Source organism: Paenibacillus wenxiniae (assembly GCF_039822605.1).
Lineage (GTDB): Bacteria > Bacillota > Bacilli > Paenibacillales > Paenibacillaceae > Saccharibacillus > Saccharibacillus wenxiniae.
This window is the reverse complement of the sequence record NZ_JBCGUH010000015.1, coordinates 1-115343: the sequence shown is the minus strand read 5'-3', so window position 1 is coordinate 115343 and position 115343 is coordinate 1. Positions and strand designations below refer to the sequence as shown.

Here is a 115343-nt window from a genome sequence, read left to right as displayed (position 1 = left end):
CACTGAGCAGGGCTAAACCATTGTTAGGTATTTCTATGGATAGTGATCCATCGGATGACTTGCTGCTTATCTCCGCATTGCAGGCGGCAAGCACAGCCATTCAAAACTTTTTAAAGCGCGATTTGGAGTACGGGACATACAAGCAAACGCTTGATGCTCCTGATACTCCATTTTTGCGTTTGAAGAACTATCCGATTCACGCCGTCAACAGCTTGGAGCATCGCAGCATGACTGTGGCGGCTGAATCGTACGATATAGAAACGGATAATGGGATGTTGTTCCGGCGCGATGGATGGGGCTGCGGCGAACGCGTAATTAAGGTTGAGTATGTGGCTGGATATATTTTGCCGAGCGACATACCAGGAGTTCCTGAAAGCACACTTCCGGCTAACATCGAATATGCATGCGCTTTGCTTGCCCAGACATTGATGCGGCAGCCGGGCGTGACCGCTGAACGGGTGGGTGATCTATCTGTTAACTACAAGGACGATGGCGGCGATCTGCCGGGTGTAGTCAAAGCATTACTAATGAGGTGATTTCGTGCCGAGGTACAGACGTGCAAATGTTGAAATTAATGAACAATCGTATTTACCCGCTATCCGTATGGCGATGAAATTGTTGGCAAAGCAAGAAGTTCATATCGGTATGCAGGGCGATGCGGAACTGGCAATGATCGCTGGTGTGCATGAATATGGATCAGCAAAGATGGGCATTCCAGCTCGTTCCTTTATCGGGAGCGGGCTCAAGAAGTCCAAAGCCAAAATCACGAAGCTTGTACGCGCTGATATCACCGATATCATGCACGGCAGAGGGAAAAGCATACCCGCTTTTTTAGATGAGATCGGAGAACTGGGCAAGCAAATCACAGTTGCTAACTTCGACCGCATCAAAAAGCCAGGACTTTCACCCATTTATGCCAAGTACAAAAAGCAGGAAGGTGGCGGCAAGAAACTGCTGCAACGCGAAGCAGACCTTCGCGAGTCTCTGACCTATGTCAAGGTGTGGAAATGAGGTCATTTCGCTTCGGCGCAATGATGCGCAAATACAACACCGTGTATACGGCTGTCAGGACAGCCGCAGGAAGCCGAGATGCAGACGGGGTATGGATTACTGGTGAGGTGCAGAGGAAGCAACTGAGAGGGCATATACAGCCCATCAGTGAACGTCTGGTACAAGCAGATGGAGGTAGGTATACCGAGGAAGATCGGATGTTATACACGCAGCATGCTCACCAGACGGACGAGCTGGTCGAGTATCGCGGTGTGCAATATATCGTGTCCGAGGAAAAAGACCGCGAGTACAGCGACATTAACCAGTATGTATTAAAGAAGGTGGTTGCAAATGATACCGTTTAAAACCATCCGATCTACTATCGTGCGTAATTTGTCGGCTTATTTAGGGCTGGCATTAGTTGAGATGAGCGGCGGCGGGGATATTCCCAAAACCGCTTTTTTGACGTATGACATATCCGATATTGAGCCATTAACGCCTACAGCTCGTGAGGTGCGAGGTAGTACCGATCATTATCGTACCCGCACAGGGTTTACGGTTACATTTTTGAGTTATGCCGATGACAAAGCGACGAGCATCGAAAACGCGATGCGTGCGCAGGACTGGTTTAAGACATTTGGCTATCAGATGCTCAAGGATATTGACGTTATCGTGTACGAGATGACACCTGTATCTAATCGAGATGTATTGATTGGCGACGAGTGGGAGCGACGGCAGGGTTTTGATGTGGAGTTCCGCACGCAGTCGCTGGCTGAAATGCCACTCGTAGAGTGGATCGAGCAAACGAAATTAACAAGGAGTGAGTGACATTGTCTAATCTTAATGACGTAACTGTAGTCATTGATATCCAAAGACCAACGCCCAAAACTGGATTAGGTCGCCCGTTGATCATCGGCAGTAGCGGCGCGGCAACGGGCAAGGACTACAAAATCTATTATGAGTTGTCAGCAGTGCTGGCTGATTTCGCTAACACGACAGAGGTGTACAAAGCGGCATATGCGCTGTTCAATCAAGGTGACAATTCGCCGGAATCCATCGCTATTATGCTGTATCCGACTGGTGCAACACTGGTAGACTGGCTACCTACAATCTTTGCTAAAGACTGGTACTATCTCGTTTCCACCGATCGCACAGCGGCGAACATTATCGCTATTGCTGATGCAGTGGCATTGGACAATACGCGACAATTCTTCGCAGCAAGCAGTAGCAAGACCGATTTGGCAAACTACCTTGCGAAAAAATGGAAGCGAACTACTGTGTTCTACCACACCAACATCGCAAACTATCCAGATGCGGCACTAGTTGGTCAAGCGGGTAGTTTTGAAGCTGGATCGGCGACATGGAAGTTCCAACCTCTGAACGGTATTGTTGCACTCGATATGACACGTACTGAATTGGAAGCTATTCATGCTTTGGGAGCAATCACCTACGTTACCAAAGCGGGTGATGACGTAACCAGCGAAGGTAAAACAGTATCGGGTGAATACATCGACATTGTACAGTCTCAGGATTGGCTGATCATGAACATTGAACTTGCTGTGCAAAAGCTGTTCAACCGAGCGTCAGCAGCCGGCTCTAAAATCCCCTATGACAACCGCGGCATTGCTCAAATCGAGGGTGAGGTTCGGGTTGTACTGAAGCGCGCGGATGAAAATGAAATGATCGCGCATGATGATGACGGCTTGCCGCTATACAGTACAACATTTAAAACACGTTCCCAGGTTGATCCTGCGGACCGGGAAGCGCGCGAATACAAAGGCGGTTCGTTCGAATTCGAATTAGCCGGAGCTATTCACAAAACCAAAATCACAGGCCTGATTCGACTGTAATCAGGCTTTTATTTTTAAGGAGGTATTATCGTGACTGAAGCAAAAACTTATGATCCGCTTGACCTTTCCTTGCAAATTGGCGGCGTCTTCATTACGGCGATGAGCGAAGACATGGTGGAGGTTGAAAAAGATGAAGAAAGCTACAGTGTGAAAGTCGGCGCTCAAGGCGATGTAATCCGCAGCAAGGTCAACAATCCTTTGGCGACAATGACCCTGACCTTGTTGGCGAGTAGTCCTCAACTGGAATACCTTACCAAACTGGCTCGTACTGGCGAAATTGTGCCTGTAAGTATCATTTACAACGGAGAGGTAAAAGAGACAATTACGTCGACTCAAGCTTTTGTGAAAAAGCTACCTACTCGGACATACGGTAGCGAAGCAGAAGATCGGGAATTCGAACTGCAAATGCTCGATATGGATCAGACTTAATCTAAAAAACCGAAAAGAGGAAACAACATGCCAAACTATAAACAAAAAAAATTCACATCAAAATCCGGCAAAGAATATACATTCCAGCATCCAGGTGTGCGAGCCGTGTCCCGAATCAATGATGCTGCAAAAAACAAACACGGCGTTGTATCGGAGGAAAAACTGTCAGAAGAAATTCTGCGCTTGGTAATCGTTGCACCGAAAATGAAAATTGACGATTTTGAGGATTATGGTGAATATTCCGAAGTCGTCAACAAAGCATATGCCTGGGTAGCTGGGCAGGAGGAAGATGACGATGATCAATCAGAAGGAAGCGGAGAAAAGAGCACGGAGTAACTGGGCTCAGTGGCGGCTATTGTTGTCTGATATGAGTATCACGTATTCAGACTTGGATAACATGGATCAGGACGACATAGCAGAAGCTAACGCTGCTCTTGATCTACACGAGAAAATGCAGAAGAAAAACAGCAAGAAGTAAGGGCGCCCTGTGGCGTCCTTTTTTGTTGAGAAGGGAGTGAATCATGGGTGTAATTGGTAACCTCATGTTTGCTGTTGGATTCAAAGCCAACACTGGTCCGCTCGGCGATGTGGAAAATAAAATCAGTGGTCTAAAGATCGGTGTGGTTGGTCTCGGTGTTGCTCTGGGTGGCATTGCAGCAGCGTCGGTTAATGCGGCATCACAATTTGAGCAGGCAATGGCTCAGGTGCAGATGACTACAGGACAAACTAACGACCAAATGGAGCAGACGCGAGAAATTGCAAAGGGTCTATACTCGCAAAACTTTGGAGCTGACTGGGCTGATCTGGGCACATCTATATCTACTGTGGCTCAAGTTACCGGACAGACCGGTGCAGAGCTAGAAAACACAACAAAAAATGCTTTGTTATTGCAGCATGCCTTTGGTTATGAAGTGGCTGAGTCCGTGAAGACCACGGACACAATGATGAAGCAGTTTGGTATAACCAGCGAGCAATCGATGAACTTATTGGCACAAGGTGCGCAAAAGGGACTCGACAAGTCGGGCGAGCTGATGGATACGGCGAACGAGTATGCCAACCAGTTCAAATCGCTCGGCTTTTCAGCGGATGAAATGTTTGACACACTCGCCGCCGGCAGCGCTAACGGTGCGTTTAACTTGGACAAGGTCGGCGATGCAGTCAAAGAGTTTAACATCCGTGCAAAGGATGGTTCTAAAAGCACTAATACAGCGTTCCAGATGTTAGGTCTGGATACCGAGAAGATGATGCACACCTTCGCCGCCGGTGGTCCGGAAGCGAAAAAATCATTCCAACAAGTTCTGCAAATGATAGGTGATATTGAAGACCCGGTTCAGCGTAATACCGTCGGTGTGGCTCTTATGGGTTCTCAGTTTGAAGACCTTGAAGCGAGCACAATTAAAGCGATGGGGCACGCTAAAAGCCAGTTTGACCAAACCAAGGATACGATGGAGCAATTGAATAAAATCAAGTTCAATTCGCCTGGCGAAGCAATGGCGATGTTCGGTAGGCAAATCGAAACCGGTATCCTTATACCGATCGGCGAAAAGCTATTGCCGTATTTGAACAAGTTCGGTCAATGGGTCGCTGATCACAAGCCACAAATAGAAGCTTTTGGACAGGCGATTGGCGATAAAGTGGCTGCTGGTATTGATGGTGTTACTGCTGCTGTGCAGGCTGTGTTGCCTACTCTAAAGGCAGTCTGGCAGGATGTGAGTGGTGTAGCCACCGCGATGTACCAATGGGAAGGATTTCTGCCCGTTGTAGCTGGCTTGGTAACGGCTTTTTATACTTACCGAGCAGCAATGGCTTCGGTTGTCGTATGGCAGAAATTGCAGGCGATCTGGACAGCTAGAGCAATCATTTGGCAGACGGCGCTTAACGTGGTCATGAGCCTTAACCCGATCGGCGTAGTAATAGCAGCTATCGTAGGTTTGGTGGCAGCATTCGTTATTGCTTACAAGCGTTCAGAAACATTCCGGGATATTGTAAATAAGGCGTGGGCATCCATAAAGGTCGCCTTCAGTGCAACCATGAACTTTTTTACAGTCACGGTTCCGCAGGTGTTCAATAATATCGTCGTATGGATCATCAATGCATTCAATAAGGTCAAATCATTCTTCACGGTAACTATTCCGGCCATCTTTAATACGGTAATTAATTTCATCATTACATGGGGTCCGTTATTCTTGATTGCTCTAACAGGACCGATCGGTATTGCAGTGGCATTGGTCGTTATGTACTGGGATCAGATTTATGCGTTTACAGTATCCATTTTCAGCGCAGCAGCGGCTTGGATCGCCGGCATTTGGAATAGCATCACTGGAGTCATAAGCGGAGCGGTCATGGGCGCGTGGAACTTCATCGTAAACGCATGGAATGCGGTTAAGTCATTTCATTTATCGATTTTCACTGCTATATACATCTTTCTTAATAATGTATGGACGAATATCGTTACTGCTGTGACTACTAAGGTCACAAGCATTTCAACGACAATAACAAATATCTGGAACAATATTACGACCTTTTTACAAGGTATCAACCTGCTAGAAATCGGATCAAATATCATCGACGGTTTGATTAACGGTATCAAAGCCAAGGCGACCGCAGTTGTTGACTCTGTTAAAGAGATTGGTAATAGCATTACTAGCGCGGTTACCAATGTGCTAGATATCCACTCACCATCACGCGTGTTTAAATGGATCGGTGAAATGGCAGGCGCTGGTTTGCAGATTGGTATTCAGGGCACGCAACAGACGGTCGGCGGTGCTGCTGCTGATCTGGCCACAACCACCGTGGATCATATGCAACCTGCATACAACGGGGCTAATTATACGCCGGAGAATGCACCAGCGCGCGGACGCTCTGGATCGAGTGGCACCATGATATTTAACTTCAATATCAACGTCGATGGAGACAGTGGATCGGCAGAAGAAATTGGACAAAGTATAGCTGCTGAAGTTCGGCACGAAGTACAGGCAATCCTTGAGCAAACATTCCGACGTATGGGCTTGCCGATGCCGGAGGTGAATATGTAATGGCGTTGATTGAAAAGCAATATTACTGGATCGAAAAGGAAAGCTTGTCCTATCCGAATCAGATCACTTCTGAGCCTATCGAAAAAGGTATTGATGTTACGGATCATGTACAGCGTCAGGCACGGGTATTATCCCTATCTGGCGCTGTGACCGGTCCTGATGCAGCGAAGAAGTTGGGATATCTAAAAAAATGGAATGATAATGGAATTATCGTTAAGTATGTAGGTCGTAATGCTTTTACCGGTATTGTATCCGGGTTACAAAGCGATCACGAATATACAACAGCTGACGGCTTCACTTTCTCGTTTACACTGACCGAAGTTCAGGTAACGGAATCATCGTATACTGCCAAATTGCCTACGCCTGTTAAGGCTCAGGTAGTTAAGATAGTGAATTCAGGGGTGAAGCAGAAAAAAAGCAAAACTAGCAAGGGTAAGGGTAAAACAAAAGGCAAGAAAGGAAAGGGCAAAGGAAAAGGTAAGGGTAAAGGTAAGAAAGGGAAAGAAAAAGTGGAAAAGGTAAAATTCGTTAAGGGCAGCCCGTGGGCGACGTGAGGTGAAATATGGATTACGACTACATCGAAATCGAAAAAGAGAACATTCCTTATCGATTTGATATTACTCTGGCTGATGAATTGTTCACCTTCGAGGTACACTACAATGCCGAATACGACTACTTTACAGTTGCACTGGAAAGGGATGACGAAGTTCTAACATCTGGCGAAAAAATCGTTCATGGTATCCCGTTGTTCTACGATATCCAGGACAATCGATTTCCGAAGGTGCCCATTGTGCCATACGACGAATCTGAAAAAAATACTGTGGTCAATTGGGAGACGCTGGGGAGCAGCGTCTTTTTATATGTAATTGAGGATGATGAAGATGACGAAGAATAACTTCGGTCGTGTTGTCGAGGTATTGACGGAAAACATGAAGTTCTCCAGCTTGAATTTTAATATCGAGGGCAAAGTTCCTTTCGATAACGATCCGCTACCCAACGAATCCGAGATTAAAATCTGGAACTTATCGGATAAAACATTGAATAACATCAAGCGCGGTAAAGTGCTTATGCTGAACGCTGGGTACACTGGCGATGTTGGGTTACTGCTGCATGGATATATTTCCAATGTATCTACGACGTGGGAAGGCGTGGATAAGATCACGACTATACATGTGCTGGATAGCGAAGACTTGTCGAAACGCGTTGTAAAAGAAATCGCTTTCGCCGAAAACACGCTCGCAAGCAAGATCATCAGACAAATGGCGACCTATATTGGATTGCCGATTGCTCAGATGGAACTTAACCAGGACTATCGTTATCAGGAGGGCTACACTGCAAAGGGAGAAGTAACGGAGATTATCAGCAAGGTTGCGAAGGATTGTGCTACATCGGTATACATCAACAAAAATAAGCTTTATGTGCGTAATCTGCGCAGAGGCGGAGACGATTTGTTCACGCTCAACAAGGAAACGGGTTTAATCGGCACGCCCGGGCGTTTTGAGAAAGATGGAATGAAGGGATTCAATATTAAAATGCAGTTGCAACATAGAGTAACAACGGCATCAGCCATTGATCTTAAATGTTCCGTTTTCACAGGTCTTGTGCATGTACGTAACGGATCACACAATTTGAGTCGTACAGGCGACTTTGTTACGGAAGTGGAGGCGATACTATGAATGATCCGTCTGGCGTGTTGGGTGCGCTGCTGGCTGCATTTCAGCGGAAGATTGGCAACGACTTGCACGCATCCTTTCCTTGTCGAGTAATCGCTTACGACGAAACCAAACGGCTTGCCAGTGTGCAACCTTTGGTGCGTATCACAGATGACGAACCGGCTTTGATCGAGCGCGTTCCTGTGATGGGGCAACGTCTCAAGCTATTATCTGGTGGTAGTCCGCAAGACTACGTACCTATGTATCTTCCTGGCGATATCGTGCTTGTGTCCGTGTGCGATAACGAGATTAAAAATGTACTGTCTGGATCGGTTGCTACGCCGGATAGCACCCGGCAGCATGATCGTAATGACTGCGTAATTATAGGGGTGATCTTTTGATATCTCCAAAATTAGATGCAGATGGTGATCTCATCATTAACGAGCAAGGCGAACTGGTCATGATTGAAGACGACGACGAGCTGCTTCAATGCTTGCGTATCGGACTCAACACGAACCGAGGGGAATGGTTCTTGAACCCGGATTTAGGAATTGATTTCAGCCTATACGTTGGGAAGAATCCTAATGAAGAAGAAATGCGCAGTGATTTAGCCGACGGCATATTGCAGGAAAGTCGTATCGACTCAGTAGACGAGATCACATTTGAACGCGATCTTCCCTCGCGCCAACAGACGATTAGTTTTAAGGCAACTAAAAAAACGGGCGAAGTCATCGCAACGGAAGGAGTTGATATAGGTGCTGGATGAAACGGGGTTTAAACGCAAACGTTTCGAAGACCTATTTGCAGAGATCGAAGACAAAGCAAAAGAGACGCTTGGCGATAACATCAACACGTCAGAACGTTCACCGCTTGGCATCTTGCTTCGCTTGATGGCGTGGTTCCTCGCCGTTCTATGGTCAGTAGCGGAAAAAGTGTATTACTCCGGCTATGTTAATACCGCAGAGGGAGCGAGTTTGGATCGGCTTGCTCCGTATGTTGGCGTGTCGCGTATTTTGGAACAATACGCTACCGCAACGGTATCGATCACTGGTACACCTGGATATACTGTGCCAGCTGGTTTCTTAGTAGCGACAAGTGAAGACTTTCAATTTGAAACTACAGAGGATATGAAGTTGGGTAGTAATGGAACTGGTACGGTAGCGGTCGAAGCGATGGAATCGGGATTGGATAGCAACGTTGCTGCTGGGACGATTAAAGTCATCGTCAATCCAACACCTGACGTAACCGCTGTTAATAATCCCGCGCCTGCCGCTGGGGGGCGTTCCAAACAAACGGATGCCGAGTTCAGGGCGTTATTCGATGCGTCTGTAGCGTCTGGTGGAGCTGGTACTGTAGATGCTATTAAAGCAACGTTAGGTGCTGTGCCGGGCGTGCGAGCAGTAGAAGTTATAGAAAATCGAACCATGAACGTTGACTCATCCGGCAGACCGCCGAAAAGTTTCGAAGCTTATACGCTTGGTGGTAATCCGGCAGATATCGGAGCGGCGCTACAAAGTGTGAAGGCAGGAGGCATCGAACCATACGGCAGCATCAAAGTGCAGACGCCGGATATTGGTGGCACGATGCGAGATATGTATTATAGCCCTGCCGTTGTTGTTCCTATACACATCCAACTAGGTGTTTACAAAACGTCATCCTATCCGGCTGATGGTGATGCGCAAATACGATTAGCGTTAACGCAATTTATTGGCGGTCGTGCAGCAGATGGCACAGTATATGCCGGGCTGACAATGGGTGATGATGTGGTCCGCATGCGCCTAGCATCTAAAATTTACGCAATACCAGGCGTAGAAGATGTGACGGTGAAGTTATCTAAGACAACTACCGGATATCAAGAACAAAATATTGTTATTGATATTAATCAGGTAGCGCAAACCGATGCCAATTGGATCGAGGTGACTGATTATGATTTCAGTCGCTAAGATTTTGGAAAAGCTGACGGATGTATTCGCCAAGCGTCCGGATAGCACTATTGGCAAGTTGCTGACTATATTATCGGACAAAATGGGCGAGCTGGAGGTTACGTTTAATAAAATCGAGGAATGGCGTGATATCCAGAAAGCTAAAGGAGCCACATTGGATCTGATCGGCTCTAATGTTGGCCAGAAACGCGGTGCGGCATCAGACGCTGTATACCGGATTATGATCCAATCCAAAATCGCGCGTAATTTATCCAAAGGCGATATCAATACAATCATCCGAGTCATTGCCTTAGCGCTATCGGCGCAATATTCCGAGATAAAAATTCTGGAAAAATATGAGGATGAGTTTGACCCAGAGCCGGCTGCTATCAGTTTGATACAGATGCCGATTGATAAGTTGAACGCGTCAGGTATTAGCTTGCCACAGTTCATCCAAATCATTCAGCGCACAGTAGCGGCAGGCGTGCGAGTTTCCTCGGTCCAATTGGTCGGCTCGTTCCGTTTTTCCGACATGGCAGATCAAACGGAAGAAAATTCAAATGGTGGCTTTGGTGTGGGTGAATTTGGGTACTTATTTGACCCAGACGACAGCCCAGAATTACCTATTTAGGAAAGGAGATAACGCATGGGATTTTTGGAGAATTTACCTGTTTGGTTAGCTGCTGGCAGCGAGCCACCTGTAGCATTAAAAAATTCTGGCTACAAAGAGAAGGACGCGCCAGCCCCTAACCATTTCAATTACATGTTCAATCGCACATACAAAGCCTTAGACGAGCTGCAAAAAAACGCTGTCCATAAAGATGATTACAAGACAGTCACCGATCCCGTAACCGGATTAGCTGTACGCCTTAATACAGCGGCGTCTAGCGATATCACTTTGCAGCCAGGACTACAAACGATCCAGGCAGCACGGGACATGCCATTTAATTTGTCCGGTATTTCGGGACGCGTGTTGCTAAACCTACTAGGTCGAGCAGGTAACTTTGAGGTGTTAACCGGCTGGACAGTAGCAGGAGCTGCTATAGCCTTAAATACAGCTAACGCACTTTACGGCAGTAACTGCGCCCAAATCACATTAAGCGGATCATCTGGACGAGTCAGTCGATCGGTTACAACTGTGTCTGGCAAACGATATCTGGCAGCCGTAGAAGTTCGAATTGGCACTGCTACAAATGCTTATGTATATGTAACGGGCATGAGTAATGGCGCACCGGTGAATAATACTGCTGGCTATACTCTTATTTATGTTCCATTCACGGCGAACTCTACAACGACGGAAATTGGTGTGATGGTCAATGGAGCCAATGGGCAAACTGCCTATGTAGACGGCTTTAGGCTATATGAGCTACCGTCCAACGACTATTCCTTGATTTCAAACATGACTGCTGTAGATGTGGCCAACCGTTATCCATACACGGAAGGTCTGGCTGGTGTACGTAACCCATATGCAATCCGTTGGACATCGACTGCTAGAACGGATGTTGCTGCAATACTTGCGTTTGATACGGAATTGCTTGCGTCGCCTGTTCCGACAGATGATGCAGAGCGGGATCGGTTGGAGCAGGGGGTGGATGGACAGTATTATAAAACCAGTACATGGCGCAAGATGGCGCTGACTGGCGATCTGGCATGGGCACTGCGATCATCCAACACAGGCATTAAACGAGTGCAGATTACTGCACTCGGAGCAGGGGTGTCTACAACACCGCAAGGCTGGATAATTAAATATGACGGCAAGATTATGCAAAATGACCTGGGTGCGATCGCCAACTGGAGCAGCGGTGATATCTGGCAGCTTGGCGACACTTCGTACAATAACTTGATTGTATCGATCGCAACGGCAGATAGCGGATGGGGAGATAACTATAGCCCGACCGTGGATGAGATTAAGGCATATTTTTACGGCTGGAAAATGTACGACTACAATAACGGCAGTGGTACATCAGTCTATAACGCGCAATCTGGTCAAGTTAAAGGCTGGTGTCGGCGCATTCCTGGCGCTGATCCTTCACAGGCTGGGAGTTATGTCGAGGGTACGCAAACACTGCCAACCGTGCAAGCGGCAGGTTGGACGTCGTATGAGCTTATGTATAAGCGAGCACAAGTAAATACAGAGCCTGTACCGTCTGAGGGTGCACTTAATTTGTTACAAGGCGACAATATCGTAGAGGTTGGTAGCGGCTTGGTTTTGAGAGAGGGCGCCAAGCCCTTGCGAGATAGCGTGGCTTGGAATATAAATCACGGCGCAGCCGGATATGAGTCGTCTTTGCTGAAATTTAAAGCTGATCGATTTATTAATGTATACAAAAATGGCTATGTCGATCCGTGGACGCTGTACCCAAGTGGTACGACTATAGCAGGGGCTTTGGCGCAACGTGGGTTGGACAGATACGATCCAACCGCTGTGTACACTGCAAGCTATATACGTTTGGATAAATTTCCGGTTGTAGCAATCGCAGGCAGCCTATCTGTTAATGAGCGCGCAATCTTGGATGATCTTATCCGTGACGTACAACAGGTTACACGTCGTGTATCTGTTAATGAGTTACGAAAATCGGAAAAAGACGCAGCGGCACCTTTAATTATGCCTACATTACTAAATGGATGGAGTCCGGTAGCAAGCTTCGTCAATGGTTTTAAAAAAATAGGTAGCACTAATATCGTACTATTTTCTTTTGGAGTGACGGGTGGCGCAGGCGCGGTGTCCACCGTGCTAGCAAAGCTTCCAGCAGGCTACAGACCCGGTAAGACTTACGGCTTTACGATTACAAGCCGTAATGCGGACAGTTCAGTTATCACTAATTCCGGTGGCGAGGTTCGATCAAATGGGGATATTGTCTTTGCGACGGGTGCCGCGCAAACGGCATTCTTGCAAATATCAGGCGTTTTCGAAGCTGAATTTTAAATGAGGGAGGAATACTATGAAGTCCGTTCCTTTTGTGGACAGAGAAGGTTATTACGTTGAGGATGTTTTAGTCACATCCAATGATTTTAAATCAGTGTTAAACCATGCATCTGTTTACCGTGATCCGGTTATCATGGGCTATACAGTAGGGTATCCTATTCCAGAGGGTCTATATAAGCCGCGATTAGACATAGAACGTTTGAAGCATGAGTATAAAAGTGACGATGCCCAAAATTGGCCGGATGGATCTGATGCGGAACTGGCTATGTCATTTTGGGTTGAAGGTTTGACAGATGAGGAAATTGCAGAGATTAAAAAACCTAATCCGCCAAGTGAAATGGATGTTATCAGGCAGGAGAATGCAAACCAAAACTCCGAAATCTGGGAATATTTACTCTTTGGAGGTGCTTGATTATGGCATTGCCAGCAGCGGCATTGCAAGCGTTTTGTATAGTGGTTTTCGAGACAGGCCCACGGGCTCTTAATTCTTATCCTGAGTCAGCCTGGCCGGAGATTATGGGACATGCAACTCAAGTTAAACAATATAGTATAGGCGTATATGATACTACCTTAGCAGCCGGTCGGATCACTCAAGCACAGTATGATGCTATCGTCGGTATGATGCCGCCCGCGATAGTTCCAACCGCAGAACAACAAACAGAATCGACAGAGTGACCCAACGCCGAAAGGCGTATTTTTTATGCCCAAAACAGAGACAGAGAGGTAGTGAGGGGTTTGGGGGATGAGGTTTCACAAATCATAAGAGTGGCCGCGACTGCCATTGGCGCAGTCGTAGGCTATGCGTTTGGAGGGTGGAGCGTGTTAATTCATTTACTGCTTATACTCGTTGTGGTGGATTGGCTGACCGGTTGGGCAGCAGCGTGGATGCGTGGCGAGCTGAAAAGTCGAAAAGGATTCCACGGGGCGACTCGTAAGGTCGCCATTTTCGCTATTGTGACAATCGCACATTTTATCGATGCGGCGCTTAATTTGAGTGTTTTTCAAGATGCTGTAGTGTTCTTTTACATCGCGAACGAATTATTGTCAGTGATCGAGAATGCGGGGAAGATGGGACTGCCTATGCCGGACGTATTACGTAACGCAGTTGGTATTTTTGAATCGAAAAGGAAACCGGCAGAGAATCCCGTTTTAATCCCAGAAGCGCAGCCGGAAGCTGTGAAGGAAGAGAAGTCAGAGGAGGATGAGAAAGTTGGACATGAACAAATATAATATCGAACGGCGCTATATCGACAAGCGTCAAAACGTTCGGCCTGGTCTCCGGCTTGTATCCGGTACACCGGGCTTTTTTGTTTCTCACGACACGGGGAATCCGGGTGCATCAGCAGACAATCACTTTAAATATTTTCAAGATTTAGTTGGACGTAGCGCTTCGGCACAGGTCTTTATCGACGATCAAAAGATTCTGGAGATTATCCCAACCGGTACGGGGATCGATCCGGCTGAAAAGGCATGGCATGTCTTGTACAATGTCACGACGGATAATGAGCGTTTTGGCGATGATGCAAACGACATCGCGTTGGGTGTGGAATTGTGCTATGGCGGCAATATCGACTTTACCGCTGCATATGATCGGTATGTATGGTATTTGGCATACTGCTGCGCCAAGTGGAATAAAAATCCACTGATCCACATTGCAAGTCATCGCCAGCTCGATCCGGCACGTAAGCGTGATTGCGAGCAGGCTTTGGCGACCGGCGGCAAGACGTTTAAAGATTTGATCTATGATATAAAGACAGCAATGGAAGATAAGACACCAGCACCGCTTGATTTTGCACCTCTGAGCGGCTATTTAGCGCGTACATTGATCGATACGTATGTACGCCCTACTTGGCAAGCTGAGCACGAAGCAGGCAATACGGAAGCAGCAGCTCACTACTCACGACTAGCAGATAATATTCGATCGTCAGCAGGGATTGATGCAGATGGTCATGCGTTGGCTGCTGCTATCAAACTTCCAAAATCTAATGCTCAGGAATGTATCATCCGTTGGTTGTCGCCGGCATGGTTTGCTGCACAAGCTAAGGACAATGAGGAAGGTAAGAAACACTTTAACAATTTTGCGAATGCACTTCGGGTAGCTGCCGGAATGCCGCAAGAATAGGAGAGGTTTATAATGGATAATATGAATTTGGTATTGGCTTTTGCTTCCGTTTTGTCAGCTATCATCGTAGCATTGGTGCAACTGGTTAAGAATACAATCAACGTACCTAAAAACCTTGTACCGTTGATCGGTCTGGTTATTGGTATCCTGATCGGAGTAGCAGCATATCCATTTACCGACTTGGAAATGGTTCCGCGCTTATGGGCAGGCGGTCTAGCTGGTTTGTCTGCTACAGGGCTGTTTGAGTTAACATTGAGCAACCGACAAGGAACCACGAAAGAGTAGCGCTTGACGAATTTAAAATAAAAGCAAAAATGGTTTAAACAAGAAATGACAAAACCCTCTGCCAGCTATTGCCGGTAGAGGGTTTTTTTATTTATCTTCTATCAATTAAATGATACTGCATCGGCATTCTTATTCAACTCTTCAAAGTCTTCGCCGCCTAAGTACTTAAATTGCCGCTTCGCGCTATCCAAGTCATTGGCTTTGACCATATCGGCAAGATTTTTGAATGCTTCCTGCTGATCCGGCGCAACTCTAGGAGCGTATTTTTCAAGTACGCCTACAGCACTATCGAAACGATCTTTACTGAGCGTTCCACGTACACTAAGTTCAATATATGATTGAGTTTCGTTAAGCAGTATTTCCTTATAGCTTTCTTGCCACTCAGCTTCTGTAGGCTCAGTAGATTCCTTTTTAGTTTCAGCAGCTGGCGCCTTCTCTGCAACCGTTTCTGTCTTCTTTTCTGTAGCAGGAGCTTGATCCGTAGACGCTTCCGCAACCTTTGTCTCTGTAGATGGTTGCGAGGCTTCCTGCTTCGTTGTAGCAGGCTCGTTTGGGCTTGAGAATATAAGAACCATACCAAGGATGAAACAACCCCAACCAGCAAGGAACAATTTAAAAGAACGGTTCTGATTTTTTTTGCGCGTTACCGCGTACATTACAATTAACACCACGAAGGCTACGACCAAAAGAAAGCCGATGACAGCCAACATAAGCACTACCCCTTTATAGTTAATATGTACTACTTTTTAATTATACATACAAATCATGGAAAAGGATTCATATTTTTATTTTATTTCAGAGATTTTTGTTATTTGTCAGTATACTATTGAACATATATTTACTATAATTTATTTATTAATTTGGATGTGGAGGGAAAATATTGTTTATTGAGGCATTCCGCTTCATTATATGCTCAAGCATCGAAGCCTTTGCGGGATTAGCTCTAATGGTTTCTGTATTCCGTATTTCGCCAGCTAAGTATGTATGGCCTGTATCTTTCTTGCTTCTGGTTGTGAATTTGGTCAGCTACCTTTTAAGAGCCGAGCAATTATCTTATATCGCACCTGCCTTGATAACCGTCCTGTATGTATTGGTTATTACAATCATAATCCGCATACCTGTACTGTGGGCAGCAATCATGGCAGCGATCGGAATGTTGATATATACGTTATTACAGGCTGGTGTGATTTTGACATTGTACGGATCGTTTGATACTAGCATGCAGTATTCGGTAAAAGGATCAATAGTACAGTTGGTGACAAGTGCAATCGCACTTGGAATAGTATGGTTCTTGTTAAGATTCAGAATCGGTTTTATTGCAGACTTCGAAAAGCTTAGGTTTAAATTTGAACATGTGGCTATACTGATATTTATTACTTCTGCATTAATAGTCTTATCATTATTGATGTATGTGAACAATCTCTACTACGTGATAATATTCATGTCTCTTTTAGCTGTTGTATTGCTGTATTACGCTTTTAGAAAAGAGGCTGAATATGATTGACCAGTTAGCTCTTAAAGCAGCAACTTATATCAAAAATCAGGCTCCTGCGGATCATCCTACTAGCATCGCAGTATTGAAGCATGCTCTAGCGATCCTTATTAATATGGCAATGATTATTTTTGTGGTTATAGTGATAACTTCAATGCTCGGAACTTTGAAATTGGCTGTTATATCCATGACTTGTTTCGCTGTCCTGCGACAAATTACTGGCGGGTATCACTTGAAGTCTGGTATACAATGCGTAGTCGTTTCCTCATTACTATTTATCGTTTTACCTTTAGTTGCCATTCCCGATTCAATCATTATTTATTTCACCCTCATAAGCATGCTGCTTTGTGTAATATTTGCACCATCTGACATTGCCAAACAATCTCGAATACCTGCCAAATTCTATCCACTTCTAAAAGCATTAGGAGTTATTGTAGTTGCGAGTAATTTGCTGATCGGTTCAGATATAGTCGCGCTTTCTTTTTTAGCACAAACATTGTTATTGATTAAATGGAGGAGGTGATCGTATGCGTTTTTATGGAATGATAGCTACAGCTCTATCTTCGCTAGCAATGTTTTTTGTTTCCACTGCCAGCATTAGCTTTATCTATTCCCCAGAAGCACCTGAAGAATTGTTGAAAAAATAGGAGTGGTAATATGCTGTCAGTAACAAGGGAGGTAGATGGGGATACGGGCATACTGAATATTGACACTGGAACAATTTGGTACATGGAATATGATCGACATATTGACCGCATTGTTGTGCATACCCAACGATCGATGTACTATATGACCGGTACATTAAAGTATTGGAAAATCGTACTTAACAACTCCGGTTTAAACTTTGCTTTGGTTGATCGGAATGCTCTTATTAACATCAATAACATTATAGAAATTGATACCAATTATAGAGACGCTTACTTTGATGAAGTTAAATCAAAGGTTTGCACTTTGGCCAGACATAAATTTGCAGACAATATAAAAGATTTAAAAAGTAAAAATCCTTATATACAATTCACTACACCCGTATAAACGGGTGTTTTTTGTCGTTTTAGTGTCGTAATACTGTCGAAATATGGGTTCAATTCATTCTGCCAATTTTTGTTTACCATTTGTTATAAATGGTATTTAATAGTAACAGAGGTCGTTAATCACAAATGACCTAATATCACAAAATAGAGTAGTGGCAAATGAAATTACATATGACTTTGGAACTTAAAGTTCCAAAATGGCCCAGGGGAGCTGCGGCGGCAACCGCAGTGTTTACTCAGCACCAAACTTGAACTCGTATATCTGATCCATCCTTACTTCCAGTATCACTGATGCTGCATATAGCGCGTCGATAGTCATCGTGCGCTTGTTATTGCAGTAGTGAGATACCATCCGTACATCGATTCCGGTTTTACGAGCAAAATCAGTTTGGGACAAGTCGCGCTTGTCTAACCAATGCTGTAGCAAACATCTCCCGTGGGAGACTTTAATCATTTTGCCCTCCTTCTGGAAAGGAGACATAACCCAATGAAGATTATACCAAAGTAATCCTTCCGGTGAAACGAGAACAAAAAAAGAACAGAAATATTAACCGGAGGGCGAATATGAATAAGAACAAAAATGTTTTTGCTCTATTGAGGAACAATCGTGGGATTGATCTGGATAGCGTTTCTAAGAAATTGGGAATTAGCAAGAAGAACTTGCTTAAATACGAAAATGATTTCGGAAAGACACCAGCCCACGTAGCGTTCAAATTGATGATATTCTACAATCAAACACCTGCTTTATTTAGTTATAATGGATAAAAAAAGAGGAGTTAGTCTCATTAGAAACTAACTCCTCTTTTTACCTTGCCCACACTTTGCCCACACACGCAGTTCCGAAGTTGCAAACAATGCACTTATATAATAGAAGAAACCGTTAATAATTCACGATTATCATATAATGCAAACAGTGCATTTTAATGAATAAAACAGAAATGGTATTCCCCCTAATCGAATATACACTTCGAATGAAGCAACGTGTGTTGATTGCAACGCCAAGACGTGATGTCGTGCTCGAACTTGCTCCAAGACTTGGGCAGGCATTTCCCAATGAGCAGGTAGTTGCTCTGTATGGCGGTAGTGAAGAACAATGGATACAAGGTGCGATCACCATTGCTACTACGCATCAACTGCTGCGTTATCATGCTGCATTTGATCTGATCATTATTGATGAAATTGATGCTTTTCCTTATGAAGGAAATCAAATGCTAGCCTATGGCGCATATACCGCCTGTCATCCAGCAGGCAAATTTGTATATTTATCCGCCACACCTTCAGAGGAGTTATGCCGAGCGATTCGTCAGGGAAAATTAGCACATGCAAAGGTTCCGGTGCGATTTCATGGGCATCCGTTGCCTGTACCCTGTCGAATCAAATCCTCCTCGTTTGTAAGCTGGTATAGTCGTAGCAAAATTCCAACCGAGCTAGTGCAGCAAATTCAGCATTCTATTGATCGAGGCGCGCAAATTTTCTGCTTTATGCCTCGTATCGCCTGGATCGAACCTATGGTTATTTTATTAAAACAGCATTTTCCGATGTTACACATTGCAGGAACGTCGTCAGAAGATGAACAACGTGCTCAAAAAGTATTGCAATTTCGGGAACGCCGGATTCGGCTTCTTGTAACGACGACGATATTGGAACGTGGTGTAACCGTTCCATGTAGTGATGTGTATATTATTGACGCGCACGATCGGGTGTATGCTACCTCTGCACTGATTCAGATGGCAGGGCGAGCAGGCAGATCCAAGCAGGACCCGGCAGGCAAAGTGATTTTTACCGCATCGGAATACGGTCGTAGTCAGAGACAAGCGATTGGCCAGATCCGCTTTATGAATCGTATCGCACGTAAACACAATTATATTGTAGCTTGTCCAGAAAGGAGATAAGTCGATGAATCGCTTTCCTGGTGCTACAGGCTGGAGTAAGCTATGGCAGTATTTGCATCCACAATATCGGCAATGTATGAGCTGTGCCCATTCGATTCCGTCATCATCCGGATATGATGGATTATGTTATACATGTGCCAGCCAGATTCCGTGGATTACACAGCCTCATTGTAAAATATGTGGACGGAGCATCGATTGTCCCGATTGCCGCCGTCAGGAGATGGGGCGAAGGTATTTTTGGCTTAATCGTAGTGCTGTTCGTTATAATGCCGATATTCGTAGCTGGATGGCTGCGTATAAATATAGAGGAAATGAGCGCTATGAAGGCTTGTTTGGACAGCTAATCATAGAAGGATATTATCGTCTTCAGGCAGAGTTAAGCCATTATTGTGGACAAAAGTGGTCTCCAGTCTGGATTACCGCTGTGCCAGCAAGCACGAATCGCTTGCAGGAACGTGGTTTTGATCAGGCTGAACAGATGGCTTGCCGGCTAGCAGCCGCTCTCAAGCTACCTTATTTACCGCTATTACAACGCAATAAGCAAACGGTAAAACAGAGCGAGCAAGGAAGACAGGAACGCATTCGTAATATGACAGGAGTTTTTTCCTATTCGGCTACCGCTAGTTCGCTTCTACATAAACAGCTGTATCCGTTTCATAAACAGAATATCGTTGGAGCATCTTCCTATTCGATTGAGCCAACCCGTCCTATCTATACAAATTCCGCATTAAAGCCAGCGGGTACTCAAGCATCTCGTAATGAACAATATGTAGCTGTAAATGATAAAACCATTCCTATTCTGCTCATTGATGACATTTACACAACAGGAAGTACAATCAATAATTGCGCGATAGCATTGCATGAACTGGGAAAGCAATGTCATATGCAATTTCAGATCATCTCGCTCACCTGTGCACGCTCCTAAATCGTTCCTAATAAAATAGGAAAAGTAGCTGTAGCTATTGTAAATTCATAGCGATCCGGATCATTAATGTGAGCAAATCGTGAGCAAAAGGGTAACCAAACTTTTAATTTATTAAGTAATGCTAATAAAATGCACCTTTATTTACGATATAAATAAAGACATCTTCATTAAATGACCTTAGAGTTTACACAACATAGATGGAATAATACTGATAGGAGGCGAGCAGTTCATGAATCTAGGAAATTGTCCTCAGTGTGGGAAACTGTATGTACTTAATTTAAGAGGCATGTGTAGCAATTGTATAAAAGATATTGAACGACAGTATGAAGAATGTAGTCAATATTTAAGAGAGAACAGAGGAACTACAATTACGGATTTGTCCGCAGTAACAGGAGTGTCGATTAAGCAGATTACGACTTTCATTAGAGAAGGACGGATCTCCATCGCCAATGCACCGAATATGGGATATCCTTGCGAGGTGTGTGGAACGATTATTCGAGATAGCAATATGTGTGATTCCTGTCGCTCGCGTTTAACGAAAGATATTCGTAACGCTTATAACGACAATGATGCTAGCAAAAATAATCAGGCGGATAAGACACAGGGGGCCTATAGAGTTGTCGACAAATTCCGGGATAACTAGGAACACTTCCTATTCCTAGTCAAATAACGACAATTCCTAGTACATTTTGAGTGTTAAAACTTGCATAGCTGTGCAGGTTTGGGACTTAAGGAACGAAAAAAATTACTACACAATTAACCACTTTAAGACTATAAAAATTAAGCTAAAAGTGGTCGATAATCTTAGTAACAACAATTCGGTTGCCTTAATGATACCAGGAAATGCATGATTCCGAATATCACCCAACATTCCTGTTATCTCAAAAAGGACTTCCTAATTTTGAAAAGACGGTCCATCTTCCCGTAGCAAATGACTCTAAGGAGTAGGAACTCTTTCTCAAATTTACTAAGGAGTGTGTAAAAAACTATGAAAATTAACGATACACAACGTATAGGTGCTGTTAACCCATACCAACGTGCAAATGAAGCAAAGGCTGTAACTGGTGAAAAGAAAGCAAACCGTAAGGACGAAGTATCCATCTCTCCAGAAGCTATGGAAATGCTGCAAGCGAACAATGCACAAGCTACTGCAAGTGCAGAGCGCGCTCAAAAAATTCAAAGTCTGAAAGAGCAAGTAGCTGCGGGCACATACAAAGTCGACGCTGGTGCGCTGGCTGACAAGCTACTGCCTTTCCTAAAAGGAACGGGGAATTAATAAATGAATGGAACTGTGCAGCCGCTGGTGGCTAAGCTCAATGAACTGAATGATAGCCATCTGCAATTAATCGAACTGGGAGAAAGCAAAAAGCGGGCCGTTATTGATAATCAAATCAATGAATTGATTGCCGTCATGAATCAGGAATCCAAGCTGGCCAAACAGGTCGAGCAGTTAGAAAATGAGCGCGAGCAGCTCGTTTACGAATTCCTGCTGGAACGGGGCATCAAGTCCAAGCTGCGGCTTAATCTGACTGAGCTGGCGCGGCTGGTGTTTGATCCCGATGAGAAGCAGCAGTTGCTTGACGCTCGCTCTACTCTGTTCGATACACTGCAACGGTTCCAGCAACTTAATGACCTGAACAAACAGTTGATTCAACAGGCTTTGGAATACGTAGACTTTTCATTGGAAATGATGGCGCTGGTTCCAGAACAGGAAGCAACCTACCAACATCCGGCTGAGAAAGCATACGGTTTTACTCGTTCCGGATTGTTTGATACAAGAGGCTAATATTTAGGAGGTTCCTATGACATCAACATTTCATTCCATTGAAACGGCTCGCCGGGGTCTGGCGACAACTACAACGTCACTGAGCACGGTTTCTCACAATATCGCTAATGCCAATACAGCAGGCTATTCGCGCCAGGTGGTACATACGAGTGCCACAAATCCATTGGAAGCTGTAGCTTTTCGTAATTCGACGAATTCTGGACAACTCGGTACAGGTGTCGAAGCTACTGCGATCAAGCGTGTACGTTCTATGTTTCTGGATACACAATATCGCGGCGAAAATTCTTCGCTTGGAAGCTGGACGGTACGTTCCGATACACTGAGCAAGCTTGAAAAAGTAATCAACGAGCCATCTGATACAGGCATGCAGACCGTAATCAACAAGTTTTGGAGTGCATGGTCGAATCTGAGTAAAGACCCTCAGAGTACAACGAATCAAAAAGTATTAAAAGAAACGACACTCGCATTAACAGACGCAATGAATCAGACGAGCCAACAGCTAGATGCGTTGAGCACCGATCTGACTTCAAGTGTCGCTCTGGATGTATCCACAGTAAACTCACTGATGAATACAGTAGGCACCTTAAATCAGAATATTATGAAGATTGAAGCACAGGGCAATGATGCGAATGACCTTCGCGATCAGCGCGATTATGCGATCGATCAGATTTCTAAATATGGTAATGTTACCGTGACTGAGCTAAATACAGGCTATCAAGTGAATTTCGGTGGTCAACAGGTCATTACGGGTGGTACCGTTACACCGCTCACAGCTGCTGGTGTACAAACCGCATTTGAAGGTGGAACGCTGAATAGCGGAGAAATGTACGGACTGATGTATTCCCGTGATGTTAACGTTGCAGGACAAAAAGCACAGCTGGATCAGCTTGCCAATACACTCGCTAATGGCGAATTCAATGTCACCTTGCCGGCAGGTTCTGTTATTCCGGAAGGAACTGTAATCAATGGGGTCACTTACTCTGATGCCGCACGCAACCGTACACTAACGTCCGATCTGACCACAACGGTTAAAGGTATTAATGGTCTGCATAAGCTGGGCTACAATAGCTCCAGTGAGCAGGGCGGAGATTTCTTTGGTACGAAGGACAATAGTGGAACGGTGACAGCATCTAATATTACACTCAGCAAATCGTTACAGAATGATCCAAGTAAAATTGCATTCTCCCTGCGTACTTCTGGTACAGGTGCTAGCGAAAAGGTCGTAGCTGGTAATGGCGGACTGGCTTTGCTGATGTCTGAGCTGAAAGGTACAAAAATGGATTTTGGCGGCGTTTCGTCAACGACGGTTCAGGATTATTTTAACGGTATCGTCGGCCAGCTTGGTGTAAGTTCACAGGAAGCGAGCCGTCAAACCGATAACTCTCAGACACTTACGGATCAAGTGGAAGCGAGCCGACAATCGGTGAGTGGCGTATCACTTGACGAAGAAATGTCTGATTTGGTCAAGTTTCAGCACGCCTATACTGCATCTTCCCGTTTTATGACTACGATGGATCAGTTGCTTGAACGTTTAATTAACAGCACAGGCCGTGTTGGACTCTGATAAATGAGGGGTAGATCATAATGGCAATTCGCGTAACTTCAAATATGGTGTCCAACCAGACACTGAGCAACTTAAACAAAAACAGAAACACGATGAGCGATCTGAGCATGCAGTCTTCAACAGGTCGTAAAATTAATAAAGCCTCTGATGATCCGGTAGGCACCACGTATGCACTCCGCTATCGCGCAGAGCTGGCGGCTACGGATCAATACAAATCAAATACCGATGCGGCACAAAGCTGGCTCGACTATTCCGATACCGTGATGGGGCAATCGACCGATATTATGAAGCGTGTCAAAGAACTCGTGATTCAAGCGGGTACAGGCACAACGGATGGTAGTGGTCTTAAAGCGATTAAGGACGAACTTTCCCAATTAAAAGGTCAAATGGCGGATATTGGAAACAGTCAGTTGACAGGTCGTTATATTTTTAATGGCGAGAAGTTTGACGAGCGACCTTATGATACAAGTTCATCAGGAGTTAATCTTGGTGATGTTGTTACAGATACCGGTAAAGTTACCTATGGAGTAAGTGAACAAATTTCCATTGGTGTGAGCACGAGTGGAAATGAATTTTTTGGTAACAAAACAGATAATGACAATGCATTCAAAATTTTTGATCGTTTGACAGCAGCAATCAATGGAGCGATTGCTGCGAAAGACGGTAACTATTCAGCTATTAGTGGCGAGCTGGGCAATATCGAATCTCGTATGAGTACGATGGGCGCGGCACGTGCTGAAGTTGGTGCCAAAACGAACCGGGTTGAATTGATTAACAGTCGTCTTGGAGATCGTGAAATGAATGTGACCGATCTGCAATCCAAAGTGGAAGATGCCGATATTTCTGAAGTGATGATCAAAGCAACAACCGCTCAAACGATCTATCAAGCAGCATTGCAAACATCAGCTGCAACAATGAAGCTGTCACTTGTGAACTTTTTGAGTTAAAATGGAAATATAGAATCATAATAAATTTAAAAGGCTATGGACTACCTCTGTCCGTAGCCTTTTGCTGAAAATAGGGAGGAATATGCACCATGTCCGATTCACAGCTTAATCCGTCTATCACTTCTGACAATAAAGAACAGGTATTTACGTTCGCTAAAGGTATCCCTGGCTTCGCAGAAATAACAAATTATACGTATGTTCAACAGATTTCTCCATTCAGTATTTTGCAGTCTGTCGAACAGCCTGAGATTAGCTTTATCTTGCTTGACCCCTTTGCTTATTTTCAACAATATGAAGTGGAGATTCCAGAAGATGTGATTGATGAACTTAGCATTACGAGTGAAGATAAAGTCGTTGTGCGCAATATTGTATCCTGGAATAAGGTACCGCAGCAGCGTACCGTTAATCTGGTAGCACCGATTATATTTAATCTGGATACGATGCAAGCGAAGCAAATCATTTTGCAAAATACGGACTATACGATTCGCCATCCACTACAACCAGTGAAAGTGGAAGGGGATGAAAGCTAATGCTCGTTTTATCACGGAAAAAAGGCGAATCGATCATTATCGATGATCATATCGAAGTTACGATTTTGTCGACCGATGCAGATGTTATCAAGATTGGCATTAGTGCCCCTAAAAATATAGATATTTATCGTAAAGAGATCTATCATGCCATTCAATTAAGTAATCAAAGTGCGGCTGTAAATACAGAACTTATTCAAGATTTCCTGAATGAGAAACAAGAACAGGATCAATGAGCATACTCGTTTTATCATCCTAAAATTTGTTATTTATTTTAAAGAAAAATACTAAACTGCTATAAACTTAGTAACCGTTTCAGACGATATATATAGTAGAGCAAGAGCAGGTAAATACGTTAAGTATCAACACTTGTTAGTTGCTTGAAAAAACCACATGGATGTGGAATAACCAATTTCAGGGAGGAAACACCAATGATTATCAATCACAACATTCCAGCGTTGAACACACAACGCAACTTGAACATGAACAGCACCGCAGCAAGTAAAAACATGGAGAAACTGTCTTCGGGTCTGCGTATCAACCGTGCATCTGACGATGCAGCAGGACTGTCGATCTCCGAAAAAATGCGTGGACAGATTCGTGGTCTGGAACAAGCACAACGTAACGTTCAAGACGGTATCTCTTTCGCACAAACAGCAGAGGGCGCGATGAACGAAGTCAGCTCCATGCTGGGACGTATGAAAGAACTGAACGTACAGAAGCTGAACGGTACGTATAGTGCTGGTGACAAATCGAACATCAATGCCGAGTTGAAACAGCTGGGTACACAGATCGATTCGATCATGAGTAACACAACGTTCAACGGTATCAAAATCACTTCTTCTGTAAAAGTACAAGCTGACGATTCCAAGTTCTCTATCACTGTTTCCGGTGTGACAACAACTGGTTTTAAAAACTTGAATGCTTCGTCTTCATTGTCCAGCATTAGTACAGCAATCGAGAAAGTAGCAACACAACGTGCGAATCTTGGTGCGGTACAAAACCGTCTGGAATACACATCGAACAACCTGGGTACAACTGTAGAAAACCTGACAGCATCGGAATCCCGTATTCGTGATACTGACATGGCGAAAGAAATGGTAGCTCTGTCCAAGAACAACATTCTCGTACAGGCTTCCCAATCGATGCTGTCCCAAGCAAACTCTGCGCCACAGGGCGTACTTTCCCTGCTGCGTTAATCGTAAATTTGGACAGTTTAAAAAGAACCCTGATTTTATCAGGGTTCTTTTTTTGAGGACACATAAAATAGAAGCAAAGGTATTCTCGAATATTTCAGTAAATATTGTTATTAATATTTGGATTTAACTATAAATAATTATGGTTGTACCGACGATATAATATATAGGAAAAGAAATGCAAAGCACGGCCGGCTTTGCATTCTCGATCCGTAAGCTAACCACATGGATGTGGAATAACCAATTTCAGGGAGGAAACACCAATGATTATCAATCACAACATTCCAGCGTTGAACACACAACGCAACTTGAACATGAACAGCACCGCAGCAAGTAAAAACATGGAGAAACTGTCTTCGGGTCTGCGTATCAACCGTGCATCTGACGATGCAGCAGGACTGTCGATCTCCGAAAAAATGCGTGGACAGATTCGTGGTCTGGAACAAGCACAACGTAACGTTCAAGACGGTATCTCTTTCGCACAAACAGCAGAGGGCGCGATGAACGAAGTCAGCTCCATGCTGGGACGTATGAAAGAACTGAACGTACAGAAGCTGAACGGTACGTATAGTGCTGGTGACAAATCGAACATCAATGCCGAGTTGAAACAGCTGGGTACACAGATCGATTCGATCATGAGTAACACAACGTTCAACGGTATCAAAATCACTTCTTCTGTAAAAGTACAAGCTGACGATTCCAAGTTCTCTATCACTGTTTCCGGTGTGACAACAACTGGTTTTAAAAACTTGAATGCTTCGTCTTCATTGTCCAGCATTAGTACAGCAATCGAGAAAGTAGCAACACAACGTGCGAATCTTGGTGCGGTACAAAACCGTCTGGAATACACATCGAACAACCTGGGTACAACTGTAGAAAACCTGACAGCATCCGAGTCCCGTATTCGTGATACTGACATGGCGAAGGAAATGGTTGCTCTGTCCAAGAACAACATCCTCGTACAGGCATCCCAATCGATGCTGTCCCAAGCGAACTCTGCGCCACAGGGCGTACTTTCCTTGCTGCGTTAATCGTAAGCTATGTATTTTCGCGAAAGACTCTGATTTTATCAGGGTCTTTTTGCTTATTTTAGGCGATAGAAGTTAAAGAAAGCATGGTGTTAACCGATAATAATAATACATAGTTGAATATCAACGTGAGTCAATCTCACGTATAACATCCATACGAATACATCATGATTTAATTTAAAGGAGGAGATGAAATGAACCCTATTAACAATACAAGCAGTATTGCGGTAACGAATTCATACTCCAATGCTCTCAAAGATACTACTTCCAAAAATACAGATACTCCCGCTGAGCTTGTTGCTGCCGCGAATACCGGTCCTCAGAAGTTAGCTGATTCTCAAGCAGTGATGCAAGATTTTCAAAAAACAGTTAATGCCATTCAAGGCCCGGCTAAATCTTTAGAGATTTCGATGCACAAAGAAACGCACTCTATCATGATTAAAGTAAAGAATAAAGATACAGGTGAACTCATTCGTGAAGCACCTCCAGAAAAAATTTTAGATGCTTTAGCAAAACTTATGGAAATTACCGGCCTAATTGTCGATAAAAAAGTATAAGGGGATGAAGAAATGGCAGTAACTAGAATTTCAGGCTTAGCAAGTGGATTGGATATTGATGCTACGGTCAAAAAATTGATGACTGCTGAGAAAGCACCACTGGATAAACTGAATCAGCAGAGACAACTATTGTCCTGGAAACAGGAAGGCTATCGCGATGTCAGCTCACAGCTTGTAACATTCCTGAATGACAAGTTATCTAATTTGAGCTTGAGCAGTTCGATCAATGCTCAAAAAGCAACGGTGACTGGCGATGCAACATCGGTCAGCGCGACGGCAACTGGAGCATCTGGAAGTTCGTCAATGAATGTAACTGTATCTCAGTTGGCAACAGCTTCACGAGTTTCTTCCAGTGCAGGCGTTTCAGCTAAAGACAAAAATGATGGCAAAGACGGTTCATTGCTTAAAATGTCTGATGTAACAGGCAGTAGCAGTGATAGCTCCGTATCGATTGCACTTGGTAATGGAGCAGCAGTTACAGTGAACTATAGTGCAACAGATTCCATTAATGATTTTGTACAAAAAATTAATACAAGTAAAGCTGGCGTTACAGCCATTTATGACTCTGGTACAGGTAAAATGTCGATTACTAATAATTCTACTGGTAAAAGTGCAATTAACCTGTCAGGTTCAGCGTTTAGTAACTTTAATATTGCAAGCTCTACCAATTCAGACTCTTCGACGAGTGTGATGGGTAAAGACGCTAAAGTAAACATTAACGGATTGGATATGACACAATCGTCCAATCAGTTCACTATTAACGGTGTTCAATTGACATTGAATAGTGTTACCGCTGCTGGCCAATCATCGCAAATTAACATTACTGGGGATACCGATAAACTGGTTAGTTCAGTGCAAAGCTTTGTAGATGCTTATAATAGCGTATTGTCCTTGATGAACGGTAAAATAGGCGAAGAGCGTTATACGAAATACCAGCCATTGACCGACGAACAGAAAAAGGATATGAGTGATGATGAGGTCAAGCTTTGGAACTCCAAAGCAAAAAGCGGTATGCTCAAAGGTGATAGTATTTTGGAGCAAACGATCTCCAATATGCGTACAGCCATGGTACAGGGTGTAAAGCTGGATAATGGAACATCGATTAGCTTTGCACAGCTAGGCATTAGTACCGGAACATATGAAACAAAAGGTAAACTTATTCTGGATACGAATAAGCTGAAGGATGCTTTAGAAAAAGACCCAAATATCGTTAACAATTTCTTTGGCGCTAACAATTCCAAAAGTACAATGAACAATACGTACACGGAAAACGATGGTATTCTTGCCAAAATGAAAAAAGTCACTCGTTCTGCTCTGGAAAGTATGGCCAGCACAGCCGGTACATCCAAAGTAAGCAGTGATACGAATGCTTCATTCTTAGTAAACAGTTTACTCGGAAGCCAATTGACTTCGCTGGATCGCCAAATTAGCGATATGACCAGCCGACTGAATGATAAAGAAACCAATTACTACAAAAAGTTCACGGCTATGGAAACAGCCATGAACCGATACAACAACCAGGCGTCGGCACTCTCGAGTTTTAGATAGGAATAAGGGGGCAATAAAGTGATTCCATCACCTTACCAAAAATATCAACAGGCACAGGCACAAACCGCTTCTAAACCAAAGCTGCTTATCATGTTATATGATGGTGCCATTCGTTTTGTAAAAGCCGGCATAGAAGGCATTGAAGAACGCAATTATGAGAAAGCCAACAACAATCTTTGTAAAGCACAAGCAATTGTGCATGAATTGATTTCGGCTTTAAACTTTGAATTTGCGATTGCTAATGATTTGCTGATGATCTATGAATATATGCTGCATTGTTTGATCGAAGCTAATGTGAAAAAGAATCGTGAGCTTGCTGAAGAAGCGCTCATTCATTTGAGTGATCTGCGCGAAACGTGGGTAGAAGCAAGCAAGCTTCCTGATGTGGCGACAAGCGTATGACGCATCAATATGAAGAAGGCATGTCATCCCTGTTAGAGCAGTTACATGTTCTATCTGTGGGAATCATTGAGCGTCTGAATATTATAAGTGATGAAGAACTGTTTTCCTTTATTGATGAGCGTGAAGTTCTAATCAAGAGGATGGAAATGTATCGTGCAGAGCTTACAGAAGAACACAAAGTACAGATTTCTGAATTAATGAATATGGATCCAATCATTTTAAATAAAATGGATCAGATTAAGCAAGAAGCAGGTCAATGGTTGGAGCGACAAGGAACGATTCGTAACCAGCAGCACGCGTATCATCAGCATTATGTGACAGATAGCTTTTTTGTAGATCGTCGTAAATAATAAAGTGCACGTAATCCTTAACTACATTAGGTTACGTGCATTTTTCTTTATTATCTAGGAAAAAAGACTGGTTTTTTTACAAAATATTCATAGAAGCTGCCAGAAATCCGATATACTGTATAGAAGATACAAAGGAAAATGAGCGAAAAAGGGTGGTGTGGTGTAATCGTGTCTATATTACAACAGAATATAGCTTTTTTAGAGAAGAAGTTTCCACATGTATTACAATCAATTAAAAATATAGGAATTGATTCATCTAGTATATATACAGAGTGCTTAGAGAAAGATAATGACTGGCTCGAAGCAGTAAAAGGTTCAGTAGAAGATTTTAAACTTATTTTTATGTACGGTTTTGGACAGGGATTAGCTGTCATTGATTTACTGGAACAGTATCCAGAGCGATGGATATTTTTATATGAACCTAATATCTCTGTTTTCTATGATGCTATTCAAAAGTATAATTTGGTTGAGCTTTTTCAGCATCCAGGATTCAAAGGAATCGCTATTGGCAAAGATCATCTGAAAATGCTTTTCTCATCTATTTCAATTTATATGCAATATGATTTGGCTTTTGTAGCTCATCGTCAATATCTTGAACATGGTGTTGAACAACTATACGAATTAAAAGAGGAATTTATAAAATATAATCAAACTTTTGAGGTCAATCAAAAAACGATGAATCACTTTCGGATACAGTGGATGAGAAATAGTATGTTTCAATTGGCTTCTTTATTAACATCGCCTTCTATTGAATCATTACAGAATTCTTTTCAAGAATGTACTGCAGTAATTGTGGGCTCTGGGCCATCTCTGGAACAAGATATAGAATGGTTGAAAAAGCTTAAATCTCATGCAATTATTATTGCGGCTGGTTCCAGTATTCAAGCTTTAGTAAAACATGGCATACAGCCTCATGCTACAGTTGTAATGGATGGTGGACAAATTAATGAAACCATCTTCTCAAATCCAGATACTCTAGTACCCCCTATGATCATAACATCTACTGCGTATTATGGTTTAACTGAAAAGAAAGCAGATCAGCGTATATATAGTTTGCTTCGGAATGATTATGTATCGCAATTCTTTTTAGGTGAGTCTAGAGAACAATTTTTCATCGAGCCAACTTCAACTGTAACAGGAACAGCTATGCAGGTCGCAATTTGCTTAGGAGCTCGTAAAATAATTATGATGGGACAAGATCTTTCTTTCTCTAATAACAAATTTTATGCAGAAGGAATTACGCATACTCATACAAATTATTTGGATTCTAAAATTAACGAAGCTGAAGAAAATCAGTTACTCGTTAAAAACGTTGAAGGCTCTTACAATATAACTAATCATAACTTCTTATTTATGAAGGAAGGACTAGAAGCCTTAATTGCTGCATTTCCAAGTGTAAAGTTTATTAATGCAACCCGCAAAGGTGCTGAAATATCTGGCTCTACATTTATGCTTGTAGAAGATGTATTACGAATGATTGAGTCAGAACATATAGAAACAAAGGCTATTGAACAGTTATTACAGCAACATGTAGAACAGCCACATGTAGGGATCGAGAATGTTCAGGAGAAATTGAAAAACATTGTACAAGATTTTGAAGTAGTAAATCAAGAATTAAAAAGCTTGAGAAAATTGCTGGATAAGGTTCAAACTCTTAGTCGTAGTAAACCACTTAAAGCTCAACAGACTTTAGAAAATATTGAAATTGAATGGACTTCTATTGTTAATCGTAGTTGGTTTGAACCTGTTATGGAGTGTGTCATTCCTCTTGAATTATCAAAATTTGATAAACAATTACCAGGTATTATTACAGAAAAAAATATAGTGACCAAATCAAGTCTAATTTATCTTCACTTAGGTGAACTAGTGGATTCTATCATAGTTATTTTAAAAGATTTAAAAGATATTTTCCAAAATTCTTTGCAACGTATAGAGAATGTTCAAAGATAAAAAAGTGGAGGTTATAAATGAATGGGAATATATCACCAGAAGAAAATATTGATTACAGGCGGTACTGGAACAATCGGTAACCATTTAATCAAGCAGTTGCTTCAGGATGATCCACAAGTTATTCGTATATTTAGTCGGGACGAATATAAGCAATACGAAATGGGAATTCAATTTACAGAGCATGCATCTAAATTAAGATTTTTAATTGGTGATGTACGAGATCAAGAAAGATTAATTAGAGCGATGAAGGATATTGATTATGTGTTTCATTTAGCAGCCATGAAGCATGTTCCATTTTGTGAATATAATCCGTTTGAAGCTGTACAAACTAATATCATTGGAACTCAAAATGTTATTCAAGCAGCTATTCATAATAATGTAAAAAAAGTGCTATTCACTAGCACAGATAAAGCCATTTCGCCTACTAATACGTATGGAGCCACTAAATTAACTGGAGAGCGGTTAATTTCTTCAGCTGAATCACAAAAAGGCTCCACACAAACTATATTCTCAGCAGTTAGGTTTGGTAATGTCATGGGATCACGTGGATCAGTTATTCCATTATTTAAAAAGCAAATTTTGAACGGTGAAAGAATTACAATTACAGATCCCAATATGCTTAGATATATGATGACACCTAGCCAAGCTATACATTTGATTTTAAAAGCTAATGATATAGCTAATGGTGGAGAAATATTTGTGTTAAAAATGCCTGTTGTAAAAATCGGTGATCTTGCGAACGCGATCGATGAGCTGATGCAAGAAAAGTACGATTTGCCTACAAAAGTAGATATAAAATATATAGGCTTAAGACCAGGGGAAAAGAGATTTGAGGAATTGATGACTATGGATGAGAGGCTAATAGCAGATGAGCAGGATGATATGTATATCATTCCGCCTATATTTAAAGCTTCTTCCATACTAGCTCATGAGGAATTAATTGATTTATCTATGGTTCCAGTCACTCAAGATGTAATTAAGACCTGGTTGATGCAAGAAAACTTAGTATAACGGTAAACAGGGAGAAGCGATGAATATAATCATAATTATTCAAGCACGCATGGGGTCATCAAGATTGCCTGGCAAGGTTTTGCTTCCTCTTGGTAAGGATACAGTTCTGGGTCACGTAATCAATCGGTGCCAAAAGTTAAACCATATTAATAAAGTAATTATCGCCACTTCTGATCTTGGGCAGGATGATCCTATTGCAGAATGGGCTCTTGAAAATCAGATTGTCTGTTATCGTGGCTCGGAAGACAATGTATTAAAAAGATATTACGATTGTGCTAAAGAGTATAATCCTGATTATGTCATAAGAGTGACTTCAGATTGTCCTTATTTAGACTATGAACTTGCCCAACAAACAATTGATAAGATGATAAGCGAACCATCGGATATTATATTTTATGAGCATGCTCAACCCATGATTCGGGGACTGGCTGTGGAATTATTTTCTTTTGATACATTAAAAAAAATCTATAATTGTGCTAGTGAAAGTAGACATACAGAACATGTGACCTACTATGCATATGAATTCAGTGAACAGTTTAACACTTCTACACTTAAAGTGCCTGACACTCTAGTTGATTCTAAATTGAGACTTACAGTGGATACGGAAGAGGATTACATGTTGTGTAGAGAAATCGAAAATAATCTTAAAAACGCAAGAGATTTAAGTAGCAGTGAAATTATTGAATTTTTGAAATTAAATCCCCAAATCGCTTCTATTAACGAGCATATCGAACAAAAGCCAGTAGTTTAAAATAAAAAAAGGATGCCTTGAGATATTCTCGCGGCATCCTTTTTTTTATTGATTCATATCTTAGTTATTATAAAATGTGTAGATCATAAATTGATCATCTTTTGAAAGACCATGATCTAGCAGCTGTTTTTCAATTTCAGTTGATGCATAAGAAGCAATAAGTATAAATGTATTATCCTCCATTTCATTTAAAGAAATGACCGGGATAGATTCAACAAGTGTTCCCCAACGTTTAGAGTCATTGTCAATAAAGGCATAAGGGGAAATATCAAAATTATGAAGAAGATTCAGCACACTTACACCATAAGAGCCACTTCCGAATATAGCAATTGGACCATGTATACGTTGTATACTCTCAATTTGTTTTAACACACCTTGATCAGTAGAATTATTTCTTTCTTGCTCGTTAGGGATACCGAAATATTTTCCTAAATGATTGGTTAAATGCAGTTGGGCTTCTTCTGTCAAAAGATTATTTTCGTCTTGCCAGAGGGAATCAAATAACGCAGATATTCCGTATTTTTTCTCGGAAGGGCAATGCCAGATAATTAACTCTGTATCTGTATTTTGAATATCTCTTCGTATGGAAGAAATTGTCCACATACGTCTTATATAAGAATTGGCACTCCCTAATTCGGCGCAGGATTCATCATATAAAAAGCTTAGCATATGAGCTTCTTCGTTAAATTTCAGCTTGCCTTGTAAATGAAGATTCATATTCTTCAGCCATATATTAGGAATCATGGAGTTTAAAAGACGAATATAACTTACTTTTGCAGCAAACCATTCGCCCCCATAATAAGTTGGGTATTCTGCATAGTCAGAATCTGAAATTTTATTATAGACGTCTAGCATTTGCATACGCGACAATCCATGAATATCCTCGTATTCGTTAAACGGTAAACTGTAAACAAGAGCAGGGTAGCGTACAAGGTCCTTAAATATAGGTTCAGCAGGCTTAGTAAAGATACAATCAGAATCGAGAACAATGACATTATCATCCGGCTCAAGATGTCTTCCTAGGTAAGCCAAAATATCAAATAGATAAAACTGATTTCTCCAACTAAAAAAATAATCGGGAGGTGTATTGAATGTAAGAGGAATCTCTATAACTTCTACATTCATAGAAGCAAACTTATCCTTTAAAGAAACACCTTCAATAAAAGGTATATCCTGATTGTTAGTAAATAATAGATGTTTTGCCGAAGGATTGTTTATAATACTGGTTTTGAAAAAAACATACGCACATTTCCAATAAATTTCTTGAAAAGAAGTCTCAGAAGAATTGCTTCCCATTTGGGTGTAGCTGCTTTCCTCTGTTTGAGGATCGCAATATACCCATGTAATAATATAATTCTGCATAATAGAAACCCCTTTAAATTAGACGACAGTAGGTCCGATACACAGCGTCGTCATCTGAGATATAATGGATTGTTTTCAGGCTTGCAAATTCCTGTTTTTTGACAATCTCAATATTTTTAGAGATCAACATATAATATGGTTGATATTGTTTAGCCAGGTTTAAATACGAGAGAGCTTTTTCTATGTTAGAATTCAACCAAATTTCTATTACAGCTAAATTATTTAAAATAGCATAACAAGTTGGATGTATACGAATAGCTTCTTTCAAAAGATCATAAGCTTCGGCATATTTTTCACCGATAAAAAGAATGATCGACTTATAAAATAGAGCTTCATAATTCATTGTTTCACTCAATGCGGAGTTTAGATGAAGTAACGCTTTATCATAATCATTGTGAAAATAATAATAGTTTATTCCAATCGTTGTATTTATTTCAGATAAGGTTAAGCCTTTTTCTAGCCAGAAGTTCACTAATTGATCATTACTGTATTGGCTTTGTACTGCTAAAACATCGCTTTTCATTCGATCACTTTGATTTGAAGTATTTTGATTGTGGATACGATAATGAGTCAAACACTCATTAATATAATAATAATTCCAATTATTGTAAGCGAAGAATAATGAAATATCGTAATCACAGCAAATTACATTAGAATTAAATGAAAGTGAAGCAAGCTTACGTATAGACATTCCACTACCGGTAAATAAGCCTCTTCTCCATAGATACATAGAGTAATTATTTTTATTGATTTCATTGGGTAATTTAAGTTTTAAATCAAATGGTTTGGTATTAGAATCTATGATATCCATATCAGAATAAACTAACCCTACAGATGGATCTTGAGCAAATGCTTCTACTGTCTTTTCTGCACGTTGCGGAGCAGCAATATCATCCGCATCCAAAAACATTAAAACATCTCCTGTTGCTATTGTAAGAGCCTTATTGTAAGCTTCAGAAATCCCACGATTGGTTGTGTTTCTTAATTTAATGAGTCGAGAATCGTTGAAGCGATCAATAATTTCCCAGGACTTATCTGTACTACCATCATCAATAACAATAATTTCGATATTATTATAAGTTTGACTCAAAAGACTGATCAGGCATTCCTCAATATATAGTTCGTTATTATAGACAGGTGTGATTGTTGAAACTCTCATCATAACTCCTCCAGTAATTCTTTGTACACTTAGAAGACGAATAGGAGCAACTCGAAATAGTTGATCCTATTCGTCTACTGTATTTAATAATCATGTGTAATTAATGAATGATGATTACTTTCTGAATATGCGTTTTGAATCGCGAATATTCACGTTCTATATAATATGAATGAAATTCTTGGCGAATTGCTGGAATCAGGTTTTCAGCACCCGGGTTCATTAAAATAATTAATTTACCACCAGGGGAGAGAGAGAATTTTGCATGTTGGATGAAAGAAATAACAGACGTACTTGTTTGCAAGGTTTCTGGAATACGTAGCAAAATAAAATCAAATTTGTACAGTTGGTTGTCTAAGTTAAGATCGGTCTTAAAAGCAATATCCAAATTGTGTTGGAAGAATGTATTACTTTTGGATAACGCATTGATACTTAGCATTTTTAGATGTGATAATTCGGTCCATTGTGATAATGGTAAGCCAGAAATAGCCAATTCTTCTGATAATAGCTCAATCAACATACGTTCTTCAGAATTCGACATACATTTACTACATATAATATTGGAACTGTGATCGGTTTGGAATTTACCCGAGCCACATATGTTGCAATAGGTTCCAGATTCAAAAATATAGTATGTTCTTTCTTCTGATTGTTGAATAGAAATACTGCATTGAAGAATATTAGTAATATAATCAGCATTCTTACTTAAGCCTATTGTATTTAAACTGGTTTGAATTTCTTCATAAAAAATAGAAGCAATACATACAAAAGGTTTTAAAGATGTTATATCTAGCAACTGTTGTTTTGAAATAACGGGCACATCACAAAATAGAGTCCCTGCTTTTTCAGGATTGCTATCTATGAAGGCTGTGACTGAAATACCTGCTCCTTTTAAAATATTTAGAGCTTGTTGCCCACTGCTGCCAGCTCCCCAAATATAGATAGGTCTTTTTTGATCGATTCTAACTGTCATGTCTCGAACAATAGCGGTCTGTGATTTGAGATTTGATGAAGTCTGGGCTTGGAAAGGTAATCCGTTCACTGCTTGAAATGTAGCTTCTAGGAATTTTTTTCCGTGTTTTAAGTCTGGCTCTAAATGACAACCTTCCGCCCATTCATTCCAGGCGTTAATGAATACAATTTGCTCATCCGATGAATAAGATTCCACGTTATCAATCGCTTTTCTTAGCCAATTGTAATACACTTGAGCATCTTCATTCTGGATAACTGTAGCATTATTCCCGCGGCGTGGCGAATTGTCCCAACTAGGAAATACACATGGAAAAGTAATAATGTCATCGTTGGGCTGTTTTTGAAGTTCTTTTTCCACCATTTGGGGATAGCTGTATATATTCAAACCTGGAATATTGCTTAGAGATAATTGTTCATCAAACTCAAAGGATTTTAAGTTTGGAGCAAATTCATATATAGAATCAAAGCCCAGATCAATAATTTGTTCTCTACTTAAAATGTTCTGTGAGTTATTCGCACAACACAAATGGATCTTATCGAATCCTTGTTTTTTAGCAGCCTTGCGCCAGCGTAAGATGATTTCTTTCAAATTAGGAATATCGCTAGCACGATAAATAAGAAATAAAGGAGCACCATTAATCTGGATATAGCGTTGATCCTGAAATGCTTGTGCTAACCATTGCATATGTTCTTCAGGATCATAAGTTGCATAGTTTTGCTCCATTAAAATTTCGTGATTAAGCCCGTCCCAGCGTCTTGTCCAATTCTCATTAGCCCAACACAAACAGAAATCATGATTAGGAGCTCCCGAGTGTAATACTTCTAGAAAAGGTTTTTCCATTAGCATTTTTCCATTGAACCAATAGTGATAATAACAGAAGGCATCAATGCCATACTGTTGCGCGAGGTTAGCTTGGGCTTCTCGTGCTTCTGGTAATCTTAAATCATAAAAACCAAGATCAGCTGGGATTTGAGGCTGATAATGTCCATTGAATAAACTTTTTGATTTTGCTACATTGGTCCATTCTGTAAATCCTTTTCCCCACCATTCATCATTCTCAGCAAAAGGATGAAATTGAGGAAGATAAAAAGCAATTGTTCGCATGTAGACTACACCACCATCAATGAATGTATTAAATCAATTAACAATAAAAGTGAAATCTTGAAATTCTGAGAGTGGTTTATTTTTTAAAATAGGTATAATTTCATCATAAAAAGAAGAAGCAATGATTACATAAGGATTGATGTTTTGTTCATTGTAAATTTGATTTATGATGGCTGGAGTATGAATTGGATAGTTATCAATTAATTTACCTTTCTTACTGCGATCGCTATCAATAAAACCTACAATATTTAATGTGTTGGTCAATTTTAATTTATTTAAAACTTTAACACCTACTGAACCAGAACCCCAAATTAAGATGGGACGGTTTTGATTTTGCTCAAGATATAATGGAGATAATAACACGTCTTGCGCATATGGGCTTTCAATGAGTGTTTTAACATCATAATGATCTTTTTTATTATTGTTTTGAACAACAGTTGCGGATCGAAAGTATTGTTTAGGAATTTTAAAATAGAAATCAGGTCCGTATACATGCTCTCTAAATTTTTCGTCCATTTTGCTATATAATTCCATTTCTTCTTTGGTGATAGCATAACGATCCATAATAGAGCTCACAAACTGTCTATTATTAATATAATTTGCATTCTTGAAATGAAAATTAACTACACTCCGGTAAAATAAAAAGTTTACAGGAATGCCAAAATCAATGATCCATTCATAATCAAAAACGACCCATTCTTTGGCAGGCGAAACAATGATATTATCAAAAGTGAAATCAAGATTATTAAATTCACAAATAATAGATTGTTTTTGAGAAGCTTCAAAACCAAAAAAATCATGAAATCTGGAATCGGAATTCCAATTTATCGGTTCACTTGAAGCTGAATTTATAAGCAAATTATAGTATTCATGTAGCAATTGATTGAATAATGTAAGATTATTTTCTTTAATACTTTTAATCATAGTTTCGTTTAAAGAAGTACCTAAAATGAAATCAAAACGAAGAGTATCTTCTACTAGAGATACAGGTGCTAACTTTAAAGAAGGATAATGAATCTTTAATTGTTCATAATTTTTTTTCATATTTAAAATATGAGATCGACCAGCTTCATTTATTGGACGCTTGTATGAGAAACGTTGATCATTTTCAACTGTAATAAAAGTCTCGGTTTGAAATTCTGGTTTACGTTCTCTATTAAATTTAGAATAAATGATCTTCATTATCATGCTCCTTTGTAGAAATTACAAGAAATGAATTGGAGAAGAAAGGAAACATATCATTATCCAGAATACCATCTCCGACTTTTTGCTCATCAAAAGTAATAAAACGGCTTTGGTCCATCAATTGAGCAGGATAATTAATTTGCCCTACTTGTGGCAGATAGTCATCGGAAAAGATTTGGTCTGGAAACTTATAATCTGGCCAAGGGTAGTAAAAGTCGTTGGTTTCAAAACCGGAAAGGTCTAACAGGCTGTTTAATTCTTTATGACTAAAGGTACGGATTCCTGTATGAGATGGGTAATCTTCTATGCCTTCATATAGTGTTCCAAGGTGATCTTCCCTTGCACCTGCCCAGTACTTTAAGCCAAATTTGTTTTCTATAGCGATAATTAATTTTCCGCCTGGCTTCAGTAATTTGTGTATTTGCTTTAAAAAGCTTTCATATGGAGTAGAGGTATTAATGAATTTCCCTGAGTACTCTAACACTCCAATAAGGGTAATATAATCGAATTTTTCTTCGAACTGGATGTCTTCGAAATTACCTACAATAATATCAATGTTGGAACATTCTTTATGACGATTGGCAATAATCTCTGCTCTGAGTTTCGAGAGCTCAACAGCGGTTACACGGCTGGCTTTCTCACTTAGTAGCCCGGTGAGTGCGCCGCAGCCTGCGCCAATTTCAAGGATATGACTATCTTTTTCTAGAGGAATCCATTCCAATAAATTTCTGCGTACTGATGAAAAATGATATAATACAGCCCAGCGGTGATCAGCTGCTAAAATGGAGTGCTCATCTAAAGCTTTATTTTGAGCCATTTTGAGAATTTCAAGTTCGATGTCTCCATCGCTGTATTTGTTTTCTCCTGAATAATAAGATAGATCAATAGTTACATTTCCAATTGTATATTGATTTCCCATAGGAATACGACACCCCATTTAGATGTATTAAATTTCAAAAAATCACTTTTTAACAGTTAATGAAATAGTAGCAATATCTATATGATCTACATACTTCATATTGCGAATGACTTTAACTTCAGATAAAAGGAAATACGTGCTAAGTTCTTGAAGAATACTTTCTAATGTTCCGTGTTCGTCCACAGATTCTACTACTTTTCCATAGTTATAATTCCAAAGATCATTATTTCCTCGATAAAGATCAATGGTAAGCAAAAGTTGTCCATTAGGTTTCATCCATTTAAATAAAGATGGCCACATTTTTTGTCGTTCTGTAGCCGGCATATGTTCGATTACACTAATCGAATAAATGTAATCAAAGCTTTCTGATGTGAACTCGATTTCATTAATACTCTGATTATAAGATTGAATACCAGAATCCACTTCACTGTAGTCCAAATATCCCCATTCATTCCAATCCGTTTTATCGCTGTCGTTATAATTACGTAGGAAGGAAGAATAATCAACAGTAGTTACTTCAATGCCTTGATTGGACAAGTAAATAGGTAGAGGAGCAACACCTGCACCTATATCAAGTACGCTAGTAGCAGGGTTCTCTTTTTTAACTAGATCTGCCAACCACACATATTCATAAGCTCTCGGCGAATGTTTTGTGAAAAAGCCAAAGGACTCTATTGATAATTGTGAAATTTCTTCAAGTAACTCCGCATTCAAAGATTCATCACGAAGTACCTCGAAAGTTTCTATATCCATATCATTGTTTCCACGTTTCATAACTAACCTCCAAGATTATAGTTTATGGTTTGCAAGAAAGTCGTTAATTGTTTCTATTTCGGTGTCTATTTGCATATATCCTGTTTTTTCCAAATGGCCTTTACTATTTACATGAGAGTGATAGTGTAAAATGTAAGCAGAAGTTGAATCAGGAATATCATCAATTTTAGAGTGATGAGTCGAAAAATTATAAGAGACATCCAGAACGGTATAAGGCAATTCTGCACTTGAAAGTGATAAAGTCAATGCAAATTGATCTGTGTAAAATGAATTTTCAGCGATATACTTTGACATGTAAGGATACTGTTCTAATAATTCAAGGGCGTGATTTTTCCAAGAGGTGTATAATAATTGAGTATACTTTTTGGGCACAATAACTAATCCACTGTTGAAATAGGGAACTGTATAAACTCTACTATAAGTTGTTAATACTCGATGATTAGGGAATGGAACTCCTAAATGTTGGAACATACTTCGCCATGTTTCTAAACGTAGAGTATGAGTATTGCATGGCTTTAGCATAATTGCATCGGTTGAGAGTGATTCTGAGAAATCTTTAACTACAACCATATCACAATCAAGCATCACTAAAATATCATAGTCATCTTCCATTTCTAGCATTCGAATTTTATTGCAATGCGGAGATCTGGAATCGAATGCTTGGATTATGCGACATTCTACTCCTATATTAGCAAGTCTATCTTTAATATCATCGTCTACATTATCGACAAAATAAGCAATACGACTTGCTGTATGTAGCTTTCCCCCAAATTGTTTAATTGTCGAGAAAAGATTAATCACTTTTAAATGATAGATAGGTGTATTTTCTGCGACACAAGAAATAACTACTTTCATTAAAATATCCCCTTGTTCTCATAAGATAGAAAAACAAATCAATAATTCTTAAATAAGTATCGGTCTTATTTGGTATTTAATTAATATGAATGTTATAGATTAGGTAGTCAGCTCTAATAAATGTGAATAAAGTGCTATTCAGTTTATAGATTATAATACCGATTTAAATAGTTGATTAAAGATACAGAGTAATGTAATTAAATGGAGTCGATATAAATGAAAGTAATCGCTTTTCGTGTAGATGCTTCATCAACAATAGGTATTGGCCATATTAAACGCTGTCTTACCTTAGCAGATCAATTGAATACAACAATAGATGAAGTGAAGATCATTTTCATATGTAATGATCTATTGCCTAAATTAATCAAATCTGAAATAGAGTATAAAGGCTGCGAATTGAAACTAATTTCTAGTCCACCGACAAAAGAGGAATTTAATCCTTTGGAGGATGCCTATGAAACTAGACAGATTCTTGTAGAACAGCAACATGTAGACTTATTGATTATTGATCATTATCAGATTGATTCGATTTGGGAGCAATTATTTGTAGATATTGTACCTCAAATTTTAGTTATTGATGATCTAGCAAATCGTATGCATACATGTCATGCTTTACTAGATCAAAATTTGTATGATAATTTTGAACAGAGATACAAGAATCTTGTACCGGAACAGTGTACATTGTTTTTGGGACCGGAATTTTTATTATTAAGAAATGAATTTTATGAACATCTAAATCAGTACAAACAAGATTATCATTCTTTAACACATATAGCTCTAAGTTTTGGAGGTAGTGACCCTACAGGGGAAATTACTAGGATATTGATGATGATTCCAGAATTTAGACGTTATCTCCCTCATTTAGTGTTTCATGTTGTTGCTGGACCAGCTAATATTGAAGCTTCTAGGATTGAACAGCACTGTAATGAGTTGAATGATGTCTTTTTTTATAATGATCCACCTATTGCCGAATTATTCTCTCAAATGGATTTGGTCATCGGTGCCGGGGGAGTAATGATGTGGGAACGATGTTTTATTGGTCTACCTTCAGCTGTAATTACAGTAGCTGAGAATCAAATTGAGTCTGTAATTGAAGCAGAAAAAAATGAATTAATTTGGCACTTGGGATATACTGACCAAATTACTTCAGGTAAATTAATAGAATTTTTAGTACATGTTTGTTCTAACCTGGATGAATTACAGAAGAAGAATAAGAGTTGTCGGATGTTTATGCAACAGACTCGTAGTTCGCTTACTCATCCTATCATAAAGTGGTTTAAACAAAAGGAGGCTATATAATTTGGAATTTCGAATAGGCCAAAGAGAAATTGGCAAAAACCACAAACCATTTATTATAGCAGAAATGTCAGGAAACCATAATCAGTCTCTTGAGCGAGCTTTGGCAATCGTAGAAGCTGCTGCTGCTGCTGGTGCAGATGCCTTGAAGCTGCAGACGTATACAGCGGATACGATGACACTCAATATTCAAGAGGGTGATTTTTTTATTGCTGATAAAGATAACATGTGGAAAGGCAACTCTCTATATACCCTATATCAGGAAGCCTACACGCCTTGGGAATGGCATAAGCCCATCTTTGATCGTTGTGCAGAACTAGGCATGCTTGCTTTTAGCACACCATTTGATGAAACGGCAGTAGATTTTCTGGAATCTTTGAATGTACCTGCCTACAAAATTGCTTCATTTGAAAATACAGATATACAACTCATTCGTAAAGTTGCAGCTACGGGTAAACCTATGATTATTTCAACAGGCATGGCGTCTATTGCTGAACTGGATGAAACGGTTCGCGAAGCACGCAAAAATGGATGTGAAAATCTAGTCCTGCTTAAGTGTACAAGCACGTATCCAGCTACACCAGAGAACACAAATATTTTGACCTTACCACATCTGGAGCAGTTATTTAATTGTCCAGTCGGTATGTCTGATCATACAATGGGAATTGGTGTTTCTGTAGCAAGTGTATCCCTTGGAGCCGTAGTCATTGAAAAGCATTTCACACTCAATCGTGCAGATGGAGGAGTGGATTCTGCGTTCTCTATGGAGCCAGAAGAAATGCGTCAATTAGTGATCGAAACGGAAAGAGCCTGGCAATCGTTAGGACATATTAGTTATGGTGCGACTGAACGTGAACAGGACTCATTAAAATATCGTCGTTCTCTGTATGTATCCAAAGATATAAAAGCAGGTGAAGTCTTAACAACTGATAATATTAAAGCAATACGTCCAGGTAAAGGATTACCTACCAAATATCTCGATCAGTTGATTGGACGTAAAGTTGCGAAAGATATTACTAAAGGTACGCCGTTAACCTGGGAGGTCATTTAAAATGAAACAACGTATTTTATTAACCGGCGGAGCAGGATTTATTGGGCGCTGGGTTACCAAAGAATTATTAGAACAAGGACATGATGTATGGACTCTTGATGATCTATCGAATGGGCAAGAGTCTAATTTAACTGAGTTCAGAAGTCATGCTAACTTTAAAGAATTTATTGAAGGTAGTATTTTGAATGAACAGCTACTTGCTGACCTTTTCAATAAGCATAAATTTACGATCTGTTATCATCTTGGGGCTTCCATTAATGTGCAAGATTCTATTGATGATCCTAGAACGACATTTAATAATGATACGATCGGTACATTTTATATTTTAGAACAATGTCGCAAGCATCTCACAAAAGTCGTATTCATGAGTACTTGTATGGTATACGATCGTTGCAACGATGAGCAGGGGATTGATGAAAGTCATCCAACGAAACCTGCTTCACCATATGCAGGTGCCAAAGTAGCGGCTGAGAATATGGTATTATCCTATTATTATGCATATAATCTCCCTACAGTAGTGATTCGTCCCTTTAATACCTATGGTCCTTTCCAGAAAACGGGCGGCGAAGGCGGCGTTGTAGCTATATTCTTGAAGCAGGATTTGAATGGACAAACGCTAAAAATATATGGTGATGGTACTCAAACACGTGATCTACTTTATGTAGAGGATTGTGCAAGATTTGTGGTAGCGGCAGGATTCAATAACCAGGTGGATGGCGAAATTGTGAATGCAGGCTTAGGAAGCGACATAACCATTAACGATCTGGCTCTACAAATTGCAAATGATTCTGCTCGAATTGAACACGTTGAACATATTCATCCACAAAGTGAGATTCCTAAATTACTCTGTAATTCTCAAAAAGCAGCAAGATTGCTAGGATGGAAACCACAAGTAACTCTATCTGAAGGTATTTCTCGCACGAGAGAATGGATTGCAGCTGGAGGATTGAATCCATAGAAGTCAATTGACTAGGAGGCAGACTAGATGAACGATGACTATGAAAACAACTTCAAACCAGTTAGACCAAATATGCTTCCCTATGGACAACAATGGTTGACTGAAGAGGATATAGAAGCGGTTGTACAGGTTTTAAAAGGCGATTTTATTACACAGGGGCCTTCTATTCAAGATTTTGAACGGAAGGTCGCTGACTATGTTGGTGCTTCGTATGCTGTAGCATTTACGAATGGTACGGCTGCTCTACATGCAGCTTGCTTTGCCGCAGATATTGGACCAGGGAATGAAGTGATTACAACACCACTGACTTTTCTAGCAAGTAGCAACTGCGTGTTATATCAAGGGGCGCAACCTGTATTTGCTGATATTGATCCTCATACGTACAATATTGATCCTGAAGATATCAAACGTAAAATCACGGCTGATACACGTGCTGTGATTGCAGTCGATTTTACAGGGCAACCTGTGGAAGTAGATAAAATCTTATCAATTACACAAGAACATAATCTGGTCTTGATTGAAGATGCTGCGCATTCGCTTGGGGCAGAATACAAAGGACGAAAAATTGGTTCCTGGGCAGATATGACAATGTTCAGTTTCCATCCAGTGAAGCATGTGACAAGTGGAGAAGGCGGCATCATCGTTACCAATGACGAAACTTACTATAAAAGATTATCAAAGTTTCGCAATCATGGGATGACACGCGATCCAGAAGATCTAGAAATAAATGAAGGTCCTTGGTATTACGAGATGCAAAGTCTGGGCTACAATTATCGTATGACGGATTTACAAGCAGCGCTTGGTTCATCCCAAATGAACAGGCTGGATCAATTTGTTGAACGAAGAAATGAAATTGTATCTATCTATAATGAACAATTATCAACATTACCAGAACTTATTTTGCCGTATCAATTACCAGCAGCTAAATCCAGTTGGCATCTCTATGTTATTCGTTGGCCACTTGAGAAATTCAACTTATCTCGCAAACAGGTTTTTGAAGCACTTCGAGAAATGAATATTGGCGTTAACGTGCACTATATACCGGTTTATTTGCAGCCTTATTATCAACAACTAGGCTATGAAAAAGGATTATGTCCGATCGCGGAACAATATTACGAAAATTGTATTACATTGCCTCTGTTCCCTAAAATGTCAGATACAGATGTATACGATGTATGTGAAGCAGTAACGAAAGTATATCAGTTTGCGCTTAAGCAATAATAGGATTAGATTTATCGTGCGTAGGGGAGGGATATTATGTTCACTTTCACACCTTTGGGAGAACAGCATCTAGAACAGGTCTTGAAATGGCGTACTCAACCAGAGGTGACTCGTTATATGTATTCTGATGTCGAGTATGATATGAACCGACAGCAACAGTGGTATGCGCAAATTAAAGATTCCTCTAGCGAGAAGTATTGGATCGTTGAGCTTAAAGGGGAAGCTGTAGGCATGATTTCCTTAAATGATTTGAATGTTATGCATCAACGCACAAGCTGGGGGTACTACATTGGAGAAGAGAAAGCGCGATTATATGGCGGATTTGTTCCTTTATATCTGTATAATTACGTTTTCAATAAGTTGGGTTTTCATAAAATAACAGCCGAGGTTATGGCTGGAAATGATAATGTAATTAAATTACATCGTTCTCATGGATATCGCGAAGTAGGCATATACTACGACCATATTTACAAGTATGGTGAATATCACAATGTTCATGTATTAGAGCTGCTGAAAACCGATTGGGCATCAAAACAAGAACGCTATGCTAAATATACAGCAAAATTTTAAGAAGAATCCTATGAAGGGGCTGATATAAGTGGAGAAACAAGAAAGTAATTTGATTTTACTAAGTATTTTAAATGAAATATTAGAAGAGGCGGGTCGTAAGCCAATTACAGATCTTCAGGAAGAGATGGATTTAAGAGTCGATCTTGGCATGGATTCATTAATGTTGGCTGAACTTACTGTCCGCATTGAATCTGAATATCATATTGATATTTTTGAAGATAGCTTAGTCGAATCTGTAGGAGATATTATGCTTAAAATGGAAACTCAGATATGAATACCGGTAATCAAAATGATGTGTTTTTGATTCATGATGATAAAAAGTATACGTATGCCGACTTATGGAGACAATTGAATTCTATTACAGTATGTAATAGATATGTTTATATCCAGCATAACGATCCCTACCGTGTATTTATAGCGATTATTCATAGTCTGATCTATGAGTATCCTATTGAATTACTGGATGGGGATTTTTCTGAATCTGAATTACTTCGTTTGGGGCTATCCCAAGAAATGATTTTGACCGATGCCTCTCCACTAGCTAAACAAAGTAATAAGAACCTCGATTCATGGCATGCACTAGCAGAGCTTCTAAATGAGCGGCTTGTAAGCTCTACATGGTCTATATCTTTATTCACTTCAGGATCAACTGGGATTCCGAAAAGAGTAACACATCATCTAAAATCGCTTGCAAGAAATGTAAAGCATTCTGTTCAGTTTCAAGGTCATATTTGGGCATTTGCATATAATCCCACTCATATTGCAGGCATACAAGTATTTTTGCAAGCTATCTGGAATCGGAATCAAATCGTATATGTATTCGATCAGCCAATAAATCAAGTACCCGATCAGTTGGATAGCTGCAGTGTGTCACATATATCTGCTACAGCCACATATTATCGAACGCTACTGCCTTATTTGAAAATAGAGATTGCTAGTATGCAGAGAGTGACGCTAGGTGGCGAGAAATTTGATTTAAAACTTGTAAAGAAACTGGAATCTTATTTCCCCCATGCTCAATTTCGTAATATATATGCATCTACTGAGGCTGGTAGTCTCTTCACATCAGCAGGAGACATATTCCAAATCAAGAAAACTAATCAACATCAGGTTCGAATTCTGGAAGGACAACTCTATATTCACCGATCTGTAATGGGTACTTCTCCTGTAGACTCAGAGTGGTATGCAACAGGTGATCTAGTTGAGCAGTTGAGTGAAGTGGAATTCAAGTTCGTTTCGCGGGACTCCGAAACGATTAATGTGGGCGGTTATAAGGTGAACGTGCTAGAAGTTGAAAGTGTTTTGTTAGAGTTTCCGGGGATTACAGATGTTAGAGTCGTTCCCAAAGCGAACAAAGTGACTGGCTACATTTTGACAGCAGAGGTTGTTAAAAAGGCAGATACAGATGATGCCACACTCAAAAAGAATATCAAACAATATGCTGCTGAGCATTTGCAGGCTTGGAAAGTGCCTAGAATCATTAGCATTGTACCTGAAATCCCGCAAAGTCGCAGTGGGAAGAAATCAAGAATAAATAATGAGTAATGGGAGGATTGGCAATGGCTGAACATAACGAACCCACTCAGTGGATTATTGTTACGGGACATTCACGTGGAGTAGGCCAACGGCTAGTGAGCAAGCTTTTAGCCCAATCCGATTATGGTGTAATCGGAATTAGCAGATCTGTAAATGAACAAATTGAAGAATGGCAGAATACCTATAGTGAGAAATTCAAACACATTTCGTATGATTTGAATGATGTAGAAGGAATCAAAAAGCTTTTTCTAAATGAAATTGCTAGCATAGGTCCTATATATGGATTAGTGAATAATTCAGCGATGGCCTATGATGATATTGCCTCTAATCTAAATATAACAAAGCTTCAAAATATGTATAATGTGAATGTATTTGCCGCGATGCAGCTTGTTAAATACACTCTTCGCAATATGCTTTTACATCATACACAAGGCTCTATTGTTAATATTTCTTCGATTAGCGCTCATACCGGGTATAAGGGATTGAGCATGTACGCGTCTAGTAAAGGTGCTATTGAAGCTTTCTCTAAAAACATTGCACGTGAGTGGGGCAGTCGAGGAATTCGTTCTAATTGCGTGGTTCCAGGATTTATGGAAACGGCAATGAGTGATACGTTGACTGAAGAGCAAAAAGCTCGGATTTATAAGCGTACGTCTTTGAAGAAAGAAACGAATGTAGATAGTGTATGCGATAGTGTTATATTTTTGTTATCTTCAGGCGCTTCTTCGATTACAGGAAGTGTTATCCATGTAGATAATGGAACGATCTAAACCTAATTTGCATTTGTCTTCAGATGTATGTTTATTTTGTGCATCTGGAGCAATTGCTGTTTAACAGATACCTATGACTACTTAATCAAGTTCATCATCGAGATGTAATTGAAATCCTCATTTATCTTTTCCTTAAAGCTCAACTAATACATAAAAGGCTGAAACGATAAATTTGCTTATTTTTATAAGTTTTATAATATGGAATATACCCGTAGTGCTAGTTAAAATTAATCTTGGAGTACTCCTATTTTCCAAAGTGTATAGGCTAGCAAAATCCCATCTAAAGTCGTTTCGAATCCAGATGGACTCTTCGAACGAATCGAAGAAAGAGCAAAACGAGTCACTAAGATGGAAAATACCGTTTCGATTTGCTTGCGTTTGCGTCGCATCCAACGCGTAAAGGCGGGTGTCCACCGTTCTTTTTTGCTGTTTGAACGAGTAGGCACACAAAGAACGGTACCGAAGTTTTGTTCCAATCGAATAGGTAAAGAGCGACTAAGGTACCCTTTATCTCCAAGAACGAGGGCAGAAGGTGCTTGACGAAGCAACTCTTCTACCAGCTGTACATCATGAACCGAAGCGGCCGACAAGACATAACTTTGGACGAAACCGAAGGAGTCGATTTGCACGTGCAGCTTGAAGCCCTAGTAATGACTCTGTTTTGAAGCGCAATAGCCAACGTCAGCTAGACCTCGAAAGCATCGTGCCCTTGTGATACGAACTGGGTGGCACAAGGGAAGAGGAAGGCTGTCGATGATCAAGTAGACGCTGCCGAACTCCGGCGAAGAGAGTCGTTTGCGTAACCACTTGAGCGCAAAGCGCAGATCTCGGCATCGTCGATTGTATCGAGAACGTTCCACGATAGGGCCTAAGTTCCCTTGGATAAAGCGATGTCAGGCACGTTCAGAGGTGAATCCTAGACCTTTTCCCAGCAGATGAAGCGCCAAGATATGGGCATCGCTTTGCTGAAGCCGATGATGGTTTTTGCGTTGAAGAAAGGGAGCGAACGCTTGCAATGCCTGCTGAACTTTTTTCAAAATAGCGCCAAATTGGTTTTGTACCGAGCATGGTTTTTGTGTACAATAAAGAGGTCTTTGCACAGGAATCCACCTTCCAAAATGGGGTTTGGTCACTTTCATTTTGGATGTTTTTCTGGGCAAAGGCTATTTTTATTTTTCAACTAGCACCACGGGTTAATTAAGTCTAAATGAAGACTTGGCGAAAGGAGGGATTATTCATGGATATTATTGCTCCTATACTTGCAACTACACCGCATGACCATTGGAAAATAACTGTACAAAACGTATTCCAACAACCTAATCTCCACCCTTTTCAAGATACCACTATTCAGTTTCTGGAAGCATTATCCAAGCATATCTTGCTGGATCGTTCTATGCGCGCCTATCCAGAACTGATGGCGATGGCGCACTGGTTGCGTAAAGCGCATATTGTCGAATTGAGAAAAGAATACGAGCAGCGTACAGCAGGCAAGTACATCCTGGCGCGCGGAACGATTATTCATTTTGCACCGGCTAATGTGGACTCGGTGTTTATTTATTCATGGATTTTGTCGATGCTGGCAGGCAACAAAAATATTATTCGCTTATCCCGTCGTACAAATGAGCAGACCGATATACTGATGCGTAAAATCAATGAGGTGATCAGTCGTGCAGAGTTTGAAGCGATAGCAGATCGTACACTGCTCGTTCGCTACAGCTATGAACAGGAGTACACCGCTTATTTATCCGAGCAGTGTGATGTGAGAGTGCTATGGGGTGGTGATCAATCTGTACGCACGATTCGTGCGATTCCACTTGCACCCAACGCGGTAGAACTTGTGTTTCCGAATCGCTATTCCAAATCGGTTCTTAACGCAGAGGCGGTTCTGCAAGCGGATGGATCAGCTATAGCTGTGCTCGGTAAGCAGTTTTACAATGATGCACTGTGGTATGGGCAGCTCGCTTGTTCATCGCCACGTGAGATTTTTTGGATTGGAAGTTCGGAATTGATTGCGGCGGCTAAAGAGCGCTTTTGGAAGAGCATGGAGCAGGTGTTGCAAAAGGAACATTACTACAATGAACCAGCGCTTAATATGTTGCGCTTAGCGACTTCAGATTACTATGCAGCCCAGCAGCAAACGGGACATGTCTATAACAGCTATGCTTCCACCCCAGTACGTGTGGAAGTAAGTGAAGCGGATTTTCAGCTGCGTGATATGCACTGTGGTGGAGGGCTGTTTTTGGAGTACGGTTTGTCTGAGCTTGAGCAGCTACATCAGCATATTCATGAGCGTGACCAGACACTGAGCTATTTTGGCTTTGATCGTCAGCAACTTGCACAATGGGCTATGGGGATTCCAAATCGAGGTATTGATCGAATTGTACCGGTTGGGCAAGCGCTTGATTTTGGATCGGTATGGGATGGGTATGATCTGTTCACGTACTTTTCAAGAGAAATTGCGATTTTATAAGTTGCTTTTTAAAATAGCTACGGCATACATCTCCAAGCGATGTTTATCCTCGATTTGGGATTTTGCTGTAGCTATTTTTAAAAATATAGATCAGAATGGAAGTGAGTAAGTAAGCAAAAATGGATTATAATTTTGATGGTAGAGGGTGGATGTGAATGGAACAACCAAAAATAGTGATGTATAAAGGGCAAAGTCAATACGATGTATTGCGGCATTTTGTGGATCAGCTTGGAATGGGATTTAAAGATTTTGACTATGATGTATGCATTATTGATTTACTTGAAATGGAGACCTCTATTGAACAGTTAAATCAAGTGCTGATTGATCAGAAAAATATAGTGTTTTTCTGCTCGTTTAATGGTGTTGGAATGGAGTTGACACTGGATAATGGGCAAAAAATTCATGAAGCGATAGGAGTTCCGTTTTTTTCTATCTATGTCGATCATCCAATTTATCATACAAGCAGAATTTTAGCTCAACAGCAAGATAGAAAAGCAAACTTGAATGTGATGTCATTTGTCGATCCGAGACATTCCGAGTTTGCAGCTAAGCAATTCTCTTCTCACAGTATGAAAATGTTTTTGCCTCATGCTAGCTATAATATTGAGGATTCAGTAATGAATGTCCCTTTTAAGCAAAGAACAATAGATATTGTCGTTTCGGGAAGTTACACGGATCCAGAAGTTACGATGGCGAAATGGAAAGAAGAATTATCTCCTTTTGTGTATGGTGTATTAAATGAAGTTATTGAGATTTCAGAAGCGTTTCCTAAGTATGCTATCTTTGATTGCTGGGAATACTGGACCAAGCAAAGAGGAATAGAGTTAGATGCTCTCGGAAGCGATAGAGCATTCTATTATGTACAAGAAGTAGACCGATTTTTGAGACAGTCTTTTCGTCATAAATTAGTAGACAGTCTTGCAGGATGTAATCTTCATGTTTGTGGCGATGGCTGGGAACAGTATAAAAGTGATACGGTTACTTTAATTCATCACGGTGCCTGTTCTTACCAAAAAATGCGTGAGATTATGGGGAATTCAAAAATTGTATTGAACGCTTTTCCTACATATAATCAATGGTCTCATGAAAGAGTATTTGATGCTTGTGCTTTGGGAGCAGTAGCTTTAACTCAATCTAATCCGTATTGGCACGAAGTATTCAAGCATGAACATAGTATACTGATGTTTGAAGAGCCTGATGAACTGAAAGAACTAATTCAGACTCAATTAATGCAGGGACATAATCTGGAAGAGATTGCTCAACACGGTTATGAAGTAGTAAAATCGCAACATCAATGGCGTAATCGTGCAAGTCAGGTACTAGAAGCCGTATTTCTCGCTTTCAACTTCGCTTAACAAAGAGAATGAATATCGAGGTTGCTGATTGCTTGATTTTATGAGTATGCATAATAAAATCAAGTAATCAGTCTGCTTCAATTTGTGTATATAAAATGATAATAAATCAATATAGGTAATATGTAATATAATTACATGAAAACCTTTACTTTTCCAATTGACAATTTTGAACCATAGATGGTATATTCAGAAATGTAGGCAATGTCTTACTTTATTTGATAACGAAGGGAATGTTATTGCATGCAAGGTAAAGTGAAATGGTTTAACGCAGAAAAAGGTTACGGCTTCATCGAAACTGACGAAGGCGGCGACGTTTTTGTACACTTCTCCGCAATTCAGTCTGAAGGCTTTAAGACGCTTGAAGAAGGTCAATCCGTAGAATTCGACATCGTCGAAGGTGCGCGTGGACCTCAAGCAGCTAACGTTATCAAATTATAATCATCCCGTGGCTATTGCCGGCCTTACATAGGTAATTCTGATGGTTACATTTGAATAATTAGCTAAGACTCCGGGATGTTTTCCGGGGTCTTTTTTTGGTTAAAACTCATGTTATACCCGGTAATTGACAATACGGACTGGATCATAGAGTGCTTTTTTGTAAGGCTCGATCGTATGCTGAGTAGCTTGTAGCAATTTAGTGTTATTTTGCAGTCACTTTTTAGAGGGTGACACGATATCGATTCACAATGATTGCGCTTTAAATATTTGTGACCATCCGTTAACAGTCCTTTTACTTATACCTTACACCTATGTTATAATTCGATAAAGGAGGAATGCCACATGAATTTTGCCACTCGAGGTCAGCACTTTGAAGTTACAGATGCAATCAAAGAATATGTGGATAAAAAGCTAAGCAAATTGGAAAGATATTTTGATGCACCACCGGTTTCCGACGGTATGGTGACACTTAGTTCCAATCGTGGACGCTTTACCGTAGAGGTAACCATTCCACTCCCAGGACTACTGCTACGTGCAGAGGATCGTAGTGAAGATATGTATTCTTCTATCGATTCTGTAGTCGACAAGCTTGAGCGCCAGATCCGCAAGCATAAAACGAAGCTGAACCGTAAGTTCCGTCAAAATGACGAGAATTTGAAAGCATTCTTCGTGGAAGATCCGATCAGTGCATCACTGGCTGTCGATGAAGACGCGGATGTGGAAGTGGAAACTGATGAATACGAAATCGTCCGTAACAAACGCTTCCTCCTGAAGCCGATGGACGTTGAAGAAGCTATTTTGCAAATGAATCTGATTGGGCATACGTTCTTCGTATTCTCCAATGTGAACACACAGCAGGTCAATGTCGTATATCGCCGTGATGACGGTAAATACGGTCTGATCGAGCAGGAATAATGATTCGCATCATTCCAATCATCAATATGCTGTGATGAACAGGAGATAAAGCCCTTTGAATATCGTTAGCTTCCCTAGCTAATGTGTGAATCAGCGATATGAAAATGAATGCACGATATGAACAATGCAAGGTGAGCCTTACCCGTCTTGGCGGGTAGGGCTTTTTTGATTCTATGTCGTAGTTGAAATGTGATCACAGCGCTAATGTAAAAAGTGTCATTACATACATATGCTATACTGCTGTGAGAAATCCTAGAAAATGGAAGAAACTTCAACAAACAAGTGCATTCCGATGTAAAGTAGAGTATACTGTTTAGAGTGCTACATACGCCTGTTTACTGTGTTATTTACTTGTATAATAAGCCTCTATAGCAGGTTGCCGCAGCGGTTAAAAACATCAAGTTGGCTGCCTGTTATCGCTGTTGTTTTGAACTCTATTTTTAACGCTATAGGGTACTGGATTTGCACGGAATGTAGAATTTGTAGAAACATATCGGGTAGGTTATACGTATGTATACCAGAGTAGCTTATTCATAATTGGATGTATGCTGGTTTACCCGTCGATCTCCAGTAACAGGGATGGACAACGGTAACCCATTTCATAAGTATAGATGAAGGCGCGGGAACTGATTTTCCTGGGCCGTATCGAGCTGATTTACACCAGTGACAGAGGCATTGTCTTGGAGCCGCTTTGTTGCGGGGCTTCTGCGAAACTGGTACAATTTATTGCAACTGAGATTATTGAATAATCCCCCGGAAGCGTCGTGTCAATTCCATTATTCAATAATCTATCTCTTTAATTGCGCGAAAGGGGTTAACCATGCTAGGACTCGTTAAGAAGATTTTTGGTGATTCAAATGACCGTGATGTCAAACGGATCATGAAAACCGTGGACATCATCAACAATATGGAAGCGGAATTTGAGGCTCTGTCCCACGAGGAGCTTCAAGGTAAAACAGCCGAGTTCCGCGAACGTCTGGAGAAAGGTGAGACGCTTGAGCAGTTGCTGCCGGAAGCTTTTGCCACTGTGCGCGAAGCATCCAAACGTCAGCTGGGCATGCGTCATTTTGACGTTCAAATGATCGGTGGTGTCGCTCTGCACGAAGGTAAAATTGCAGAGATGAGAACCGGTGAAGGTAAAACGCTGGTAGGTACATTGCCGGTATACTTGAATGCGCTCGAAGGTAAAGGCGCACACGTCGTTACGGTCAATGACTATCTGGCACAACGTGATAGCCTGCAAATGAGCCGGATTTATAACTACCTCGGTATGACGGTCGGCATCAACTTGAGCGGCATGCAACATGAGGAGAAGCAATCTGCTTATGCTTGTGATATCACATACGGTACGAACAATGAATTTGGTTTTGACTATTTGCGCGACAACATGGTGCTGTACAAGGAACAGATGGTACAGCGTCCACTGCACTTCTGTATCATTGACGAGGTGGACTCGATTCTGATTGACGAAGCGCGTACACCGCTGATCATTTCCGGTCAGGCTCAAAAATCGACCGAGCTGTATTTTGCAGCAGATCGTTTTGTGAAGAGCTTGAAAGCGGAAGATGATTATAGCGTGGATATCAAAGTAAAATCGGTAGCACTGACTGAAGCAGGTGTAGAAAAGGCGGAGAACTTCTTCGGTCTGGAAAACCTGTATGATAATAAAAATGTAACGATCAACCACCACGTCGTACAGGCACTCAAAGCGAATGTGATTATGCATCGCGATGTCGACTACGTTGTATCTGAAGGCGAAGTATTGATCGTCGATGAATTTACCGGACGTTTGATGTCAGGTCGTCGTTATAGCGATGGTCTGCACCAGGCAATCGAAGCGAAAGAAGACCTCAAAGTACAGAATGAAAGTATGACACTGGCAACAATCACGTTCCAGAACTACTTCCGTATGTATCGTAAGCTGGCTGGTATGACCGGTACAGCGAAAACAGAGGAAGAAGAATTTAAAAAAATCTACGGGTTGGAAGTATTGCAAATTCCGACGAACCGTGTAAACCAGCGTCAAGATGCACCGGACGTTGTGTATAAGAGCGTACAGAGCAAATTCCGTGCGGTAGTGAAAGAGATCGAAGAACGCCATGCTAACAACCAGCCTGTTCTGGTCGGTACGGTATCGATTGAGAACTCTGAGCTGCTATCGGAAATGCTGAAACGCAAAGGCATCAAGCATCAGGTTCTGAACGCGAAATACCATGCGGAAGAAGCGGAAATTATCGCACGTGCAGGTCAACCCGGTACAGTGACCATCGCAACGAACATGGCAGGTCGTGGTACGGATATTATCCTCGGTGAAGGTGTAGCAGAAGTGGGCGGTCTGCATATTATCGGTACAGAGCGTCACGAATCTCGCCGGATCGATAACCAGCTGCGTGGTCGTGCGGGTCGTCAGGGTGATCCGGGTTCTACGCAATTTTACCTGTCGCTGGGCGATGAGTTGATGAAGCGCTTTGGTGCGGATAACGTGATGAACATGATGGAAAAGCTCGGCTTTGAAGAAGATCAGCCGATCGAAAGCCGTATGATCACACGTGCTGTAGAATCGGCACAACGCCGCGTCGAAGGCAGTAACTTTGATATGCGTAAAATCGTCCTGCAATATGACGATGTGATGAACAAGCAGCGTGAGATCATTTATAAACAGCGCCGCGAGGTACTGGAGTCTGACAACATTCGTGAAGTCGTACTGCAAATGATCAAGCCTTGTATCGAGCGTGTTGTTGAAGTTCACTGTAACGACGATATCCCTGAAAACTGGGAGCTGCAAGAAGTTGCGGATTACGTAAACAACAACTTCCTCGTTGAAGCGCAGCATGTGTCCAAGCAAGAGCTGGAAGAGAAAGAAAAAGAAGAAATGGTCAACTATCTGTTTGAGCGTGTAGAATTGTACTATCTGCAACGCGAAAAAGAGATCGGCGAAGTAACGATCCGTGAGTTTGAAAAGGTTGTTGTTCTTCGTGCAGTTGACCGCAAATGGATGGATCATATCGATGCGATGGAGCAACTGCGTCAAGGTATCCACCTGCGTGCTTATGGCGGTACAGATCCACTGCGTGAGTATCAGTTCGAAGGCTTTGAAATGTTCAATCAGATGGTTGCCGACATTCAAGAAGAAGTTGCCGGTTATGTGATGAGAGCACAAATTCAAAGCGAGAGCCAGCAGGAGCGTCAAGCTGTTGTAGATACAAGCAAAGTGAGCACAAACAGCTCTGAAACGGCTGAGAAACGCCCTTCCCGTGAAGAGCGTCGTCGCAGACGGAAATAAGGATAGTACAGCGAGGTTGGATGTCTGCTGTTAGAATGTGGGATGTTACCCAGTGATGATCGTTTACCTATAACGATTATCGTTCGCTTGTAAGGTACGTACACGATATACCTTGCTTTAATGATAGGCTATCCAGGGCGAACCTATTGCCAGGAAAGTCATCTATAGCGAATAACGTAATTCGAACGAGCAGGCATTCACTTATATGTGATATAGCGTAAACCCAAGCAAGACACTCACTGATGACCATCGTCCCTGTGGGTGTCTTTTCGCGGATAACGGTTCTCCCCTGTCTGTAACGGTTATGGTAAAGTATAATAAGCAAATGGCTCCGCTATCCAGTTGGAGCCGTACATTTTAAATGAGGTGACGTTCATGATCGAACCAAACGTAAAGCATGATCTGCGCGAGATGGCGCAGAAACTATCCAATCTTAGGGGGTCTCTTTGACTTAGATCTCAAAAATGAGATGATCGAGAACTTTGAGGTGAAAATGTCGGCACCGGATTTCTGGGACGACAATGAAGCCGCACAGGCGGTCATCGCTGAGATGAATGCAGTCAAAGGATCTGTAGATCAGTATAATAAGCTCCAGCAGGAGTATGATGATGTGAGCCTGATGGCTGAACTGGCAGATGAAGAGCAAGACGCTGAGCTGGCGCAGGAAGTTACCGCAGGCGTAGAAGCACTGGTGAAAAAGATCGAGGAGTTCGAGCTGCAATTGCTGCTGAACGAGCCGTATGATAAGCTGAATGCGATTTTGGAGCTTCATCCAGGTGCCGGTGGGACAGAGTCTCAGGACTGGGCATCGATGCTGCTGCGTATGTATACACGTTGGGCGGAGAAAAGTGGCTTTAAAGTTGAAGTGATGGACTATTTGCCAGGCGATGAAGCGGGCGTGAAAAGCGTAACGCTATTGATCAAAGGCTATAATGCCTATGGTTATTTGAAGGCGGAAAAGGGCGTACATCGTCTGGTGCGTATTTCACCATTTGACTCGTCCGGTCGTCGTCATACGTCGTTTGTATCCTGCGATGTTGTGCCAGAGATTACGAATGATGCGGAGATCGAAATTCGCACGGAAGATCTGAAAGTGGATACGTACCGCGCGAGTGGTGCCGGTGGTCAGCATATCAATACGACGGATTCGGCGGTACGGATTACACATATTCCGAGCGGCGTAGTCGTAAGCTGTCAGACCGAGCGTTCACAGATTAAAAACCGTGAGCGTGCGATGACGATGCTTCGTTCCAAGTTGTACGAGCGTAAGATCGAAGAAGAACGTAAACAGCTGGAAGAGATTCGTGGTGAGCAATCGGAGATTGCATGGGGCAGCCAGATTCGCTCGTATGTATTCCACCCGTACAGCATGGTCAAAGACCATCGTACTCAGGTGGAGACCGGTAATATCGGCGCGGTCATGGATGGCGATCTGGATTCGTTTATCGATGGTTATTTGCGTAGCCAGCTGAAGATTGAAGTGGAGTAATCGGTGAGGAGCCGTAGATGGCTCGGTTGAGATCAATGATAGACAAATAGCATGATTTATTTTACGAATGGATTTAAATGGATTTCATATTGGGGAACCTTCGTACTGGCTTTCTAGTGGAAGCAAGTACGAAGGTTCTTTTTTATGAAAAAGTGTGGTGGTCTGTACATTAATCATTTGTACATATGATGTGAAGAGGAGTTCATAACCATGCTCACGCAAAAAGAATGGCTAGAATATATTAATCGGTTACAAGAAAGAGAAAGACAAAAAATAACTTCTGGTGGTTTAAATAATTGGGTTATTGCTGTAGCGCTTTTAGGATTAGCTTACTGGTTACATCCTAATTTGGATAACTAAACTATTTTTCGATCATGCTGATTTATATTTCTAGTTCATAGACTCATAGTCGTTAACTTTTGGTCGCTGTGTTCCTATACCGGATTAAAGTATCACCCGTTTGCTGCATGTTCTTTCGCGAACCGTCTTTTTACACTACAATAAAAGCCGCGATGCTATGTAGAATGATGAATAAACGGTAGTAGTTTAGCGATGCTATACGATATCAGTATCTATACATGTATAGGTAGCGATATATGCGAATGTTAGATATAGATATCCCACTCGCTGTAAGGGTAGAACACTACTATATAGTTCAATAACAGACAAAGACTGGTAACGATGAAAGGTACGGGTGACATAACAATGGTAGGTTCTTCAATAACGGCAGGACGCAGGCGGAAGCCGCCGATGATTCCGCTCACAGGGCCGATTCGTAATGTGTGGGATACGGCGCTAATTATAACAGGAGCATTTGTGATGGCGCTGGCGTTTAATTTATTTTTACTGCCTAATCATATTGCGTCAGGTGGGGTAGCGGGCATTTCAATTATTGCGGCACAGGTACTTGGCATTGAACCGGCGTATACACAGTGGGTGCTTAATATTCCATTGTTTATTGCGGGTTATTTGCTGCTGGGCAGGCAATCAAGTATACGTTCTTTGTTAGGGACGGTTGTATTGCCATTGTTCATTTATGTTACGCGTGATATTCCTGCACCAACGACGAATCCGTTGCTAGGTGCGTTGTATGGTGGTATTGGTGTGGGATTAGGATTAGGCATTGTATTTCGTGGACGCGGTTCGACCGGTGGGATGGCGATTTTGGCGCAGATTATTCATAAGCTGACTGGATTTAGTATGTCGGTTTGTGTGAGTTTGACAGATGGGACGGTTATTTTGCTGGCAGGTATTTTGCTCAAGCCGGAGCAGGCATTGTATGCGTTAATTGGGTTGTTTGTTACAAGTAAAATGATTGATGCGGTTGAGCTTGGATTTAGTAATTCTAAGGTTGCGTATATTATTTCCGAGGAAATTGAACCGATGCGGCTAGCGATTTTAAATGATATGGATCGCGGGTTGACCAAGCTGAATGCGGAAGGTGGTTATACTGGAGACGAGCGCACGGTATTTATGGTTGTCGTTGGACAAAATGAAGCGAGTCGGTTGAAAACGATTGTGCGATCAGTGGACCCCGAAGCTTTTGTCGTGATTAGTAATGCGCATGAAGTGCTGGGAAAAGGGTTTAAATTACCTGGTTGATGGAGCAAGTCTATATTTTGTAAGCTGTATGCTGATGAATATGCACCGTAAGTGGTATGTTTATGAAAATCAAATGGATATAAGCGGCGGTGTAATGACTCTGGCAAAGTAAGCTAAGCTACACCTATGGTAATTTTAATAAGAACCCGATAGTTCCAACAATAAAATCGTAGTTGTACAATGAGCACTGTACTTCGCTATGGAGTGCCTGTATAAATGGACATTAGAACATCCTTTGGACATACTAATGAGCATTTGGGGCAGCCGCAGAAGTACAGTGCTTTTGTTATATATTGCTTCGATATTTTTATGTAGGCTTGACGAATCCAGAAGCGTTAAAATGACAGTGATTGAAACATGCCGACAGTATAATGAATACGCAATTGGATGCAGGACGTAATAATGCTACACCATAAACATACATATACATCGTAAATATATACGTACATCATACGGATAGAGTGAATTACAGACGCAATCGTTGCTCCAGTTGATTCAATGGAACAGAGCCTTGCTCGGAGATAGCATATACCTGTTGGGTATCGTTAGACGATTGCCAATCGTTTGGATTGTTAGCCAGCCATTGCAGTGCAAGCTGGATCGTATGTTGTTGCCGTGATGCTTGTAGTGAATATACACCTGGTTTCACCATCCATCGTTGACCGGAGACAGCGTCGGAATCATCGGGTTCCAGATCCCCACCCGTAGTATCTTCCGCTGCACCGGCAAATAGTGTACCAGAGGAAGCATAGAGTAGACAGCACACTTGCGGTTGCGCTATTTCGGCCATCATCTGCACATCGTATGTACCATCGTCTTGCAGATGTAGCAGGGCAATATGACCGTTATTGATTTCTTCTAGCTCATCTTCTTCAAGTGTCCACCAGTCGGGAGTATCTTCCAATCGGTGGCGAATCGCTTGCAGGTCAAAGATCGCTAAGGCTGCTGTGTCGGTTGTGAATGAAAATGAGACTTGCATGGGATGATCACTCCAGTTTGAATTTGATAGGATGGATAACATGGTCATAAGCGACCGGATAATAGTGTACACGGTCATCCTACTAACGCCAACTCTTTTAGAAGAAAGTTGAATACATGTAGCATAAAATCGGATGAATACTCATTATAGGGAGAGGAACTACCATTTATTTTAACATAACATCGCCCTCTCATTCTATTTGCGCCGAGCCGCATTATAGCTGAGTATGGGACTTCATTGCGCTTAAAAGAATGTTTAGATTCAAGGTTGTATTTATATTACATCGGATGTATAATAATACACAGATTATTCATCGGACAACACTAAGTATCGCAGCAGATCATGATCATCTACTTCGAACAGAAGAGAGTGACATCACCGAAACAGATGCTGTTGCAAAGGTACTGAACAGGAGGAATTGTAAGTGAGTTCACATCAACTAAAAGTTGCTATCGTAGGTTCCACTGGCTACGGCGGGGTGGAACTGATTCGTTTTTTACAGCATCATCCGCATGTAACGATTACATCCGTTATTTCGGCTTCCAGTAGTGGCAAGCCCATTTCGGAACAATTCCCTCATCTGAACGGTATGCTGGATATGGTACTGGATGGTGTCGATCCACAGGAAACAGCAAGCAAAGCGGATTTGGTATTTCTCGCTACGCCGTCTGGCGTCAGCAGCGAACTCGTTCCGCGTTATCTGGAAGCAGGGTTAAAGGTCATTGATCTGTCCGGCGACTACCGACTGAAAGATACGGATGTATATGAAAAATGGTATAAGCATCAGCCTGCGCCAGCGGATGTACTAGCTGAGGCTGTGTACGGATTATGTGAGTTGAAAAATAACGATGTACGCGATGTACGACTGATCTCTAATCCGGGCTGCTATTCGACGGCATCGCTGCTTGGTTTGCTGCCAGCGGTAGAAGCAGGTTGGGTTAACACAGATACGATTATTATCGATGCCAAATCCGGCGTATCCGGTGCAGGTCGTGGCACGAGCCTGACTGCCCATTATGCGGAAATGAATGAAAATTTTAAAGCCTACAAGGTGAATAAGCATCAGCATATTCCCGAAATTGAGCAAGTGCTGGGTGAGGTGGCAGGGAAGCCAGTACAGGTTACGTTTACTACCCATTTGGTACCGATGACTCGCGGAATTATGAGTACGATGTATATGAAAACAAACGGTGGTCACTCTGAGCAGGAATGGATTGATTTATACCGTAATTATTATAAAGAGCGCCCGTTTGTACGTGTGCGTTCAGCCAATCAATGGCCAGCGACTAAAGAAGTAGCAGGCTCGAACTATTGCGATATCGGATTTGCGCTGGATGAGCGCACTGGACGGATGACGGTCATTTCGGTGATCGATAATCTGGTCAAAGGAGCGGCAGGTCAGGCGATCCAAAACTTGAATCTAATGATGGGCTGGGATGAAACGCTCGGTCTGAATATGGTTCCAGTTTATCCGTAAGCAGATCGCTCTATCGAAAAGCTATCCCATGTAAAAGGGATACGTTATTGCAATAGACCTACAAATTATATCCACATCTTATACCCACATCGTTGACCAGGAAGTGAGAGGAGATATCATGTCAGATCAATTGTTCAAACAGGTTCAAGGTGGCTCTGTAACGACACCGTCAGGATTTCAGGCAGCAGGTCTGCATTGCGGACTAAAAAAGACAGAGCGTAACGATCTGGGCGTTATCATATGTGATGTTCCGGCAGCAGCGGCTGCTGTATATACAACAAATCTATTTCAGGCGGCACCGCTACAGGTGACACGGGATAGTCTGTCGAACGGCACATTGCGTGCGGTCGTCGTAAATAGCGGTAATGCGAATGCTTGCACTGGACAGCAGGGTGAACAGGATGCCTATGCGATGCGTGCGGAAACGGCGCGCCAGCTTGGTCTGGATGAACAGGATGTAGCGGTTGCTTCAACGGGTGTGATCGGTGAACTGTTGAAAATGGATCGTGTCCTCTCTGGAATTGAACGTCTGCCAGCGACACTAGGCTATGAGCCGGATCATGCGGAAGCATTTTGCCAGTCGATTTTGACAACGGATCTGGTGAAAAAGGAAATCTGCTTACAGGTGGAAGTGAATGGGATTGATGTGCATATCGCAGGTGCAGCCAAAGGCTCGGGTATGATTCATCCGAATATGGCGACGATGCTGGCCTTTATGACGACCGATGCGGTAATTCCAGCAGACGCTTTGCAAGGACTGCTGCGCGATACGACGGATCGTACATTTAATATGATTACGGTAGATGGGGATACAAGCACAAACGATATGCTTGTCGTTATGGCGAGTGGACATGCAGGCAATTTGGAGCTGACACCTGAGCATGAGGACTGGGAAGCTTTTGCAGCAGCATTCCGCCATGTGTGTGAGCATCTGGCACAGGCGATTGCGCGCGATGGAGAAGGAGCAACAAAGCTAGTTGAGGTGCAAGTGACCGGAGCGGTTAGCGATCTGTCTGCACGTGCGATTGCGAAGACGGTCATTGGCTCCAGTCTGGTGAAATCGGCGATGTTTGGTGCCGATGCAAACTGGGGACGCGTCATTGCCGCAGTCGGACGTGCAGGTGAACCGGTTGATGTGAATACGGTTGATATCCGTTTGGGCGATATTGTGGTGTTGACTGCATCGCGCCCCGTACCTTTTGACGAAGAAGTCGCATTGGAATATTTGAAAGGTGATACGGTGCGAATTACGGTAGATTTGCATTATGGGGAAGGTCAGGCGATCGCATGGGGTTGTGACCTGACATATGATTATGTGCGTATTAATGCTGCTTACCGTACATAGTAGAGCGGTGAGATGGATGTAGGGCTGGGATACAGCGAGCTTGCTGTAGATTCGCTGGAAGGATGTTAGCACGCGATATAGGATATTTTGCTGGAATTATTTTTTATTTGATATCGTGTTAGGAGAGCGCTAACGCTGGAAGGAAAGATATTTTGCTTTGCAAAAATCGCTTTTTATTGGACACCGCGTTAGGAGAGCGCTAACGCTAGAAGCAGAAAGATATTTTGCTATCGCAAAAATCGCTTTTTTATTGGACACCGCGTTAGGAGAGCGCTAACGCTGGAAGTAGAAAGATATTTTGCTATCGCAAAAATCGCTTTTTTATTGGACACCGCGTTAGAAGATCGCTAACGCTAGAAGCAGAAAGATATTTTGCTATCGCCAAAATCACTTTTTTATTTCACCTCGCGTTAGGAGAGAACTAACGCTGGAAACGGAGGGAAAGCGATGACTGGACAAACGGGACAGACTTTTGTCATGAAATGTGGAGGCAGTACGCTGGCTGCATTGCCGGATTCGTTTTTTGCGGATTTGCAGCAGATTCAGGAATCCGGTGTACAGCCCGTGATTGTACATGGAGGCGGGCCAGCGATTTCGGATAATCTGGCGAAGCTGGGAATTGAGACGGAATTTGTGGGTGGTTTACGCAAAACGACCGAAGAAGTGCTGGATGTGGTGGAGATGGTGCTTTCGGGCAGCATCAACAAGCAGATCGTCCGACGAATACAGGGCAGCCGGGCAAAAGCGATCGGCATCTCTGGTGTCGACGGCGGTCTGATCCAGGCCAAACCGGTTGCCAATTCCGCAGAAGTTGGACTGGTCGGGGATGTTACGTATGTAGAAGCTACGATTGTTCGAGCGATTACGAATCTGGGCTATATGCCAGTCATCGCACCTGTCGGGGTGGATGCTACAGGGCAAAGGTACAATATTAATGCAGATACAGCAGCCGGCGCGGTTGCTTCGCATCTGGGTGTACCACGTATGATCGTCGTTACCGATGTGCCCGGTATTATGAGAACGGTCGATGGAGAGAAGGTTGTATTGCCACAGGTGACGATCGAAGATACACAGCATATGATCGAAACGGGCGAGATTTATGGAGGGATGATCCCGAAGGTGAAGGCAGCTGTTGCCTGCATCCAGGGCGATGTGCAGGAAGTGATTATTGTTGATGGAAGTGAACCGGGCATCCTCAGTCGTGTACTGAATGGAGATGCGGTTGGAACACGTATTGTACGCCAGACGGTGCTGTAGTAGCATCGTATCGATAAATAGAGTGAACATACTGTAGTCATAATGGATGAACGTATGCCGTTTCAAGAGCCAGTTTAGCCCAATATTAACGATTCGAGGAGCGTGACCAGCATGACCAATCCGATAAGCAATCAGCCGTCAGCAACGAATGAAAGTGCATTATTCCCTTCCTATGCACGTTATCCGCTTGCATTTGTAAAAGGAAAAGGAAGTTATCTGTGGGATGCCGAAGGGAAGCAATACCTTGATTTCATGTGCGGCCTGGCCGTTACCAATCTGGGACATGCTCCGGAGACGGTAACTGCGAAGCTGAAAGAGCAACTGGATCAGCTATGGCATACGTCCAATCTGTTCCAAATTCCGAATCAGGAAAAAGCAGCGCAACTGCTAACATCGCTCACATCCGGCGATGCGGTATTTTTCTGTAATAGTGGAGCGGAAGCGAATGAGGCAGCGATCAAGCTGGCGCGTAAATATCAGCAGAAGATCAAAGGCGAAGAGCGCTATGAGATTGTTACATTTACCCAGTCGTTTCACGGACGTACACTGGCTACACTGACAGCGACAGGACAGGATAAAGTGAAAGAAGGCTTCCATCCACTGCCTGCTGGCTTTATTACGGTGCCATTAAATGATCTGGATGCACTGCAACAGGTAATTGGACCGCATACCGCAGCGATTATGCTGGAAATGATCCAGGCTGAGGGCGGCGTCTATCCGGCAGAGGTTGCTTATGTACAGGCGGTAGCCGAGCTATGTAAACAAAATGGCATATTGCTTATCATTGATGAAATTCAAACCGGTATGGGACGTACAGGCAAACTGCTCGCTTCTGAACATTACGGCATTGAGCCGGATATTTTCACACTGGCAAAAGGGCTGGCTAGCGGTTTCCCGGTTGGCGCGATGGTTGGTAAAGCGTATTTAAAAGAAGCGTTTACCGCAGGCAGCCACGGTTCTACGTTTGGCGGTACACCACTTGCAACGGCAGCAGTGATTGCAACACTGGAAACATTGCAAGAGCAGAACGTCGTTCAGCATGCGGCAGAGATGGGTGACTATCTGATGCATCAACTGGAAGACAAACTCGGTGACCATCCATTTGTGACAGAGATTCGTGGGAAAGGTTTGATGATCGGGATCGAATGTACAGCACCGATTAATGAACTGATCCTGGCCGGACAGAAAAAAGGACTGCTATTCGTGAGTGCAGGACCGAATGTGATTCGTCTGCTGCCGAACCTGCTCATTACTAAAGATGAGATCGATCAAGCGATATCGATTTTGAGTGAACTCATTCAGGAGCATGCACCTGTCGTAGGTACAGCTGGAGCAAACGGCAACTGAACATTGGAGCACGCTGTAACGATATAGCCTATTCATGACGTAGCACATTCATATTGTTGCGATTGCATGAACGACTTGCTATGAAGTGATCGTATAAAGTAATCGCACCCTAACTGATCATGATGGGATAACGTAAGCCGAACGAACACAAGCAATCATGCGGAAGTCCTTTACGGGATTCCAGACTGAATATAGCATAAAAGTAGCGATCCACAAGGAGGAATACCATTGGCAGATACAGCACAGACAGGCAAGCTGGAACTGAGCCATTTTAAAGGCAAAGATTTTATTGAACTGAATGATTTTACAGCGGAGGAGATTGAGTTTCTGATCGAGTTCGCGATTGAGCTGAAACGTAAGCAGAAGGCAGGCGAAGCGTATCGTCCGCTGGAAGGCAAAACGGTAGGATTGATTTTTGAAAAGTCGTCCACACGGACGCGTGTGTCGTTTGAAGTAGGTACGTATCAGCTCGGCGGACATGCTCTGTTCCTGAGCAAAAACGATATCCAGATGGGCCGCGGTGAAACGATTGCCGATACGGCGCAGGTTATGTCGCGTTATCTGGATGGCATTATGATCCGTACATTTGGACATGAAAATGTAACCGAGCTGGCGAAATATGCTGATATTCCGGTCATCAACGGATTGAGCGATCTGGGTCACCCCTGCCAGGTGCTGGCGGATTTCCAAACGATCGTGGAGCATAAGGGCAAGCTGAAAGGCTTGAAGCTTGCTTATGTCGGTGACGGTAACAATATGGCGCACTCGCTGATGATCGGTGGTGCACGTGTTGGACTGGATGTGTACGTAGCGAGTCCAGAAGGGTATGAGCCAGATCCTGAGGTGTTAAAGCAATGTCAGGAGCTGGCGGCAGAGAGCGGTGCGACGATCAAAGTCGTACGTGATCCGCAGGAAGCGGTGGCGAACGCCGATGTGATCTATACCGACGTCTGGGCAAGCATGGGCTTTGAAGAAGAACAGAAAGTACGTGAGCAGGCATTTGCCGATTATCAGGTGAACGAGCAGCTGGTCAGCCATGCGAAGTCGGATTATATTTTCCTGCATTGTCTGCCTGCACACCGCGGCGAAGAAGTAAGCGCAGGTGTGATCGATGGTGGTAATAGCGTTATTTTCGATGAAGCCGAAAATCGCCTGCATGCACAAAAAGCGATTATGGCGGCATTGATCGGCTAAATAAAGCGGGATAATCATATTGAGGTTCAGAGCGGCTTTATAATGGAAATAGAAAATAATAGAGTGCGTTCAAACGATAGTTGAAGCAAACTATGGTTACAACTATGCTCGGCTTGCAGGATACGGCTAGAAGGTGACTATGCTGCGTTTGCGGAATACGTCCAGAAGGCGAACGTACTCGGCTTACGGGATACGGCTAGAAAACGACTGTATTCCATTTGCAGGATACGGCCGGAAGACGACCATACTCGGCTTACGATATACAGCTAGAAGACGAACGTGTCGCCTGTCGGGCGGCTGGATCGTGTATAATGACTACATCAGACCAAAACCTTTTGACCGTATGCGGATGAAGCCAGCCTGGAATACTGCATTCCGGCTTCATCGCTCGGTGTCAAAAGGTTTTATATTGGAGGGCATATTAGCAATGGCAAAAGACAAAATCGTTCTAGCATACTCCGGTGGACTGGATACGTCCATCATTCTGAAATGGCTCAAAGAAACATACGACGCAGAAATTATTACATTTACAGCAGACATCGGACAGGCGGATGAGCTGGATGGTCTGGAGGAAAAAGCACTCGCTACAGGCGCATCCAAAGTATACATCGATGATCTGCGTGCTGAATTTGCAGAGGATTTCATTTACCCGATGTTCCAGGCTGGCGCATTGTATGAAGGACAGTATCTGCTCGGTACGAGTATTGCACGTCCACTGATCGCAAAACGTATGGTCGAGATTGCTCGCGCAGAAGGCGCGATTGCCATTGCTCACGGTGCAACAGGTAAAGGAAATGACCAGGTTCGTTTTGAGCTGAATGCAGCTGCACTGGCACCGGAAATTAAAGTGATTGCCCCGTGGCGTTTGGAGCAATTCCGCGCGGACTTCCCAGGTCGTGCCGAAATGATCGCTTATGCAGAGTCTCATGATATTCCGGTAACAGCGTCGGCGGCGAAGCCGTATTCGACTGACCGTAACCTGCTGCATATTAGCTATGAGAGCGGCGTGCTGGAAGATCCGAATTTTGATGCAAGCGCAGAGGACAACAAAGACATGTTCCTGCTGAGCGTATCGCCAGAGGATGCACCGGATCAGCCAGAAATGCTCGAACTGGAGTTTGAAAAAGGAAACTGTGTGGCATTGAATGGGCAATCACTGACGCCGCTGGAAGCGATGGAGAAACTGAACGAGCTAGGTGGCAAGCATGGTATCGGTCGTGTGGACATGGTGGAAAACCGCTTTGTCGGTATGAAGAGCCGCGGCGTGTATGAGACACCGGGCGGAACGATTCTGTTCACCGCACACCGCAAAATGGAATCCCTCACGATGGATCGTGAAGTCATGAGCCTGCGCGACTCGCTCATTACACGTTATGCGAATCTCGTATACAACGGTTTCTGGTTTGCGCCGGAACGTCTTGCGCTGCAAGCACTCGTAACCGAAAGTCAGAAAAACGTAACCGGTACGGTTCGCGTGAAGCTGTACAAAGGTAATGTGATCGCAGCTGGTTTGAGCAGCCCATACAGCCTGTACAATCCGGATATCGCTACAATGGAAGCTGATCCAACGAATGCTTACGATCAAGGCGATGCAGCCGGCTTTATCCAGTTGAACGCACTGCGCTTGAAAGTGAACGCAGGTGTACAGCAAGCAGCAAGCCAAGCGAAGCAAGGAGTGTGACCGGCAACATGAGCAAACTTTGGGGCGGACGGTTTACCAAACAAACAAATCATCTGGTCGAGGAATATACCGCCTCGATCCATTTCGATAAAGCGCTGGCAGAGGAAGATATTCAAGGCAGTCTGGCGCATGTGACGATGCTGGGCAAATGTGGCATCGTACCGACAGAAGATGTAGAGACGATCAAAGCAGGTCTGAACAAGGTGCTGGACAAAATCCGTGCCGGTCAGGTGGAATTCTCTGTATCCGACGAAGACATTCATATGAATATTGAAAAGCATCTGATCGAAGAAGTTGGTCCAGTCGGTGGTAAGCTGCACACCGGACGTAGCCGTAACGATCAGGTGGCTACTGATATGCACCTATACTTACGCAATCGTGCGGTAGAGCTGGTTGGTCTGCTGCATGCATTGCAACAATCGCTGATCAATCAGGCGAAAAATAATCTGGATACGATCATCCCAGGCTATACGCATTTACAGCGTGCCCAGCCGATTCTATTCGCCCATCATTTGATGGCGTATGTATCGATGTTCGAACGTGATATCGATCGCCTGAAAGATAGCTACAAGCGTATCAATGTACTGCCGCTTGGTGCAGGCGCACTGGCAGGAACAACATTTCCGATTGATCGCCATTTTGTAGCAGAACAGCTTGGCTTTGATGGTGTGTATGAAAATAGTCTGGATGCTGTCAGTGATCGCGACTTTATCGTCGAATTCCTTGCTGGCGCATCGCTGATCATGACGCATCTGTCCCGTCTGAGCGAAGAACTGGTACTGTGGAGCAGCACTGAGTTTAATTTTATCGAGCTGGACGATGCGTTCTGCACAGGCAGCAGCATTATGCCGCAAAAGAAAAATCCAGACGTAGCTGAGCTTGTACGTGGTAAAACAGGTCGCGTCTACGGCAATCTCATCGGTCTGCTGACCGTACTCAAGTCGCTGCCACTGGCGTACAACAAAGACATGCAGGAAGACAAAGAAGGCATGTTCGATACGGTAGCTACGCTGGAAGGCGCACTACAACTGTTTGCACCGATGATCGCCACGATGAAAGTCAATACCGGACGTATGCGCGAAGCCGTAAACAAAGACTTCTCCAACGCCACCGATATCGCTGATTTCCTCGTCGGAAAAGGACTGCCTTTCCGCCAGGCACACGAAGTGATCGGCAAAACCGTACTTTACTGCATTCAAGAGGGTAAATACCTGCTCGACCTGAGCCTGGACGAGTTCCAACAGTTCTCCCCATTGTTCGATGATACGATCTACCATGTGCTGCAACCGGAAACGGTCGTAAACGCACGTAACGTTTACGGCGGTACGGCAACCGTGCAGGTCGAACAAGCGATCGAACGTGCAGGTAGTAAACTGCAACATACGACAAACTGGTTAGAGCAACACGCTTAAGTTAAGTATAGATAAATAAATGATAAGTGGAGTGTAGACGAATAAATAAGAATGAGGCGGAGTTGCTTTCACAAGTTTTGCTTTTACAAGGGATAGTAACCCATTCTTTGTAATAAATGACGGAACTCGAAGGCAATAAAATGCGTAATACGTTCCGTATAATGAGTTCATATGTGGACTAGAGGCTTTTTACAACAGTGCTATACGTATTCCATATGTTAATGCGCGAATAGTGGATTACAGTCTATCATCGTGCACAGTCTCTATCGTTGATAGGTATAAACTCATCTGTAATAACTTCACCACGATTACACTTACCGATTAATGCATCCCAACCAACTATCCTATAGCTAACAAGCTCATGCCATACTCCTCTTTATGACGAGTGTGGCATGAGCTTTTTGCTATGCTTATATATGTTCAGAATGGTGTAATATTTTGCCGGTAGGTTTAAAAATTTGATTAGCAGGTTTGTTTGCTGTGGAATGATGTTATTGTTTGTTCGATACTGCGTAATAGCAAAAGTTCATGGTGTAGCCAGAGATGATACAAGCTGTTTGGAGTCTACGTACTGCTGAACATGATACATGTTGTTATTGGTTTAAACTATGTAAGAGCACTAAACCTAACTACTCTGCCCCTCATCTCAGCCAATTACCTCACCATCGCTACCAATTCCCCCCTTGCGTAATATTTGAAAACGGATACAATTAAACTAGAAAATGTTAACGTTAACAAAATAACCACTAGCCCAAATGCGAAAGGATGAAGAGGTATGACCCTTACGTTTCTGAATGAGAATTTTTTGCTGAATAGTGAGACAGCGATTCGCTTGTATCATGAAACCGCCAAGGATATGCCGATTATTGACTATCATTGTCACCTTAGTCCGCAGGAGATTCGCGATAACAAAACGTTTAAAAACATTACCGAAGCCTGGCTCTATGGCGATCACTACAAATGGAGAGTGATGCGCGCGAACGGTGTAGCAGAACGATACATTACAGGTGATGCAGACGATTACGAAAAATTCCTTGCCTGGGCACGTACGGTGCCACAGTTGATCGGTAATCCGCTTTATCACTGGACACATCTGGAGCTACAACGCTTTTTTGGCGTACACGAGTTGCTAAGCGAACAAACGGCCCCTGCGATCTGGGAAAAGGTGAACAAGCAGCTGCAAGGTGAAGGTTTTGGCGCGCGTGATCTAATTACCAGATCGAAAGTTACCGTAGTGTGCACAACCGATGATCCGATAGACTCGCTTGAACATCATATGGCGATTCGAGAGCTGCATGATACTCATTTCCCAACACTCGTACTGCCAAGCTTTCGCCCGGACAAAGCGCTGGAAATTAACCGTGATACGTTCCGTCCGTGGCTGGATAAGCTGAGCGAAGTGCATGGAAGTGATATCAGTAGCTATGATGAATTTTTGCAAGCATTGGAGCAGCGTGTGCGCTTTTTCCATGAAGCAGGTGGACGCGTATCTGACCATGCACTGGATGTGCTTGTATATGCAGATACGACGCATGAGGAAGCAAGTCGTATTTTTGCCAAAGCATTACAGGAAGGCAGCGTAACAGCGGAGGAAGAAACAAAGCATAAATCGTATACGCTCGTATTTTTAGCAGGGCTATATCGTGAACTGGATTGGGCGATGCAGCTTCATATCCATGCACTACGTAACAACAATACGCCAATGTTCCGCCATCTTGGACCGGATACCGGCTATGATGCGGTAAATGATGGTGCAATCGCTGCTCCGTTAAGAGGGCTATTGGACGCGATAGAAACCGCAGGCGGTTTGCCAAAAACGATTCTCTACTCGCTCAATCCGAATGACTACCAGGTGCTTGCCAGTGTAGCCGGCAGCTTTCAGGGGGGCGGCATTGCTGGGAAAATCCAGTTCGGTACAGCATGGTGGTTTAATGATCATCTGGACGGCATGATGGAGCAGATGCGTACGCTGGCAAACTATGGCGTGCTGGCACGTTTTGTCGGTATGCTGACCGATTCGCGCAGCTTTTTATCGTATACACGGCATGAGTATTTCCGTCGTCTGCTATGCGATCTGCTCGGCAGCTGGGTCGAACGAGGAGAAGCGCCGGATGATCATAAATTGCTCAGTGATATGGTAGCGAATATTTGTTATCACAATGCGGAGCAGTATTTTGGTTTCCCGATCGTTGTACCGGTATCGTGAACGATCGATGTTGAAGTGAGCGATCGACTTTGCACGACTAGACGATGATCTGATGATCTAACGTCGATCGATTCGATTTGTTATTGTATACAGAGTCTTCCTGTTGCTGTGCAATGTACAGAAACGGCAGGGAAGACTCTTTTGCATGTGAATTGTGTTTGCGTTATATACGATTAGATTATTTTGATAATGAGGTGTAGGTGTAGGTGTAGGTGTAGGTGTAGGTGTAGGTGTAGGTGTAGGTGTAGGTGTAGGTGTAGGTGTAGGTGTAGATTTAGATTTAGATGGTACACGTGTGTGCCAATTTGGTTAATGATCTTCTTGCTGTTGAGAGGAATGCTTTTTCATTTGAATATTTTTCATTTGAATATATTCGTATTGATCCTAAATTTCATAATGTCCTATCGTCATCATGCGCTATCACGGGGCAGAAATAATATGGTATGGTTAGCTGTAGATTAGCAGGTTAACGATATGGAGGTGAACATAGTGTCCATCAAAGGCATTAATCATTTGCTATTTTCCGTATCGGATTTGGAGCAGTCGATTACATTTTACGAGCAGGTGCTGGATGCCAAATTGCTCGTCAAAGGAAGAACGACCGCTTATTTCGATGTGAATGGAATCTGGCTCGCTCTTAATTTGGAGCCGCATATCCCGCGAACAGAAATCCAGCATTCGTATACGCATCTTGCTTTTTCGGTAGACGAAGCGGATCTGAATCCGTTATATGATAAATTAATTCGTTTGCATGTGAATATACTATCGGGGCGTCCGCGAGATGAACGAGATCAACGCTCGATCTATTTTACAGACCCGGATGGTCATAAATTTGAATTTCATACAGGTACTTTGCAGGATCGACTTGCTTATTATAAGCAGGAAAAAACACATATGGAGTTTTTCGATTAAGTATACGATGAAGTACAAGTTGGCTTCCATTACACGTGAACATAAAAGGAAGGTATGCATATGGCATCTACGATTAAAGATATCGCCAGGCTGGCTAATGTGTCTCATACGACCGTATCCAGAGCACTTAACAATAGCCCATTAATTAAAGAAGTGACCAAACGCAAAATTATTGAAATTGCGCGTCAGTTAAATTATACGCCCAACTATAATGCGAAAAGTCTAGTGTTGCAGCGTTCGCATACGATAGGGCTATTTTTCACCAGTTTGTCGTATGGAACGAGCAGTAGCTTTTTTGCAGATACGATTCGGGGGGTGAACTCCGTGATCGGGATTGAGTATAATTTGTTCGTCCGTGGAATTGATGATTATGCGGATTACAGTACGATTCATCCGAAGCGATTTGATGGCATTATTTTGATGAGTCAGAGTGATGATGATCATACGTTTATTGAGCATGTGATCAGTCAGCAAATTCCGCTAGTGGTGCTAAACCGTTTGATTCCGGATGGTAGCTTTGTGAATATTGTATCTAATGACCGTGAAGGTGCACAGCGTGCAGGCGAGTATCTGATTGAGCAGGGACACCGCCGTATTGCACTGATCGAAGGGATGAAAGGCTTCAAATCGGCGGAGCAGCGTCGCCTCGGTTTTCTGGATGCGCTCAAAACAGCAGCGATTACGATTCCAGAGCAGTATATAGTGCCTGGTCTGTATAGCACCGAAAGTGGTTATGCGGCGATGCAATCGTTGCTCAAGTTGGAATCACCGCCTACAGCGGTCTTTTGCTCGAATGATGATATGGCAATTGGGGCGATGAATGCCGCTTTTGAAATGGGGCTGAAAGTGCCGGATGATCTGTCGATCGTCGGATTTGATGATATTAACTTTTCCATGTACACCAATCCAGCGTTAACTACGGTCAAACGTCCGATTGAGCAAATTAGCGCGCATGGTGCGGCCAAAATTTTGGAGCGGATTAGCGAGCAAAGTGCAGGAAAAGAGTTGATTTTCCTCGGTACAGAGCTAGTTGAGCGCCGTTCGGTGGCACAGCATTCGGAGTGAAATTGTCATTTGTGTCAGATGTAGTTGGCATATGGCAGGACGTGTACACAAACTGTTTTTGTTAGAGCAGATATTATTTCAGCAAGGACTACGAGACAGGCTCTGGTCTTGCACAGGAGTCTACGAATTAAATCATTGTAGATTCCCGTGCTGTTTATACGTATACAAGGTTACATAGACTAGTGTCTGCATGGATGGGCATGATCTAACTATCGTCTGTACGGATGCGCATGATCTAATGGGCTAATACGGATGATCTAACTATCCTCTGTGCTGACTATGATGCGCTACTTTATCACGATATAATAAATAGCTTTCATCACCTCCCTAATTCCTTCATTGGAGTTAGGGATTTTGGTATGAATGTATAGTTAATCATAAGCGACATCATTTTACCTAACCTATTAACCGCATGAAATATGAAATTTGATAGTATTCAGCAAAGATGAGTTTATGGCAGGATTTCCTATCGTCAAAAAGATTTCGAAATTCCACAATGACCAGTGGGTCATTGATATGATAATGTGTTAATAATAACGTATGACGCATTATGCGGAGCATGAATTTGGAGCAGGGAGTGACGAGGATGAATCAAATAGCGGCAAACGCTGGCAGAAAACATACAACAGGCTGGATTATAGCCGGGCTATTGCTGGGGATATTTATCGCTTCGATCGATAATACGATTGTAGCGACATCGATCGCAACGATTGTTGGCGATCTGGGCGGTTTTGATCAGTTTGTGTGGGTAACGTCCGCCTATCTGGTCGCTTCATTAGCAGGAACACCGATCTTCGGTAAACTGTCAGATATGTATGGACGGAAACGTTTCTTTATATTCGGTCTGGTCATGTTTATGCTCGGTTCGATTTTATGTGGTACGGCACAGTCGATTGTACAGTTAAGTCTGTATCGTGCCATTCAAGGAATTGGTGGCGGTGCGCTGGTACCGATTGCGTTTACGATCGTATTCGATTCGTTTCCACCGGAAAAGCGCGGTAAAATGACCGGACTGCTTGGCGCTGTATTTGGCATGTCCAGTTTGTTTGGACCGCTGCTTGGTGCTTATATTACGGAATATGCTAGCTGGCGCTGGGTGTTTTACATTAATGTGCCACTGGGCATTTTGTCACTGCTGCTTATCGCGATCTTTTATCGGGAATCATTGGAACGTTCACGGCAGCGGATTGACTGGACAGGTGCGACGCTGCTTGTCGGTGCGGTTGTGTCGTTGATGTTCGCGTTAGAGCTAGGCGGTGGCACGTATGCGTGGAGTTCCCCGTTCATATTAGGGTTGCTGGCGTGTTTTGTAGTCATGTCGATTGGGTTCGTATTTGCCGAGCGAAAAGCGGCAGAGCCAATTGTGTCGTTTCCGATGTTCCGGCAGCGCTTGTTTGCAGGTAGCGTAGCTGCTGGATTTTTCTATGGGGCTGCGTTTATTACCGTCACGCTGTATATCCCGATTTATGTGCAGGGCGTCACGGGTGGTACAGCAGTCAATTCGGGTCTAACGCTGATGCCGATGACGATTGGTTCGGTTATCGCAGCGATGGTCGGCGGTATGCTTGTTAATAAAATGACGTTCCGCCGGATTATGATGTTCTCTGCCATCGTATTTATGATCGGTATGGTGCTGCTAAGCCAGCTCCAAGCAGACACACCAGGCTGGCTGCTGGTGCTTGATCTGATCATTACCGGCTTCGGGATCGGTTTTTCTTTCTCAGTGCTGGGGATTAGCGGTATTCAAGAGTTTGATATTCGTCAGCGTGGAGCGGCAAATTCGACACTATCTTTTGTACGTTCACTGGGGATGTCGGTTGGGGTTACTATTTTCGGCCTTATTCAGCGTAGCTTGATGAATGGGCAATTACAGCAACAGCTCGGAGGAGGTTCCCTACCAGCAGGTATGGATTTGTCACAGGTCGATCCGCGTGCATTGTTATCACAGCAGATGCAGTCGCAAATTCCAGCAGGTGTGCTGGATATGATTCGGCAAGCATTAACTCATTCGGTAGCGGGAACGTTTGGCTGGGCGATTGTGCCTGCGGCGTGCGCGCTCGTCGCCGTTTCACTTATGGGAAGTGCACGAGCGGTGACAGGCTCTCGTGAAAGCAATAAACGAGCGGCTAAAGAACAGATATCTTCATAAGTTGTATCCATACGTGATCCGCTAATGATCCGCCAATGAGCCGCACTAGGACAGCAACGATCGATTTCATGACAAAAATGAAATCGGTCGTTTTTTGATTTGGCGGATATTTTCACGTTATTATAGTACCCAGCAGGTAACGAATTTGTTACAATAGAGATTGTGGAATTGTGTCATGCCTGCTGAAATGGGGCTATACATAGGCCAGCTACAACGCCTGATCGCCTGGCCTTGCACATTGGCCCTGAACCTGTAATTAGGAAGTGATGAATTGATCGAGATGCAGGATGTATGGAAAACGTATGCGAATGGCGCACATGCGCTACAAGGCGTTTCCGTCAAAATCGACCGTAATGAATTTGTATATGTAGTTGGTCCCTCTGGAGCAGGGAAATCGACATTTATGAAGCTGATGTATCGGGAAGAGAAGCCGACCAAAGGCCAGATTTCGGTCAATGGATTTAACCTCGGCAAGCTTAAGCAGCGTAAGATTCCTTTGCTGCGTCGTAACATCGGTGTTGTGTTTCAGGATTTCCGCCTGTTGCCCAAGCTGACTGCTTATGAAAATATCGCTTTTGCTATGGAAGTTATTGAAGCGCCGCGCAAGCAGATAAAGAAGCGGGTCATGGAAGTGTTGGAACTCGTAGGTTTGCAAAGTAAAGCCAACCGCTATCCAGATCATCTGTCCGGTGGTGAGCAGCAGCGGATTGCTATTGCGCGTGCGATTGTGAACAATCCGTCTGTAATTATTGCCGATGAACCGACAGGAAACCTGGACCCAGAGACATCGTATGGCATTATGCAATTGCTGGACGAGATCAATTTCCGCGGTACGACGATCATTATGGCAACCCATAATAAAGATATCGTAAACTCGATGCGTCGTCGCGTGCTTGCGATCGAGAATGGACAAATTGTCCGAGATCAGATTAGAGGGGAGTACGGTTATGAATTTTAGTACCTTCTTGCGACACTTGCGGGAAGGTTTTCGAAGCGTATTCCGCAACGGATGGATGTCAGTCGCATCCGTCACTTCCATTATTGTGTCTTTGTTAATTTTGGGTGTATTTATTTTACTCGTCTATAATGTAAACCAGTTGACCGATAAGGCAGACAGCCAGGTTGAAATCAATGTATTTTTGGAGCTGAATGTAAGCCAGTCGCTGCGTGAGCAGCTGCAAAGCGAAATCAGCAAAATGCCGGAGGTTAGCAACATCACCTTTATTCCCAAAAATGAAGGTTTGAAAGAACTGCGTCAAAACCTCGGTGAAGGCGGCGAAAACTTCCTTGAAGGATACGCCGAAAATAATAACCCGTTACCGGATGCACTGCGCGTACAAGTCGTTGAAGCGAGCACCGTCCCATTCGTAGCGCAGAAGATCGAAGCGCTCAACAATGAACATGTAGAGAAACCGATTTTGAAAGTACGCTATGGTGGAGAAACGATTGAAACGCTGTTCAAGGTGACGGATTTGATCCGTAATATCGGTCTGGTGCTGGTCGCTGCGCTCGCACTGATGGCGATGTTCCTGATCGCCAATACGATTCGAGTGACGATTCTGGCACGTCGTCGTGAGATTAGCATTATGAAGCTGGTCGGGGCAACAAATCAGTTTATTCGCTGGCCATTCTTTATTGAAGGTGCGCTACTGGGCGGAATCGGAGCATTGGTTACGATTGCGATTCTGTTTATCGGATATCAGCAGCTCGTTCATGCAGCACAGTCTTCGCTGAGTCTCGGAACGCTCATTACGCTGGTGCCATTACAAAAAATATGGCTCTGGCTCGGCGGATTGCTGCTCATTCTAGGCGTGCTAATTGGCATTTGGGGAAGTACGGTATCGATTCGTCGCTTCCTGAAAGTGTAATGTTGAAAAATAGTCCTAATTTTTACCAAAAGGGACTGTAGACCTATAATAGATCCTTCACAGTTGCCGATATATGAAAATGACGTAATTGCTGAGCGCCGGAAACGACTATTTAAAATAACCTACTGGATATAAAGGATGGGAATAAAAGTTGAAAAAAGCCGCATCAATTATGGCCGCTATCGTATTGGCCGCTGCATTACTTCCGCCTGCACAGGCATCCGCAGCCAAATCATCGAGTGATATTCAGCAGGAACTGAAAGCTGTAGAGAAACAGGCACGAGAAGCGAAACAGCAACAGAAAGCGGCGGAAGCACAGCGCGAGAAGTCGTCAGCACTGCGCAAAGCTGCCAAGCATGATCTGGGTATTGTGCTAAACGCCATCAACGAAGTAAACAGTCAGATTGCGCGCGTGTCCAACGACATCACGAAAACGGAAACGGGTCTGAGACAGGCGAAACAGGATTTGACTGAAGCTCAAGAGCGGATCAAAGCAAGAGAAGGCATGATTGATACAAGAGTGCGCATGATGTACACCGACGGTATGGTTTCTTACCTTGATGTGTTAATGTCTGCGAACAGCTTTTCCGACTTTGTAGAGCGTGCGGATTCCCTGCGTATGATCGTAGATCAGGACCAGGACATTCTGGCACAGCATGAAAAAGATAAACAATTCGTCATCGTGACGCAAAATAAATTAAAAGCCAACTATGCGCTCGCCAAAGGCTTGTATGCTGAAAAAGCGAAGCGTAAAGGCGAACTGAATGCAAAAGAAAACGAAAAGCAACGCCTGATCGCTAAATACGATCTGCAAATTCAAAATGCCGAAGATACAACAGCAGAGCAAGAGCAAGCGCTGTGGGATCTGGCAGACAAACGCGCTTCATTGTATCGCGAAAAGACAGCGGTTGAAGCACAGGAACGTGCAGCAGCTGAAGCGCGTGCGGCAGCGGAAGCAGCAGCGCGTAGCGCAGCTAACGGTGGCGGCGGTTCCTCCTCCGGTGGCGGAGGCGGCGGTGGTGGTTATCAGGGCAGCGGAAATGGTATGCTGAGTGTACCTGTATCTGGCGCACGATTATCGTCACCATTTGGCTATCGTACAAATCCGGTAACCGGTATTTATAAGCTGCATGCTGGTGTTGACTTTGCCGCTCCGCAGGGAACGGATATTACAGCAGCAGATGGCGGTACGGTCGTTGTTGCTGGTGCGATGAGCGGCTACGGCAATGCGGTCATCATCGATCATGGTAATGGCATCCAGACGCTGTATGGTCATATTCGCAATGGCGGTGTGATGGTACAGGTTGGACAGAGCGTCAGCCGTGGACAGAAGATTGCTGAGGTAGGTTCGACAGGCAACTCGACAGGCCCTCACTGTCACTTTGAAGTACGTGTAAATGGATCGCCTGTTGATCCAATGGGATATCTGTAATACGATTGCGATTCCGGCTGTTCATCTTCCTCCCCTTTACGGTGGCTGGAGTATGGGCAAGCCGGTTTTAGCTTAGAAAGGCGGTCTTACATGATGAGAAAACGCACGGTAGCTCTGCTTGTAGTTGCCATGATGGTACTCAGTAGCGTGCTGACGCTGGCTGTAGTGAATTTGCCATCCTTTGTGCAGAGAGCCTCGATGGGTCAGGGCGTACTGGGCGCACTCAGCGGTGGTGGTCTGAACGATCAGGAGAAGAGCAAGCTGAGCACAGTCGCCAGCTTGATTGAGAGCAATTATTATCAAAATGTGGACGAAAGCAAGCTGGTAGATGGAGCCATCAATGGGATGATGGAAGCGCTGGGTGATCCGTATTCCAGCTATATGGATACCGATACCGCCAGCCAGTTTAGCGAGTCCATCGCCGGTTCGTTTACCGGTATTGGTGCTGAAGTGTCGCAGGATAATGGTAATGTCGTGATCGTAGCGCCGATCAAAGGCTCACCGGCAGAAAAGGCAGGTTTGCGTGCGAAGGATATTATCGTGTCCGTCAATGGCGAGAAGTTGTCCGGCAGCGATCTGAATGCCGCTGTTGCCAAAATTCGCGGTAAAAAAGGCTCGGTAGCCGAGCTGGAAGTTCAGCGTGCAGGCAGCAAGGAAACGATGACATTCAAAATTACACGGGATGATATCGCTATGGAAACCGTTTATGCACGAATGACAGGCGATAAGATCGGCGTGATTGAGATTACACAATTCTCGCTTAATACGGCTGAACGCTTCAAGCAAGAGCTGACCAAGCTACAAGCGCAGGGCATGAAAGGACTCGTCATCGACGTGCGTAACAATCCAGGCGGCGTGCTATCGGTTGTTGAAGATATGGCGTCTCAATTGATTGCGAAAGGCAAGCCGATTGTACAGATCGAAGATCGCAACGGACAACGCCAGGTGGCTAATTCCAGCGGGCAGAGTGTAAACTATCCGATTGCGGTTGTGACCAATGGTGGTAGTGCCAGTGCATCCGAGATTTTGGCTGGCGCACTCAAACAGTCTGCCGGTGCGACCTTATACGGTGAAACGACCTATGGTAAAGGAACCGTACAGACGAGCATGGACAATCTGTTCAATGATGGCAGCCTGATCAAAATTACAATCGCCAAATGGCTCACACCAAACGGTGACTGGATTCACAAAAAAGGCATCAAGCCGGATGTTGCCGTATCGCCGCCAGATTACTATACGGTAACACCGATCAATACCGATACGGTGCTTGAGTACAATATGAACAATGACAATGTGAAAAATGCGCAGATTATGCTGGCAGGTTTGAACTACAAAGTCGATCGCAAAGACGGTTACTTTGACCGTAGCACCGAGACGGAAGTGCGCGCATTCCAGGGGGATCAGAAGCTAACGCAAACTGGTAAAATCGATGCCAAAACAGCCGCAGCACTGGAAGCAGCACTGATCAAGCATATTCAAGATCCACAATATGATGTTCAGTTGAATAAAGCGATCGCAGGTGTAGAAAAGCAGGTTGACGCAGCGAAGTAAGCGCAACTTTTTAGACGATTTCACGTTAATACAAATGATTCCAAAGAAGGCTGCGAACAGCCTTCTTTTTTTGGATACATTTCGATACAATAGAATGGATTGAATATTCATGCCGATGACATCACACGATAACTATCGATGATTGCAATGGAAAGATAAAGGGGGAGTGAGCCGTAGTGGAGATACTGAGCAAGACGCTGCATATTGTACTGGAAATCATAGTATCGCTGCTTACGCAACCGTTCTATTATATATTTTTACTGGCTGTGCTGCTGCATTATCGGCGGCAGGGATTGTTAGAAAGGCGATTGTTTAATATCCGTGTTCATATTTATGCTGGACGGGTACTGCGAACGGTAGGTGCAGGCTTACTAGTAGGCGCGCTGGCATCACTGGTGATGACGGGCGTAGGTATACATACACAGCCTCAGCTAGTATGGATCATTGGTGGATTGATCGTGATCTTATCGCTGTTCCGCTTACGTCTTGCGCATCTGATCGATGCGCTTGCCTTGCTTAGCCTCGTGTATATGATCCTCTGGTTTGTACCCGATGGACAGTTCACAGGATGGCTGAGACCAATAGTCGATGCAATACGTGATACCGATTGGATGGGACTATTCGCTCTGGCTGTCCTGCTACATGTCGCTGAAGCGGTACTGTTCCGTTTACAGGCGCCAGGACTATCTTCACCTGTGGCGATTGAAGGGAAGCGGGGCAAGCCGGTAGGTGCGTATACGCTGGACGCGTTCTGGCCGATTCCCGTCTGGTTACTCGTGCCAGCAGTTGGCGGCTGGATGTTGCCGTGGCAGCCGTTGCATCATAGTGACGTATGGAGTGCAGGCGTAACGCTCGCGGTGCTGCCGGTTATGATCGGTACAAGCGTGTTAACACAGAGCGAACTGCCACAGGTGAAAGCACGCATCATTTCCAAACAGCTCTGGCAGAGCAGTCTCGTACTGATCGTGCTAGCTGTTGCAGCCTACTGGTGGCAGCCGCTCGCATTGCTCGGAATCTGGATTGGTGTGATCTGGCGCGAATATATCGTGCATGCTAGCCGCCGCCAGGAAGCAGAGCAGATGCCCATGTATACTCATTCATTGCGTGGCTTGCGCATTCTGGCAGTCATTCCGGGTAGTCCGGCAGATGAGCTAGGTATCAAATCAGCGGAAACGATGTATAAGGCAAACGGCATTCAGGTACACAGTCCACAATCGCTGCATAAGGCGTTACGGATGAATCCGGCTTTTTGCAAATTGGAAGTGCTTAACCGAGACGGTGAGAGCAAGTTTTTACAACGGGCGATCTATGCTGGCGAGCATCATCAGCTGGGAATGATCTTTGTACCGGAAGATGACGCAGTCGTAACGAAGGAGGCGCATCGTTTACATGCGTTCCATTTGCTTCGTAAGCCCGCTGTCAGTAAAGGCATAGCACGTAGCCCTATGACAGTCTCAGCACCAGCAGTTGAAGAGATTGAACACACCGCTCCTACGCCTGCTGTAGTGGATTCTAACTTCATCAATAGACGCTCACGTACTCGTAAAGGCAGCAGCAAGCAAAGCGGCTACAAGCCATCAGGTGACGTTATAGAGAGCAATGAAGTGAATACACCCGTATCATTAACGAAAGGCCGAACAACATCTAATATACATGCCGATCCTGCGCCAAATGTAGATATTTCTGTGCCTGTAGTTGAAACGGACTCAGCACCATCCGTATCAACGCCAGCATCGGCTGCTGATGGAACGACTGGATTACCGAAACGAAGTCGTAAAACCGATCATCGATAAAACATAAAAAGGGAAGGCACTCGATAACGAATGCCTTCCCTTCTAGTGTTAGTGATTTTCTAACACGGGGTTCAATAAAAAAGTGATTTTTACGAAGCAAAATATCTTTCCAGTTCCAGTGTTAGTGGTTTTCTAACACGAGGTCCAATGAAAAAGTGATTTTTGCAAAGCAAAATATCTTTCCAGTTCCAGTGTTAGCGACTTTCTAACACGAGGTTCAATGAAAAAGTGATTTTTGCAAAGCAAAACATGTTCCAAATTCCAGTGTTAGCTTTTATACATCATTAACAATCTATTCTTGCAACTGACGCAATACAATAATTTCAACTCGTCGGTTTTTTTGACGACCCGAAGGATTGGAATTATCCGCGGTTGGGCGTGTTGCCCCATAACCTGCATATTGGAATTTCGCTTGATTCAGCTTTTTCACATCGATAAAATAACGCAACACAGATAGTGCACGTGCACCGGACAGCTCCCAATTGTCTTTATAACGGGAAGCATGCACAATCGGCAAATTATCCGTATGTCCTTCAATACTGATTGTCGTGTTGATCGATTGGAATAGACTTGCCAGTCTGGCCAGTGTTCCAAGTGAACCGGACTTCAAATCTGCCCTTCCTTCGTCAAACAAAAACTGATCGCTGAGCGTGATGGAGATCCCTTGCGGCTTATCAACAACAGACACTTGCCCTTGTAAATTGTTCGTTTGTACATAATTTTGGATCACTTGCATCAGATTAGCTAGCTCGCGCTCCTGTTCACGAAAAGCTTGCTCGCGATTCGTTAGTGTTTCCTGACCGGAGCTATTTTGCTGCCCTTCGGGAGTCTGCCCATTTTGCCCTTCCTGATTCCCTTTACCGCCATCATTCACGCTTTGTCCTGCTGTACCGGTTACCCCTTTGCCTCCATCGAGAATGGAATTTTGACTTTGAAATGTAAGCTGTAGCGATTCGGTCAGCACTTTATACTTGTCCGAGTCGATCTGGCTGACCGAATACATGACGATAAAGAAGATGAGCAGCAATGTAATCAGATCGGCGTAAGTAATCAACCAACGATCTTTATGATCGTGTCCGGTTTGCTTGGATTGGCGGCGAGAATAACGTCCCATCGTTATTCCTCCTTCATGGATGCCGGGCCATTATCATACCCGTTATCTTGTCCGGTCACAAACGTTTCTAGCTTACGACGAACGAGTTGCGGATTTTCACCGTTTTGAATGGATAGTATGCCTTCCACCAGCATTTCCATCGTTTGAATTTCCAGTTCGGCACGCGCACGGATTTTGGAAGCAAGGGGCAGGAAGATCAGGTTGGCACTCGCTACCCCGTAAAGTGTCGCAGTGAAAGCAACCGCAATCGAAGCGCCCAGCCCTGTCGGTTCATTTAGACTGCTCAATACTTGAATCAGACCCATAACGGTACCGATAATACCCATCGTCGGTGCATATCCACCGGCAGAGTCAAAGATTTTGGCGTATTGCTCGTACTCTTGTTCGGTTTTGCCCATTTCTAACTCCAAAATTTGACGGATAATATCGCGATCTGTGCCGTCGACGACTTGCTGTAACCCTTCACGCAGAAAAGCATTATCATGCGATACAGCTTGTGGCTCCAAAGCGAGTACACCAGCGCGGCGTGCATGCATCGACATATTGACCACATCTTCAATCAATTGCTCGTTATCCGTGCGAGCTGGAATGAATACCGTCGCAACCGCCTGCGGTAATTTTTTTAGACGAGATGCCGGAAAACTAATGACGACAGCTGCGGCTGTACCACCAAACACGATTAAAGCGGCAGCACCTTGAAGTAAGCCTCCAGCGTCGCCGCCTTCCCATAAAAACCCCCCGATCAATGCAGCAATACCTGCAATAATTCCAATAATAGTTGTCAAATCCATGTATCCATCTCCTGTTCTGCATGCGGGAAGCGAAGTCTGTACTGGAACATTGATACTGATGAAATTGCAGCGCTATACATGCTGCCTCATCCATCTGATTCATATGAAAATAATTGAAAAAAGTGTTGTTTACAGACGCTGTTTCAATTGCATAAATAGATTTCGAAGAGTATAATAGAAGGGAACAAACATTCCTATTCTGGTGTTGCTACTGTTAAATCCTGATAGAATTTTAGCGATAGAACACCGTCAGGAAAGATCGTTGCTATATCATTATTTAACCATTTAGAGCGTTTGGCAATATCCGTCATGTTGCAAATAATGAAGATGAAAGTTTTAGTCTTATACCGCATATGTCAAATTGATCATGCAGTGCGCTTCAAGGGGCGGATGGCATGGTGAATATGTACCATTAACGAGATTCGTTCATTCGGAATGTGCCGCTTCAGCGAACGCTGGGTAAAGTATACTGTACCGGGCATTCCCATGTACGGTCTCTTTTGTTATTAACGGGCACGCGTAATATATATTTTAGACGATAGGGTGATGCAGGGCAATGAACGATATTGTTGTCAGCTCCAAAAAGTTCGAGATCGAGTCGGAATTTTCTCCGCAGGGCGATCAGCCCAAAGCGATAGAGGAATTAGTCGAAGGCGTACACGAGGGCAGAAAGTTTCAGACGTTACTCGGTGCGACCGGTACAGGTAAGACATTTACGATCGCACAGACGATTGCACGTTTGCAGCGGCCCACGCTGGTCATTGCACACAACAAAACACTGGCTGCACAGCTGGCGAGCGAGTTTAAGGAGTTTTTCCCGAATAACTCGGTCGATTATTTTGTCAGCTATTATGATTATTATCAGCCTGAGGCCTATATTCCATCCTCAGATACGTATATTGAAAAAGACTCCAGCATTAATGAGGAGATCGATAAGCTTCGTCACTCGGCGACCAGTTCGCTCTTTGAACGTCGTGATGTGATTATCGTTGCCAGTGTATCGTGTATATACGGTCTCGGTTCTCCGCAGGATTATGGGGGTCTATTATTATCTCTTCGTGTAGGCATGGAAAAGTCGCGTAACGAAATCTTGTCACGACTGGTCGATATTCAATATCAACGTAATGATATTAACTTTGTACGGGGTACATTCCGTGTACGTGGTGATGTGATCGAGATTTTCCCTGCTTCACGCGGTGAACAAGCGGTGCGTGTGGAGCTGTTTGGTGACGAGATCGAACGCATTACAGAAATTGATGTGCTGACTGGCGAGCTAGTTGGCGAACGTGATCATATTGCAATTTTCCCGGCATCTCACTTTGTTACGAAAGAAGAGACGATGCGCGTGGCGATTGGCAATATTGAGCGTGAATTGGAGCAACAGTTAGCGGTGTTCCGCGAACAAGGCAAGCTGCTGGAAGCGCAGCGTCTGGAACAGCGTACACGCTATGATCTGGAAATGATGAGAGAGATCGGCTTCTGTTCCGGCATCGAGAACTATTCCGGGCCACTCACATTCCGTGAGCGCGGCGAGACACCGTATACACTGCTGGATTACTTCCCTGATGATATGCTGGTCGTCGTCGATGAGTCTCACGTTACATTGCCGCAAATTCGCGCGATGTATAACGGTGACCAGGCGCGTAAAAATGTACTCGTCGATCATGGTTTCCGGTTACCGTCTGCACTGGACAATCGTCCACTCAAGTTTGAAGAATTTGAGAAAAAGGTCGGTCAAATGATCTTCGTTTCCGCAACACCAGGTCCGTATGAGCTGGAACATTGCGATACGATGGCTCAGCAGATTATCCGTCCAACCGGTCTGCTTGATCCGATTATCGAAGTGAGACCAACAAAAGGTCAGATCGACGATATGATTGGTGAGATCAGACTGCGGATTGAACGGGATGAGCGTGTACTCGTTACGACGCTCACGAAGAAGATGGCGGAAGATCTGACCGATTATTTAAAAGAAGTTGGGATCAAGGTCAGGTATATGCATTCTGATATCAAAACGCTGGAACGGATGTCCATTCTAAGGGATTTGCGTCTCGGTACATTCCATGTGCTTGTCGGGATCAACTTGCTGCGGGAAGGTTTGGACTTGCCGGAAGTATCGCTGGTGACGATCTTGGATGCCGATAAGGAAGGCTTCTTGCGTTCTGAGCGTTCATTGATTCAGACGATCGGTCGTGCTGCACGTAACTCGGAAGGTCGCGTTATTATGTACGGTGACAAAATCACCGATTCGATGGCGAAGGCGATGCACGAAACCGAACGTCGGCGTAGCGTTCAGATCGCTTACAACGAAAAGCATGGTATTACACCACAGACGATTCGCAAAAAGGTACGCGATGTGATCGAAGCGACCAAAGTTGCTGAGGGCAAAGCCAATTATATGGCTGAAGCATCCAAAGCAAAAATATCCAAACGCGAGCGTGTAGCGTTGATCGAACGTTTGGAAGGCGAAATGAAAGCAGCGGCGAAAGACTTGCAGTTTGAACGTGCAGCAGAGCTGCGTGATGCAGTGCTTGAATTGCGCGCTGAGATTAGCTAGACACATTCAACATGAACAGACTCACATTCAAAGGTTGTCGGACAATCCTTCCTTAGCAAAAGAAGGATTCCCGGCAACCTTTATCATAGATAAATAATAAAGAATAAATGACGAATCATACATGCATTTTATCTGTTACTAAATATCTGTTACGAAATTGCTTATGCGAAGCATTTTGTCATACCTGTTTATCAGGCAGATTCGCATATTGATTCTTCCGGAAGCACCGGAGTTGGAGGTTGGAGCTTTGCTGAACAAATTTATTGAGATCAAGGGTGCCCGCGCGCACAATCTTAAAAATATCGATATTCAGATTCCGCGCGACAGCTTTGTCGTATTAACCGGTTTGAGCGGATCGGGCAAGTCCTCGCTCGCGTTTGACACGATTTACGCGGAAGGACAGCGCCGTTATGTAGAGTCATTGTCTGCTTATGCACGACAGTTTCTCGGTCAAATGGACAAGCCGGATGTGGACTCGATTGATGGACTATCGCCAGCGATTTCCATTGACCAGAAAACAACAAGCCGTAATCCACGTTCTACAGTAGGTACGGTTACCGAAATTTACGATTATTTACGTCTATTGTTTGCACGTGTAGGTCACCCACACTGTCCTGATCATGGTGTGGAAATTACATCTCAGACGGTAGAGCAGATGGTCGATCGAATTATGGAATATCCAGAACGTACACGTTTGCAAATTTTGGCACCGATCATTTCTGGACGTAAAGGTGAACACAAAAGTGTATTTGCTGAAGTTTCAAAGCAGGGCTTTGTACGTGTTCGTGTCGATGGTGAACTGCGTGATCTGTCTGAAGATATTCAGCTGGAGAAAAACAAAAAGCATACGATTGAAGTCGTCGTTGACCGGATTGTGATCAAAGAAGATGTAACAGCTCGACTAGCAGATTCGATCGAAATGGCACTCAAGATGTCGGGTGGTCAATTGCTCGTTGATATTATTGGACAGGAAGAATTGCGGTTTAGCTCCAATTTTGCCTGCCCGATCTGTGGATTCAGTATTGAGGAATTGTCGCCGCGTATGTTCTCCTTTAACAGCCCATTCGGAGCTTGTCCAGAATGTGATGGTCTTGGTATTCGGATGGTCGTTGACCCGGATCTGCTCATTCCTGACAAAAGCAAAACGATCGAAGAAGGTGCTTTTCAGGCATGGAGTGGCGGTCTGTCTAACTACTATCCGCAATTTCTAAAATCGGTCTGTGAACATTACCATATTCCGATGGATATTCCTGTATCCGAGTTAACATCCGATCAGATGACGCTGATTTTGCACGGCTCAGACGGACAAAAGATTCGTTTCCGCTATGAAAGTGATTTTGGACGCATCAAGGAAGCACAGGTTGTGTTTGAAGGAATTATTCCGAATCTGGAGCGTCGTTACAAAGATACGTCTTCCGATAGCATGCGTGAATATATTGAAGGATATATGAGTGCAAAGCCATGTCCGGTATGTAAAGGCAAACGTCTCAAACGTGAAATTCTGGCTGTGACGATCAATGGCAAAAACATCTCCGATGTGACAGAATTGCCGATTCATGATGCGTTACATTTCTTCCAACATATCGAATTGAGCGAAAAGGAATTCAGTATCGCGCGTCTAATCCTCAAAGAGATTGTGAGCCGTCTCGGTTTCCTCGTCAATGTAGGCTTGGATTATTTAACGATGGCACGTGCAGCAGGCACATTGTCCGGTGGTGAAGCACAGCGTATTCGACTGGCGACACAGATCGGTTCGAGTCTGACCGGCGTACTGTACATTTTGGACGAGCCAAGTATCGGTTTGCACCAGCGTGATAATGATCGTCTGATCAAGACGCTGGAGCATATGCGCGATCTGGGCAACACGTTAATCGTCGTTGAACATGACGAAGATACGATGATGGCAGCCGATCATATTATCGATATTGGCCCTGGTGCAGGTATTCATGGCGGACAGGTGATCGCAGCAGGCACACCAGCAGAAGTGATGGAGCATCCCGATTCACTGACCGGACAATATTTAAGCGGACGCAAGTTTATTCCTGTACCGCTGGAACGTCGTCAGCCTGGTGAACGTTGGCTCGAAATACGCGGTGCGAAAGAAAATAATCTGAAAAGTGTGAACGTCAAAATTCCAATCGGTCTATTTACGGCGGTAACCGGTGTATCCGGCTCCGGTAAGTCGACGCTTGTGAATGAGATTTTGTATAAGACACTTGCTCGTGACCTGAACAAAGCGCGTGTCATTCCAGGGCAATACCGTGAAATTCGCGGTCTGGAGCATATCGACAAAGTGATCGATATTGACCAGTCGCCAATTGGACGTACACCACGTTCCAATCCAGCCACATATACTGGCGTATTCGATGATATCCGCGATCTATTTGCGCAGACGAATGAAGCGAAAGTTCGTGGCTATAAAAAAGGTCGGTTTAGCTTTAACATCAAAGGTGGACGTTGTGAAGCTTGCCGTGGTGACGGTATTATCAAAATCGAAATGCACTTCTTGCCGGATGTGTACGTACCTTGCGAAATATGTAAAGGACAGCGTTACAACCGTGAAACATTAGAAGTAAAATACAAAAACCGCACCATTGCCGATGTGCTGGATATGACGATTGAAGATGCGGTTGAGTTTTTCCAAAACATGCCTCGTATTCATCGGAAGCTGCAAACGCTGCTGGATGTAGGTCTCGGCTATGTGAAGCTGGGACAACCAGCAACGACCCTTTCAGGTGGTGAAGCTCAGCGTGTGAAGCTGGCTTCCGAGCTACATCGTCGTAGCACAGGCAAAACGATGTATATTTTGGATGAGCCAACTACAGGTTTGCATGTTGATGATATTGCACGTCTGCTTCAAGTATTGCAGCGTCTCGTAGATTCCGGCGAATCGGTTCTCGTCATCGAGCATAATCTGGATGTGATCAAAACAGCCGACTATCTGATCGATCTTGGGCCAGAAGGCGGTAGTGGTGGAGGAACGATCCTTGCATCCGGTACACCAGAGCATATCGCAGGCGTAGAGAAATCCTACACAGGGCGTTATTTAAAGCCTGTGTTAGAGCGGGATACGGTGCGCAGTCGTGAGTTAGAAAGCAGTCAGGTATAATGATCGATATAAGCTAAAATTTATATAAATAATTGCCCGAAGTGATCATTCGCGTCAAAGGGATCACTTCGGGTTTACATAATGAATAATTAGCAATACGAAAGTTCCCAATAGTGTCAAAACTGTATCCAATTGAGCGTATGGAGTCATTGTTAGCGATCCAGCAAATATGTTACATTTGAAATACAAGTTTTTACAGAATCGCATCAGTGTGCGGTTTTACGTCTGCTACGGTTTGTATCCTGATTCAGGATGTATTTATAGATAAGCAAGCAACTATAGAAAGGCTGGATGAATTTGAAAAAACTCCATATCCCCGTAACCGCACTTGTTATCGCCGGCGTCACATTAATTGGCTCTGTACCTTTAGCTACTTTTGCTTCAGCAGCAGCTTCCGGCTATACATATACCGCACCCCATTTGCGTGCGTCCTCAACTAGTGCCGGCTACACGAAGATCATTGCCCGCATCTCGCCTTCTGTTGTAGGGATTGTTGGCGTACCTACCAAAGAAGCGTATCTGGCAGAAAGCGCCGCAAGTGGCGACGACTCGAAATATAATCCAGATGATCCGGGTATTGCATTTGGCTCAGGCGTGATCATTTCCAAAGATGGATGGATCGTAACGAATGCGCACGTGATTGCCAATATGGAAGATGGAGCGAAAGTGATCACGTCCGATGCAACTGGACATAATAAAACGTATATCGTGCAAGAAGTATACAGTGATACCGTCAGCGATCTGGCGCTGGTCAAAATTAATGCGACCGGACTACAAACCGCATCGTTCGTATCTTCAGCACAAAAGCCAGAAGTAGGCCAGCAGGTCATTGCAATCGGTACACCATTATCGCTGTCACTACGGAATACAGCGACAGCTGGCATCATCAGCGGTGTAAATCGTGCTGTCGATGCTTCTTATTACCTGCTACAAACGGATGCAGCGATCAACCCCGGTAACAGTGGAGGACCGCTCATCAATATGGACGGCAAAGTAGTAGGGATTAACACGATGAAATACGAAGCGGTTGGTGTCGACAATCTTGGATTTACGATTCCTGCCAATACGGTTCAATATATTATCAAACAATTATTTGCTTATGGAGAAGTACGTCGTGCTTCGCTCGGACTGGAATTGAAAGAAAGCGATGATGCACTGATCGGAATGCCAACCAACGATGCACTTACTGTAGCTGCTGTACATTCCGCAGGTGCGAAGAAGGCAGGCATTAAGGAAGGCGACATTTTATATAGTGTAAATGGCAAGCGAGTACACACTGTAGTGGACTTGAATGAACTATTCCGTTCGTACAAGCCAGGCGACAAAGTGAAACTTGTGATGCAATCGGCTGGGGATATCGTCACTCGTACCGTTCAACTTACCCAATCGCAGACAACCGATGCGGTTGTACCTACTGAAGCAGACGCTGGCGGAGAGTAACAATCAGCGGTTCACTTCCATTCCGCAACATCCACTTTTGATTATAGAAATGAGGAAATGAAATGAATAAATGGATGCGTATTACTGCAACAGGGATGCTGACTGCGGTAATTACGGCCACCACAGCGTATGCTGGAGCAGGTTCTGCTTCGGCAGCTGAGTTGCTGGAACTGAAAATTAAAAGCGGAAGTACAGCTGCTACGATCAATGGGGACAAACAGACGATCATTAAGCCTTATGAAGCAGCAGGCGCGACGATGGTACAGCTGGGGCTGTTCTCGCGTGCTTTTGGAGCGAAGGTTGAGCTGCATGAGAACAATACCGTTCAGCTCGTGTCGGGCAAGCATACGATCGCGATGACGATTGGCAGCAAATCAGCGACTGTGAATGGGAAGAAGATTGCCCTTCCTGCCGCACCTGTAATGCGCGGCGGCACATTGATGGTTCCGCTGCGTCCGCTTGTAGAAGGCATCGGTGGCAAAATGAAAGTCGTATCCGGGCAAATTGTTGTAACGCTATCTTCAGCGGAAACACAAACCGATAGCCGTGATACGGCAAGTGCGCATGAAGACAAAACGCGCGTCGGCAGCAGCAAGTATCAATGGTCGGTTAAATACCCGGATGATCTTATGTATCTCGGTAGCTCGGATGCCAACGTAGCGAATTTTATGGATACCGGCAGCACGTATCTGTTTCAAGTCGTTGTAAAGCCGGATACGGTCACCAGTTCGGTATACACGCAGCCCACATCCGACGATTTGTTAAATGAACTGATCAGCCGTACACAGGCACTGGATGAGACGATAGTGGATCAACAGACGGTCAATGGTGCCAACGGTACGTATGCTCGTGTGGTCAGTAAGTCAAGTGAAGGTTACCTATCCGAGACACGTCTGTATGCAGGTAACGGCAATTTGTACTATGTCATGTATGTCGATTCAAAAGCAACGACGTACAAAGATTTCGATACCAATCAGGAGCTGCTCAATTCGTTCCAGATGTCTTTTAATGCCAATGACAGCAAATCGCAAGACCTGTCTGAAGACAGCGAATCGGAAGAAGAAGGACAAACATTCGAGAATGCTGATTATGGGATTTCGGTAAACTTACCAGCTGATTGGACAATTAGCGATGATTCCGATGAAGCATCCAATAAAGATGGATCGTATGCGAAATTTGGCGCATATGGTGTACCAGCAGGACAATCATTGCAAGATTGGGCGAAGGATATTCGTGCCTGGTTTGGCGACAGCTTTGCAGCGGATCATTATCGTTATGTGAGTACAACGGAGCGTCAGATCGACGGTCAATCTGCGGTCGTTAACGAAATGCAGTATCGCTATAATGATGATCAATGGTACACCGAATACGAAGTATTGCTGCAAAAAGACAATTATCGGTACTACTTTGAATATAGCGGTCATGCGGATGACACACTTGTTCCATCTCAATTTGAACAAATCGCTAATTCGATGAAAGTCGATTTTGAAACGCTATCGGATAATTTTGGTCAGTTACCAACCGATTACTATTCTGCCGATCGTACCAAAACCGTCACTCGCACATCGACAACATACAATTACAGCCTGCAAGTGCCACGTTACTGGACGGATATGGGCAATGACTACACATCGTCCAGCGTATCATTCTACTACACAGGTGGTAGCTTCTATGTGAATATTAAAAATACAAGTTCACTGGAAAAAGCGGTAGCAGACGCGAAAGCAACACTGCAATCGTCAAGCAGCAGCACGAAGCCTGTATTGTCGGAAGGTCAGGCAACCACATTTGCCGGTGTACCAGCGTATACATTTACCGCTACGTATGCTGATAGCGAAACGCCATACACAGGCACATATACGATTTTCACCAAAGGCAAACGCACGTTTATTTTGACCAATGAAGTGAACGATGCGAACAATACAAGTACCCATCAGGCCGAAATTGCCAAAGTATTGTCCTCGTTTAAATGGCTCGGTCAATAATGGGATTGACTACTGAATGATGCGGATTCGTATGCCATCGTGATTATGCTGAATCTCATTGTTATTGATTTGTATTGACTCTTGTTGTCCATATGTTGATCCGTCTACATGATCGGCAATCAGCATTCGACAAAGCCCCAATTAAATATGTTTAAAGCACAAAAGCTGGCATTACAGAATATATTCTTTCTGTAACGTCAGCTTTTTTTCATGTTATCAAATCAAGTTTGAAATAGTCGATCATATCGCAACCTGCACAAAACGTGCAAATGGTCTGCAAATTTTTATACAAATTTAAAGGATACGGTAGATACGAGCATACAGGTCTGGTACACTGGATTAGAATCATTATAAAGTGTGTGACGTATGTGTTGCCTTTGCGCAAGTATTCCATTTTATTATGAAAACGGACGATGAGCCGTGAATAGAGCATTGTCCCGGTAAGGACAATTTGGGAGGATATTAACCTACATGACAGATACAGCATTACAAAGACAGGACGTGGAGCTTCTGGCGCCAGCTGGCGATTGGGACTGCATGCGGGCGGCGGTAGCGAATGGGGCGGACGCAGTCTTTTTTGGCGTGGAAAAATTTAATGCACGTGCACGTGCGAACAACTTTCGTATGGATGAATTGCCAGAGATTATGGCATTTTTGCATAGCTATGGCGTAAAAGGCTTTTTGACGTTTAACATTCTCGTATTTGAAAATGAACTGGAAGATGCGCGTGAACTGATCGATGCTTGCGTCGATGCCGGTGTGGATGCGGTGATCGTACAGGATCTCGGACTGGTGAAAATGATCCGCGAAATTTCACCGGATTTCCCGATCCACGGTTCGACACAAATGACAATCACATCGCCAGAAGCGGTAGAATTTACGAAGCCGTTTCATATGGAACGTGTTGTACTCGGTCGGGAGAACAACTTGAAGCAGATTCAGAAAATCGGTGAGCAAGCGCGTTTGCCGATGGAAGTATTTGTCCACGGAGCACTATGTGTATCGTACTCCGGACAATGTCTGACTTCGGAAATGTGGGGCGGACGCTCAGCAAACCGCGGTGAATGTGCACAGGCGTGTCGTTTACCATACGATCTGATCGTAGATGGTGAGCAGAAAATTATGGGTGACGTGACGTACCTGCTGTCTCCTAAAGATCTGGCAGCGATCGATATTATGCCGCAGTTGATCGAAGCAGGCGTAACCTCTTTCAAAATTGAAGGTCGTCTCAAATCACCAACTTATGTCGCTAACGTTGTGAGCAAATATCGCAAAGCGATTGATCGTTATTTTGACGGTGACGCCACACCGATTAGCAATGAAGATATTCGCGAGCTGCAACAAAGCTTTTCACGCGGCTTCACACATGGCTTCCTGGAAGGCACAAACAACAAGCAACTCGTAGATGGAACCTTTCCGAAAAGCCGTGGGGTCTACCTGGGACGCGTAGAGAAGATTTTACGTGACGGCGTCGTTTGCCGACTGGAAGCTCCGCTCAAGCGTGGCGACGGTATCGTATTCGATGCAGGCGATCCAACGCAAAAAGAAGAAGGCGGTCGTGTATACGATCTGCGTCGTCAAGGTGTGAAACTTGAAGGCGAAGCCGATGAAACCTGGATCGTAGATATTGTGGCTGGACGTAACGATGTCAATCTGAAACGTGTACATGTTGGCGATAAAATCTGGAAAACGAATGACCCTGCACTGGATAAGCGTATGCGTCAAACGTATGAAACAGACAAGCCTTATCGTGTATTCCCGATTCACGTTAAAGCGATCGGTCATGCTGGACAGCCGCTAGTCACGTACTGGACGGATGTACAAAAGGGTGTAACCGTGCGTGTCGATTCCGAAATGGAACTGGAAATTGCAGCGAAGCGTCCCATGAATGCAGAACTGCTGCAAGAGCAATTTGGTCGTCTGGGCGGCACGGTGTTCCAACTGGATGAGCTTGAAGTGCAATTGCACGGTGATATTATTATCCCGATGCGTGAGCTGAATGCGATTCGTCGTCAGGCCGTTGAGCAACTGGAAGGCGAACGTCCAAAGCCGCCGGTCTATATTAAACGCGATATCACAGTGATGAACGATAGCGCCTCTGCATCTCCATCGGTAAAAGGAAGCGAAGCGCTGTTGACGGTACTGTGCCGTAATCTCGATCAGGTGCATGCGGCGCTGGAAGCCAACGTCGATATGATCTATGCTGATTTCGAATTTATTAAGCAATTCCCGGCAGCCGTAGAAGCTGTGCGTGCAGCAGGCAAAAAGATTGCGCTCGCTACACCGCGTATTCATATGCCAGGTGAAAATGGCTACCATGCTAACATTTTGCGTTTGCAGCCAGATGCCGTGCTTGTACGTAATACAGGTGCACTGTACTACTATCTGGCACGCCGTCAAAGTCATCCAAACGAACAGCATCCTGAGCTAATCGGAGACTTTTCCTTGAATGTTGCTAACCATAAAACGGTTGATCTGTTCCTAGAAGCTGGTCTGGATAGGGTTACACCATCGTATGATCTGAACATTCAACAAATGGTCGATCTGCTCGGCAATAGCCGTACCGACAAGCTTGAAGTTGTCATTCATCAGCATATGCCGATGTTCCATACAGAGCACTGTGTATACTGCACATTCCTGAGCGAAGGTACAGACTATACGAACTGTGGTCGTCCATGTGAAGATAGCCGTGTGTCCTTGCAGGATCGCATCGGAATGTCTCACCCTGTACGTGTCGACGAAGGTTGCCGTAACACGGTATACAATGCGATCGAGCAATCCGGTGCCGAATACCTGAAAAACTTCCTCGAACTGGGCGTTCCAAGCTATCGCATCGAATTTCTGGAAGAAACGCCGGAGCAGGTGCGAGAAGTCATCGAGCTATACAGTCAAGCGCTGCACGGCGAGATTAGCGGCACGCAAGTATGGAAAACGCTGAAAGCAACGAACCAGCTCGGCGTTACTCGCGGTCAACTGGTGAAATAAGATTAGAACCAATCGTGCTATTTAGCTGAGATAACAACATAGCTGAGATAATAACAGGATGTGTAGTTAACGAAGTCAAGGTAACGACATGATCGTAACATCGTAACGACGGTGTAGGTAGATGACAACACCAAGATATAATGCTACAACAAGGCTCCAAGCTTTTGCTTGCCATTCACCTATAGGATCCCTTCTGGTACACAGTGAAAAATGAGGACAGTTTACATCGTCTTCATTCACTTGCTACTGGAAGGGATTTATATATATATCTAAAATAAGGGGCATCGACCTGCTTAAACTTTAAGTCTTCTACTACAGCAACAAAACTCACCCAACAGAACAACCCAATCCCGTCTCACACGCCATTGTAGCAAGTACAAACTTATCATGTATCCTAGATCATGCTCGTGAGCGTAGATCAATGCCTACGATTCAAACGCTAACATAGGTTGATGATGTCAAATCACTTCTCCTAAACGTTGTATCAGAAGGTTGTACTAGAACACTGTGGGCACAGTAAGTCGTTCGTGCGCTTCTTTCCTTTGCTACGCGCAGACCAGATTGCATTTTGGATACGTATGAATCAAGCTCAGTCAATAGGGCTAGCAACTTTAACGTGGCTTCATTAATTTTGGTTCATATCACTGTTCATTTCATCATGAATGTATCCGCTTTCCTCAAATCGGACATCGTTTTGCTGGGTAAATCGATTCAATATTGGTTAAAATATATCGTGGCCGTATGCAGGCTCATGCAACACTGCCTCATGCCCGGTTGTACATATGACCATGAGACCAATCGATCATGTACAGAGCGATGCACCTATTTAACATCAGAAAATGGAGGAATTAATGCCATGAAAATACGTAAAGCGATTATTCCCGCTGCTGGACTCGGAACCCGTTTCCTGCCAGCAACCAAAGCGATGCCAAAAGAAATGCTACCGATTGTAGATAAGCCTACGATTCAATATATTATCGAAGAAGCCGTGTCAGCCGGTATCGAAGATATCATTATCGTTACAGGTAAAGGCAAACGTGCGATTGAGGATCACTTCGACTACTCGTTCGAGCTGGAGCAGAATTTGGAAGAAAAAGAAAAATGGAAGCTACTGGATGCGGTACGTCAGCCATCCGAAATGGCAGACATTCACTATATTCGTCAAAAAGAACCGAAAGGACTGGGACACGCGATCTGGTGTGCCCGGAAGTTCATCGGTGACGAGCCATTCGCCGTCCTGCTTGGTGATGATATCGTCGAATCGGATGTGCCTTGTCTGAAACAAATGATGGATGTATTTGAAGATCATGAATCATCGATCGTAGGTGTGAAGGAAGTACCGTGGGAGCATGTATCCCGTTATGGACTCGTAGCTGCGGAGGCGATGCCGGATTCAGATCGCCTGTACAAAGCGACAGGTCTGGTGGAGAAACCACCGCAGGAAGAAGCACCGTCTAATCTAGCGATTATGGGTCGCTATATTCTGACTCCGGAAATTTTTGATATTCTGGGCAGTCAGGATGCCGGGGCAGGCGGCGAAATCCAACTGACCGATGCGATTTCCAAACTGGGCGAATCGCAGGATATTCTGGCATATCAATTTGAAGGCTTGCGCCATGATGTAGGGGAGAAGAGCGGATTTATTCAGACGACCGTGCATTATGCGCTGAAGCATCCGGAGCTGCGTGAGTCGACGCTGACTTATCTGCGTGAAGTGTTGGCGGAAGAGGATAAGAAGTAAGCATACGATATTGTCATTCCAATAGTTTATCAACTTCAATTCAATAGCAGAGCGATCGTTCTTTCAAACATAGGGCAGTGACATTTGAAACCTACTCAAATATTATCAATTTAAAAGCATGCTGCTTCAGGAGATTTCACCTGTAACGGCATGCTTTTTCTTTGTAAGGATATATCCCCACTTTTGTACACCTGTATAGAAATATCCTGACTGGCGCGATGCTGTACCGTATCGTAGTCATACTACACCTGTAAAACAGATAAGCAACGTCAAAAATAACACAGAATAAAAAGCCGCATACCTCCTTGTTCATTAGGAAATACGCGGCTTTTTGTTACATATTATAGTACGTTAAATATAGTGGCTGGAGCTATTCATCATTTAAAATCAGGCACTTATCCCTGCCTACAATGATCCGAATCGATCAAGTAGTCAGATTACACGTAACCAGCTCACACATCGATTACTTCGTTGTTGTATATTGCTGATTTGCAATCGCATCAATCTGCTCTTTTGCTTTTGGATCAGCGGCAATCACTTTATCGTATACAGCCTGATCATTTTGTTTCTCTTTTTTGAGCGCAGCCAGATAGTAGATCGCTGCCTGTTTGTTCGTTGCATCGCTCAGATCATCACGTACACCTTTTTTCAGTACATCAACCGCCTGAGCTGTTTCCCCTTGCATCATGTAGATCTCGCCTACGCTGAGTGCAATTTTAGGAGTTACGTCAAATTCACGACCTTGCAACTGACCTTCAGGCAATGTTTTCAAATATTGAATACCATCCAACACTTGTTGATATACAGTCAGACCCGTTTGGAAATATTTCTGTTCAGCAGCCTTGTCTTTGCTCTGATATGCCTGATTACCAAGCACATAGGCTTGTGAGAGTACACCTTCATACCACGTAATATCCCATTTGTATTTCGGAATGCTATCCACGAGTAGAGCAAATGCTTTATCGTTTTCACCGTGAACTTGATACAGATTAATTAATTGCTTCACGATCTCTTTGTTATATGGCTCACGTGCATGTGCTTTATCCAGTAGCGCAAGATCTTCATTATAGAATTGTTCATTTTTCGTTTGCTGATATCCTTGCGCCAGCAGGGAACTCATATAAACGACAGCCTCTGGATACGTACTACGAATCGATAAGGCATCATCCAGCAGCTTACGATATTGCTCATAGGTTGCATTCGGGCTACCTGCCAGTTCTGCAACATCGACCACATCTTTAGCTGCCTGTGTAAAGCGCAGCGAAGTGAAGGAGATGATAATGGCAGCCAGACCAATCAATGTAACATAAATACCACGCATCACACCTGCTTTAAGCTTGAGACGCTTGAGCGGCTTTGCATCCATCGCTGCGGTCATACCACCCAAACCGAGGAAGACGAGAATACCCATATACGCATAACTCAAGTTAAAGTCGAGCAAGCTGTGCATCAGAATCGATACGGCGATAATGAAGTACAGGAAATGTCCTTCACGTACTTCACGCTTGGATTTGATGTAACCGCGAATATATTTGTAGAAAATAAAGCCGATAAACAAAATGAAAATAATAAATCCGATCGCACCAACCTCAACTAGATACTGGAAGAAGAAGTTGTGGACCTGACGGCTGACATACGGGTTGTTCTGGTACGCTTCAAAGGAAGCACCCCATGCGCCACCGCCACCGCCAAAGAACGGATAATCACGGAACAGTTTCAGAGCATCACGGTAAAATGTGAAACGCTCCAGTACACTACTTTGCTGAAAGTTAATGTTCTCAAAACGCACGCGAATGTTCGCAGGCAGCAGATTACGCAGATTCGTCGCAATCAACAGCAGCAAAATCACACCGCCAAGTACAGCCGAACCAATCGGCAACCATACACTTGCAAAGCGACGTGCGCCCCAGCCTTCGGTTTTGCTTTCCAGCTTTGGAGCGACAAAACGTCCGATTGCCATCGCCAGCAAACCTACGATCAGGGAGGTGATCAGTACGTATCCCCAGCCTTTAGCAGCCGTTACACCATCATACTTCGCAATCATTTGCAAACCGATATTCGTGACCGGATTCAAAATAATAGCCGTAGCCACGCCTGCAATAACCATATACATAATCCATAAAATTTGCTGTGCCGGACGTAGCATCAGCAGCAGAATCAGCAGTACGAATGGGAGTACGACCAGACCACCGCGAGACAGGGTGAGGATCAACGACAGAATGATCGGTACCAGCATAAAGCCATGCAGCAGATGATCATACCACTTTTTCAAGCGGCTTACATTGAACAATCCTGCAAACAACATCGCCATCAGGAAAGCTGCGTATGTATTGGCATACTGGAATACAGAAGTTAAACGCCAGCCGTTAGAGTCACTCATAATGGCATCGGTATACACACCGTTTTGTACGGCTGTCGAGAACCAACCTACAAGCTTACCACCGAGTGGAGCCTGCCCAAACCAGTTAATAAAGCCAAACATAATAATAATGTAGGCCGAACCCATAATTGTCATTTGAATGATTCGATTCGATAGACGATCACGCAACATATAGGCACCGATAATGAAAATAAATGCATACATCCATTGAATTAGCACCATATTTACGGCATAATGCCAAGAGGCGGCACCAAACATGGAAATCATGTACGAGATGGGCAGCAAAATGATCAATAATGAGATCATATCCCGCTGGTCATCCAATTTCACCTGCTTGTAAAAGTAAATCAATCCTAAAATCACAATTACGCCGGACAGCAATACTGCCCAAAAAATCGGTTTTTCAAACGTAAAGCTCAAACCATTAAATAATGCAATTTGAAATGGGGTCCACAACAGAAATAAAATAAGACAGATGTTAACGACCCAGAACATGCCATTTCGTTTTCCGTCCTCGGTGGACGCTTTAAACTGTTTGCCGTATACTGGATTAGCCAATGTTTTAAACTCCTTTTCATAAGAGGTACTAGGACATTTTAGCATAATACTATTTATATTCACCACTAGAGCATCACAATATGTTCAATATTATTATTTCATTCGTGTTATGAAGAGAACGAGAAGAGGTTTTATTTAACTTTTGCACGATACAAGGAGCTTATCAATGAAAAATCCGGTTATAAAAAGAATCTTACTTATTTTAATTGCTTTCATTTTGACAGTATGTTTTTTCTATATAATGAAGGGTTATCAGCAGGCAACGGTAGCTCTCAAATTAACTTTACAATATAAATCGAATATAAATGCTCAAGTGCAGCTGTTTTATGCAGATCAGCAAGATGCACCATGGAGCGAAGAACACTCCGTCTCGGCTACATACGATAAGTCTGGTGATTGGCAGCAACTACAGTTTGCTATTCCCCAATCTGCGGTTGTACTGAGATTAGATACAGGGAATCAACCGGCGCAAGTGAACATGAAGGATATAACGCTCAAAGCGAATCAAGCGCTCCGTCTGGATATGGCTAATTTGCAGCTGAAAAGTCAGCAGATCGAGATTAGCAACAGGCAAACAGGTGTTATGGATCTCCGTTCGTCAGGAAATGATCCATATTTCAGTTTTAATATAGAGGCATTCAAACCTTTAATATTAAAAGGAAGTGTGATGTATGATGTCCTGTTCCTCGTATGCAGTTTAGTTGTAGCCTTTTTATGCGCATGGTCGCTACGAAATGCGAAAGAAGCTGCTCGTTATGTGAAATACGGAATTCAAGGACGTGGATTGATTTTTAGTCTGGCGAAAAACGATTTTAAAACGAAGTATGCAGCGTCCTATTTAGGGGTAGTATGGGGCTTTATCCAACCGTTAATTACGATTGTAACGTACTGGTTTGTATTCCAAATCGGTTTGAGAAGTGGTGACGTATCTAGCGTTCCCTTTATTCTCTGGTTTATTGCCGGCATTATTCCATGGTTCTTTTTTTCAGAAGCATTACTTGGAGGAACCAATGTATTCGTTGAATACAGTTATTTAGTTAAGAAAGTTGTATTCAAAATTGAGCTGTTGCCGATCGTGAAAATTGTCTCTGCTTTGTTTGTACATTTATTTTTTGTAGCCTTTATTTTTGTCGTTTATGCAGCGTATGGTCATTATCCGAAGCTTATTGACGTACAGTTACTTTACTATCTCATCTGCTCGTTAACGTTAGTCTTTGCACTGGCGACTTTAACATCAGCGATTATTTTATTTTTCAAAGATTTGAATCAAATTATCGGAATTATATTGCAAGTCGGATTTTGGTTCACACCGATCGGTTGGACGGTTACGATGCTCAATTCATTCTGGGCTTTTATTTTCAAATTGAATCCAATGTTTTATATCGTGCAAGGGTATCGTGATACATTTATTGATGGTACTTTTTTCTGGCAAAGACCTTATCAAACATTGTATTTTTGGATTTTCTGTATGATCGTTCTTATCGTTGGCATTAAAATTTTCAAAAAATTAAAGCCGCATTTTTCGGATGTGCTGTAGGAGTGAACATATTGGAGCCTATAATCGAGGTTAGAAACGTTACCAAAACGTATAAATTATATGATAAACCTATAGATCGCTTGAAAGAATCGTTAAGCTTCTCCAATAAAAAATATCACCAAACCTTTAATGCTCTGGATGGGTTGAGCATGAATATTTATCCAGGTGAAGCTGTAGGTCTTCTGGGACGAAATGGCTCAGGGAAATCTACATTGTTGAAACTGATTACGGGTATCTTAACGCCTACACATGGAGAGATTATTGCGCGTGGCCGTATCTCTGCCATTTTGGAGCTTGGAGCAGGCTTTAACCCTGAATATACAGGGCGTGAAAATATTTATTTGAATGGATTAATGCTCGGTATTACGCGAGAGGAAATGGATCACAAAATTGATAGTATTATCGAGTTTGCCGATATTGGAACGTTTATTGAGCAACCTGTAAAGCTATATTCAAGCGGAATGTTTGCCCGTCTAGCATTTGCCGTTTCGATTAATGTGAATCCCGATATTTTGATTGTGGATGAAGCGCTGGCAGTAGGGGATAGCCGCTTTCAAACAAAATGTATCGATAAGATGAAAGAACTAAAGCAACAAGGCGTGACCATATTGTTCGTATCGCATGCGGTTGAACAAGTAAAGCGTTTTTGCAACAAAGCCGTTTGGATCAAAGAAGGACATGTAGAAGCGGCTGGTGAATCGAGCGAAATCGTGGATTTGTATGAGAGCTATATGAAAAACGGTTCTGAAGCTATTATAACTCCCATTGAGGTTGTGCCAGAGTCAACGGCTGAGCTTGAAGCTAATGTAGAGACGACTGTTACTGCGCCAAAGTCATCGGAATATATCGCTTACATTACCAATGTCACAGTTAACAAACAAGCGATTAAAACGTTTGATGAAGTGATAGTGGAAATTGAATACGAAGTTTACGAGGATCATCTTAACGATTTATTAGTAGGTGTAGCCTTATATACACCTGATCGAGAATACATTTTTGGACCGAATACGTTCCTCGAAAAATGCGAGATACCACAAACGAAAGGTAATCATATCGTACGTTATATTATTCCTCAAATCCCTCTTCTAGGAGGGGTCTATTGCATTGATGTAGGGGTTTTTAACAATGAGGGCTTGGTATGTTTACACTATCGAGAGAATGTCCAATCTATTTCCATAACGAATAAATATTTTTCAGAAGGACTCGTATATATGAATCATAGATGGGAAGTGATGCAATGACGCTTTTTGACCAGTATCAACGGTACAACAACGCAGCATTAGCTATAAATTGCATTAGAACGGATGGACAAACGTTTCGCATACTTGAAGTAGGCGCAAATGAGCATAAAAACTTGGAAACCTTTCTTCCACAGGATCAGATTATGTACCTGGATATTCAACTTCCGGATCACCTGATGGATGATCCGCAGTATATACTAGGTGATGCGACAGCGATGGAGTTCAAAGACGATGAATATGATGTCGTGATCGCATTAGATGTGTTTGAACATATACCGCCTGACAGAAGAAAGCAATTTATTGACGAGCTACAACGCGTAAGTAAAGAATTTTTCCTGATTACCGCTCCATTTGATTCCAAGCAAGTAGTAAATTCTGAGACGATGGCCAATGCGGTATACAAAGGAATTTTTGGAGAAGATTTTATTTGGCTGAAGGAACATCGAGATAATGGATTACCTAAACTTGATGAGTTAGAAAACTATTTATCCAGCCAGACCGATACGTTTTATAAAATTGTAGGTCATGGTAATTTAGACATTTGGGAGAAAATGATCAAAATTCATTTTTTCGCAGCCTGTCATCAGCAACTTGGTTTGTACAGAGATGAGTTAGACCATTATTACAATAATCATATTTTTGAATGGGATTATTGTAAACATTCGTATCGTAAGATTGTTATAGCTTCCAAGAAAAATAATCTGGATATCATTGATTCTATTTTCTTTGAGAAAAAAATGCCAGTCGAATTGTTGGAAGGATTAAATAAACGTGAACAGGATTTTTATCATTTAGTATCGTTATTGCGTGTTGGATCAGCTATACATGCAAATCTTGTCGAAGATGAGTTAAAAGTATATATCAACACTGGTGAAGATTATAACGAGAATGATACAATTGTATATGAGTTGATCGGCCAAGAGGAATCAAAGGAATATCACTTTGATCTTCAAGAGTATGAATCTATTGTTTCTATTCGTGTAGACCCATCTAATTATTCCGGTATTTATAAAATACAGGATATTCGACTGGTGAATAGTGAGCATGAGTATCTGCCCTACACGCTACAAGGAAACTTTGATATTGAAGTAGACGATATCTATGTTTTTGACAAAGATGATCCATACATCATATTCAATCTTCACGAACCAGCTAAAGTTAGACAATTATCTTTGACAGTTTGTTCCGGAACTCGTGATCTAGCTGCTAAAGTAAATCAAATTCAATATGACAATAGTGCAGCACTTAGAGAAGATTTGGAAAAGCTACAACAAGAGCATGCTGAACGTATGATGGAATTACAGCAGAAACTGGACGACTCTGAGCAAACATTACATGACCATAAGAAGGAGTCATCTGAGAAAATCAAAGATTGTAATAACGAAAAGTTGGCTTTAGTACAGGAATTAAACGCAGTCTACAATTCGAGAAAATGGAAGTATCTATTGTTGGTTTCAAAGTTTTTCGGAAAAAGATGAATAAATGGATAGGGAGTAGTAACGAATATGGGGGAATCAAATAAACAAAGTCTAGCTCAATTTCTAGCAGGAATGCTTCGAATTAAAACCAAAGTAGAATTAGTTCCGTTAACCGATTTAAAAAGGTTGGGTGCTACAAAATGGGAAGTGCTTGGGGACGATCCACATTTTTTATTAAAAGGAACGTTTTATGGCGGGTGGAATAATATTCAATGGGAATCGAATGCTACAGATATGATTCCACTGAAATTATACTGGGATGATGGACATGGCTTTCGAGAAGAAAATAGTCTTTTAATGTCGACGACTTCACTTGGTCACAGAAAACAATATGTCACATTGTTTATTCCTCCTGAAGCTAGATCATTACGTTTAGATCCAGGTGAAAGTAAGCTGGAGTTTGAAATTAGCGATTTGGAATTCAAAAAAGTGAACAAGCTCCATATTGCACTCAAATCTTTCCAAAACACTTCTAAACAACATGGAAATTCATTCCGTGCGATAAACCATATGTTTAAAAGAACGATGAACGTATATCGTGAATATGGTTTAAAGGAAGTTTGGAATAAAATCAAAACGAAATCTGTTGCACAACAGTCACCTGAGGCTAACCTCATCGATCATAATCGCTATCAGTTGTGGACATCACCTTCATTATTGCCAGTAGAAGAAATGAAAAGTAAACTGGAACAACTTAGTTACCATCCACTCATCTCTATTATTGTGCCTGTATACAATGTAGAGGAAATCTGGTTGCGCAAATGTATTGATTCCGTAATTGCTCAAATTTATCCTAATTGGGAATTATGCCTCGTGGATGATTGTTCTCCCAAACCGCATATTAAACCAATCCTTCAAGAATATGCAGAAAGAGACTCACGAATCAAACCTGTATTTCGTGCGGAGAATGGTCATATTTCGCGAGCTTCTAATTCAGGCATAGAAATTAGTACAGGAGAGTTTATTGCATTACTTGATCATGATGACGAATTGGCTCTGAATGCTCTTTACGAAAATGTACTGTTACTTAATCGTATTCCTGTAGCTGATGTCATCTATAGTGATGAGGATAAAATTTCAGTTGAAGGAGAGCGCCATTCGCCATTTTTCAAACCGGATTGGTCTCCCGATACATTGTTATCGCAAATGTATACATCTCATCTAACACTATACCGTAAATCTATGGTAGAAGCTGTAGGCGGGTTTAGAGTGGGTTTTGAGGGGAGTCAAGACTATGATTTGATGTTGCGTATATCGGAGCAAACGCAAAACATTTATCATATCCCAAAAATTTTGTATCACTGGCGAGCGATTCCTGAATCAACTGCATCAACTAACACCTCGAAAAATTATACTCATACTGCAGGTTTGAAAGCAGTTAAAGATGCTATTCAACGGCGAGGTATGCAGGCATATGTAGAAGGGGTAGAGGATACAGCCAATTTATATCGAGTTCATTATAAGCCCATGGGTAATCCTAAAGTTTCAGTTATCATTCCAAGCAAAAATATGACAGACGTAGTAGATACTTGTTTGAACTCGATTTTTGAGAAGACTTCTTATTCAAATTATGAAGTTATTATTATAGATAACGGTAGTACAGATGTTACTACTCATAAACTTTATGAGTACTGGCTAGATAAAGAACCTAATCGTTTTAAAGTTTATGAATATAATATTCCATTTAATTATTCTAAATTAAACAATTTTGGTTGTACTAAAGCTAGTGGAGAATTGATATTATTTTTGAATAATGATATAGAGATTATTACTCCAGATTGGATGACTGAAATGGTTGGACAGGTGATACGTCCAGAAATTGGAGCAGTTGGAGCAAATCTTTTGTATCCAGACAATACTATTCAACATGCTGGTGTTATACTAGGCATTGGCGGTGTGGCTGGGCATAGTCATAAGCATTTTAAAGCATCAGATTATGGATATTTTAGTCGCTTAAAGATGGTGTCTAACTATTCTGCAGTTACTGCTGCTTGTCTGATGGTTCGTAAAGATATTTGTGAAGAAGTCGGTGGGTTTGATGAAGATTTGCAGGTTGCTTTTAATGATGTGGATTTTTGCTTGAAAGTTAGAGAAAAGGGATATTGGAATGTTTGGTTGCCTCAAGTTCAGTTATTTCATTATGAATCCAAAAGTCGAGGATATGAAGATACTCCTGAAAAGCAAAATCGTTTTAATAGTGAAATAGAACTTATGAAGGAGCGCTGGTTAGATGAATTGATTGAAGACCCTTTTTATAATTCTAACTTAACTAAAGAACATGAAAACTTCTCGCTAGGAAATCCTATTGAGCGATAAGAATGTGATTACTCTATACAAAATAATTAAATTTACTGCTCCATTTTCTTCCAAAATAGAATGGTGCAATTAATTGGAGTTGAAGTATATTTAATGATTCCAATAATCATATTTATAAATTTAAATCTATAGATTAAGTGACCATATTATCAAATGAGGAGATTGTATAAATGAGTCTTATGTCAATAAAAGTAAAGGAGCACTTTTGGCAGCTACTTACTTTAGGAGTATCTGGATTGATGTTTTTAGTTTGGGCGTATCATATTCCGTTTAACAATGCTCCCGACGAATTAATGAGGTATCAGATTCCTCAGTTTATCTTTAAGCATGGAAAGTTACCGACAGGATACGATAAGGAAGTGATTTATGATTTGGGGAATTGGTCTTATGGATTTTTTGCGCAATTTCTAGGATCTATTCTAAGTTCATTTTATATGGCAATTATGAGTTTATTTAAAAATTCTGATCATGCGTTATTGTTCGCAGCACGTTTAGCTAGCGTAACATTTGGTATAATAGCAGTATGGTTTACTGGGAAGAGTATAGAAATTGTTACAAAAAGTAAAAAGATGGCTGTTATGGGTATGTTTTTTTTAGCATTTCTCCCTCAATTTACTTTTTTGTCAAGTTATGTAAATAATGATATAACGGCAGTTGCTGGTGTTAGTATTATTATTTATAGCCTGTTAAAAGCAAACTTAAAGAGTTGGACCATTAAAACAAGTATTTTATTATCAATAGGATTTATTATTTGTGGTTTAGGATACTTGAATTCTTATGGATTTATTTTAATGGGAGGAATATTTTTTGTTATAAGTCATATTATGGACTATCGAAGTGGAAAAATCACTGCTAAACAAGTAAGAATTAATATTATAACTGCTATAATATTAACTTGTTTAGTAGTCATTCCATTTTATATTCGAAATTATTTACTCTATAATGATTTTTTAGGTATGAAGACTTTTACTAACGAATATCTAAAATGGATTGCAGCAGGGGGACAAGTTTTACTTAGAGCATACCCTGGGAATTTGATTGATTTATTAACTGATCTAAATTATTTAAGAAGTGTTTTCCATTCTTTTGTAGGTCAATTTGGTTATATGTCTGTAATAATGGATGATTTATATTATCGTTTTTATTTATATACAGGTATTATAGGAACTCTAGGATTTGTTTTGAGATTTATTTATGAGAAACAGAAACGTGTTTTGGACTTGGGGAAAATATTGTTAATTTGCTCAATATTCCTAAGTTGTTTAATTACTATTTCTCTTCACATTTATTATTCTTTGACTCATGATTATCAACCACAAGGTAGATATATTATGGCAATAGTTGTTCCTTTAATAATAGTTGTAACGTATGGTTTTCAATATATTGTTAAAAATTATATTGTTTATCAAAAAGAGAAAATCGTTGTTGCAGTACTATGTTTGTTATTTTTGTATGTAAATTATAATATATATATAACGTATATAGTCTAAAATGATGTTATCATTTCTAAATCGGACTTTATAATTTAATGATAGCATTATTTGGCAACGAGTATTAATTAAAGTGAGTTAGAGTATTTATAAGAATACTGGGAAGAGTTATTGCACGATATGACATTAATTGAACTATTTTAAATTTATTTATAGACAAGTATAAATAACATGGAGGAATAATGGATATTAAGCCAAATCACCCAACTGTTTCGGTTATAATCCCAATATATCGAAATGAAGTATTTATATTGGAATTATATGAAAGATTGATTTCAACATTAAATTGTATAACAGAAAAATTTGAGATTATTCTTGTAAATGATTGCAGTCCAGACCATTCATGGGACATAATTAAAACTATAGCGAGCCATGACCAACGAGTAATTGGTATTAATTTCGCTCGGAATTTTGGACAGCATTATGCGATTACAGCCGGGTTAGATCAGAGTCGATACGACTGGGTTGTTGTAATGGATGGAGATTTGCAAGATAAACCAGAGCAAATAAAACCTATGTTAAGTAAAGCATTAGAAGGATACGATATTGTTCAAGGAAGAAGGGTGAATAGGCAAGATAGTTTTTTGAAAAAATTATCCTCTAAGTTGTTTTACCAGCTATTTAGTTATTTAACTGAAACTAAACAGGACTCATCAATTGCTAACTTTGGCGTTTACCATCGTAAAGTGATTGAGGTTGTTGTTTCAATGCGAGAAAGTTTACGGTTTTTTCCTGTTATGATTAAATGGGTAGGTTTTCGCAGTACTATGATTGATATTGATCATGGGGTTAGAGAATCAGGAAAGTCAGGATATTCATTTAGAAAGTTAATTCATTTATCGATGAATACAATCATTTCGTTCTCTGATAAACCGCTTCGTTTGACAGTGAAAGTAGGCTTTGGAATTTCTTTATGCGCATTTATCTATACGAGTTATATCGTTATTAAAGCTTTCTTAGGAGATACTAGTATTCAAGGATGGTCTAGTTTGATAGCATCTGTATGGTTACTTGGAGGATTCATTATTTCAATTTTAGGAGTTTTAGGTCTATATATAAGTCGTATTTTTGATGAGGCTAAAAAAAGACCTATTTATATAATTAAAGAGACTACTAAAACTCTAAAATAGTATGTTCTAACTATGATATTTAAATAAATAAAGTTTTGATTGTTAAATAAATGTTAAAGCAATATCTATAATTGTATATACGTATACTATATTAATTAAAGAACTTACAATATATTAAAAGGGTAAGGAAGATTTTCAGTATGCAAACGGTTAGTGCTAATTATTTTCGTTATGCCTTATCAATCTTTTTTGTATCATATGTCAAGCTTTTTTGGTAGGAAAGCCTAAAGAAGTATAGTGTAATCAGAAGTATATGCTTTAATGAGATTGGTCAACATTTAAGAATATAATTAACTTTACTTGCCAATAACCGCTTCAAATATTTATAAGTAAAAAAAACTGACAGGTTCCCTATGCGACTCTGAGTCGCATTTTAATTTGCTCTAGTGTCGACCTCGAGCTGAGCTTGGTTATAAATATATTTAATTATGTCATGCTTTTTCTGCTGCCGCAGCCATGTATCCTATCGTTCAATCTTCCATAGCTACATAGGCACAGCGCAGCAAATAGAAGCAGGGGCAAGTAACGGTCAGTGTCCTAAACCGAGCGATTATGGTACCGATCCTTGGACAACCGAACTTTCGTCTATGAAAATAGGTTTTAATCGCCCAATATTTCTTCATTACTTGGGGAAACATCCGTACATTAGAAAAGCCCTCATGTGCTGGAGATCTATGCCTTCTCCATCTTTCCAACATAGGAGCAAAGCGGCGTTCTCCACGACATTGAATTTGCTTTTATGGTGATATACCCGATAGTTGTAGGAGCCGATGGTCACCAGATCGGTAGCCGTTTTCGAGATGTAGGAAGAAAAGTCTTTGATCGTTTTGATGAAGTTGTTAAATTAGTATTCAATTTTTTGAAATAACTATAGAATGGAGAATTTAGCCATGAAAGGTATTATTCTTGCAGGTGGAACAGGTACACGTCTGTATCCGCTAACTAAAGTAACGAACAAGCATTTGCTGCCAGTTGGCAAATATCCAATGATTTTTTATTCAGTACACAAATTGAAACAAGCAGGCGTTAACGATATTCTGATCGTTACAGGTAAAGACCATATGGGCGATGTTGTAAACCTGCTTGGAAGCGGAACAGACATGGGCGTAACCTTTACATACAAGGTGCAGGATGAAGCTGGCGGTATTGCACAAGCTTTGGATCTGGCAGAGCATTTTGTAGGCGATGATCAAATGATCGTTATTTTAGGTGATAATGTATTTGCTGATGATATTACACCTTTCGTAGATAACTTCCGTACCCAGCAAAAAGGCGCCAAGTTGCTTCTGCAACAAGTTCATGATCCACAACGTTATGGTGTGGCAGAATTGGATGGAGAACGCATCGTATCCATTGAAGAAAAACCGAAAGAGCCAAAGAGTGAGTATGCAGTGACAGGAATTTATATGTTCGATAACCATGTATTTGATATCGTCAAAACATTGAAACCTTCTGCTCGTGGCGAACTGGAAATTACAGATGTGAATAATGCGTATATTCAACGTGGCGAACTGTCATTTGATATTTTGCAAGGCTGGTGGACAGACGCAGGGACACATGCATCGCTCGCCAAAGCAAATGAACTTGCAAAAGATATCGTATTCGGCGAAGAATTTGGTAAGCTGAAGCTATAGGAGGATATGATGAAAGCTACTTCACTCAAACTGCAAGGCGCTCTACTGCTTGATCCTGTAGTGCATGGGGATCACAGAGGCTTTTTCATGGAAAGTTATAATGAAAAGTTGATGCATGATCTAGGCATTACACATGAATTTATTCAGGACAACCAGTCTCTATCGGCGGAACCGGGTGTTTTGCGAGGAATGCATTATCAGTTGAATCCTAAAGCGCAGACCAAATTGATACGTGTTATTTCGGGTGCTATTTACGATGTGATTGTGGATATTCGTAAAGACTCACCAACATTTGGGCAATGGCAAGGCTTTATTTTGAGCGAATATAATAAGCGTCAATTGCTCGTACCGCAAGGCTTTGCGCATGGATTTTGTACACTAGTACCCGCTACTCAGGTGTTGTACAAAGTGGATGAGTATTATTCGCCTGAGCATGATCGTGGCATTTTGTGGAATGATCCTGCACTTGGTATCGATTGGCCGGTGAATCAACCGATTTTATCGGACAAAGATACACGTCAACCATTGTTGAAAGATGCGGATCTTAATTTTTAACTGAACATCGATTAGTAATTTATACGTATAAATATCATTATTTATTATGCATGAATAAGATTCAGCAGTTTTGCTGAATCTTATTCACTGATTACAGGAGGAATAGATATGAAATTACTCGTTACCGGCGGTGCCGGTTTTATCGGTAGTAACTTTGTGCTGTACATGTTGCGTGAACATCCCG

Annotated in this window: 105 protein-coding genes (1 of these 105 running past the window's edge); 91 read left to right on the top strand and 14 right to left on the bottom strand. The window is 42.7% G+C overall.

The annotated features are described in order from the left end of the window. The 22 genes in view from AAHF22_RS20090 to AAHF22_RS19985 are tightly spaced (at most 60 nt apart) and all read left to right on the top strand, a layout consistent with a single transcriptional unit that may run on beyond the window. Positions 1-536 carry the 3' portion of a head-tail connector protein gene (locus tag AAHF22_RS20090; protein WP_347326800.1) on the top strand. It extends 10 nt beyond the left edge of the window, so only the last 536 of its 546 coding nucleotides appear in the window; its start codon lies beyond the left edge, outside the window; its stop codon occupies positions 534-536. Between the two features lie 4 nt (positions 537-540). Next, on the top strand, positions 541-1011 hold the full coding sequence (locus tag AAHF22_RS20085) for a hypothetical protein (RefSeq protein WP_347326799.1): 471 nt from the start codon (positions 541-543) through the stop codon (positions 1009-1011). Continuing rightward, positions 1008-1355 (top strand): hypothetical protein, encoded by a 348-nt coding sequence (locus AAHF22_RS20080; protein ID WP_347326798.1) that lies wholly within the window; start codon positions 1008-1010, stop codon positions 1353-1355. Before AAHF22_RS20085 ends, AAHF22_RS20080 begins: the two co-directional genes overlap by 4 nt. Then, complete coding sequence (locus AAHF22_RS20075; RefSeq protein ID WP_347326797.1) at positions 1342-1818, top strand: phage neck terminator protein; 477 nt, start codon at positions 1342-1344, stop codon at positions 1816-1818. Before AAHF22_RS20080 ends, AAHF22_RS20075 begins: the two co-directional genes overlap by 14 nt. A gap of 2 nt (positions 1819-1820) precedes the next feature. Next, a complete protein-coding gene (locus AAHF22_RS20070) occupies positions 1821-2840 on the top strand; it encodes a DUF3383 family protein (protein WP_347326796.1) in 1020 nt (339 codons plus the stop codon). Between the two features lie 30 nt (positions 2841-2870). Next, positions 2871-3269: a phage structural protein gene (locus AAHF22_RS20065; protein ID WP_347326795.1), complete on the top strand. Its 399-nt coding sequence runs from the start codon at positions 2871-2873 to the stop codon at positions 3267-3269. Positions 3270-3296: 27 nt separating this feature from the next. Continuing rightward, positions 3297-3605, top strand: coding sequence for a hypothetical protein (locus tag AAHF22_RS20060; RefSeq protein WP_347326794.1), 309 nt, complete (start codon positions 3297-3299; stop codon positions 3603-3605). Further along, entirely contained in the window at positions 3565-3747 is a 183-nt protein-coding gene (locus AAHF22_RS20055; protein ID WP_347326811.1) for a hypothetical protein, read from the top strand. The genes AAHF22_RS20060 and AAHF22_RS20055 overlap by 41 nt, the downstream gene beginning before the upstream one ends. 43 nt (positions 3748-3790) lie before the next feature. Next, positions 3791-6304, top strand: coding sequence for a phage tail tape measure protein (locus AAHF22_RS20050; protein ID WP_347326793.1), 2514 nt, complete (start codon positions 3791-3793; stop codon positions 6302-6304). Continuing rightward, positions 6304-6858, top strand: a complete 555-nt coding sequence (locus AAHF22_RS20045; protein WP_347326792.1) for a phage baseplate protein — start codon at positions 6304-6306, stop codon at positions 6856-6858. The genes AAHF22_RS20050 and AAHF22_RS20045 overlap by 1 nt, the downstream gene beginning before the upstream one ends. 8 nt (positions 6859-6866) lie before the next feature. After that, on the top strand, positions 6867-7199 hold the full coding sequence (locus AAHF22_RS20040) for a phage baseplate plug family protein (RefSeq protein ID WP_347326791.1): 333 nt from the start codon (positions 6867-6869) through the stop codon (positions 7197-7199). Then, on the top strand, positions 7186-7980 hold the full coding sequence (locus AAHF22_RS20035; RefSeq protein ID WP_347326790.1) for a phage protein: 795 nt from the start codon (positions 7186-7188) through the stop codon (positions 7978-7980). The genes AAHF22_RS20040 and AAHF22_RS20035 overlap by 14 nt, the downstream gene beginning before the upstream one ends. Further along, positions 7977-8357: a Gp138 family membrane-puncturing spike protein gene (locus AAHF22_RS20030; RefSeq protein ID WP_347326789.1), complete on the top strand. Its 381-nt coding sequence runs from the start codon at positions 7977-7979 to the stop codon at positions 8355-8357. Before AAHF22_RS20035 ends, AAHF22_RS20030 begins: the two co-directional genes overlap by 4 nt. Next, positions 8354-8722, top strand: a complete 369-nt coding sequence (locus tag AAHF22_RS20025) for a DUF2634 domain-containing protein (RefSeq protein WP_347326788.1) — start codon at positions 8354-8356, stop codon at positions 8720-8722. The genes AAHF22_RS20030 and AAHF22_RS20025 overlap by 4 nt, the downstream gene beginning before the upstream one ends. After that, positions 8712-9899 (top strand): baseplate J/gp47 family protein, encoded by a 1188-nt coding sequence (locus AAHF22_RS20020; RefSeq protein WP_347326787.1) that lies wholly within the window; start codon positions 8712-8714, stop codon positions 9897-9899. Before AAHF22_RS20025 ends, AAHF22_RS20020 begins: the two co-directional genes overlap by 11 nt. Further along, positions 9883-10509 carry a hypothetical protein gene (locus tag AAHF22_RS20015; RefSeq protein WP_347326786.1) on the top strand — a complete coding sequence of 209 codons (627 nt, stop codon included), beginning with the start codon at positions 9883-9885 and terminating at the stop codon, positions 10507-10509. Before AAHF22_RS20020 ends, AAHF22_RS20015 begins: the two co-directional genes overlap by 17 nt. A 15-nt stretch (positions 10510-10524) precedes the next feature. Continuing rightward, positions 10525-12804 (top strand): hypothetical protein, encoded by a 2280-nt coding sequence (locus tag AAHF22_RS20010; RefSeq protein WP_347326785.1) that lies wholly within the window; start codon positions 10525-10527, stop codon positions 12802-12804. 16 nt (positions 12805-12820) lie between these two features. Beyond that, entirely contained in the window at positions 12821-13216 is a 396-nt protein-coding gene (locus AAHF22_RS20005; protein ID WP_347326784.1) for a hypothetical protein, read from the top strand. A 2-nt stretch (positions 13217-13218) separates the two neighbouring features. Beyond that, positions 13219-13479, top strand: a complete 261-nt coding sequence (locus AAHF22_RS20000; RefSeq protein WP_347326783.1) for a hypothetical protein — start codon at positions 13219-13221, stop codon at positions 13477-13479. Between the two features lie 60 nt (positions 13480-13539). Then, positions 13540-14034: a phage holin family protein gene (locus AAHF22_RS19995; RefSeq protein ID WP_347326782.1), complete on the top strand. Its 495-nt coding sequence runs from the start codon at positions 13540-13542 to the stop codon at positions 14032-14034. Next, positions 14021-14926, top strand: a complete 906-nt coding sequence (locus AAHF22_RS19990; RefSeq protein ID WP_347326808.1) for a peptidoglycan recognition protein family protein — start codon at positions 14021-14023, stop codon at positions 14924-14926. Before AAHF22_RS19995 ends, AAHF22_RS19990 begins: the two co-directional genes overlap by 14 nt. A gap of 21 nt (positions 14927-14947) precedes the next feature. Next, positions 14948-15211, top strand: coding sequence for a holin (locus tag AAHF22_RS19985; RefSeq protein WP_347326807.1), 264 nt, complete (start codon positions 14948-14950; stop codon positions 15209-15211). Positions 15212-15312: 101 nt separating this feature from the next. Here the strand turns inward: AAHF22_RS19985 and AAHF22_RS19980 are convergent, their stop codons facing one another. Then, complete coding sequence (locus AAHF22_RS19980; RefSeq protein WP_347326781.1) at positions 15313-15921, bottom strand: hypothetical protein; 609 nt, start codon at positions 15919-15921, stop codon at positions 15313-15315. A gap of 170 nt (positions 15922-16091) precedes the next feature. Here AAHF22_RS19980 and AAHF22_RS19975 point away from each other — a divergent pair, with 170 nt between their 5' ends. Genes AAHF22_RS19975 through AAHF22_RS19960 form a run of 4 tightly spaced genes read left to right on the top strand, consistent with a single transcriptional unit; the run spans position 16092 to position 17735 of the window. Further along, positions 16092-16715, top strand: coding sequence for a hypothetical protein (locus AAHF22_RS19975; protein WP_347326780.1), 624 nt, complete (start codon positions 16092-16094; stop codon positions 16713-16715). Beyond that, a complete protein-coding gene (locus AAHF22_RS19970; protein WP_347326779.1) occupies positions 16708-17226 on the top strand; it encodes an accessory gene regulator ArgB-like protein in 519 nt (172 codons plus the stop codon). Before AAHF22_RS19975 ends, AAHF22_RS19970 begins: the two co-directional genes overlap by 8 nt. 4 nt (positions 17227-17230) lie before the next feature. Next, the gene (locus AAHF22_RS19965; protein WP_347326778.1) at positions 17231-17350 is read left to right on the top strand and encodes a cyclic lactone autoinducer peptide; all 120 of its coding nucleotides are present in this window, start codon (positions 17231-17233) and stop codon (positions 17348-17350) included. Positions 17351-17360: 10 nt separating this feature from the next. Next, positions 17361-17735 (top strand): LytTR family transcriptional regulator DNA-binding domain-containing protein, encoded by a 375-nt coding sequence (locus AAHF22_RS19960; RefSeq protein ID WP_347326777.1) that lies wholly within the window; start codon positions 17361-17363, stop codon positions 17733-17735. Positions 17736-17966: 231 nt separating this feature from the next. Here the strand turns inward: AAHF22_RS19960 and AAHF22_RS19955 are convergent, their stop codons facing one another. Continuing rightward, positions 17967-18188, bottom strand: a complete 222-nt coding sequence (locus AAHF22_RS19955; protein ID WP_347326776.1) for a helix-turn-helix domain-containing protein — start codon at positions 18186-18188, stop codon at positions 17967-17969. A 110-nt stretch (positions 18189-18298) separates the two neighbouring features. On the opposite strand from AAHF22_RS19955, the gene AAHF22_RS19950 reads away from it, so the two are divergent. From AAHF22_RS19950 to AAHF22_RS19860, 19 genes are all read left to right on the top strand, one after another. Then, complete coding sequence (locus AAHF22_RS19950) at positions 18299-18499, top strand: helix-turn-helix domain-containing protein (protein WP_347326775.1); 201 nt, start codon at positions 18299-18301, stop codon at positions 18497-18499. Between the two features lie 158 nt (positions 18500-18657). Then, positions 18658-19626, top strand: coding sequence for a helicase-related protein (locus tag AAHF22_RS19945; protein ID WP_347326774.1), 969 nt, complete (start codon positions 18658-18660; stop codon positions 19624-19626). A 4-nt stretch (positions 19627-19630) separates the two neighbouring features. After that, positions 19631-20551 carry a ComFC family protein gene (locus AAHF22_RS19940; RefSeq protein WP_347326773.1) on the top strand — a complete coding sequence of 307 codons (921 nt, stop codon included), beginning with the start codon at positions 19631-19633 and terminating at the stop codon, positions 20549-20551. 229 nt (positions 20552-20780) lie between these two features. After that, positions 20781-21194 carry a TIGR03826 family flagellar region protein gene (locus tag AAHF22_RS19935; RefSeq protein ID WP_347326772.1) on the top strand — a complete coding sequence of 138 codons (414 nt, stop codon included), beginning with the start codon at positions 20781-20783 and terminating at the stop codon, positions 21192-21194. A gap of 345 nt (positions 21195-21539) precedes the next feature. Next, positions 21540-21827, top strand: coding sequence for a flagellar biosynthesis anti-sigma factor FlgM (gene flgM / locus AAHF22_RS19930; protein ID WP_347326771.1), 288 nt, complete (start codon positions 21540-21542; stop codon positions 21825-21827). Between the two features lie 3 nt (positions 21828-21830). Further along, the gene (locus AAHF22_RS19925; protein WP_347326770.1) at positions 21831-22337 is read left to right on the top strand and encodes a flagellar protein FlgN; all 507 of its coding nucleotides are present in this window, start codon (positions 21831-21833) and stop codon (positions 22335-22337) included. 16 nt (positions 22338-22353) lie between these two features. Beyond that, a complete protein-coding gene (gene flgK, locus AAHF22_RS19920; RefSeq protein ID WP_347326769.1) occupies positions 22354-23901 on the top strand; it encodes a flagellar hook-associated protein FlgK in 1548 nt (515 codons plus the stop codon). A gap of 20 nt (positions 23902-23921) precedes the next feature. Beyond that, positions 23922-24848, top strand: coding sequence for a flagellar hook-associated protein FlgL (gene flgL / locus AAHF22_RS19915; protein ID WP_347326768.1), 927 nt, complete (start codon positions 23922-23924; stop codon positions 24846-24848). Positions 24849-24937: 89 nt separating this feature from the next. Continuing rightward, on the top strand, positions 24938-25378 hold the full coding sequence (gene fliW / locus AAHF22_RS19910; RefSeq protein WP_347326767.1) for a flagellar assembly protein FliW: 441 nt from the start codon (positions 24938-24940) through the stop codon (positions 25376-25378). Beyond that, positions 25378-25611, top strand: coding sequence for a carbon storage regulator CsrA (gene csrA, locus AAHF22_RS19905; RefSeq protein WP_347326766.1), 234 nt, complete (start codon positions 25378-25380; stop codon positions 25609-25611). The genes fliW and csrA overlap by 1 nt, the downstream gene beginning before the upstream one ends. Positions 25612-25806: 195 nt before the next feature. Beyond that, complete coding sequence (locus tag AAHF22_RS19900) at positions 25807-26574, top strand: flagellin N-terminal helical domain-containing protein (RefSeq protein ID WP_347326765.1); 768 nt, start codon at positions 25807-25809, stop codon at positions 26572-26574. 260 nt (positions 26575-26834) lie between these two features. Then, positions 26835-27602, top strand: coding sequence for a flagellin N-terminal helical domain-containing protein (locus AAHF22_RS19895; RefSeq protein ID WP_347326765.1), 768 nt, complete (start codon positions 26835-26837; stop codon positions 27600-27602). Positions 27603-27793: 191 nt separating this feature from the next. Continuing rightward, entirely contained in the window at positions 27794-28156 is a 363-nt protein-coding gene (locus AAHF22_RS19890; protein ID WP_347326764.1) for a flagellar protein FlaG, read from the top strand. 12 nt (positions 28157-28168) lie between these two features. After that, entirely contained in the window at positions 28169-29704 is a 1536-nt protein-coding gene (gene fliD / locus AAHF22_RS19885) for a flagellar filament capping protein FliD (protein ID WP_347326763.1), read from the top strand. Positions 29705-29722: 18 nt separating this feature from the next. Next, positions 29723-30106, top strand: a complete 384-nt coding sequence (gene fliS / locus AAHF22_RS19880; RefSeq protein ID WP_347326762.1) for a flagellar export chaperone FliS — start codon at positions 29723-29725, stop codon at positions 30104-30106. Continuing rightward, positions 30103-30456, top strand: coding sequence for a hypothetical protein (locus AAHF22_RS19875; RefSeq protein WP_347326761.1), 354 nt, complete (start codon positions 30103-30105; stop codon positions 30454-30456). Before fliS ends, AAHF22_RS19875 begins: the two co-directional genes overlap by 4 nt. A 168-nt stretch (positions 30457-30624) precedes the next feature. Then, positions 30625-32406, top strand: coding sequence for a motility associated factor glycosyltransferase family protein (locus tag AAHF22_RS19870; protein ID WP_347326760.1), 1782 nt, complete (start codon positions 30625-30627; stop codon positions 32404-32406). Positions 32407-32427: 21 nt separating this feature from the next. After that, on the top strand, positions 32428-33417 hold the full coding sequence (locus tag AAHF22_RS19865) for a UDP-N-acetylglucosamine 4,6-dehydratase family protein (RefSeq protein WP_347326759.1): 990 nt from the start codon (positions 32428-32430) through the stop codon (positions 33415-33417). Between the two features lie 19 nt (positions 33418-33436). Beyond that, a complete protein-coding gene (locus AAHF22_RS19860; RefSeq protein WP_347326758.1) occupies positions 33437-34168 on the top strand; it encodes a cytidylyltransferase domain-containing protein in 732 nt (243 codons plus the stop codon). 60 nt (positions 34169-34228) lie between these two features. Here the strand turns inward: AAHF22_RS19860 and AAHF22_RS19855 are convergent, their stop codons facing one another. From AAHF22_RS19855 to AAHF22_RS19825, 7 genes are all read right to left on the bottom strand, one after another. Further along, positions 34229-35530 (bottom strand): LbetaH domain-containing protein, encoded by a 1302-nt coding sequence (locus AAHF22_RS19855; RefSeq protein ID WP_347326757.1) that lies wholly within the window; start codon positions 35528-35530, stop codon positions 34229-34231. 13 nt (positions 35531-35543) lie between these two features. After that, positions 35544-36689: a glycosyltransferase gene (locus AAHF22_RS19850; RefSeq protein WP_347326756.1), complete on the bottom strand. Its 1146-nt coding sequence runs from the start codon at positions 36687-36689 to the stop codon at positions 35544-35546. A gap of 100 nt (positions 36690-36789) precedes the next feature. Then, on the bottom strand, positions 36790-38763 hold the full coding sequence (locus AAHF22_RS19845) for a glycoside hydrolase family 99-like domain-containing protein (RefSeq protein ID WP_347326755.1): 1974 nt from the start codon (positions 38761-38763) through the stop codon (positions 36790-36792). A gap of 33 nt (positions 38764-38796) precedes the next feature. Next, entirely contained in the window at positions 38797-39945 is a 1149-nt protein-coding gene (locus AAHF22_RS19840; protein WP_347326754.1) for a nucleoside-diphosphate sugar epimerase/dehydratase, read from the bottom strand. Then, positions 39926-40867: a class I SAM-dependent methyltransferase gene (locus AAHF22_RS19835; protein WP_347326753.1), complete on the bottom strand. Its 942-nt coding sequence runs from the start codon at positions 40865-40867 to the stop codon at positions 39926-39928. Before AAHF22_RS19835 ends, AAHF22_RS19840 begins: the two co-directional genes overlap by 20 nt. 42 nt (positions 40868-40909) lie before the next feature. Beyond that, positions 40910-41641: a class I SAM-dependent methyltransferase gene (locus AAHF22_RS19830; protein ID WP_347326752.1), complete on the bottom strand. Its 732-nt coding sequence runs from the start codon at positions 41639-41641 to the stop codon at positions 40910-40912. 15 nt (positions 41642-41656) lie between these two features. After that, on the bottom strand, positions 41657-42496 hold the full coding sequence (locus AAHF22_RS19825; RefSeq protein ID WP_347326751.1) for a GT-B fold glycosyltransferase domain-containing protein: 840 nt from the start codon (positions 42494-42496) through the stop codon (positions 41657-41659). Positions 42497-42712: 216 nt separating this feature from the next. On the opposite strand from AAHF22_RS19825, the gene pseG reads away from it, so the two are divergent. The 8 genes from pseG to AAHF22_RS19785 are packed head-to-tail and all read left to right on the top strand — an operon-like array spanning position 42713 to position 49898. Further along, positions 42713-43795: a UDP-2,4-diacetamido-2,4,6-trideoxy-beta-L-altropyranose hydrolase gene (gene pseG, locus AAHF22_RS19820; protein WP_347326750.1), complete on the top strand. Its 1083-nt coding sequence runs from the start codon at positions 42713-42715 to the stop codon at positions 43793-43795. Between the two features lies 1 nt (position 43796). Further along, entirely contained in the window at positions 43797-44843 is a 1047-nt protein-coding gene (gene pseI / locus AAHF22_RS19815; RefSeq protein WP_347326749.1) for a pseudaminic acid synthase, read from the top strand. A 1-nt stretch (position 44844) separates the two neighbouring features. Next, on the top strand, positions 44845-45801 hold the full coding sequence (locus AAHF22_RS19810) for an NAD-dependent epimerase/dehydratase family protein (protein WP_347326748.1): 957 nt from the start codon (positions 44845-44847) through the stop codon (positions 45799-45801). A 27-nt stretch (positions 45802-45828) separates the two neighbouring features. Continuing rightward, complete coding sequence (pseC, locus tag AAHF22_RS19805; protein WP_347326747.1) at positions 45829-47022, top strand: UDP-4-amino-4,6-dideoxy-N-acetyl-beta-L-altrosamine transaminase; 1194 nt, start codon at positions 45829-45831, stop codon at positions 47020-47022. A 36-nt stretch (positions 47023-47058) separates the two neighbouring features. Beyond that, complete coding sequence (gene pseH / locus AAHF22_RS19800; protein WP_347326746.1) at positions 47059-47592, top strand: UDP-4-amino-4,6-dideoxy-N-acetyl-beta-L-altrosamine N-acetyltransferase; 534 nt, start codon at positions 47059-47061, stop codon at positions 47590-47592. 28 nt (positions 47593-47620) lie between these two features. Next, positions 47621-47866 carry an acyl carrier protein gene (locus tag AAHF22_RS19795; protein ID WP_347326745.1) on the top strand — a complete coding sequence of 82 codons (246 nt, stop codon included), beginning with the start codon at positions 47621-47623 and terminating at the stop codon, positions 47864-47866. Continuing rightward, positions 47863-49137, top strand: coding sequence for an AMP-binding protein (locus AAHF22_RS19790; protein WP_347326744.1), 1275 nt, complete (start codon positions 47863-47865; stop codon positions 49135-49137). Before AAHF22_RS19795 ends, AAHF22_RS19790 begins: the two co-directional genes overlap by 4 nt. Positions 49138-49151: 14 nt before the next feature. Further along, on the top strand, positions 49152-49898 hold the full coding sequence (locus AAHF22_RS19785) for an SDR family NAD(P)-dependent oxidoreductase (protein WP_347326743.1): 747 nt from the start codon (positions 49152-49154) through the stop codon (positions 49896-49898). 227 nt (positions 49899-50125) lie between these two features. On the opposite strand, the gene AAHF22_RS23925 is transcribed toward AAHF22_RS19785, so the two are convergent. Further along, positions 50126-50533, bottom strand: coding sequence for a transposase (locus AAHF22_RS23925; protein ID WP_371834091.1), 408 nt, complete (start codon positions 50531-50533; stop codon positions 50126-50128). A gap of 602 nt (positions 50534-51135) precedes the next feature. Here AAHF22_RS23925 and AAHF22_RS19780 point away from each other — a divergent pair. The 8 genes from AAHF22_RS19780 to AAHF22_RS19745 all read left to right on the top strand — a co-directional run bounded on the left by AAHF22_RS19780 (position 51136) and on the right by AAHF22_RS19745 (position 61450). Continuing rightward, entirely contained in the window at positions 51136-52368 is a 1233-nt protein-coding gene (locus AAHF22_RS19780) for an acyl-CoA reductase (RefSeq protein WP_347326742.1), read from the top strand. 155 nt (positions 52369-52523) lie between these two features. Continuing rightward, positions 52524-53723, top strand: a complete 1200-nt coding sequence (locus AAHF22_RS19775; RefSeq protein WP_347326741.1) for a glycosyltransferase family protein — start codon at positions 52524-52526, stop codon at positions 53721-53723. 240 nt (positions 53724-53963) lie between these two features. After that, positions 53964-54161: a cold-shock protein gene (locus AAHF22_RS19770; protein WP_017815470.1), complete on the top strand. Its 198-nt coding sequence runs from the start codon at positions 53964-53966 to the stop codon at positions 54159-54161. Between the two features lie 342 nt (positions 54162-54503). Next, complete coding sequence (hpf, locus tag AAHF22_RS19765) at positions 54504-55076, top strand: ribosome hibernation-promoting factor, HPF/YfiA family (protein WP_347326740.1); 573 nt, start codon at positions 54504-54506, stop codon at positions 55074-55076. A gap of 820 nt (positions 55077-55896) precedes the next feature. Next, entirely contained in the window at positions 55897-58359 is a 2463-nt protein-coding gene (gene secA / locus AAHF22_RS19760) for a preprotein translocase subunit SecA (protein ID WP_347326739.1), read from the top strand. A gap of 375 nt (positions 58360-58734) precedes the next feature. After that, a protein-coding gene (gene prfB, locus AAHF22_RS19755) for a peptide chain release factor 2 (RefSeq protein WP_347326738.1) occupies positions 58735-59848 on the top strand; the annotation gives its coding sequence in 2 pieces (ribosomal slippage) (positions 58735-58806 and positions 58808-59848; 1113 coding nt in all). A gap of 210 nt (positions 59849-60058) precedes the next feature. Then, a complete protein-coding gene (locus AAHF22_RS19750; protein WP_347326737.1) occupies positions 60059-60208 on the top strand; it encodes a hypothetical protein in 150 nt (49 codons plus the stop codon). A 345-nt stretch (positions 60209-60553) separates the two neighbouring features. Continuing rightward, positions 60554-61450 (top strand): YitT family protein, encoded by an 897-nt coding sequence (locus AAHF22_RS19745; protein ID WP_347326736.1) that lies wholly within the window; start codon positions 60554-60556, stop codon positions 61448-61450. Between the two features lie 466 nt (positions 61451-61916). Here AAHF22_RS19745 and AAHF22_RS19740 read toward each other — a convergent pair whose 3' ends face one another. Beyond that, on the bottom strand, positions 61917-62429 hold the full coding sequence (locus AAHF22_RS19740) for a DUF6386 family protein (RefSeq protein WP_347326735.1): 513 nt from the start codon (positions 62427-62429) through the stop codon (positions 61917-61919). A gap of 424 nt (positions 62430-62853) precedes the next feature. On the opposite strand from AAHF22_RS19740, the gene argC reads away from it, so the two are divergent. The 16 genes from argC (at position 62854) to AAHF22_RS19660 (ending at position 85118) form a co-directional block, all read left to right on the top strand. Then, entirely contained in the window at positions 62854-63906 is a 1053-nt protein-coding gene (argC, locus tag AAHF22_RS19735; protein WP_347326734.1) for an N-acetyl-gamma-glutamyl-phosphate reductase, read from the top strand. Between the two features lie 118 nt (positions 63907-64024). Then, positions 64025-65251 (top strand): bifunctional glutamate N-acetyltransferase/amino-acid acetyltransferase ArgJ, encoded by a 1227-nt coding sequence (gene argJ / locus AAHF22_RS19730; protein ID WP_347326733.1) that lies wholly within the window; start codon positions 64025-64027, stop codon positions 65249-65251. 447 nt (positions 65252-65698) lie between these two features. After that, positions 65699-66508: an acetylglutamate kinase gene (gene argB / locus AAHF22_RS19725; RefSeq protein ID WP_347326732.1), complete on the top strand. Its 810-nt coding sequence runs from the start codon at positions 65699-65701 to the stop codon at positions 66506-66508. Positions 66509-66619: 111 nt separating this feature from the next. Beyond that, a complete protein-coding gene (gene argD / locus AAHF22_RS19720; RefSeq protein ID WP_347326731.1) occupies positions 66620-67855 on the top strand; it encodes an acetylornithine transaminase in 1236 nt (411 codons plus the stop codon). A gap of 228 nt (positions 67856-68083) precedes the next feature. After that, complete coding sequence (argF, locus tag AAHF22_RS19715) at positions 68084-69049, top strand: ornithine carbamoyltransferase (RefSeq protein WP_347326730.1); 966 nt, start codon at positions 68084-68086, stop codon at positions 69047-69049. Positions 69050-69476: 427 nt separating this feature from the next. Further along, entirely contained in the window at positions 69477-70730 is a 1254-nt protein-coding gene (locus tag AAHF22_RS19710; RefSeq protein WP_347326729.1) for an argininosuccinate synthase, read from the top strand. A gap of 8 nt (positions 70731-70738) precedes the next feature. Then, the gene (gene argH / locus AAHF22_RS19705; RefSeq protein WP_347326728.1) at positions 70739-72142 is read left to right on the top strand and encodes an argininosuccinate lyase; all 1404 of its coding nucleotides are present in this window, start codon (positions 70739-70741) and stop codon (positions 72140-72142) included. Positions 72143-72917: 775 nt separating this feature from the next. Then, positions 72918-74348 (top strand): glucuronate isomerase, encoded by a 1431-nt coding sequence (gene uxaC / locus AAHF22_RS19700; RefSeq protein WP_347326727.1) that lies wholly within the window; start codon positions 72918-72920, stop codon positions 74346-74348. A 474-nt stretch (positions 74349-74822) separates the two neighbouring features. Next, positions 74823-75260, top strand: a complete 438-nt coding sequence (gene fosM, locus AAHF22_RS19695) for a FosM family fosfomycin resistance protein (RefSeq protein WP_371834090.1) — start codon at positions 74823-74825, stop codon at positions 75258-75260. 60 nt (positions 75261-75320) lie between these two features. Beyond that, positions 75321-76325, top strand: coding sequence for a LacI family DNA-binding transcriptional regulator (locus AAHF22_RS19690; protein WP_347326725.1), 1005 nt, complete (start codon positions 75321-75323; stop codon positions 76323-76325). A 586-nt stretch (positions 76326-76911) separates the two neighbouring features. Continuing rightward, positions 76912-78474 carry an MDR family MFS transporter gene (locus AAHF22_RS19685; protein ID WP_347326724.1) on the top strand — a complete coding sequence of 521 codons (1563 nt, stop codon included), beginning with the start codon at positions 76912-76914 and terminating at the stop codon, positions 78472-78474. A gap of 271 nt (positions 78475-78745) precedes the next feature. Beyond that, the gene (gene ftsE, locus AAHF22_RS19680) at positions 78746-79432 is read left to right on the top strand and encodes a cell division ATP-binding protein FtsE (protein ID WP_347326723.1); all 687 of its coding nucleotides are present in this window, start codon (positions 78746-78748) and stop codon (positions 79430-79432) included. Next, positions 79422-80342: a permease-like cell division protein FtsX gene (ftsX, locus tag AAHF22_RS19675; RefSeq protein ID WP_347326722.1), complete on the top strand. Its 921-nt coding sequence runs from the start codon at positions 79422-79424 to the stop codon at positions 80340-80342. The genes ftsE and ftsX overlap by 11 nt, the downstream gene beginning before the upstream one ends. A gap of 151 nt (positions 80343-80493) precedes the next feature. Next, positions 80494-81774, top strand: coding sequence for a murein hydrolase activator EnvC family protein (locus AAHF22_RS19670; RefSeq protein WP_347326721.1), 1281 nt, complete (start codon positions 80494-80496; stop codon positions 81772-81774). A 90-nt stretch (positions 81775-81864) separates the two neighbouring features. Further along, positions 81865-83325, top strand: a complete 1461-nt coding sequence (locus AAHF22_RS19665; protein WP_347326720.1) for a S41 family peptidase — start codon at positions 81865-81867, stop codon at positions 83323-83325. Positions 83326-83501: 176 nt separating this feature from the next. Next, positions 83502-85118, top strand: coding sequence for a serine protease family protein (locus AAHF22_RS19660; RefSeq protein ID WP_347326719.1), 1617 nt, complete (start codon positions 83502-83504; stop codon positions 85116-85118). A 292-nt stretch (positions 85119-85410) separates the two neighbouring features. On the opposite strand, the gene AAHF22_RS19655 is transcribed toward AAHF22_RS19660, so the two are convergent. Continuing rightward, a complete protein-coding gene (locus AAHF22_RS19655; protein ID WP_347326718.1) occupies positions 85411-86232 on the bottom strand; it encodes a flagellar motor protein MotB in 822 nt (273 codons plus the stop codon). A gap of 2 nt (positions 86233-86234) precedes the next feature. Then, positions 86235-87023: a flagellar motor protein gene (locus tag AAHF22_RS19650; RefSeq protein ID WP_347326717.1), complete on the bottom strand. Its 789-nt coding sequence runs from the start codon at positions 87021-87023 to the stop codon at positions 86235-86237. A 556-nt stretch (positions 87024-87579) separates the two neighbouring features. On the opposite strand from AAHF22_RS19650, the gene uvrB reads away from it, so the two are divergent. The 6 genes from uvrB to galU all read left to right on the top strand — a co-directional run bounded on the left by uvrB (position 87580) and on the right by galU (position 100840). Next, positions 87580-89580: an excinuclease ABC subunit UvrB gene (gene uvrB / locus AAHF22_RS19645; protein ID WP_347326716.1), complete on the top strand. Its 2001-nt coding sequence runs from the start codon at positions 87580-87582 to the stop codon at positions 89578-89580. Positions 89581-89827: 247 nt separating this feature from the next. After that, on the top strand, positions 89828-92689 hold the full coding sequence (gene uvrA, locus AAHF22_RS19640) for an excinuclease ABC subunit UvrA (protein WP_347326715.1): 2862 nt from the start codon (positions 89828-89830) through the stop codon (positions 92687-92689). A gap of 297 nt (positions 92690-92986) precedes the next feature. Continuing rightward, positions 92987-94129 (top strand): S1C family serine protease, encoded by a 1143-nt coding sequence (locus AAHF22_RS19635; protein ID WP_347326714.1) that lies wholly within the window; start codon positions 92987-92989, stop codon positions 94127-94129. A 62-nt stretch (positions 94130-94191) separates the two neighbouring features. Beyond that, positions 94192-96114: a stalk domain-containing protein gene (locus AAHF22_RS19630; RefSeq protein ID WP_347326713.1), complete on the top strand. Its 1923-nt coding sequence runs from the start codon at positions 94192-94194 to the stop codon at positions 96112-96114. A gap of 471 nt (positions 96115-96585) precedes the next feature. Beyond that, positions 96586-99099: a U32 family peptidase gene (locus AAHF22_RS19625; protein WP_347326712.1), complete on the top strand. Its 2514-nt coding sequence runs from the start codon at positions 96586-96588 to the stop codon at positions 99097-99099. Between the two features lie 856 nt (positions 99100-99955). After that, positions 99956-100840 carry a UTP--glucose-1-phosphate uridylyltransferase GalU gene (gene galU, locus AAHF22_RS19620; RefSeq protein WP_347326711.1) on the top strand — a complete coding sequence of 295 codons (885 nt, stop codon included), beginning with the start codon at positions 99956-99958 and terminating at the stop codon, positions 100838-100840. Between the two features lie 463 nt (positions 100841-101303). Here galU and AAHF22_RS19615 read toward each other — a convergent pair whose 3' ends face one another. After that, positions 101304-103778 carry an O-antigen ligase family protein gene (locus AAHF22_RS19615; RefSeq protein WP_347326710.1) on the bottom strand — a complete coding sequence of 825 codons (2475 nt, stop codon included), beginning with the start codon at positions 103776-103778 and terminating at the stop codon, positions 101304-101306. 166 nt (positions 103779-103944) lie between these two features. Here AAHF22_RS19615 and AAHF22_RS19610 point away from each other — a divergent pair, with 166 nt between their 5' ends. From AAHF22_RS19610 to rfbC, 8 genes are all read left to right on the top strand, one after another. Beyond that, the gene (locus AAHF22_RS19610; protein WP_347326709.1) at positions 103945-105315 is read left to right on the top strand and encodes an ABC transporter permease; all 1371 of its coding nucleotides are present in this window, start codon (positions 103945-103947) and stop codon (positions 105313-105315) included. An 11-nt stretch (positions 105316-105326) separates the two neighbouring features. Further along, positions 105327-106556: an ABC transporter ATP-binding protein gene (locus AAHF22_RS19605; protein ID WP_347326708.1), complete on the top strand. Its 1230-nt coding sequence runs from the start codon at positions 105327-105329 to the stop codon at positions 106554-106556. Next, entirely contained in the window at positions 106553-108034 is a 1482-nt protein-coding gene (locus tag AAHF22_RS19600) for a class I SAM-dependent methyltransferase (RefSeq protein ID WP_347326707.1), read from the top strand. Before AAHF22_RS19605 ends, AAHF22_RS19600 begins: the two co-directional genes overlap by 4 nt. Before the next feature lie 27 nt (positions 108035-108061). Next, entirely contained in the window at positions 108062-110350 is a 2289-nt protein-coding gene (locus AAHF22_RS19595; RefSeq protein WP_347326706.1) for a glycosyltransferase family 2 protein, read from the top strand. Between the two features lie 170 nt (positions 110351-110520). Further along, entirely contained in the window at positions 110521-111840 is a 1320-nt protein-coding gene (locus tag AAHF22_RS19590; protein WP_347326705.1) for a phospholipid carrier-dependent glycosyltransferase, read from the top strand. A 182-nt stretch (positions 111841-112022) separates the two neighbouring features. Continuing rightward, positions 112023-112970 (top strand): glycosyltransferase family 2 protein, encoded by a 948-nt coding sequence (locus tag AAHF22_RS19585; RefSeq protein ID WP_347326704.1) that lies wholly within the window; start codon positions 112023-112025, stop codon positions 112968-112970. 890 nt (positions 112971-113860) lie between these two features. Further along, complete coding sequence (locus AAHF22_RS19580; protein WP_347326703.1) at positions 113861-114604, top strand: sugar phosphate nucleotidyltransferase; 744 nt, start codon at positions 113861-113863, stop codon at positions 114602-114604. A gap of 9 nt (positions 114605-114613) precedes the next feature. Then, entirely contained in the window at positions 114614-115159 is a 546-nt protein-coding gene (gene rfbC, locus AAHF22_RS19575) for a dTDP-4-dehydrorhamnose 3,5-epimerase (protein WP_347326702.1), read from the top strand. The last annotated feature ends 184 nt before the right edge of the window (positions 115160-115343 follow it).

What these genes read in the sequence shown, in the direction of transcription:
- AAHF22_RS19655 (WP_347326718.1), bottom strand. Translation starts at nt 86,232, where the DNA reads ATGGGACGTTATTCTCGCCGCCAATCCAAGCAAACCGGACACGATCAT.
- pseG (WP_347326750.1), top strand. Translation starts at nt 42,713, where the DNA reads ATGAAAGTAATCGCTTTTCGTGTAGATGCTTCATCAACAATAGGTATT.
- AAHF22_RS19955 (WP_347326776.1), bottom strand. Translation starts at nt 18,188, where the DNA reads ATGATTAAAGTCTCCCACGGGAGATGTTTGCTACAGCATTGGTTAGAC.
- fliW (WP_347326767.1), top strand. Translation starts at nt 24,938, where the DNA reads ATGTCCGATTCACAGCTTAATCCGTCTATCACTTCTGACAATAAAGAA.
- AAHF22_RS19950 (WP_347326775.1), top strand. Translation starts at nt 18,299, where the DNA reads ATGAATAAGAACAAAAATGTTTTTGCTCTATTGAGGAACAATCGTGGG.
- AAHF22_RS19650 (WP_347326717.1), bottom strand. Translation starts at nt 87,023, where the DNA reads ATGGATTTGACAACTATTATTGGAATTATTGCAGGTATTGCTGCATTG.
- AAHF22_RS20080 (WP_347326798.1), top strand. Translation starts at nt 1,008, where the DNA reads ATGAGGTCATTTCGCTTCGGCGCAATGATGCGCAAATACAACACCGTG.
- AAHF22_RS20000 (WP_347326783.1), top strand. Translation starts at nt 13,219, where the DNA reads ATGGCATTGCCAGCAGCGGCATTGCAAGCGTTTTGTATAGTGGTTTTC.
- argH (WP_347326728.1), top strand. Translation starts at nt 70,739, where the DNA reads ATGAGCAAACTTTGGGGCGGACGGTTTACCAAACAAACAAATCATCTG.
- pseC (WP_347326747.1), top strand. Translation starts at nt 45,829, where the DNA reads ATGAACGATGACTATGAAAACAACTTCAAACCAGTTAGACCAAATATG.
- AAHF22_RS20040 (WP_347326791.1), top strand. Translation starts at nt 6,867, where the DNA reads ATGGATTACGACTACATCGAAATCGAAAAAGAGAACATTCCTTATCGA.
- AAHF22_RS19610 (WP_347326709.1), top strand. Translation starts at nt 103,945, where the DNA reads ATGAAAAATCCGGTTATAAAAAGAATCTTACTTATTTTAATTGCTTTC.
- AAHF22_RS19850 (WP_347326756.1), bottom strand. Translation starts at nt 36,689, where the DNA reads ATGAGAGTTTCAACAATCACACCTGTCTATAATAACGAACTATATATT.
- AAHF22_RS19945 (WP_347326774.1), top strand. Translation starts at nt 18,658, where the DNA reads ATGAATAAAACAGAAATGGTATTCCCCCTAATCGAATATACACTTCGA.
- AAHF22_RS19630 (WP_347326713.1), top strand. Translation starts at nt 94,192, where the DNA reads ATGAATAAATGGATGCGTATTACTGCAACAGGGATGCTGACTGCGGTA.
- flgK (WP_347326769.1), top strand. Translation starts at nt 22,354, where the DNA reads ATGACATCAACATTTCATTCCATTGAAACGGCTCGCCGGGGTCTGGCG.
- AAHF22_RS20030 (WP_347326789.1), top strand. Translation starts at nt 7,977, where the DNA reads ATGAATGATCCGTCTGGCGTGTTGGGTGCGCTGCTGGCTGCATTTCAG.
- AAHF22_RS19585 (WP_347326704.1), top strand. Translation starts at nt 112,023, where the DNA reads ATGGATATTAAGCCAAATCACCCAACTGTTTCGGTTATAATCCCAATA.
- AAHF22_RS19980 (WP_347326781.1), bottom strand. Translation starts at nt 15,921, where the DNA reads ATGTTGGCTGTCATCGGCTTTCTTTTGGTCGTAGCCTTCGTGGTGTTA.
- AAHF22_RS19890 (WP_347326764.1), top strand. Translation starts at nt 27,794, where the DNA reads ATGAACCCTATTAACAATACAAGCAGTATTGCGGTAACGAATTCATAC.
- AAHF22_RS19875 (WP_347326761.1), top strand. Translation starts at nt 30,103, where the DNA reads ATGACGCATCAATATGAAGAAGGCATGTCATCCCTGTTAGAGCAGTTA.
- AAHF22_RS19710 (WP_347326729.1), top strand. Translation starts at nt 69,477, where the DNA reads ATGGCAAAAGACAAAATCGTTCTAGCATACTCCGGTGGACTGGATACG.
- AAHF22_RS20055 (WP_347326811.1), top strand. Translation starts at nt 3,565, where the DNA reads ATGATCAATCAGAAGGAAGCGGAGAAAAGAGCACGGAGTAACTGGGCT.
- AAHF22_RS19745 (WP_347326736.1), top strand. Translation starts at nt 60,554, where the DNA reads ATGGTAGGTTCTTCAATAACGGCAGGACGCAGGCGGAAGCCGCCGATG.
- AAHF22_RS19810 (WP_347326748.1), top strand. Translation starts at nt 44,845, where the DNA reads ATGAAACAACGTATTTTATTAACCGGCGGAGCAGGATTTATTGGGCGC.
- galU (WP_347326711.1), top strand. Translation starts at nt 99,956, where the DNA reads ATGAAAATACGTAAAGCGATTATTCCCGCTGCTGGACTCGGAACCCGT.
- AAHF22_RS19595 (WP_347326706.1), top strand. Translation starts at nt 108,062, where the DNA reads ATGGGGGAATCAAATAAACAAAGTCTAGCTCAATTTCTAGCAGGAATG.
- AAHF22_RS19835 (WP_347326753.1), bottom strand. Translation starts at nt 40,867, where the DNA reads ATGGGAAATCAATATACAATTGGAAATGTAACTATTGATCTATCTTAT.
- AAHF22_RS19780 (WP_347326742.1), top strand. Translation starts at nt 51,136, where the DNA reads ATGGATATTATTGCTCCTATACTTGCAACTACACCGCATGACCATTGG.
- AAHF22_RS19740 (WP_347326735.1), bottom strand. Translation starts at nt 62,429, where the DNA reads ATGCAAGTCTCATTTTCATTCACAACCGACACAGCAGCCTTAGCGATC.
- AAHF22_RS20005 (WP_347326784.1), top strand. Translation starts at nt 12,821, where the DNA reads ATGAAGTCCGTTCCTTTTGTGGACAGAGAAGGTTATTACGTTGAGGAT.
- secA (WP_347326739.1), top strand. Translation starts at nt 55,897, where the DNA reads ATGCTAGGACTCGTTAAGAAGATTTTTGGTGATTCAAATGACCGTGAT.
- AAHF22_RS19685 (WP_347326724.1), top strand. Translation starts at nt 76,912, where the DNA reads ATGAATCAAATAGCGGCAAACGCTGGCAGAAAACATACAACAGGCTGG.
- fliD (WP_347326763.1), top strand. Translation starts at nt 28,169, where the DNA reads ATGGCAGTAACTAGAATTTCAGGCTTAGCAAGTGGATTGGATATTGAT.
- uvrB (WP_347326716.1), top strand. Translation starts at nt 87,580, where the DNA reads ATGAACGATATTGTTGTCAGCTCCAAAAAGTTCGAGATCGAGTCGGAA.
- AAHF22_RS19970 (WP_347326779.1), top strand. Translation starts at nt 16,708, where the DNA reads ATGATTGACCAGTTAGCTCTTAAAGCAGCAACTTATATCAAAAATCAG.
- AAHF22_RS20010 (WP_347326785.1), top strand. Translation starts at nt 10,525, where the DNA reads ATGGGATTTTTGGAGAATTTACCTGTTTGGTTAGCTGCTGGCAGCGAG.
- AAHF22_RS19840 (WP_347326754.1), bottom strand. Translation starts at nt 39,945, where the DNA reads ATGAAGATCATTTATTCTAAATTTAATAGAGAACGTAAACCAGAATTT.
- AAHF22_RS19900 (WP_347326765.1), top strand. Translation starts at nt 25,807, where the DNA reads ATGATTATCAATCACAACATTCCAGCGTTGAACACACAACGCAACTTG.
- AAHF22_RS19775 (WP_347326741.1), top strand. Translation starts at nt 52,524, where the DNA reads ATGGAACAACCAAAAATAGTGATGTATAAAGGGCAAAGTCAATACGAT.
- flgM (WP_347326771.1), top strand. Translation starts at nt 21,540, where the DNA reads ATGAAAATTAACGATACACAACGTATAGGTGCTGTTAACCCATACCAA.
- AAHF22_RS19940 (WP_347326773.1), top strand. Translation starts at nt 19,631, where the DNA reads ATGAATCGCTTTCCTGGTGCTACAGGCTGGAGTAAGCTATGGCAGTAT.
- AAHF22_RS19925 (WP_347326770.1), top strand. Translation starts at nt 21,831, where the DNA reads ATGAATGGAACTGTGCAGCCGCTGGTGGCTAAGCTCAATGAACTGAAT.
- fosM (WP_371834090.1), top strand. Translation starts at nt 74,823, where the DNA reads ATGGAGGTGAACATAGTGTCCATCAAAGGCATTAATCATTTGCTATTT.
- AAHF22_RS19990 (WP_347326808.1), top strand. Translation starts at nt 14,021, where the DNA reads ATGAACAAATATAATATCGAACGGCGCTATATCGACAAGCGTCAAAAC.
- flgL (WP_347326768.1), top strand. Translation starts at nt 23,922, where the DNA reads ATGGCAATTCGCGTAACTTCAAATATGGTGTCCAACCAGACACTGAGC.
- AAHF22_RS19600 (WP_347326707.1), top strand. Translation starts at nt 106,553, where the DNA reads ATGACGCTTTTTGACCAGTATCAACGGTACAACAACGCAGCATTAGCT.
- argD (WP_347326731.1), top strand. Translation starts at nt 66,620, where the DNA reads ATGACCAATCCGATAAGCAATCAGCCGTCAGCAACGAATGAAAGTGCA.
- AAHF22_RS19830 (WP_347326752.1), bottom strand. Translation starts at nt 41,641, where the DNA reads ATGAAACGTGGAAACAATGATATGGATATAGAAACTTTCGAGGTACTT.
- argB (WP_347326732.1), top strand. Translation starts at nt 65,699, where the DNA reads ATGACTGGACAAACGGGACAGACTTTTGTCATGAAATGTGGAGGCAGT.
- AAHF22_RS19985 (WP_347326807.1), top strand. Translation starts at nt 14,948, where the DNA reads ATGAATTTGGTATTGGCTTTTGCTTCCGTTTTGTCAGCTATCATCGTA.
- AAHF22_RS19690 (WP_347326725.1), top strand. Translation starts at nt 75,321, where the DNA reads ATGGCATCTACGATTAAAGATATCGCCAGGCTGGCTAATGTGTCTCAT.
- AAHF22_RS19625 (WP_347326712.1), top strand. Translation starts at nt 96,586, where the DNA reads ATGACAGATACAGCATTACAAAGACAGGACGTGGAGCTTCTGGCGCCA.
- AAHF22_RS20050 (WP_347326793.1), top strand. Translation starts at nt 3,791, where the DNA reads ATGGGTGTAATTGGTAACCTCATGTTTGCTGTTGGATTCAAAGCCAAC.
- hpf (WP_347326740.1), top strand. Translation starts at nt 54,504, where the DNA reads ATGAATTTTGCCACTCGAGGTCAGCACTTTGAAGTTACAGATGCAATC.
- AAHF22_RS19860 (WP_347326758.1), top strand. Translation starts at nt 33,437, where the DNA reads ATGAATATAATCATAATTATTCAAGCACGCATGGGGTCATCAAGATTG.
- AAHF22_RS20045 (WP_347326792.1), top strand. Translation starts at nt 6,304, where the DNA reads ATGGCGTTGATTGAAAAGCAATATTACTGGATCGAAAAGGAAAGCTTG.
- AAHF22_RS20060 (WP_347326794.1), top strand. Translation starts at nt 3,297, where the DNA reads ATGCCAAACTATAAACAAAAAAAATTCACATCAAAATCCGGCAAAGAA.
- AAHF22_RS20035 (WP_347326790.1), top strand. Translation starts at nt 7,186, where the DNA reads ATGACGAAGAATAACTTCGGTCGTGTTGTCGAGGTATTGACGGAAAAC.
- AAHF22_RS19865 (WP_347326759.1), top strand. Translation starts at nt 32,428, where the DNA reads ATGGGAATATATCACCAGAAGAAAATATTGATTACAGGCGGTACTGGA.
- AAHF22_RS19790 (WP_347326744.1), top strand. Translation starts at nt 47,863, where the DNA reads ATGAATACCGGTAATCAAAATGATGTGTTTTTGATTCATGATGATAAA.
- ftsX (WP_347326722.1), top strand. Translation starts at nt 79,422, where the DNA reads ATGAATTTTAGTACCTTCTTGCGACACTTGCGGGAAGGTTTTCGAAGC.
- csrA (WP_347326766.1), top strand. Translation starts at nt 25,378, where the DNA reads ATGCTCGTTTTATCACGGAAAAAAGGCGAATCGATCATTATCGATGAT.
- AAHF22_RS19825 (WP_347326751.1), bottom strand. Translation starts at nt 42,496, where the DNA reads ATGAAAGTAGTTATTTCTTGTGTCGCAGAAAATACACCTATCTATCAT.
- uxaC (WP_347326727.1), top strand. Translation starts at nt 72,918, where the DNA reads ATGACCCTTACGTTTCTGAATGAGAATTTTTTGCTGAATAGTGAGACA.
- AAHF22_RS19960 (WP_347326777.1), top strand. Translation starts at nt 17,361, where the DNA reads ATGCTGTCAGTAACAAGGGAGGTAGATGGGGATACGGGCATACTGAAT.
- rfbC (WP_347326702.1), top strand. Translation starts at nt 114,614, where the DNA reads ATGAAAGCTACTTCACTCAAACTGCAAGGCGCTCTACTGCTTGATCCT.
- AAHF22_RS19845 (WP_347326755.1), bottom strand. Translation starts at nt 38,763, where the DNA reads ATGCGAACAATTGCTTTTTATCTTCCTCAATTTCATCCTTTTGCTGAG.
- AAHF22_RS19770 (WP_017815470.1), top strand. Translation starts at nt 53,964, where the DNA reads ATGCAAGGTAAAGTGAAATGGTTTAACGCAGAAAAAGGTTACGGCTTC.
- AAHF22_RS19785 (WP_347326743.1), top strand. Translation starts at nt 49,152, where the DNA reads ATGGCTGAACATAACGAACCCACTCAGTGGATTATTGTTACGGGACAT.
- argJ (WP_347326733.1), top strand. Translation starts at nt 64,025, where the DNA reads ATGTCAGATCAATTGTTCAAACAGGTTCAAGGTGGCTCTGTAACGACA.
- pseH (WP_347326746.1), top strand. Translation starts at nt 47,059, where the DNA reads ATGTTCACTTTCACACCTTTGGGAGAACAGCATCTAGAACAGGTCTTG.
- AAHF22_RS19665 (WP_347326720.1), top strand. Translation starts at nt 81,865, where the DNA reads ATGATGAGAAAACGCACGGTAGCTCTGCTTGTAGTTGCCATGATGGTA.
- AAHF22_RS20015 (WP_347326786.1), top strand. Translation starts at nt 9,883, where the DNA reads ATGATTTCAGTCGCTAAGATTTTGGAAAAGCTGACGGATGTATTCGCC.
- AAHF22_RS19590 (WP_347326705.1), top strand. Translation starts at nt 110,521, where the DNA reads ATGAGTCTTATGTCAATAAAAGTAAAGGAGCACTTTTGGCAGCTACTT.
- AAHF22_RS19935 (WP_347326772.1), top strand. Translation starts at nt 20,781, where the DNA reads ATGAATCTAGGAAATTGTCCTCAGTGTGGGAAACTGTATGTACTTAAT.
- AAHF22_RS20075 (WP_347326797.1), top strand. Translation starts at nt 1,342, where the DNA reads ATGATACCGTTTAAAACCATCCGATCTACTATCGTGCGTAATTTGTCG.
- AAHF22_RS19750 (WP_347326737.1), top strand. Translation starts at nt 60,059, where the DNA reads ATGCTCACGCAAAAAGAATGGCTAGAATATATTAATCGGTTACAAGAA.
- AAHF22_RS19965 (WP_347326778.1), top strand. Translation starts at nt 17,231, where the DNA reads ATGCGTTTTTATGGAATGATAGCTACAGCTCTATCTTCGCTAGCAATG.
- AAHF22_RS19855 (WP_347326757.1), bottom strand. Translation starts at nt 35,530, where the DNA reads ATGCAGAATTATATTATTACATGGGTATATTGCGATCCTCAAACAGAG.
- AAHF22_RS19580 (WP_347326703.1), top strand. Translation starts at nt 113,861, where the DNA reads ATGAAAGGTATTATTCTTGCAGGTGGAACAGGTACACGTCTGTATCCG.
- AAHF22_RS19895 (WP_347326765.1), top strand. Translation starts at nt 26,835, where the DNA reads ATGATTATCAATCACAACATTCCAGCGTTGAACACACAACGCAACTTG.